This window comes from Colwellia sp. MB3u-8 (assembly GCF_014076985.1).
Lineage (GTDB): Bacteria > Pseudomonadota > Gammaproteobacteria > Enterobacterales > Alteromonadaceae > Cognaticolwellia.
On sequence record NZ_JACGVA010000058.1, the window covers coordinates 346,029 to 460,674 of the forward strand.

99 protein-coding genes, 2 pseudogenes and 1 riboswitch (1 of these 102 running past the window's edge) are annotated in these 114,646 nt (G+C 39.6%); of the genes and pseudogenes, 40 read left to right on the forward strand and 61 right to left on the reverse strand.

Going from position 1 to position 114,646, the window contains the following annotated elements:
• Positions 1-1,158, reverse strand: partial view of a TonB-dependent siderophore receptor gene (locus tag H4J54_RS06270; RefSeq protein ID WP_182190044.1) — the 5' portion only. 1,464 nt of this gene lie to the left of the window's left edge; 1,158 of the gene's 2,622 nt are visible here — the first part of the coding sequence; its start codon is at positions 1,156-1,158; its stop codon lies beyond the left edge, outside the window.
• A gap of 1,190 nt (positions 1,159-2,348) precedes the next feature.
• Between H4J54_RS06270 and dctP the strand changes: the two genes are divergently transcribed.
• The 3 genes from dctP (at position 2,349) to H4J54_RS06285 (ending at position 5,345) form a co-directional block, all read left to right on the forward strand.
• A complete protein-coding gene (dctP, locus tag H4J54_RS06275) occupies positions 2,349-3,374 on the forward strand; it encodes a TRAP transporter substrate-binding protein DctP (RefSeq protein WP_310650149.1) in 1,026 nt (341 codons plus the stop codon).
• Positions 3,375-3,446: 72 nt separating this feature from the next.
• The gene (locus H4J54_RS06280; RefSeq protein WP_182190045.1) at positions 3,447-4,034 is read left to right on the forward strand and encodes a TRAP transporter small permease; all 588 of its coding nucleotides are present in this window, start codon (positions 3,447-3,449) and stop codon (positions 4,032-4,034) included.
• Between the two features lie 6 nt (positions 4,035-4,040).
• Positions 4,041-5,345, forward strand: coding sequence for a TRAP transporter large permease (locus H4J54_RS06285; protein ID WP_182190046.1), 1,305 nt, complete (start codon positions 4,041-4,043; stop codon positions 5,343-5,345).
• A gap of 747 nt (positions 5,346-6,092) precedes the next feature.
• Here the strand turns inward: H4J54_RS06285 and H4J54_RS06290 are convergent.
• On the reverse strand, positions 6,093-7,583 hold the full coding sequence (locus tag H4J54_RS06290) for a CoA-acylating methylmalonate-semialdehyde dehydrogenase (protein ID WP_182190047.1): 1,491 nt from the start codon (positions 7,581-7,583) through the stop codon (positions 6,093-6,095).
• Positions 7,584-7,651: 68 nt separating this feature from the next.
• Complete coding sequence (locus H4J54_RS06295; RefSeq protein ID WP_182190048.1) at positions 7,652-8,992, reverse strand: aspartate aminotransferase family protein; 1,341 nt, start codon at positions 8,990-8,992, stop codon at positions 7,652-7,654.
• Between the two features lie 138 nt (positions 8,993-9,130).
• Between H4J54_RS06295 and H4J54_RS06300 the strand changes: the two genes are divergently transcribed.
• On the forward strand, positions 9,131-10,054 hold the full coding sequence (locus H4J54_RS06300) for a LysR family transcriptional regulator (protein WP_182190049.1): 924 nt from the start codon (positions 9,131-9,133) through the stop codon (positions 10,052-10,054).
• A 13-nt stretch (positions 10,055-10,067) separates the two neighbouring features.
• Here the strand turns inward: H4J54_RS06300 and H4J54_RS06305 are convergent, their stop codons facing one another.
• Together H4J54_RS06305 and H4J54_RS06310 are read right to left on the reverse strand one after the other, a co-directional pair.
• Positions 10,068-10,487 (reverse strand): thioesterase family protein, encoded by a 420-nt coding sequence (locus tag H4J54_RS06305; protein WP_182190050.1) that lies wholly within the window; start codon positions 10,485-10,487, stop codon positions 10,068-10,070.
• A gap of 397 nt (positions 10,488-10,884) precedes the next feature.
• On the reverse strand, positions 10,885-12,468 hold the full coding sequence (locus tag H4J54_RS06310) for an isocitrate lyase (RefSeq protein WP_182190051.1): 1,584 nt from the start codon (positions 12,466-12,468) through the stop codon (positions 10,885-10,887).
• A 343-nt stretch (positions 12,469-12,811) separates the two neighbouring features.
• Between H4J54_RS06310 and H4J54_RS06315 the strand changes: the two genes are divergently transcribed.
• From H4J54_RS06315 to H4J54_RS06345, 7 genes are all read left to right on the forward strand, one after another.
• Entirely contained in the window at positions 12,812-13,747 is a 936-nt protein-coding gene (locus tag H4J54_RS06315; protein ID WP_182190052.1) for a LysR family transcriptional regulator, read from the forward strand.
• A gap of 23 nt (positions 13,748-13,770) precedes the next feature.
• Complete coding sequence (locus tag H4J54_RS06320; RefSeq protein ID WP_310650150.1) at positions 13,771-14,139, forward strand: CidA/LrgA family protein; 369 nt, start codon at positions 13,771-13,773, stop codon at positions 14,137-14,139.
• 5 nt (positions 14,140-14,144) lie between these two features.
• Positions 14,145-14,870, forward strand: coding sequence for an LrgB family protein (locus H4J54_RS06325; RefSeq protein WP_259367122.1), 726 nt, complete (start codon positions 14,145-14,147; stop codon positions 14,868-14,870).
• A 584-nt stretch (positions 14,871-15,454) separates the two neighbouring features.
• Positions 15,455-17,629 carry a malate synthase G gene (locus tag H4J54_RS06330; protein WP_182190053.1) on the forward strand — a complete coding sequence of 725 codons (2,175 nt, stop codon included), beginning with the start codon at positions 15,455-15,457 and terminating at the stop codon, positions 17,627-17,629.
• A 341-nt stretch (positions 17,630-17,970) separates the two neighbouring features.
• Positions 17,971-18,465: a hypothetical protein gene (locus H4J54_RS06335; RefSeq protein ID WP_182190054.1), complete on the forward strand. Its 495-nt coding sequence runs from the start codon at positions 17,971-17,973 to the stop codon at positions 18,463-18,465.
• 413 nt (positions 18,466-18,878) lie between these two features.
• A complete protein-coding gene (locus H4J54_RS06340; protein ID WP_182183738.1) occupies positions 18,879-19,070 on the forward strand; it encodes a DUF2892 domain-containing protein in 192 nt (63 codons plus the stop codon).
• A 413-nt stretch (positions 19,071-19,483) separates the two neighbouring features.
• Positions 19,484-19,783 (forward strand): peptidylprolyl isomerase, encoded by a 300-nt coding sequence (locus H4J54_RS06345; RefSeq protein ID WP_182190055.1) that lies wholly within the window; start codon positions 19,484-19,486, stop codon positions 19,781-19,783.
• A gap of 86 nt (positions 19,784-19,869) precedes the next feature.
• Here the strand turns inward: H4J54_RS06345 and msrQ are convergent, their stop codons facing one another.
• The 7 genes from msrQ to H4J54_RS06380 form a co-directional block, all read right to left on the reverse strand.
• Positions 19,870-20,514, reverse strand: coding sequence for a protein-methionine-sulfoxide reductase heme-binding subunit MsrQ (gene msrQ, locus H4J54_RS06350; RefSeq protein ID WP_310650151.1), 645 nt, complete (start codon positions 20,512-20,514; stop codon positions 19,870-19,872).
• Positions 20,514-21,521, reverse strand: a complete 1,008-nt coding sequence (gene msrP, locus H4J54_RS06355) for a protein-methionine-sulfoxide reductase catalytic subunit MsrP (RefSeq protein WP_182190056.1) — start codon at positions 21,519-21,521, stop codon at positions 20,514-20,516. Before msrP ends, msrQ begins: the two co-directional genes overlap by 1 nt.
• A 129-nt stretch (positions 21,522-21,650) precedes the next feature.
• A complete protein-coding gene (locus H4J54_RS06360; RefSeq protein WP_182190057.1) occupies positions 21,651-22,013 on the reverse strand; it encodes a glutaredoxin in 363 nt (120 codons plus the stop codon).
• 55 nt (positions 22,014-22,068) lie between these two features.
• Positions 22,069-22,620, reverse strand: coding sequence for a DUF2058 domain-containing protein (locus H4J54_RS06365; protein WP_182183736.1), 552 nt, complete (start codon positions 22,618-22,620; stop codon positions 22,069-22,071).
• A 182-nt stretch (positions 22,621-22,802) separates the two neighbouring features.
• Complete coding sequence (locus H4J54_RS06370; RefSeq protein WP_182190058.1) at positions 22,803-25,058, reverse strand: xanthine dehydrogenase family protein molybdopterin-binding subunit; 2,256 nt, start codon at positions 25,056-25,058, stop codon at positions 22,803-22,805.
• Positions 25,055-25,531 carry a (2Fe-2S)-binding protein gene (locus H4J54_RS06375; RefSeq protein WP_182190059.1) on the reverse strand — a complete coding sequence of 159 codons (477 nt, stop codon included), beginning with the start codon at positions 25,529-25,531 and terminating at the stop codon, positions 25,055-25,057. Before H4J54_RS06375 ends, H4J54_RS06370 begins: the two co-directional genes overlap by 4 nt.
• A gap of 67 nt (positions 25,532-25,598) precedes the next feature.
• Entirely contained in the window at positions 25,599-26,231 is a 633-nt protein-coding gene (locus tag H4J54_RS06380) for an NTP transferase domain-containing protein (protein ID WP_182190060.1), read from the reverse strand.
• A 272-nt stretch (positions 26,232-26,503) separates the two neighbouring features.
• On the opposite strand from H4J54_RS06380, the gene H4J54_RS06385 reads away from it, so the two are divergent.
• The 3 genes and pseudogenes from H4J54_RS06385 to pheA all read left to right on the forward strand — a co-directional run.
• Positions 26,504-28,939: a penicillin acylase family protein gene (locus tag H4J54_RS06385; protein ID WP_182190061.1), complete on the forward strand. Its 2,436-nt coding sequence runs from the start codon at positions 26,504-26,506 to the stop codon at positions 28,937-28,939.
• Between the two features lie 59 nt (positions 28,940-28,998).
• Complete coding sequence (locus H4J54_RS06390; protein ID WP_182190062.1) at positions 28,999-29,382, forward strand: MAPEG family protein; 384 nt, start codon at positions 28,999-29,001, stop codon at positions 29,380-29,382.
• Positions 29,383-29,749: 367 nt separating this feature from the next.
• Positions 29,750-30,925, forward strand: a pseudogene (gene pheA, locus H4J54_RS06395) (prephenate dehydratase); the annotation flags it as partial.
• A 118-nt stretch (positions 30,926-31,043) separates the two neighbouring features.
• On the opposite strand, the gene H4J54_RS06400 reads toward pheA, so the two are convergent.
• From H4J54_RS06400 to H4J54_RS06410, 3 genes are all read right to left on the reverse strand, one after another.
• Positions 31,044-31,445 (reverse strand): hypothetical protein, encoded by a 402-nt coding sequence (locus H4J54_RS06400; RefSeq protein WP_182190064.1) that lies wholly within the window; start codon positions 31,443-31,445, stop codon positions 31,044-31,046.
• Between the two features lie 454 nt (positions 31,446-31,899).
• A complete protein-coding gene (locus tag H4J54_RS06405) occupies positions 31,900-35,001 on the reverse strand; it encodes an efflux RND transporter permease subunit (RefSeq protein ID WP_182190065.1) in 3,102 nt (1,033 codons plus the stop codon).
• The gene (locus tag H4J54_RS06410) at positions 34,998-36,056 is read right to left on the reverse strand and encodes an efflux RND transporter periplasmic adaptor subunit (RefSeq protein ID WP_182190066.1); all 1,059 of its coding nucleotides are present in this window, start codon (positions 36,054-36,056) and stop codon (positions 34,998-35,000) included. Before H4J54_RS06410 ends, H4J54_RS06405 begins: the two co-directional genes overlap by 4 nt.
• A gap of 221 nt (positions 36,057-36,277) precedes the next feature.
• Between H4J54_RS06410 and H4J54_RS06415 the strand changes: the two genes are divergently transcribed.
• Positions 36,278-37,024 carry a hypothetical protein gene (locus H4J54_RS06415; RefSeq protein WP_182190067.1) on the forward strand — a complete coding sequence of 249 codons (747 nt, stop codon included), beginning with the start codon at positions 36,278-36,280 and terminating at the stop codon, positions 37,022-37,024.
• 109 nt (positions 37,025-37,133) lie between these two features.
• Positions 37,134-37,730: a hypothetical protein gene (locus H4J54_RS06420; RefSeq protein ID WP_182190068.1), complete on the forward strand. Its 597-nt coding sequence runs from the start codon at positions 37,134-37,136 to the stop codon at positions 37,728-37,730.
• A gap of 337 nt (positions 37,731-38,067) precedes the next feature.
• Here the strand turns inward: H4J54_RS06420 and H4J54_RS06425 are convergent, their stop codons facing one another.
• The 16 genes from H4J54_RS06425 to rpsP all read right to left on the reverse strand — a co-directional run bounded on the left by H4J54_RS06425 (position 38,068) and on the right by rpsP (position 54,461).
• On the reverse strand, positions 38,068-38,541 hold the full coding sequence (locus H4J54_RS06425; protein WP_182190069.1) for a thioredoxin family protein: 474 nt from the start codon (positions 38,539-38,541) through the stop codon (positions 38,068-38,070).
• A gap of 12 nt (positions 38,542-38,553) precedes the next feature.
• Positions 38,554-39,696, reverse strand: a complete 1,143-nt coding sequence (tyrA, locus tag H4J54_RS06430) for a bifunctional chorismate mutase/prephenate dehydrogenase (RefSeq protein ID WP_182190070.1) — start codon at positions 39,694-39,696, stop codon at positions 38,554-38,556.
• A gap of 15 nt (positions 39,697-39,711) precedes the next feature.
• The gene (locus H4J54_RS06435; protein WP_220464284.1) at positions 39,712-40,836 is read right to left on the reverse strand and encodes a 3-deoxy-7-phosphoheptulonate synthase; all 1,125 of its coding nucleotides are present in this window, start codon (positions 40,834-40,836) and stop codon (positions 39,712-39,714) included.
• A gap of 298 nt (positions 40,837-41,134) precedes the next feature.
• Positions 41,135-43,078, reverse strand: a complete 1,944-nt coding sequence (acs, locus tag H4J54_RS06440) for an acetate--CoA ligase (protein ID WP_182190071.1) — start codon at positions 43,076-43,078, stop codon at positions 41,135-41,137.
• Between the two features lie 444 nt (positions 43,079-43,522).
• A complete protein-coding gene (locus H4J54_RS06445; RefSeq protein ID WP_259367124.1) occupies positions 43,523-44,095 on the reverse strand; it encodes a hypothetical protein in 573 nt (190 codons plus the stop codon).
• Positions 44,095-45,312, reverse strand: a complete 1,218-nt coding sequence (locus H4J54_RS06450) for a murein transglycosylase domain-containing protein (RefSeq protein ID WP_182190072.1) — start codon at positions 45,310-45,312, stop codon at positions 44,095-44,097. The genes H4J54_RS06445 and H4J54_RS06450 overlap by 1 nt, the downstream gene beginning before the upstream one ends.
• A 19-nt stretch (positions 45,313-45,331) precedes the next feature.
• On the reverse strand, positions 45,332-46,045 hold the full coding sequence (locus H4J54_RS06455; RefSeq protein WP_182190073.1) for a hypothetical protein: 714 nt from the start codon (positions 46,043-46,045) through the stop codon (positions 45,332-45,334).
• Positions 46,045-47,340 carry a hypothetical protein gene (locus H4J54_RS06460; RefSeq protein ID WP_182190074.1) on the reverse strand — a complete coding sequence of 432 codons (1,296 nt, stop codon included), beginning with the start codon at positions 47,338-47,340 and terminating at the stop codon, positions 46,045-46,047. Before H4J54_RS06460 ends, H4J54_RS06455 begins: the two co-directional genes overlap by 1 nt.
• 9 nt (positions 47,341-47,349) lie before the next feature.
• A complete protein-coding gene (locus H4J54_RS06465; RefSeq protein WP_182190075.1) occupies positions 47,350-48,717 on the reverse strand; it encodes a hypothetical protein in 1,368 nt (455 codons plus the stop codon).
• Entirely contained in the window at positions 48,714-49,844 is a 1,131-nt protein-coding gene (locus H4J54_RS06470; protein ID WP_182190076.1) for a hypothetical protein, read from the reverse strand. The genes H4J54_RS06465 and H4J54_RS06470 overlap by 4 nt, the downstream gene beginning before the upstream one ends.
• An 8-nt stretch (positions 49,845-49,852) precedes the next feature.
• Positions 49,853-50,755: an LPP20 family lipoprotein gene (locus H4J54_RS06475; protein ID WP_182190077.1), complete on the reverse strand. Its 903-nt coding sequence runs from the start codon at positions 50,753-50,755 to the stop codon at positions 49,853-49,855.
• Entirely contained in the window at positions 50,755-51,474 is a 720-nt protein-coding gene (locus H4J54_RS06480) for a hypothetical protein (RefSeq protein ID WP_182190078.1), read from the reverse strand. Before H4J54_RS06480 ends, H4J54_RS06475 begins: the two co-directional genes overlap by 1 nt.
• Positions 51,475-52,434: 960 nt before the next feature.
• Positions 52,435-52,788: a 50S ribosomal protein L19 gene (rplS, locus tag H4J54_RS06485; RefSeq protein ID WP_182190079.1), complete on the reverse strand. Its 354-nt coding sequence runs from the start codon at positions 52,786-52,788 to the stop codon at positions 52,435-52,437.
• A 12-nt stretch (positions 52,789-52,800) separates the two neighbouring features.
• Positions 52,801-53,610, reverse strand: a complete 810-nt coding sequence (gene trmD, locus H4J54_RS06490) for a tRNA (guanosine(37)-N1)-methyltransferase TrmD (protein WP_182190152.1) — start codon at positions 53,608-53,610, stop codon at positions 52,801-52,803.
• A 43-nt stretch (positions 53,611-53,653) separates the two neighbouring features.
• Complete coding sequence (rimM, locus tag H4J54_RS06495) at positions 53,654-54,184, reverse strand: ribosome maturation factor RimM (RefSeq protein ID WP_404851647.1); 531 nt, start codon at positions 54,182-54,184, stop codon at positions 53,654-53,656.
• 28 nt (positions 54,185-54,212) lie between these two features.
• Positions 54,213-54,461, reverse strand: a complete 249-nt coding sequence (rpsP, locus tag H4J54_RS06500) for a 30S ribosomal protein S16 (protein WP_146879194.1) — start codon at positions 54,459-54,461, stop codon at positions 54,213-54,215.
• Between the two features lie 240 nt (positions 54,462-54,701).
• Between rpsP and H4J54_RS06505 the strand changes: the two genes are divergently transcribed.
• Positions 54,702-55,682 carry a DMT family transporter gene (locus H4J54_RS06505; protein WP_182190080.1) on the forward strand — a complete coding sequence of 327 codons (981 nt, stop codon included), beginning with the start codon at positions 54,702-54,704 and terminating at the stop codon, positions 55,680-55,682.
• Positions 55,683-55,845: 163 nt separating this feature from the next.
• Here the strand turns inward: H4J54_RS06505 and ffh are convergent, their stop codons facing one another.
• Positions 55,846-57,228, reverse strand: a complete 1,383-nt coding sequence (gene ffh / locus H4J54_RS06510; RefSeq protein ID WP_182190081.1) for a signal recognition particle protein — start codon at positions 57,226-57,228, stop codon at positions 55,846-55,848.
• Positions 57,229-57,430: 202 nt separating this feature from the next.
• Between ffh and H4J54_RS06515 the strand changes: the two genes are divergently transcribed.
• The 3 genes from H4J54_RS06515 to H4J54_RS06525 all read left to right on the forward strand — a co-directional run bounded on the left by H4J54_RS06515 (position 57,431) and on the right by H4J54_RS06525 (position 60,811).
• Positions 57,431-58,534: an SO_0444 family Cu/Zn efflux transporter gene (locus H4J54_RS06515; RefSeq protein WP_182190082.1), complete on the forward strand. Its 1,104-nt coding sequence runs from the start codon at positions 57,431-57,433 to the stop codon at positions 58,532-58,534.
• A gap of 112 nt (positions 58,535-58,646) precedes the next feature.
• Positions 58,647-59,447, forward strand: coding sequence for a cytochrome c biogenesis protein CcsA (locus H4J54_RS06520; RefSeq protein ID WP_182190083.1), 801 nt, complete (start codon positions 58,647-58,649; stop codon positions 59,445-59,447).
• A gap of 86 nt (positions 59,448-59,533) precedes the next feature.
• Entirely contained in the window at positions 59,534-60,811 is a 1,278-nt protein-coding gene (locus H4J54_RS06525; protein WP_182190084.1) for an HlyC/CorC family transporter, read from the forward strand.
• Between the two features lie 631 nt (positions 60,812-61,442).
• Here H4J54_RS06525 and H4J54_RS06530 read toward each other — a convergent pair.
• The gene (locus tag H4J54_RS06530) at positions 61,443-62,066 is read right to left on the reverse strand and encodes a hypothetical protein (RefSeq protein ID WP_182190085.1); all 624 of its coding nucleotides are present in this window, start codon (positions 62,064-62,066) and stop codon (positions 61,443-61,445) included.
• Between the two features lie 712 nt (positions 62,067-62,778).
• Complete coding sequence (gshA, locus tag H4J54_RS06535) at positions 62,779-64,383, reverse strand: glutamate--cysteine ligase (RefSeq protein ID WP_182190086.1); 1,605 nt, start codon at positions 64,381-64,383, stop codon at positions 62,779-62,781.
• Positions 64,384-64,770: 387 nt separating this feature from the next.
• Between gshA and H4J54_RS06540 the strand changes: the two genes are divergently transcribed.
• Positions 64,771-66,129, forward strand: a complete 1,359-nt coding sequence (locus H4J54_RS06540; RefSeq protein WP_182190087.1) for a Na+/H+ antiporter NhaC family protein — start codon at positions 64,771-64,773, stop codon at positions 66,127-66,129.
• Complete coding sequence (locus tag H4J54_RS06545) at positions 66,129-66,833, forward strand: TIGR01621 family pseudouridine synthase (protein ID WP_182190088.1); 705 nt, start codon at positions 66,129-66,131, stop codon at positions 66,831-66,833. Before H4J54_RS06540 ends, H4J54_RS06545 begins: the two co-directional genes overlap by 1 nt.
• Before the next feature lie 93 nt (positions 66,834-66,926).
• On the opposite strand, the gene H4J54_RS06550 is transcribed toward H4J54_RS06545, so the two are convergent.
• Complete coding sequence (locus H4J54_RS06550; RefSeq protein WP_182190089.1) at positions 66,927-68,273, reverse strand: sodium-dependent transporter; 1,347 nt, start codon at positions 68,271-68,273, stop codon at positions 66,927-66,929.
• 264 nt (positions 68,274-68,537) lie between these two features.
• Positions 68,538-69,020 carry a YajQ family cyclic di-GMP-binding protein gene (locus tag H4J54_RS06555; RefSeq protein ID WP_182136040.1) on the reverse strand — a complete coding sequence of 161 codons (483 nt, stop codon included), beginning with the start codon at positions 69,018-69,020 and terminating at the stop codon, positions 68,538-68,540.
• A 228-nt stretch (positions 69,021-69,248) separates the two neighbouring features.
• On the opposite strand from H4J54_RS06555, the gene H4J54_RS06560 reads away from it, so the two are divergent.
• Both H4J54_RS06560 and H4J54_RS06565 read left to right on the forward strand, forming a co-directional pair.
• A complete protein-coding gene (locus H4J54_RS06560) occupies positions 69,249-69,632 on the forward strand; it encodes a VanZ family protein (RefSeq protein ID WP_182190090.1) in 384 nt (127 codons plus the stop codon).
• On the forward strand, positions 69,629-70,525 hold the full coding sequence (locus tag H4J54_RS06565) for a ketopantoate reductase family protein (protein ID WP_182190091.1): 897 nt from the start codon (positions 69,629-69,631) through the stop codon (positions 70,523-70,525). The genes H4J54_RS06560 and H4J54_RS06565 overlap by 4 nt, the downstream gene beginning before the upstream one ends.
• A gap of 315 nt (positions 70,526-70,840) precedes the next feature.
• Here H4J54_RS06565 and thiI read toward each other — a convergent pair whose 3' ends face one another.
• From thiI to pomA, 3 genes are all read right to left on the reverse strand, one after another.
• Positions 70,841-72,295, reverse strand: coding sequence for a tRNA uracil 4-sulfurtransferase ThiI (gene thiI / locus H4J54_RS06570; RefSeq protein WP_182190092.1), 1,455 nt, complete (start codon positions 72,293-72,295; stop codon positions 70,841-70,843).
• Between the two features lie 408 nt (positions 72,296-72,703).
• Complete coding sequence (locus H4J54_RS06575) at positions 72,704-73,639, reverse strand: flagellar motor protein MotB (protein WP_182190093.1); 936 nt, start codon at positions 73,637-73,639, stop codon at positions 72,704-72,706.
• A gap of 11 nt (positions 73,640-73,650) precedes the next feature.
• Entirely contained in the window at positions 73,651-74,415 is a 765-nt protein-coding gene (gene pomA, locus H4J54_RS06580; RefSeq protein ID WP_182190094.1) for a flagellar motor protein PomA, read from the reverse strand.
• Positions 74,416-74,650: 235 nt separating this feature from the next.
• Between pomA and xseB the strand changes: the two genes are divergently transcribed.
• The 4 genes from xseB (at position 74,651) to H4J54_RS06600 (ending at position 79,459) form a co-directional block, all read left to right on the forward strand.
• A complete protein-coding gene (gene xseB, locus H4J54_RS06585; protein WP_182190095.1) occupies positions 74,651-74,905 on the forward strand; it encodes an exodeoxyribonuclease VII small subunit in 255 nt (84 codons plus the stop codon).
• Positions 74,898-75,788 carry a (2E,6E)-farnesyl diphosphate synthase gene (gene ispA, locus H4J54_RS06590; protein ID WP_182190096.1) on the forward strand — a complete coding sequence of 297 codons (891 nt, stop codon included), beginning with the start codon at positions 74,898-74,900 and terminating at the stop codon, positions 75,786-75,788. The genes xseB and ispA overlap by 8 nt, the downstream gene beginning before the upstream one ends.
• 22 nt (positions 75,789-75,810) lie before the next feature.
• Complete coding sequence (gene dxs / locus H4J54_RS06595) at positions 75,811-77,697, forward strand: 1-deoxy-D-xylulose-5-phosphate synthase (RefSeq protein ID WP_182190097.1); 1,887 nt, start codon at positions 75,811-75,813, stop codon at positions 77,695-77,697.
• A 226-nt stretch (positions 77,698-77,923) separates the two neighbouring features.
• The gene (locus tag H4J54_RS06600; protein ID WP_182190098.1) at positions 77,924-79,459 is read left to right on the forward strand and encodes an amidase; all 1,536 of its coding nucleotides are present in this window, start codon (positions 77,924-77,926) and stop codon (positions 79,457-79,459) included.
• 136 nt (positions 79,460-79,595) lie between these two features.
• Here the strand turns inward: H4J54_RS06600 and ribBA are convergent, their stop codons facing one another.
• The 8 genes from ribBA to H4J54_RS06640 form a co-directional block, all read right to left on the reverse strand.
• Positions 79,596-80,705 (reverse strand): bifunctional 3,4-dihydroxy-2-butanone-4-phosphate synthase/GTP cyclohydrolase II, encoded by a 1,110-nt coding sequence (ribBA, locus tag H4J54_RS06605; RefSeq protein WP_182190099.1) that lies wholly within the window; start codon positions 80,703-80,705, stop codon positions 79,596-79,598.
• Between the two features lie 10 nt (positions 80,706-80,715).
• Positions 80,716-81,375 carry a riboflavin synthase gene (locus H4J54_RS06610; protein WP_182190100.1) on the reverse strand — a complete coding sequence of 220 codons (660 nt, stop codon included), beginning with the start codon at positions 81,373-81,375 and terminating at the stop codon, positions 80,716-80,718.
• 75 nt (positions 81,376-81,450) lie between these two features.
• Entirely contained in the window at positions 81,451-82,578 is a 1,128-nt protein-coding gene (gene ribD / locus H4J54_RS06615) for a bifunctional diaminohydroxyphosphoribosylaminopyrimidine deaminase/5-amino-6-(5-phosphoribosylamino)uracil reductase RibD (protein WP_182190101.1), read from the reverse strand.
• A 53-nt stretch (positions 82,579-82,631) separates the two neighbouring features.
• Positions 82,632-83,087 (reverse strand): transcriptional regulator NrdR, encoded by a 456-nt coding sequence (gene nrdR, locus H4J54_RS06620; protein WP_182190102.1) that lies wholly within the window; start codon positions 83,085-83,087, stop codon positions 82,632-82,634.
• Positions 83,088-83,287: 200 nt separating this feature from the next.
• The gene (gene glyA, locus H4J54_RS06625) at positions 83,288-84,544 is read right to left on the reverse strand and encodes a serine hydroxymethyltransferase (protein WP_182136052.1); all 1,257 of its coding nucleotides are present in this window, start codon (positions 84,542-84,544) and stop codon (positions 83,288-83,290) included.
• 794 nt (positions 84,545-85,338) lie between these two features.
• Positions 85,339-86,502 (reverse strand): ABC transporter permease, encoded by a 1,164-nt coding sequence (locus H4J54_RS06630; protein WP_182190103.1) that lies wholly within the window; start codon positions 86,500-86,502, stop codon positions 85,339-85,341.
• A complete protein-coding gene (locus H4J54_RS06635; protein WP_182190104.1) occupies positions 86,499-87,245 on the reverse strand; it encodes an ATP-binding cassette domain-containing protein in 747 nt (248 codons plus the stop codon). The genes H4J54_RS06630 and H4J54_RS06635 overlap by 4 nt, the downstream gene beginning before the upstream one ends.
• A 3-nt stretch (positions 87,246-87,248) precedes the next feature.
• Positions 87,249-88,748 (reverse strand): alpha/beta fold hydrolase, encoded by a 1,500-nt coding sequence (locus H4J54_RS06640; RefSeq protein ID WP_182190105.1) that lies wholly within the window; start codon positions 88,746-88,748, stop codon positions 87,249-87,251.
• A gap of 407 nt (positions 88,749-89,155) precedes the next feature.
• Between H4J54_RS06640 and H4J54_RS06645 the strand changes: the two genes are divergently transcribed.
• Together H4J54_RS06645 and H4J54_RS06650 are read left to right on the forward strand one after the other, a co-directional pair.
• Positions 89,156-89,374: an EF-hand domain-containing protein gene (locus H4J54_RS06645; protein WP_182136059.1), complete on the forward strand. Its 219-nt coding sequence runs from the start codon at positions 89,156-89,158 to the stop codon at positions 89,372-89,374.
• Between the two features lie 389 nt (positions 89,375-89,763).
• Positions 89,764-90,399 (forward strand): hemolysin III family protein, encoded by a 636-nt coding sequence (locus H4J54_RS06650; RefSeq protein WP_220464286.1) that lies wholly within the window; start codon positions 89,764-89,766, stop codon positions 90,397-90,399.
• 42 nt (positions 90,400-90,441) lie between these two features.
• Here the strand turns inward: H4J54_RS06650 and H4J54_RS06655 are convergent, their stop codons facing one another.
• The 7 genes from H4J54_RS06655 to H4J54_RS06685 all read right to left on the reverse strand — a co-directional run bounded on the left by H4J54_RS06655 (position 90,442) and on the right by H4J54_RS06685 (position 97,196).
• The gene (locus H4J54_RS06655; RefSeq protein ID WP_182190106.1) at positions 90,442-91,641 is read right to left on the reverse strand and encodes a pyridoxal phosphate-dependent aminotransferase; all 1,200 of its coding nucleotides are present in this window, start codon (positions 91,639-91,641) and stop codon (positions 90,442-90,444) included.
• Positions 91,642-91,699: 58 nt separating this feature from the next.
• The gene (gene ovoA, locus H4J54_RS06660; protein WP_182190107.1) at positions 91,700-93,808 is read right to left on the reverse strand and encodes a 5-histidylcysteine sulfoxide synthase; all 2,109 of its coding nucleotides are present in this window, start codon (positions 93,806-93,808) and stop codon (positions 91,700-91,702) included.
• 54 nt (positions 93,809-93,862) lie between these two features.
• Complete coding sequence (locus H4J54_RS06665; RefSeq protein WP_182190108.1) at positions 93,863-94,966, reverse strand: hypothetical protein; 1,104 nt, start codon at positions 94,964-94,966, stop codon at positions 93,863-93,865.
• 480 nt (positions 94,967-95,446) lie between these two features.
• Positions 95,447-95,677 carry a glutaredoxin family protein gene (locus tag H4J54_RS06670; RefSeq protein WP_182190109.1) on the reverse strand — a complete coding sequence of 77 codons (231 nt, stop codon included), beginning with the start codon at positions 95,675-95,677 and terminating at the stop codon, positions 95,447-95,449.
• Positions 95,678-95,773: 96 nt separating this feature from the next.
• Positions 95,774-96,385 carry a fumarylacetoacetate hydrolase family protein gene (locus H4J54_RS06675; RefSeq protein ID WP_182190110.1) on the reverse strand — a complete coding sequence of 204 codons (612 nt, stop codon included), beginning with the start codon at positions 96,383-96,385 and terminating at the stop codon, positions 95,774-95,776.
• A gap of 57 nt (positions 96,386-96,442) precedes the next feature.
• The gene (locus H4J54_RS06680; RefSeq protein WP_182190111.1) at positions 96,443-96,793 is read right to left on the reverse strand and encodes a hypothetical protein; all 351 of its coding nucleotides are present in this window, start codon (positions 96,791-96,793) and stop codon (positions 96,443-96,445) included.
• Positions 96,794-96,890: 97 nt separating this feature from the next.
• On the reverse strand, positions 96,891-97,196 hold the full coding sequence (locus H4J54_RS06685) for a hypothetical protein (protein WP_182190112.1): 306 nt from the start codon (positions 97,194-97,196) through the stop codon (positions 96,891-96,893).
• Between the two features lie 352 nt (positions 97,197-97,548).
• On the opposite strand from H4J54_RS06685, the gene H4J54_RS19680 reads away from it, so the two are divergent.
• The 3 genes from H4J54_RS19680 to H4J54_RS06700 all read left to right on the forward strand — a co-directional run bounded on the left by H4J54_RS19680 (position 97,549) and on the right by H4J54_RS06700 (position 101,106).
• The gene (locus H4J54_RS19680) at positions 97,549-99,057 is read left to right on the forward strand and encodes a HAMP domain-containing sensor histidine kinase (RefSeq protein WP_182190113.1); all 1,509 of its coding nucleotides are present in this window, start codon (positions 97,549-97,551) and stop codon (positions 99,055-99,057) included.
• The gene (locus tag H4J54_RS06695) at positions 99,057-99,629 is read left to right on the forward strand and encodes a hypothetical protein (RefSeq protein ID WP_182190114.1); all 573 of its coding nucleotides are present in this window, start codon (positions 99,057-99,059) and stop codon (positions 99,627-99,629) included. Before H4J54_RS19680 ends, H4J54_RS06695 begins: the two co-directional genes overlap by 1 nt.
• Before the next feature lie 103 nt (positions 99,630-99,732).
• Positions 99,733-101,106: a sigma 54-interacting transcriptional regulator gene (locus H4J54_RS06700; protein WP_182190115.1), complete on the forward strand. Its 1,374-nt coding sequence runs from the start codon at positions 99,733-99,735 to the stop codon at positions 101,104-101,106.
• Positions 101,107-101,382: 276 nt separating this feature from the next.
• Here H4J54_RS06700 and H4J54_RS06705 read toward each other — a convergent pair whose 3' ends face one another.
• The 3 genes from H4J54_RS06705 to H4J54_RS06715 form a co-directional block, all read right to left on the reverse strand.
• Positions 101,383-101,856: an FKBP-type peptidyl-prolyl cis-trans isomerase gene (locus tag H4J54_RS06705; RefSeq protein ID WP_182190116.1), complete on the reverse strand. Its 474-nt coding sequence runs from the start codon at positions 101,854-101,856 to the stop codon at positions 101,383-101,385.
• An 85-nt stretch (positions 101,857-101,941) separates the two neighbouring features.
• Positions 101,942-102,652, reverse strand: a complete 711-nt coding sequence (locus H4J54_RS06710; protein WP_182190117.1) for a pseudouridine synthase — start codon at positions 102,650-102,652, stop codon at positions 101,942-101,944.
• Between the two features lie 19 nt (positions 102,653-102,671).
• Positions 102,672-103,565 carry a mechanosensitive ion channel family protein gene (locus H4J54_RS06715; protein ID WP_182190118.1) on the reverse strand — a complete coding sequence of 298 codons (894 nt, stop codon included), beginning with the start codon at positions 103,563-103,565 and terminating at the stop codon, positions 102,672-102,674.
• Between the two features lie 436 nt (positions 103,566-104,001).
• A riboswitch (TPP riboswitch) is annotated at positions 104,002-104,100 on the forward strand.
• Between the two features lie 95 nt (positions 104,101-104,195).
• On the opposite strand from H4J54_RS06715, the gene thiC reads away from it, so the two are divergent.
• The 5 genes from thiC (at position 104,196) to thiE (ending at position 110,111) form a co-directional block, all read left to right on the forward strand.
• Positions 104,196-106,154 (forward strand): phosphomethylpyrimidine synthase ThiC, encoded by a 1,959-nt coding sequence (gene thiC / locus H4J54_RS06720; protein WP_182190119.1) that lies wholly within the window; start codon positions 104,196-104,198, stop codon positions 106,152-106,154.
• Between the two features lie 18 nt (positions 106,155-106,172).
• A complete protein-coding gene (locus tag H4J54_RS06725; RefSeq protein WP_182190120.1) occupies positions 106,173-107,354 on the forward strand; it encodes an FAD-dependent oxidoreductase in 1,182 nt (393 codons plus the stop codon).
• 76 nt (positions 107,355-107,430) lie between these two features.
• Complete coding sequence (locus H4J54_RS06730) at positions 107,431-107,649, forward strand: sulfur carrier protein ThiS (protein ID WP_182190121.1); 219 nt, start codon at positions 107,431-107,433, stop codon at positions 107,647-107,649.
• 3 nt (positions 107,650-107,652) lie between these two features.
• A complete protein-coding gene (locus tag H4J54_RS06735) occupies positions 107,653-108,456 on the forward strand; it encodes a thiazole synthase (protein WP_182190122.1) in 804 nt (267 codons plus the stop codon).
• A complete protein-coding gene (gene thiE / locus H4J54_RS06740) occupies positions 108,456-110,111 on the forward strand; it encodes a thiamine phosphate synthase (RefSeq protein ID WP_182190123.1) in 1,656 nt (551 codons plus the stop codon). The genes H4J54_RS06735 and thiE overlap by 1 nt, the downstream gene beginning before the upstream one ends.
• Before the next feature lie 22 nt (positions 110,112-110,133).
• Here thiE and H4J54_RS06745 read toward each other — a convergent pair whose 3' ends face one another.
• From H4J54_RS06745 to H4J54_RS06760, 4 genes are read right to left on the reverse strand one after another with little or no spacing between them, the layout of a single operon-like run.
• The gene (locus H4J54_RS06745) at positions 110,134-110,766 is read right to left on the reverse strand and encodes an N-acetylmuramoyl-L-alanine amidase (protein ID WP_182190124.1); all 633 of its coding nucleotides are present in this window, start codon (positions 110,764-110,766) and stop codon (positions 110,134-110,136) included.
• Positions 110,767-110,808: 42 nt separating this feature from the next.
• Complete coding sequence (locus H4J54_RS06750; RefSeq protein ID WP_182190125.1) at positions 110,809-111,243, reverse strand: hypothetical protein; 435 nt, start codon at positions 111,241-111,243, stop codon at positions 110,809-110,811.
• A 32-nt stretch (positions 111,244-111,275) separates the two neighbouring features.
• Positions 111,276-112,316: a hypothetical protein gene (locus tag H4J54_RS06755; protein WP_182190126.1), complete on the reverse strand. Its 1,041-nt coding sequence runs from the start codon at positions 112,314-112,316 to the stop codon at positions 111,276-111,278.
• A gap of 13 nt (positions 112,317-112,329) precedes the next feature.
• Complete coding sequence (locus H4J54_RS06760) at positions 112,330-113,598, reverse strand: hypothetical protein (RefSeq protein ID WP_182190127.1); 1,269 nt, start codon at positions 113,596-113,598, stop codon at positions 112,330-112,332.
• 311 nt (positions 113,599-113,909) lie between these two features.
• Between H4J54_RS06760 and H4J54_RS19780 the strand changes: the two genes are divergently transcribed.
• Positions 113,910-114,026, forward strand: coding sequence for a helix-turn-helix domain-containing protein (locus H4J54_RS19780; protein WP_404851891.1), 117 nt, complete (start codon positions 113,910-113,912; stop codon positions 114,024-114,026).
• 22 nt (positions 114,027-114,048) lie between these two features.
• Positions 114,049-114,438 (forward strand): annotated as a pseudogene (locus tag H4J54_RS06770) (transposase); the annotation flags it as partial.
• Positions 114,439-114,646 lie beyond the last annotated feature (208 nt).

The window sequence follows — 114,646 nt, forward strand, 5'->3', positions numbered from 1 at the left end:
GCGTTTTTCACGATTACCAATATCGAGCATACGTCGACGCATGGTTAAATCTTGCTGATAAAACTCATGTTCAGGTAAATCGGCAAAGGGGTGATTAAGGTTATCTCCCGCCATAAATAACTCGTTAAAACTTGGGCTACCGGCACCACGAATAGTGGTTTTTGAATGTTGACCGTTTAATTCTGCAAAGCCACGTAAATTGTCATTAATTTCGTACTTACCTAAATAAATAAAGCTAGCACGTTCAGTAGCCGGAACTGAGGTCATTACTGGCGCGTAATCATAACGACAAAGGTTACCAACAATATCTGCTTCAGCACAAACATCATTACCAAAGGTATCAGGCAAACGATTAGTTGAGTTACTCGCTAAAGCAATAGTACCTGGGAACCCTGATGAACTTCTAAAGTCTGTAGCAAATGGGTCGTTAGGTCTTAATGCTTTTTGATTAGCTGATTTTGAATAATCTCGATCAGCATAAAGGATTTCTTCGCGGTCAAAGTAATCTAAAGCAAAAGTGTGGCTACTTTTTTCTGTTGAGCTGCCCCAAACAATACTAAGGTTTTTTTCTTTACCACCGCCATCAGCGGTGTCACCGAGTTTGGCTGAAATTTCGGCACCTTCAACATCGTCTCTTAAGATAATGTTAATAACGCCGGCGACAGCATCAGAACCATAAGTGGCTGAGGCACCATCTTTTAGAATATCAACGCGTTTAATAGCCGCTAATGGAATATTATTGATATCAACAAAAGCGGTATCAATATTATTAGCAAATGGTGACACAGAAACACGTCTTCCGTTCACTAATATTAATGTTGAGTCTGCACCCAAACCACGTAATGAAACACTTGAACCACCATTGCTGGTATTATCACTGCTGTTTCCTTGCGTTGAAAAAGTGCCTTGTCCTGCCATAGGTAATTTAGTGAAAAGGCCGATAAGATCAGTCACGCCACTATTGGCAATATCTTCTGCACTTAGTGATGTTAATGGAGAGGGTCCCTCCATGTCAGTTCTCTGAATATGAGAACCGGTAACTTGTATTCTTTCTACGCTGTCTTTTTCTGCCGCAACGGCAATATAACTTTGTGAAGCAAATAATGCGGCGGTAATGCTTAAGGCGAGTGTGTGTTTACGATTATTTAAGACTTTCATGTTTCCTTCCTTTTGGTGCTTTTATAATTATTTGTGTTCTATTAATTAAAATACTATTTAACTAAGATAAATTAGCAGCTTTTTACAACAAATAAAACTTGGTTTTAACAGGTAAGTCCATATGAAACTTAACTTAAATGTAAAGTTATGTTACCAATTGACATTTAACGATGAAAAATGTCAGATATTGGCTGAATAACGAACAAAAATCATAGGAATAACTCATTTATCTGTGCTTTGGCTTTACTCATTGAGTGAAAACATGATCACTCAATGGTAGGCAGGACAGCCTATTACCCTGGTGTTTTTACCGGTTAAAATCGACGAGAACACAGCTAGAACTTAAGGGGAAGCGTGAGCGTAATACTATTTTATTCAAGTGGCTTGAGCCGTGGGACATAGTGTTTTTGACCGGCATGATGAGCTAAAACTTGATGTTAGTTTATACAACTCATAATAGATTAAGCTATTAGGGCTACTCTAGTCCCAACGAGTAACAAGTTAGACACAGAAAATCGTTTACTGCTTTTCATACCAATTTCATTAATTAGGTGGTCTACTTTATACGCAGGAAAAATGGCCAAATATAAGACATTTATTGTAATCACTAGTGGTTCTCATTGTTAAATAAATAACGTAGTAGTGGTTTATTTTAACCCGTAAAAATGATCAGATAATTAGTGAGATTGGTATTATATCCCCTGCTAGGCCTATTTATAGTATTAGGCTAAATGCTTGGTTCAGTATTTTTAAAGGGGTAATCATCTTAGGTCACGAGTCTACTGTTGAGTATAAAGTTGTCAGTTTTATTCTACAGGCTATTTTCATGGTAATTATTTAGGTAAGTATTCACTTAACTTAAGTTAAAAATATTTAGATTTACTAATCTAACTGGGTGTTGATAATAGCGTTAAGCTAATGAATTTGTAAAATGCAGAGAGCTGAAACATAAATAATCATAGTAAGCACTTTGTATATAGCAGACTAGGTGAATAATAGTTTTACTGACATTAAGGGAACTGTCTGTGTAAACAGATCCTAGCCTTATTGTTGCAGCTAAAAAGTATATAACACCAAGGCATCATTATTTACCTTAACTTTAAGACCAGAGCATGCTACCTCACTAAGGTTGACATTATTATAATAATTTCGTCCTTAGCTTATAAAAACAATAATAGAGGCTTACTATAGTGTTAAAAAAAATTATACCTACCCAAAAAAAACGGCTGAGTTTTTTATTTTTTGTTAGTTTGATATTTATATCATCCATTAATATTGCACATTCAAAGAGTAAATTTATATTTACCCAAGCTTACAATACTGAACATATTTTCCATCACACTTCGCAAAAATTCATCGAAAAACTTAATAACAAAAACTCTTCCTATAAACCTGATTATCATCCCGGTGGAGACTTAGGTGACTGGACCTCGCAGTTTGAGCAAGCCATGTTAGGCGTTATTCCCATGACTATTACCTATGGCGCATCAGAATTTGATGCGCGACTGGATTTAACTTGGCTCGGCTATGTCGTTGATAACTGGACAAGCGCTCATGAAGTTTATGGCCCTGGTGGACCTATGATTGACGTTTATAATGAAATTTTTTCTGATCTAGACCTTGTCGCGCTAGGGACTATTCCTACCGGCTTTGGCTCTATTACGATCAGTAAAGGGGTAGGGAAAATCCCTACTCGCTTTCCTGAAGATGCTAAAGGCATAAAAATGCGCGTGATCCCATCGCCCTTGGCCATTCAACGTTTTCAAAACTGGGGGTTTTCGGCAGTTCCAATGCCATATTCCGAGTTATATACTGCGTTACAGTTAGGTACTGTAGATGGTAGGGCATTTGGTCCAGCGGTTGAGATTTATCAGATGCGTGATGTGCTAGAAGCTTACATTCTTACTCGTGATTATTTTGAACATGCCTTTTGGCTCGTCAATAAACAGTGGTGGGAAGACCTTTCTGATCTTGAAAGAAATAAAATGCAAGCCGCCGTGGATAAAACGCTTAATTGGGTATGGCAAGAAGCAGAATCTATTGATAATAATTTTTTAGAGAAAGTTCGAGATGCAGGCATTAAAATCATTGAATTATCAGATGAAGATCTAGCGATAGCTAAAGATATTTTGTATGAGAATGAGTGGCCCTATATGGAAGAAAAAGTGGGTGTCGACATTATGAACTTAGTGCGTGATATCGCTGACATAAGATAGTTTTGTTAGGCTCTCTTTAGCTAAGGTCATCAATTACTTAGGCTTAGCTTCCCTCTGATAAAGAAGATATATATGAATATTAAAAAGTTAGCACCATCAAGCCCGGCACAGCAGTTTAAAGCACCTGGTGTTCCAAAATACAAAGTATTACAAAAACTGGAATCTATACTCGATTATTGCCTTCGAGGGGCAATGGTATTTACTGGTTTGGGATTAGCCGTATTAATGTTTACCCAAGTTATTATGCGATATGTGCTTGAGTCTCCTTTTGCGGGTATTGAAGAAGCGGCTATTTTACTTGCCGTTTGGGTTTCTTTTCTAGGGATGGGTTATGCGACTAAACAGCGCTCACACATTCATGGTGGTATTGTTAGTTTGATTGTTTATGATGCTTTTAAAATCCAAATGCTGCGCTTCATTGTTTCAGTTATTTGTCTAGTTACCGCCTGTATTTTTGGCTATTTTTCTGCCAAGTATGGATTATTTGTCATTGAAAAAGAGCGAATGAGTTTATATCTGCAATGGCCTAAAGGGTTATGGACAGCGAGTATGGTTTTTGGATTTTTGTTGATGTCGGTCTATTTTCTCTTACAAACTCTTAAGGATTTTCGTCAGATGTTAGACATTAAAGATCAATCACACAACCGTAATAAGGGGTAAAGCACTATGACTATTTTCCTTTTATGTATGTTAGCCATCGTTGTGCTTTTATTAATAGAAACTCCTGTTGCCTTTGCCTTTGGTTTTGGCGCGTTATTATTTACTTTTACAACCGGTAATGATATTTCATATTTAGCCACTCATGGCTTTAATTTAGCGAGTGGCTTTGCGCTATTAGCCCTGCCATTGTTTATTTTAGCGGGTATATTAATGGCAGAAGGTGGGATATCAGAGCGTTTACTTGATTTTGTTAATTCCATAGTAGGCCGAGTTAAAGGGGGTTTGGGTGCAGTAACCGTGGTGACCTGTGCACTTTTTGGCGCAATATCTGGCAGCTCTTCGGCGTCTATTGCTGCGATTGGACAGATCATGATCCCTCGCATGAAAAAAGAAGGCTATCCTGAGGGACATGCTACAGCGCTAGTTGCTTGCTCATCTGTTTTAGCATTACTGATCCCTCCTAGCATTCCCATGATTATATTTTCTATTACTGGGGGATTATCGGTCGGTGCTGCATTTTTATCGACTATTATTCCCGGTATTATGTTGACCATTATCTACTGTGGATTAAATTTTTGGTTTTTACGCAATAACACCGACATTAAGGTAGAACCTGCTCTCCCTTTTAAACAGGCTGTACGCGGAGTGGTTCACTCAGGTAATAAAGCATTTTTTGCTTTATTAATGCCCATTATTATCTTAGGAGCTATTTACAGTGGCATTGCAACGCCAACTGAAGCAGCCGCCATTGCGGTAATATATGCGATACCTGTTAGTTTAATGGTCTATAAAGGGCTGACGTTTAAAACACTAGGTAGTGCGACGGTTCGAGCAGTTATTATGACCGGTTCCATCATGGCAGTTTTATTCTTTTTGTTTATTATGAGCCGCGCTATGATCCTTGAGCAAGTACCTAAGCAGCTTGCGGAAGCTTTATTAGACATATCTGAACATAAGTTAGTCATTCTGTTGGTTATTAACCTGCTACTACTACTTATTGGGATGATTGTTGATGATATTTCTGGCGGCGTACTTGCCGCTATTATTTTCTTGCCCGTGGTTCAAGAGCTGGGTATTCACCCTATTCATTTTGCCGCTATAGTTGGCGTAAACTTAGGCTTAGGTAATGTTTCACCACCTTGTGCTCCTATGCTATATATGGCTGGAGGTGTGGCTAAGTTGCCTCTGAATAAATATATTGTTCCAACAGTTAAATTACTCTTCTTTGGTCATTTGCCTATGGTGCTATTAGTCACATTTGTACCTGATCTGGCATTATATTTACCGCGTTTATTGATGGGAATTGATTAAAAGAGTCATATTGCTCTTTATATTTTGGCCGTACATACCAATGCAAGAAAGCTTCAGGGATACCAAAAAAGTAAAATGGCTACCCCTGAAGCAAACTAATTCAGTCACGGTTTTTTCCAAGCAATACAGAGAAAAAAACCAGCTTTGTCAGCTATTTTCTTAGCAAGATAGTTGTTATTGATTAACGATATAGTCCTGATTAACCCCGCTTCATATTCGTTTACAGCCAATGATTCAAGCTGGACTCCCAGCTCTGTGGATTTTGATGAATTTGTGGCAATCCCAGTGCATTAAAACTTATAGCAATTAAAATAAATAATCCATCATGCTAACGTGTTATAAACCTTCAATATCTGCGTTACTTTCAATCCCAATAGCCAGCTATGACTCAATCAAGCGCCTTGCGCTTGAATATCTACCCTCACTTACAATGGATCAATGACTTAATTCAATTGCTATGACTTATAGCCATGCCAATAAATTTACCCACACTGAGCAATATGTCAAAGACTTAGCGCCATGGCATTTATTGCAGACGGTACTATGGATGTAAGACTTATAGTTAGAGGTAGAGGTAGAGCGAAGCAGGATGGCGAAGTAGAATGGCAAAGCCGAAAAGGTTTATTCTCGTTAACAACTATTGCGTTATGCTAATGCCCCACATCCATGTCGGAGCATCTAAAAATCTATAGAGCAGGTAAGTCTTTAAAATAAAACTTTAACCGCTAACTTGCTGGACTATGGATATTAGCTTGGGAAAGCAAAACTTACCCCCTCACGCACACCACTTGAAGGCCAGCGCTGTGTGATAGTTTTACGCTTAGTGTAAAATTTAACGCCATCAGGGCCGTAAGCACTTAAATCACCAAATAAACTACGTTTCCAACCACCAAAACTGTGATAAGCAACAGGTACAGGTAATGGCACGTTAATGCCCACCATACCTACTTCAATATGATCAGAGAAGTAACGTGCTGCTTCACCGTCTCGAGTAAAAATACAGGTACCATTACCGTATTCATGATCATTAATAAGTTGCATAGCTTCTTCCATCGTTTTAACTCTAATAACTTGTAAAACGGGACCGAAAATTTCAGCTTTGTAACTATCCATACTTGCCGTTACGTTGTCGATTAGCGTAGCACCAACAAAGAAACCCTCTTCATAGCCTTCAACGGTTGGGTTGCGGCCATCAACAACTAAAGTAGCACCTTGCTCAGCTGCACTTGAAATATACCCAACCACTTTGTCTTGATGCGCTTGCGTGATCACGGGTCCAAAATCGTTATTAGCGTTTGAGTACTCACCAACGCGTAAACCCTTCATTGCTTGTTGCATTTTTTCAACCAGCGCATCACCTGCGTCATTACCCACCGCTACCGCTACAGACAACGCCATACAACGCTCACCAGAAGAGCCAAATGCAGCACCTACTAATTGATTTACCGTATTGTCCATATCAGCATCAGGCATCACTATGGCGTGATTTTTTGCGCCACCTAGTGCTTGACAACGTTTGCCATTAGCACTGGCCGTTGCATAAATATATTCTGCAATGGGTGTTGAGCCAACAAAGCTGACAGCTTTAACTCGCTGATCAGTTAATAAGGTATCAACGGCTTCTTTATCGCCATTAACTACGTTCATTACGCCATCAGGTAAACCGGCTTCTTTTAATAATTGGGCAATGAGTAAAGTAGAACTTGGATCACGCTCAGAGGGTTTCAATATAAAGGTATTACCGCAAACAATGGCAAGTGGGAACATCCACATAGGTACCATAGCAGGGAAGTTAAAAGGTGTAATACCCGCAACAACACCTAGTGGTTGGAATTCACTCCACGAATCAATATTTGGCCCAACATTTTTGCTGTGCTCACCTTTCAATAATTCAGGCGCGCCACAGGCAAATTCAACATTTTCAATACCACGTTGTAATTCACCTGCCGCATCATGAGATATTTTGCCATGTTCTTGGCCAATTAATTGGCAAATTTTGTCAGCGTTTTGTTCTAATAATTCTTTAAATCTAAACATGACACGCGCACGTTTAATCGGTGGCGTATTTCGCCACGCTGGATATGCTGCATGAGCGGCAGCAATCGCTTTTTCAACCGTTGCTTTGGAAGCAAGTGCTACTTTTTTTTCTGCTTTTCCCGTTGCAGGGTTAAAAACATCTTGAGTACGGTTATTATCGTTATATATTTCGCCGTTAATTAGGTGGCCAATAGTTGTCATATTTTTTCCTTTAATGCTTTAGTTTACTTACTGTAAAAGTAAAATGTGTAAATTAAAATGTGTAAAAATCAATCAATTTCGTTAAGCGTTTCGCCAAGCGCGTTTATCAAGCTGCTTATTTCTGGCAAAGTAGAAGTAAAGGGTAAACCAAGCTGAATTGTGTCTCCGCCATAACGAACATAAAATCCTTTCTGCCACATCTTCATGGCTATTTGGTGTGGTCGTTTTGCCGGTTCACCGGGGGCATGAGCAATGGTGATCCCCCCAGCTAGACCATAATTACGAATATCGAGCACATGTTTGCAACTTTTCAAACTATGCAATAATTCTTGAAAATACGGTGCGATAGACTTTACTCTTTCAGGCAAGTTATCTTTGGCTAGAAGATCCAATGAAGCAAGGGCTGCAGCACAGGCAACAGGGTGTGCTGAGTAAGTGTAACCGTGAGGAAGCTCGAGCATGTACTCAGGACCTCCAGTTTCCATAAATGCATCGTATATTTCTTGCTTAGCAATAACAGCCCCCATAGGGATAACACCATTAGTTAACTGTTTTGCTACGGTCATAATATCGGGTGTTACGCCAAATTCTTCTGCACCGGTATTGGATCCCATACGACCAAATGCGGTAATCACTTCATCAAAAATCAGTAAAATATTATGTTTAGTACATATTTCTCTTAAGCGTTTTAAATAACCTTTTGGCGGTGGAATAACACCTGTAGATCCCGCCATGGGTTCAACAATCACAGCAGCAATGTTAGAAGCGTCGTATAAAGCCACCATATCTTCTAATTCATTGGCTAATTCAGCGCCAGTTTCAGGCATACCTTGGCAAAATTCATTCTCTGGCAACAGGGTATGAGCTAAATGTGCGGCTTCAATGCCTTGTCCGTAAATGGTACGATTTGCACTAATTCCGCCGACACTAATACCACCAAAATTAACACCGTGATACCCCTTTGAACGACCAATAAAACGTGTTTTACTCGCCATGCCTTTTTTACGCCAATAGCCGCGGGCAATTTTCAGTGCTGTTTCAACTGATTCAGAGCCAGAACCAGTAAAAAAAACACGATTTAACCCTTCTGGCATCAACTCAGTAATGCGGTGCGCTAATTCAAAAGATTTAGGATGACCAAATTGAAATGCAGGGGAATAGTCTAATTCTTTAACTTGCTTGCTTACCGCTTCAGCAATTTCAGGACGACAATGACCAGCCCCGCAAGTCCAAAGCCCTGAAAGACCGTCAAATATTTTTCGACCATCGGCATCAGTATAGTAATTTCCTGCTGCTGAAACGATAATTCTAGGATCTTTTTTAAATTCTCTGTTTGCAGTAAATGGCATCCAGTGCGAGTCTAACTGCTCTTGAGTTAAACCGTGGCTTGCGTGTGTATTTTTATTCATTATTCCACCTTACTTTTCATAAAGTTTACCGAAGCGTATATTTAATTGCATGTCTACATTATCAATGATTTAATAGGTTATTAAATTCATATTTTAAAAACTTAAGTTAACCTTTTACTTACCTAATAGCGCCATAGAATGAAAAAAAATAAAAATTTACTACCAAGACAATTAGGCGACGCTCATATTCGGCTGTTAAGAATTTATAAAGTCGTGATTGAGTCAGGCGGTTTCTCCGCAGCAGAAGTTGAACTCAATATCAGTAGACCCGCAATAAGCCTAGCGATAACCGAGTTAGAGTCATTATTAAGTATGAAGCTTTGCCACAGAGGACGTTCAGGTTTTTCAATAACAGAGCATGGCGAACAGGTCTATCGATCTGCTCTACAGTTATTGGGCAGTCTTGAAAACTTTAGAGCTGAAATGAATGCGATAAAGACAGATCTAGTCGGTGAATTGAATATAGGTATTACAGATAACTTAGTCACGATTGAACAGATGCGGATCACACGAGCATTAAGTGCTTTGAAGCATCGCGGACCTGAGGTTTTTATTAATATCCGTATGATTCCGCCAAATGATATTGAAGCAGCAATTTTAAATGGCCAATTGCATATTGGCGTTATACCTGAATTTAGAACACTGCCAGGCCTAAATTATTTGCCCCTGTATAAAGAGCAATCCCTGCTTTATTGCAGCGAAAAACATCCTTTATTTAAGCAGGATTTACATAAAATTAGTGACAGTGCTTTAGTTCAATATGACGCGGTTGTACCTAGTTACCCGCAGTCTGTTGATATTAAGCAGCAACAAAAAAAACTTCATGCCACTGCAACTTCGACGGACAGAGAAGGTATTGCTTTTTTGATATTAACCGGGCGGTTTATTGGTTTTCTACCAACACATTTTGCTCAGAGTTGGGTAGGTAGAGATAAACTACGAGCTATTGAAGCTCATAAAAGAACATTTAATACTAACTTCTCTGCAATTACTAGCAAGGGCGCACGTAGCCATCTGATTTTAGAGGCTTATTTAGAAGAATTGGCCAAAACATCAAAGTAGCGCTAAATTTCAATTAATAATATGTTTCAGCAATAGAATTACTAAAGTGAATATGTAAATTTTGTTTGACGTGATTAGAAATCGGACGTGATTCCCGTGTAATGAAATCAAAGTGAACCATCACTGCCGTGCCAGAAACATGTTTAACACCGTTTTGCCATGCTTGTTGATATACATCAAGCGAGCTTGTACCGATGCGAGAAATATAGGTTTTTATTTCAACATCATAATCAAATAGCAGTGGTAAATGAAACTCGATGGTGCTTTTTGCTAACGTTAACCCCCATTGACTGAGGTTTAAATTAAATTCAGGACTAAACAATCTAAATATTGGGTTTCTTCCACCTTCAAACCATTGTGGAATAACCGTATTATTGATGTGCCCAAGAGCATCTGTTTCACCTACTCGTGGCTTTATTATTTCATAAAACATATTTTTCCTAATCCCCCTAAAACCATCAATGTATAAAATATTTTAAATGCATATTCGAAATAATATACCCATATATGAATATGGTAAATCTTTAATCTAGATTAACCTAAACTATTTGTAGAAATAGTTTCAAGTGAGTCACACAATTTTAAAAATCAACATGTGCTTGCCATCCTGAAGTTTTTAATGATCTACCTCATATTGGTTCAACATATTATAAAAGGTTCAAATACTAAATTTCAGGCATAAAAAATCCGATGAAGAAGTTTCATCGGATTTTGCTTTCTTCTGCCAGTGTTCAAGCTTAATATACTAACTTGTCGGCATTACTGCTTAAACACAGTATTTTTACTTAGGTTGGGTATTATTTTAAGCCAATTTTTATGCTGATGTGCAATTAAAACTGGTTAGAAGTGTTATTCGCACCACCGGCTTTAAGCGCGTTTTCACCCGCAAAGTATTCTTTGTGATCATCACCCATATCAGAACCTGACATGTTTTGATGTTTAACACAGGCGATACCTTGACGAATTTCTTTACGCTGTACACCTTCAACATAACCCAGCATACCTGCTTCACCAAAGTATTCTTTCGCAAGGTTATCGGTAGATAACGCCGCTGTATGGTAAGTCGGTAGGGTAATTAAGTGATGGAAAATACCTGCTTCACGTGAAGTCTCCGCTTGGAAACTACGGATTTTGTCATCGGCAGCTACCGCTAACTCAGTGGTATCATAATCAACATGCATTAAATCAGCACGAACATAGTTAGATACGTCTTCACCCGCGGCTACCATGGCGTCAAAGGCTTGCTGACGGAAGTTTAGTGTCCAGTTAAATGATGGGCTGTTATTGTAAACCAGCTTAGCATTTGGAATTTCTTTACGTACTTCGTTCATCATTGCTGTGATGTCAGCAACGTTTGGTGTTGCCGTTTCAATCCAAAGTAAGTCAGCGCCCGCTTTAATCGCTTCAATGCTGTCAAATACACAACGCTCTTCACCTGTACCTTGACGGAATTGATATAAACCAGAAGGTAAGCGCTTAGGACGAACTAGCTTACCGTTACGGTTGAAACAGACATCGCCTTCAGCCATATCGCTTACGTCAATTTCTTCAACGTCTAGGAAAGAGTTATATATGTCACCTTGATCGCCAACTTCTTTAACTACGGCGATTTCTTTAGTCAGGCCAGCACCTTCAGAGTCAGTACGTGAAACGATAATACCGTTGTCGATACCTAATTCTAAGAAAGCATGACGCAATGCACGAATTTTAGAATGAAAATCTGCATGAGGAACCGTCACTTTACCGTCTTGGTGTCCACATTGCTTTTCATCGGCCACTTGGTTTTCAATTTGAAGTGCACATGCACCGGCTTCGATCATTTGCTTAGCCATGATGTAAGTCGCTTCAGCGTTACCAAAACCTGCATCAATATCAGCAATAATTGGCACAACATGCGTTACGTGGTTATCAATTTGGTCTTGAATAGCCGCTTTGTCGCCTTCGCTTGCAGCGTCTAGGTCACGGAAAAGACCGCCTAGTTCACGGGCATCAGCTTGACGTAAAAAGGTGTAAAGCTCTGCAACTAAAGCAGCTACTGAGGTTTTTTCGTGCATAGATTGATCAGGAAGAGGACCAAATTCACTGCGTAGTGCAGCAACCATCCAACCCGAAAGATATAAGTAACGACGGTCTGTTTGACCGGCAAAATGTTTCTTGATAGAAATCATTTTCTGTTGGCCAATAAAACCGTGCCAACAACCTAAAGATTGGGTGTACTTAGAACTATCAGCGTCAAAAGCTGCCATATCAGCACGCATAATATTTGCAGTATACTGAGCAATGTCTAAACCTGTTTTAAATTTGTTCTGCGCTCGCATACGGGCTACTGATTCAGGATTAATGGCATTCCATGAACTGCCAGCTTTTTCTTTAATTGCTTGAACTGCTTCGATTGCACTTTGATAATTAGACATATGACTTTCTCCAAAATTTTTAACTGACAGTATTTATATGTTTGATCATGTAACTGCTTATGTAAGCTGTCACACCGGACAACATAAATACTAAACCAGTCGCTATTAATAAACAAAATATATAATTAACATCTCTACCATTCATAAAGTAAATAATGGTGTATTAACTCTAAAAAATATAATAAAATAACTCAATAAATTCAAACGCTAAGCCTCCCAGCCAATGAAAGCCAAAGGATAATAAGGATAAGTTTAATTTATGTTTTCCATTGAATTAACTTGATTATCACTATGAGCCATGACATATATCTAAGTTATACTTTTGTTCTAGATTATTAATGTTATGAATATCTCAAAAATTGATTTAAACCTGCTGATTTATCTTGATGTTTTACTTAGAGAGAAAAATGTTACCCGCGCAGCGGGTCAATTAAATATTACCCAACCGGCAATGAGCAATGGTTTAAAAAGATTGCGTACACTTTTTAACGATCCTATTTTAGTCAGAACATCTGATGGTATGGTGCCTACCGAACGCGCTCGGACGTTAGCCCCTGCTATTCGTAAAATTTTATTAGAGCTAGAAGAAGCACTGCAAGGTGAAGAAGAATTTAACGAACTTAATAGTCAGCGGGTTTTTCGTCTTATGGCCAGTGACTATGCGGCTTCTACATTACTGCCTAAATTATTGAAGCGCATTAATAAAATAGCACCAAATGTTACCATTGACATCATGACACCCAGTGATGTTAATTTTCATGATGTGGAGGCAGGTAAAATTGATATGGCCATTAACCGTTTTGATGAGTTACCACAATCTTTTCATCAAAAAACCATTTGGCGAGATTCTTTCTCGTGCCTGTTCAGTGCTAATAATCCGATAGTGTCAAAGTTTAACCTCAACACTTACCTCAGTGCTAAACATGTTTGGGTATCTAAAACCGGCTTTGGGGTCGGTGTTGGGATGGATCCAAAAGATGTGCAAAAATTAGGCTGGGTCGACGAAGCCCTAGCGCGCTTAGGTAAACAGCGTAATATTAAAGTCTTTACGCGAAATTACCACGTGGCAATGCAGCTTGCACTGGAAGATGAATTAGTCGCCACCTTACCAACACGGGCCGCATTAATTCATAAAAACGATGCTAATTATACGGTACTTAAGCCACCATTCGATATTCCTGACATTGAACTTAAAATGATTTGGAGCCCACTGTTGCACCATGATGCTAGTCATATATGGTTTAGGCAGTTGGTTATTGAAGCCGCGAATGAAGGCTAGTAAAGTAATAAGGTTTAGTCAGTGTGATCACGTTTAAGCAAAAAATATTCAAGGCCTTGTATAGCATCTTTGCTATTTTTAGTTGTCTTGCCCTAGGTAAGTTATGTTGGTATTTTGCGCCGATATTACCGAGTAGTTTATATGGCTTGATTATTTTCACCCTGACACTACATTTTCGTCTCTTTAATGCTAATTATATTAAAAGCAGTGTGGTGTGGTGTTTAAAGCATATGGCGGTGTGTTTTGTGCCTGCCGGTGTTGGCATTATGAACCACTTTGAATTGATCCAACAATTTGGCATCGCCATAGTCGCTATTACCTTTCTAACGACCTTCCTATTACTGACGGTTGTCGGTTTACATTATCAGCGCTACGCTGTCGATGAGGAGTAAACTTGATGATGACAATGATCACTGAGTTATTACACAACCATTTACTGTCTTCGATTTTTACTGTCGCTGGCACGATTGCACTGTTTCAGTTGACTGCGGTTTTTCAACGTAAACTCAACGCTATTTGGTTGCAGCCTATGCTGATGTGTATTTTAGTCATTATTGCTATCTTACTTTGGCAAGATATCAGCTTTGAGAGTTATTTTTCAAATGCTTGGCTACTTAATGCTTTGCTTGAACCCGCCGTTGTAGCTTTAGGCTTTCCACTGTATCAGCACTTAGAAACTATTACTAAAGAGTGGAAGAGTATTGTTTTAGTGTTATTGTTTGGCGCCTTCATTGCCATTGTTAGCAGTTTTATTATTACTATGCTGTTAATCGGGGATTACACCATTGCCGTGGCACTTTCACTCAAGTCAGTGACTACACCCATTGCTATCGCCATTGCCGGTCAATTAGACGGTAATACTGCTATTACCGCCTTTGCCATTATTCTCGCCGGATTTTTTGGCGCTTTAGTTGGCCCGCCTTGGTTACGGTTTATTAAAGTTAAATCACCTAAAGCACAAGGCTTGGCTATTGGCGCTGCCAGTCATGCTATTGGCACGGCAACGGTCAGTAATATTAGTTACCAACATGCGGCCTATAGCTCATTGGCTTTAATTGTTTCTGCTGTTATTACGGCCCTCACTAGCCCATTTATTATCACTTTTTTGGCGACGCTTTTTTAGTCTGATTAACCTAATACCAGTTTTATTTGTGAGCTGAGTTAGTTTATAGACACCAAAAGTGACCAAAGATATGGCCATTATTTTTAATCAACCCGAGAGCAATGATTAACTAACCCAGTAACTGGTTATTTTAACGCACTAAAATACTCACAACGTCAGTGAGCTTGATCTTATTTTTCATGGCAAAACTTTGCCTTTAATACCTCGTCATATAGGCTCAAAAAATAAAACAGTCTGATTTATTTTAAGATTTTTACTTGCCTAAGTAAAAATTTATTCCCCCGTTTTCATTGATGATTCATTCGCCGCATGAATATTAAGGATAACAAGGATAACCACAAACAATAATGCCAATAAAGGTATACTAAAATGAAAGCAACGTGCTGCTGATCATAATTAATAGTGAATTAACTTTATGAAGATGTTTAAAAACAAAACACCAGGCTAAAGTAAGACCTATGGTTGACCAGCAGCTAGTGCATCAGATAGACAATATTTCTAAATTGCTGATAGTAGTTTTTCGTCAATGTATTAAATAATAAAATTTTCTTCCAAACTTTCAAACTATTAAAAATAGGTGCCCTATGACAAAAAGAATTTCAATCGCAAATTTGCAGGTAGCAGAAGAATTATATAATTTTGTTAACCAGCAAGTGCTGCCAGGTACAACACTAGCTTCAGATACTTTCTGGTCTGGTTTTGCAAAACTCATCGCTGATTTAGCACCAAAAAATAAAAGTCTGTTGTTAAAACGTACCTCACTGCAACAGCAAATAACCGCCTATCATCAAGCACACCAAGCTGAACACTTTGATTTTACGGACTATAAAAACTTTTTAACCCGTATTGGTTATCTAGCAGCCCCAGTAGCTGACTTCACCATTTCAACAAAAAACGTCGATGCTGAATTAGCTACTATCGCAGGACCGCAACTGGTTGTGCCGGTAATGAATGCTCGCTTTGCCTTAAATGCGGTCAATGCTCGTTGGGGGAGCTTATACGACGCTTTATATGGCTCAGATGTGATCTCTGAAGCCGATGGCGCTGAAAAAACAAAAGCGTATAACCCTGCACGTGGGGCTAAAGTTGTCGCCTTTGCTCGCGACTTTTTAGACCAAACTATTCCTTTAGTTAATGGCTCTCACACGGAGGTAAAAAGTTATCAAATAATTAACCATGCGCTTGTTGTTACACTCAGTAATGACGAAAACACCTACTTAGCTGAGCCTGAATTATTTATTGGTTTTACCGGTGAGCAAACGTCGCCCAATGAGTTGGTTTTTAAACACCACGATTTACACTTTATTGTTGAATTTGATCAAAACAGCACGATTGCAAAAAGCGATACGGCGGGTGTTAGTGATATTGCTATGGAGTCAGCATTAACCACTATCATGGATTGTGAAGATTCGGTTGCCGCGGTTGACGCAGAAGACAAAGTGATTGCCTATAAAAATTGGCTTGGTTTAAATCAAGGCACTTTATCTGAAACTTTTGAAAAATCAGGTAAACAACAAACTCGTTTGATGCACCCTGATAAATCTTTTCAAAAGCTTGATGGTACACAAGGTAAACTAAAAGCTCGCAGCTTAATGTTTGTGCGTAACGTTGGCCACTTGATGACCAACAATGCCATTATTGACCAGCACAACAATGAAGTACCTGAGGGCATCATGGATGCTGTTATTACCTCATTAATATCCACATACGACGTTAATCAAAAAAACACCTTACGCAACAGTGACACAGGTTCAGTTTATATTGTTAAGCCTAAAATGCATGGTCCTGAAGAAGTGGCTTTTGCCAATGAATTATTTGACCGAGTTGAAGACCTATTAACCCTACCTCGTCATACGGTAAAAATGGGTATTATGGATGAAGAACGCCGTACCAGTGTTAACTTAAAAGCCTGTATTTATCAGGCAAAAGAGCGCGTGGTATTTATCAATACTGGCTTTCTTGACCGAACAGGTGATGAAATTCATACCTCAATGGCTGCCGGCGTTATGGCCAGAAAAGCAGATATCAAATTAACTAAATGGATTTCTGCTTATGAGGATAATAATGTGGATGTTGGCTTAGCTTGTGGTTTTAGTGGTAAAGCACAAATAGGCAAAGGCATGTGGCCAATACCTGATCAAATGGCCAATATGTTAGCCACAAAAATCAATCATGTTAAAGCGGGCGCAAATACCGCATGGGTGCCCTCGCCAACCGCAGCAACCTTGCACGCTTTGCATTATCATAAAGTAAATGTATTGCAATTGCAGCAGCAACTGAAAAACCGTGTACCGGCAAACGTTGATGATATTTTAACCATACCTTTAGCAGAAAATACTCAGTGGTCAGCACAAGAAATTTCAGATGAGTTAGACAACAATTCACAAGGAATTTTAGGCTATGTGGTGCGCTGGATTGATCAAGGCGTTGGTTGTTCAAAAGTGCCTGACATTAATAATGTTGGTTTAATGGAAGATCGCGCCACTTTAAGAATATCAAGTCAGCATATGGCTAATTGGTTACAACATAACATTTGCACACCAGAACAAGTGCTAGCCAGCTTGAAAAAAATGGCCGCCATTGTTGATCAACAAAACCAAGGTGATAGTCAATATCACGCTATGTCGAATGACTTTGACAACAGCATAGCTTTTCAAACGGCACTCGCATTAGTGCTGCAAGGCGACAAACAACCTAACGGTTATACTGAACCTTTATTACATAACAATAGGTTGTTATTTAAAGCTCAAGCTAAATAGGACTAAAGCTTAAGCCAGCTAAAGCTTGGTGCTAAATAAAGGCCAGTGCTGATAAATCATGGTATTTATCAGCACTGGCCTATTTTTATGGCTAAAAACAGCTAATTCTGTGTGATTTATTCAACATCGCAGTAAGTATAGAGCCAAAATTTACTGAACTAATGTACTAAACTAATAGCTCTATAAGTAAATTAGGCCAATTATAGACTAAATAACGTTATTGGCCTGATAAAATACCCAACTCAACGTATTGTTGTCGCGTAAACACAAGCCCTATCTATATTAATTTGTAACACAATGGTACAATCGGTACACCAAGTAAGGATACGGGTAACTATTTAATGAGAATAACTAAAAAGACAAGACCAAGGAAACCTAACTTAAGTAGCGCTATATTGCTTGTGATTGGTTTATTTGGCTTATACTGCTCAGCAACTCAAGCAGAGCCGAAAGTGAAAGACCAAGCTAATGTTGTTTTAATAATAAACAAGATTGTTAGCGAGGTAAAATCACCAACAAATACCCATGTTAATAACTACGCTTACCCTAGTATTACTAGCGAAGTATTCAATCAATACAATCAAATCGCTATGCAGTCAACGACTCAAACATCTCAACAACCCTCGCTAGGGATTAAAGTCACTGATTTTGCAAACTTAATACCAAGTAAGTTTACTAAAAAAAATTCTCTCTTTGAGTTTGCGGCTAAATTTAATGACAAGCTGCAACAAGTACTCGCCTATTTTGACTTTTCAGACACCAACACCGATAGTAAAAACAAAAAGATTCGAAGCAAAAATCTAGTTCGATTGCTAAAAATCACCATAAAGCATTAAAGGCCAATACTAGTGTCAGTAAAAGTTGATAGCAATTTATACTGAGCACTAGTTAAGGGCACTGAATCTGACTGATGATAGTAAAAAATCGCCCTTTAGCGATTTTTTAATGCCAGTGTGTGACTTAAACCTAATCACTAAAAATTCCTACCAAACCATAGCCAGTGAACATAATCACTGAACATGGCCACTAAAAAGAGTTACTAAACTTAATCACCTAGCTTTAGCCCTAAATAGTTTGGCTCTTGATGCAAGTTACGGATAAAAATAAATTTCAATTACGCTTGCCTTTTACATTAGCAAAACCTAATATAAATACATTAGGTTTTTCTAATACAAGTGCATTAGGTTTTACTAATGTACCTAATAAAGTACATATGATGACTTTAACTTTAACTTAAAAGGATATTCTCATGACACTGAATGAAGCACTTCGTCTAGTCGCTGGTATTATGATTTTAATCTCACTTTATTTAGCCGTCACCTATTCGCAAAATTGGTTATGGTTTACCGCTTTTATTGGCCTTAATTTATTACAATCATCATTCACAAAGTGGTGTCTAATGATGACTTTTTTAAAAAAAATGGGCTTAAAAGATACTTAATAACGTGAGCAACACCAAAGAGTGTCATATGCAGTAAGCTTTAATCCAGTCACTATTATGATCAATGACTTGAGTTATTAGATGAAATGAAATACCACCCTAGGTGTTATAAGTACCATCAATACTATTTTTAACTCAGGTTTTATTAAGCATAATTTAACATAAAAATAGTCATAACTAGCTAAAATATAGAAACAATAACTGGCCATGTAGGAAAATACCTAGATAATTGCCCCTGTAACAAAATCTATGAAATTGATAATCAATTAAATTATCAAGAGATATACGCTCAATTTATCAGGTTATTTAGTTTGTCGGTTATACCCCCTTTACTTTAAGTAACATAATTTATCTTTTTGGCTATTCTATTCTCAAAAAAAATACGTTAAAGTCCACCGATAACTTTTAAAGTAATGAATAAGAGAGACACAATGTCAAAAGCGTCAGCACGTCATATATTGGTAGATACTGAAGAGCAATGTCTAACATTAAAGCAACAAATAGTCGCCGGTGAAGATTTTACAGTCATCGCACAAGCGCATTCAAACTGTCCTTCTAAAGCGCAAGGTGGAGCATTAGGCTCTTTTGGTCGCGGCCAAATGGTGCCAGAGTTTGATGAAGTGGTATTTACAGCGCCATTGAATGAAGTTCAAGGACCTGTTAAGACTCAATTTGGTTATCACTTGCTTGAAGTTACTGCTCGAGACGACTAAGACCAAAGGATTTAATACCCTTAGGTATCGCATCTAAAATAGAAAACGAAGGCTAATGCCTTCGTTTTTTTTGACAAAAAAAACAATCACGATGACTTAAACCAGCGCTTAATTTTATCTTTGCGTAAAATTAATAGCAATATAGCCATCATAAAATATATCATGGGTTCAACAATGTCAGATTTTACTGACCAAAAAAAGTGCAGTGCAATCAGTAATACCGCGAGATAAACCCCGTTGTGTAACTTTTGCCACTTTGCACCCATTTTGCGCCTTAGTGCGTTTATTGAAGTGAGCGCTAAAGAAAAAAGTATCATTAGCGCTGCCATACCCACAGTAATGTAAGGCCTGTCAATAATCTCGTCAAAAAATAGCACAAGATCAAATTGCACTTCAAAAGCTAAAAAATTCAGTAAATGAAACATCGCATAGGTAAAGCTATACAAACCCAGTAATCGCCTTATTTGTAATAAATAGCCTTGGCGATATTTTTTCGCAACCGGTGTTACCAGCAGAGAAATCAGTAATAAATTAAAGGCGCCCATACCGGTAAAGTGAATAACCTCTTCTACAGGGTCTGCACCCAACTGCTCGGTAAAGGCTAAAAAATACAGGACAAATAAGGGTAAAAAAGCCAGCAAGTGAATCGCAATTTTAAGTAACATAACTCTATTGCGTAAAAATACGGCTTTGAAAGCCTCTTTACTCACCCCAGTTGCCCTAGTTTGCACTAATAGTACTTCCTTAAATCCATATTTTTATACAAGTGAGCAACCTCCTCACCATAGCCATTGAATGGCAAGGTAGCCATACGATTACGGGCAAATAGGCCGCCAGTGGTTATACGTCTCTCACTTGCCTGACTCCAACGTGGGTGATCTACGGCTGGATTAACATTGGCATAAAAGCCGTATTCCCTGTCAGCGAGTATATTCCAGGTTGTGGGTGGTTTATGCTCAACTAATTTTATACCGACAATGGATTTAATACTTTTAAAACCATACTTCCACGGCACAACTAATCGAATAGGCGCACCATTTTGCGCAGGTAGGGTTTTACCGTATAAACCTACGCTCATAAACGTGAGCGGATTCATGGCTTCATCAATACGTAAACCTTCTACGTAGGGGTATTGTACACCACCACCCATTCGACTTTTTTGTCCTGGCATCTGCTCTGGATCATATAAAGTTTCAAAGGCGACATATTTTGCTCGTGAATTAGGTGCTGCTTTTTTAATTAACTCTGCTAAGCCAAAACCTACCCATGGAATAACCATTGACCATGCTTCAACACAGCGTAAACGATAGATACGTTCTTCTAAGGGAAAGTATTTAAATAAATCATCGTAACCTAAGGTATAAGGTTTATCGACTTCACCAGAAATGCTGAGTTGCCAAGGGTTAACCTTAAATCCTTGCGCATTTTCAACGGGATCGCTCTTACCCGTACCAAATTCATAAAAATTATTATGGCTGGAAATTTTAGCTTCAGGGGTGAGTATTTGTAAAGATTCGCCTGCTGGCGCAAACTTTAAGGCTTGGCGCTTAAACACCTCGGCTTCTTTACTACTGAAAAAGTCTAGTGCGCCAGCGTTAGTGCTGGCAGATTGTGCTAATAAACCACCCGCACCTAGGTAACCAAGCTTCTTTAACAGCTCACGTCGACCATAATAAACTGACTCGTCTGTTACTTGCTGCTCAGACAGTTGATGGTTTTTTTTCGTGTTAATTAACATTTTCACCTCTGATCGATCTAGTTATAGCCATCTGATTAACTTGCAATATACAGACCCATAAAGAGGTGAAAAAATTCTTAATAAAAGCTCAATATTTAATTAAAAGTCATGTTTAATTAAAAATGGCACTTAACGAGAAAACTTCTCTAAATAGTCAATAATCTCACCTGATTCATACATCCAAGTAATTGATTGATCTGCATTGATAATTTTTAAACAAGGTACGGTTCTTTTACCACCTTCTCGGATCAACTCTTCACGGTATTGCTCATGCTGGTTTATATTGCGTAATTCAATATTTAAGCCTAATCGCTTCATAGCGCGACGGGTTTTCACACAAAATGGACAAGCAGGTAATTGATACAAGCTTAAATGTGCCGTACTAGCATCCACTTCTTTTTGTAGTTGTGGCGAGCGTTTTGGCGCACTGGGAGAAAATATAAAATTTAATAACAAAATTAAACGGCCAATCGGCCAACGAATTAAAAACATAGTAGGGTTTGTGCTCACTGTTAAGTAAATAAACTAAAATAATGACATGATTTTATTACCACATCATATCATCAGGAATTTGAAATTCTGCGTAAGGGTCATCTTCAGCAATAACTTCATCAGCCACCTTGGTGTTTTGCACCAAAATAACCGCTTTATCTAAACTCGCTACTTTTTCTGCCGTTTCGGTGGTAACGATATAAGTGGTATCATTGACACCACATAAGGCTAAACGGCCATTAACTAAGGCTTTATGGGTGACAGCATCAACAAATAACTTCTTAATTTTACTATTAAAAGTGTAATTATATTCTGCTTCGCCTTTAACATTGCTCACTTGATGATGTTGCAAAATTTGTAAAATTCTCTGCTGTTGCTCTTTTGCTGCTAAGGTTTGTTTTCTTTCGTTATTCAAGGCAATATCATGGGCTAGCTTGTCTTTTTTCGCCAGCTCAAGCTCTTGTTTAACTTGCTCTTGTAAGCTGGTATCAACCTTGACGCCACTGCGTTTTTGTTTGCCTGTTTTGCGTTTATCACTATTTGCTTGTCGTGCTTTTTGCTTGGTGGTTAAACCTGCTTTAAGCAACTGGTCTTGTAATGAAGCCATCTATTTTCCTATGGTAGAATACCAATTGAATATCGATTGTTACTATTTTATCAGTTCGTTTACCATTTTACAGCATTCAATAAAAAAGCAGCATAATTTGCTGCTTTTTTCTGGTTAACTTACCAAATTAGATTGGCCGCTAGCACAGCCTAAAACCGCTGCAGCTAGCTAACCATGGGTATTTACACTATACCATATTTTTTTAATGGCAATTCTCGATAACGTTTACCTGTGGCATTAAAAATAGCATTACAAATAGCAGGGGCAATAGGCGGAACACCCGGTTCACCGACACCGCCTGGAGGCGCGTCACTGTCAATTATTTCTACATGTGTGGTTGGGGTATCTGCCATTCGAGCCACTTGATAACTATCAAAATTATTTTGCTCAATGACCCCATCTTTCGCGCTTAGTTCGCTAAAAAAGGTAAATGATAAAGCAAAAATAGCCGCGCCTTCCATTTGCGAGCGAATGCGTTCAGGGTTTACCGCTAAACCACAATCTACTGCCATCCAAACGTCATTCACTTTAATTTTCCCGTCACTGTTTTCTGATACTTCAACAATACAAGCCACATAACTGACGAAGCTTCGATGCATGGCAATACCTAGGCCATGGCCTTTAGGTAGCTTTCTGCCCCACTTTGCCATGGTACTGGCTTTTTCTATTACCGCTTTCATACGTGCGGTGTCAACAGGGAATTTCTCTAGTGTTTCACCATAATTTCCGTATTTGGCCTGCTCATTCGAGAAGTCAATTTTACGATCTGTACCTAGCATGGCGATTAAATTGTCTTTGCTGTCTAAACCTTTTGCTTGGGCCAGCTCATCAACAAATGAACTTACTGCAAAAACATGGTTGATATTAGTGACTGAACGCATCCAGCCGATACGAGTATGAGCTGGCGCTTTGCCGGCAGCACAACTGACATTAGCAATATCATAGGGCATATCAATTAAGCCTAAATCAGCTTCTGAGCCAATTAAGTCTTCACCTTGGCTGAACGTTGAGCCAATAGGCGGCTCTGCCACATGATGTTGCCACGCGGTAACCGTGCCATTTTCATCAATACCGGCCGCAAGCTTTTGATAACTAACCGCATGATAATAACCATTTTGAATTTCATCTTCGCGAGTCCACATCACTTTAATGGGCACATTTAACTGTTTAGAGAGTATCGCGGCTTCAACAATAAAGTCTGGCTTAGATTTTCGACCAAAGCCACCCCCTAACAAAGTCACATTAATATTGACGTTTTCTGGCGTAATACCGGTAATTTGTGCCACGGTACTTTGCGCTGACTGCGGTGTTTGAGTACAAGCCCAAATATCAAAAATACCGTCATGAAAATGTGCGGCAGCGGCTGGCGGCTCCATGGGGACATGAATTAATTCCGGCACATAATAGGATGCTGTGATCACTTGCTTAGCCGCTATTAATGCTTTGCCTACATCACCTTTACTGCGCAACACTTTGCTCGGGTTGTCACAACTGTTTGCTAATGCTTGTTTATAGTCATCGCTGTTGTAACTTTGATGCGCACTTTCATGCCATTGCATTGCTAATGCTTCTCGACCTTTCATTGCCGCCCAAGTGTTTTTAGCAATAACGGCAACGCCTCCTAAAGGTTTAAATACCGCGGGCTCTTCTAAATCAGGTAGTTGCACTACATCAATAACACCCACAATGGCTTTTGCCGCAGCGCTATTAAATGATTTAACCTTTGCCCCAAGTACCGGTGGCCTAGCAATAACAGCATATTGCATCTGGTCTAATTCAACATCAAAACCGTAGGTAGTAGCTCCTGTTGCGATTTTTTCACCGTCAACTAAAGCCACATCCGATTTACCAATAAGATTAAAATCTTTCTTATCTTTTAATATCAAAGCAGATTGTGCAGGCAAGGCTAGCGTGCTTGCTATGGCAACTAAGCTGCCAAAAGATAATGTTCGACCCGTTTTTGTATGGACAATAGTGCTGTTTAGCGCTGCGGTTTCACTCACATCAACTTGCCATTGCTTGGCTGCGGCTTGTTGCAGCATCATACGTGCCGCAGCGCCAGCTTCTCGCAGTGGTTGATAAAAGCGTCTTACCGAGCGTGAACCATCCGTATTTTGGCTACCATATTTTTTATCACCTAAACCTTGTACAACCGTTATTTGTTGCCAGTCAGCCCCAAGCTCGTCGGCGACAATCATAGGAATACTGGTTCTGATCCCTTGACCCATTTCTGACCTATGCACGACAATACTGACTATATTGTCGCTGCCTATTTGGACATAAACATTAGGTGAAAATTTATCAGCGGCTATAACGCCTGCCAAGGCTTTTGGCATAGTTAGCATTGACGGTAATTGCACTCCAAGCACCAAAGCCGTAGAACTGATGCCGAGTGTTTTTAAGAAGCCGCGACGGCTAACATTTTCAATATGTTTCATGATCCGCTTCCTTTTACTTCAGTGCCCAAGTCAGCGGCAAGGTGAATCGCTTGTTTGATGCGTTGATAAGTACCACAGCGACAAATATTACCACTCATGGCGAGTTCAATATCTTCATCGTTTGGTTTAGCTTTGCGGTCTAACAATGCCACCGCTGACATCATTTGTCCTGACTGACAATAACCGCACTGTGCCACATTTAATGCTTGCCACGCTTGTTGAACTGGGTGTTCTCCATGTTCAGAAAGTCCTTCAATAGTGGTGATTTTTTGCTGCGCAATAGCCGACACTGGCATAACACATGACCGAACGGGTTGGCCATCAACATGGACAGTACAAGCGCCACATAAGCCTTTACCACAACCATACTTGGTACCGGTATATTTTAAAATGTCTCTTAATGCCCACAACAAGGGCATATCGCCATCATCATTAAATTGATGTTCTTTACCATTGACCGTTAAGGTGATCATACAATCATTTCCTTTAAGTTTGTTAAACCTTGTTTTGGTTAGGTTAGCCTAGCGTTAGCGAGTGATGTTATGCATTAATGCCAAGCTTTCTAACCATGTATTTTAATTGCTCTGGTGTATCTATATCAATAAACGCATGCGCGAGTGGTACTTTTAATAATTTATCTTGGTATTGTGCTAGCAAAGGTTTTGCCCCTTGCTGACCTGTTAACTGGGTTAATTCAGTAAAATAGTCTTGAGAAAATATCACCGGCGGGCCAATGTTTTCTTTTTCGTTTGACGCAACTGCCCTTAGGTCTTGTGCAACAATAATAGCATGAGGATTAGCTTGCCAATAACTTTGATGACGAATCAAATCAGCTGAGGTTAACTGCCATTGGTCAACTAATACGATCATAACCGCTTTTATATCAGAAGCTAATCCTGCAACACCAACAGCAATCGATGACGCCATGCCGTCTGAGAACTTGCTATTAATAATAGTCTTGATGGGGAGATGGTCAATACGCGCTTGAACTTGGCTGGCATTAAAACCTAAAACGCAATAGACCTGACTTGTCACCTTTAAAGCTTGCGCTAATTGCCATTCAACTAAGCTTTGTGCGTGGATATTAATTAATTGCTTCATCTGACCTAAACGAGACGACTGCCCTGCTGCCAACACTATGATGGCAAAATTATTATTTGCGCAACTCGTCATTTTAATTTTATCTCTAGCATCATTTTAAGCCTTTTGTTGGTAAACCATTTTAATACCAAACCATCTGAATACCAATAGGCTGAGTGTAACATCAAATAAAATCAGCAAGGCGATTTCAACCAAGCATCGGACTTTATCCAATGTATATATGTGATGAGTGTATATGTAAGTGTAATCTATAGTTAGGATGAATTTATCGAATCATCAAGATTCAAACTTCATTTGTTTTAAGGTACTCTAAGCTATCGAAATTGTTTACTTTGCTAAGCCTAATGAAACATTTAAAAAATACGCTGATCGGCATACTATTTATTCTCTTCTTAGTTATCGCGACTTTGAGTACTTGGATATACAGTCAAATCGACAGTGCCTTACCGCAATTAGACGGTAAGCAAACACTCTATGGCTTATCTGCCAGCACTATCGTCGAGCGAGACTCGCAAGGCATTGTCACCATCAAAGCAGATAATCGCTTAGACATCGCTATCGCCACAGGCTTTGTTCATGCTCAAGAACGCTTTTTTCAAATGGATTTATTACGCCGAAATTCAGCTGGCGAACTTGCCAGCCTATTTGGTGACGCCGCAATAGCCTATGACAGTGACATTCGCCGCCATCGTTTTCGTGAACGCGCTACTCGCATAGTGTCACAATTATCAACCGCAGATTTAGACCTGCTAAAAGCCTACACTCGTGGGGTAAATCAGGGCTTAAAATACCTTAAAGCGCCACCTTTTGAATATTTACTGCTACGCCAAGCACCCGTCGAATGGCAAGAAGAAGATACCATTTTAACCGTACTCAGTATGTATATCGACTTACAGTATCAAGATGGAAAGCGCGAACGAACTCTAGGCTTAATGCATTCACTCTTAAGCTCTGAAGTGTATGCATTTCTTAACCCTAAAGGCAGTCGTTGGGATGCTGCCATAGATGGCACTGAGTTTCCTGCATCGCCATTACCAAAAGCAGCTTGGCCTTCTGCCTCAAGTGAAGGTATGGCGGCTTTGCTAAAGCATCAAGCGCTAGACCCGCTAATAGCTGACAGGATTCCCTCACCACTGGCCAGAAAAAAATCAGCTTTAAATGAAGAGTTCCCAGGTTCAAACAATTGGGCTATTGCCGGTAATATCAGTTCAACCGGCAGCGCTATGGTTGCCAACGATATGCATCTGGGCATTCGGGTACCAAACACTTGGTTTAGAGCCTCCTTTGAATATCAAAGTGTCGATAATACGGCCGTAAAAGTCACCGGCGCAACATTACCTGGCACACCCAACATGATTATTGGCAGCAATGGTCATATTGCTTGGGGCTTTACCAACAGTTATGGTGACTGGAGCGATGTGATCATTCTTGAAACCAATGCCGATAAAAGCCAATACTTAACGCCTGATGGCTACCAGAACTTTATCAAACGTAAACAAATTATCGCGGTAAAAGATCAAGAAGCGGTCGACATAACGGTAACTGATACCATTTGGGGGCCAGTTATCGGTGAAAATGCTCAAGGCGATTTACTTGCCTATCGTTGGATTGCTCACAACAAAGCCGCCGTTAACATGGCTATTGTTGAATTTGAAACCGCTACCAATGTAGAGCAAGCCTTCGCTATTGCGGCTCGTGCCGGCTTACCAGCACAAAACTTAATGGTGGGCGATAAACAAGGTAATATTGGCTGGACCATCATGGGGCCGATCCCACAACGCAGCGCAAATTTTGGTGAAATACCGACATCTTGGGCCAATGGCGAAAATAAATGGTTAGGACTTTTGCCAGCTGAAGCGTATCCCAAAGTCATCAACCCAGACAATTCGCGCTTATGGACAGCAAATTCACGGGTTATTGGTGCCGATATGTTGAGCAAAGTCGGTAATGGCGGCTATGCCATCGGTGCGCGATCTTCACAAATAAAACAAAACCTCGAAGCTAAAGCATCATTTGATGAAAAAGCCTTACTCGATATTGCCCTTGATAACCGCGCTAAATTTTTATTACGTTGGCAAAGATTTATCTTGTCTGATGTGCTCACTGACGCCATGTTGGCTAAGCATAATGACTGGTATAAAGTGAAGAAAATTATCGACGTTGAATATTTGTCAGCAAGCACAGATTCTGTTGCCTATCGCCTGATCAGAAATTTTCGCTTAACCGTCAGAGAGCAAGTGTTTGCAATTTTCAATGAAAACATGACCAAGCTTGATAAAAGTTACAGTTTTCATAGCATACGTCACCAAATAGAAACGCCATTATGGCAGTTAATCAATCAGCAACCCGAGAACTTTCTCTGGCGTAGTCATGAAAGTTGGCCAGCCTTATTTGAAGCTAGCCTTGAGACAACACTCAGTCAAATGACCGAATCAAGTACATTGGCGAACGCCACTTGGGGTAAACAAAACATCAGCAAAATTCAGCACCCCTTAAGTCGTGCTGTACCATTTATTGGCCAATGGCTTGATATGCCTGAAGTAGAATTGCCCGGTGATAGCTACATGCCAAGAGTACAAGGACAATCATTTGGTGCGTCACAGCGCATGGTTGTTTCTCCTGGACACGAAGAAAGTGGCATTTTTCATATGCCTACTAGTCAATCAGGTCATCCTTGGAGCCCATATTATGGTTTAGGACATGAAAGTTGGATAAAAGGTCAGGCATCTAGCTTTTTGCCTGGCCCAAGCAAGTACACACTGACGTTACTCAGTTACTAGCTTACTCAGTTACTCGCAAAGCAAAGCAAAGCAACCCATCAACATACTAAGGAACAATAATGACCACTTTAATTATTTGTTTATTTATCGCCACCCTATTACCTTTTATTGCCAAAATTCCAGTTGCCATTGCCATGAATAAAATGGGCGGTTACAACAACAATCACCCTCGTGATCAACAAGCTAAGCTAACCGGCTTTGGTGCTAGAGCTTTCGCTGCACATCAAAATGCCTTTGAATCCTTGCTTATATTTTCCCCCGCCGTTTTGTTAGCCATAGCGACACAAAACACCGGCGTTTTTATCGAGCAACTCGCTATTACCCATATTGTTGCCAGAGTGCTTTACAATATTGCCTATTTAATGAATATCGGCGTCATACGTTCATTAATATGGGGGGTTGGCATCATGAGTTCTTTCACTATTATCTATCAATGTATTTAACTGACAGATAATAGTTATTAGCTATCCGTTTTAAGTTATTAGAGCTCAGTTTTTCCTTGTGTATTGGTCTAACCTCTTGCTGATAAGCCTTTTTTATCCCTTTAGATAAAAAAGGCATAAAGAAACGGTTGTACTCTGGTGTGATGGTGGCTAAAGTAAAGCTATGCAAATGACAAAACTAGCCTTTTTCTTTAACACTTTCTTTCTCTCAGTTCTCTGAGCGCGCTTTAGGTTTTGGCATTCACTAAAAAACCTCCTAATGGAGGTTTTTTAGTTTTAGTGGTCGCAACAAGTAACAGTAATAAATAACTCGCAGAATATGATAATAAAAGCGAATAAACTCATAACTACCTATTAGGAAAACGCGGTGAACGAAGCATTAGATTTAAATAAAATACGTGAAAAAATTACCCTACTCGATCAGCAACTATTGACATTATTTGCTGAACGCCGCGCCCTGACTTTAAATGTTGCAAAAAGCAAAGCTCATCTCATTCGTCCGGTACGAGACCAACAGCGCGAACAAGAGTTACTGATCCGCTTGATCACCCAAGGTAAAAAACTAGGTTTAGATGCGCATTACGTGACCCGTGTGTTTCAAACCATTATTGAAGATTCCGTACTAAATCAGCAGGCTTACCTGCAAACCTTAGCAAATCCAAATATACAAGAGCCGGCTGTCAGTGTCGCTTTTCTTGGTGATAAAGGTTCTTACAGCTACTTAGCAAGCCATCGTTATTTTTCTCGCCGTGCAGCAAAAATTATTGAAAGCGGTTGTCAAAGTTTTGCTGAGATTATGCAGCAAGTTGAATCTGGCTCGGTTGACTATGGCATGTTGCCAATAGAAAACACCAGTTCAGGCAGCATTAATGAAGTTTATGACGTACTGCAACATACCAACTTGTCGATTGTTGGCGAAATAACCCAACCTATTGAGCATTGCTTACTGACCGCCGTAAATACCAAACTTAATAAAATCAAAACCATTTATGCCCATGGTCAGCCATTTGCGCAATGTAGTAACTTTTTAGATAAACAAAGTGATATTCGCATTGAATACTGTGAGAGTACGGCTGATGCCATGGCTAAAGTCTATCAATTGCAAGACGACAGTGTTGCGGTTATTGGTAGCGAAGAAGGCGGTAACTTATACCAACTTCAGGCTTTAGAAAAACAGATAGCCAACCAAATTGAAAACCATAGTCGCTTCATTTTAGTGGCGCGTAAACCTATTGAGGTTGCTGAACAAATTCCAGCAAAAACAACCTTAATTATTGCCACTGGTCAAAAGCCTGGTGCATTAGTCGAGTGCCTCCTGGTACTGAAAAACAAAGGCATTAACATGTGTAAACTTGAGTCTCGCCCAATTCAAGGGCGACCTTGGGAAGAAATGTTTTATGTCGATGTAGAAGCCAATTTGAAGCACTTAGCTTTACAAGAGGCGATTAGTCAAATCACTGAACAAACAAATTTCATTAAAATTCTAGGTTGTTACCCTATCGAACACATTAGCCCAACCAGTGTCCCAAGTAGCGCACTCATATAAGCGCTAATGCTTAACATAATAAAGGGCAGATAAACTGCCCTTTATTAATACATCTACTTTCTAAATGCTTAGCTCTCAATGCTTATCACACATCACTGCTTAATCTCAGTCCAGTTTAGATAACTACCAGTTTGCGATTTTTTAGTCTAAAAATAATAGCACTAAACACTAAGATAAATAATATGGGCATAGCGGCGAACATAACGCCTGAAAACATAAACTGCCCCATTAACAAGGTTAAGCTAATAAAGCACATTGTTGGTAATAATAGCCAAAACGTATGTTCACTGGCACATAATTTAAATCCTTTATGCATAAAAAACAGTAACAATATACTGACCATACTTGCGGTAATAGCCGTCACTACACCAGGGTAATAGTCCAACATAAAATCAGTATGGGGGTGAAGTATGCTGGGTACTGGCACCCAATTACCGAGATGAACCAACCAAACTAATGAACCCGCAATTAGGCAACCAAAATTAAAAGACCAAAGTTTTTTATTAACCTTAAACATCAATATTTCCCAAATTTATTATTATTATTTTCCCTATTTATATCCCAAGTATAGTTTTTAATCAAGACGTCTGGTTTTTATGCAAAAATAATCAGCAGTAATTTAGCCTCAGTGTTTGGGTTATACCAATTTCATTAATTAGGTGGTCTACTTTATACGCAGGAATAATGGCCAAATATAAGGCATTTATTTAATAACTAGTTGTTCTAATTATTAAGCATAACCTGCGTTAAATGTAAAAAAGTCCCTATAACATGACTGCTATAGGGACTTTTAGATACTGGCGCTATTGAGTAGCAATTAAAATAAATAATCGATCATTTAAGATAGCCTAAGCAGCCAAGAACTGTGTTGCTTACCATCACAATCGCCCATTATTGCTTAATCAAGCGCCTGACTCTTAACTACTTGTCTTTACTTATCATTGCTCACTGCTTTAATTCAATTGGTATAACTACATTTTCTCTATAGCGGCTTGAGCTTGCTGGTGCTCAATTTCTTTAGTGATCACTTGTGGTGAGCCTGTATTGCGGCACAGCCAATAATAAGCCCCAGGTACAACAAATAAAGTAAAAATACTGGCCAATGATACACCCGCGAAGATCACCACGCCGATCACCATTCTACTTTCAGCACCAGGCCCCACCGCCAGCACTAATGGGATAGCACTGGTGACTGTGGTGAATGTGGTCATCACAATAGGTCTTAAACGTTGCGTGGCTGCGGTGATCAATGCTTCTTCAAAGGCGATGCCTTTGTCACGTAACTGATTGGCAAATTCAACAATTAAAATACCATTTTTTGCCGCTAAACCAATTAACATCACAATGCCAATTTGACTGTATATATTCAGACTCATCCCCATCAGTTTCAGGCCAGCTAAAGCGCCAACTAAGGCTAATGGCACAGTTAACATAATCACAAAAGGATGAATGAAACTCTCAAATTGGGCTGACAATACTAGGTAGGTTATCACTAAGGCCAAAATAAAAATAAAAGCGATAGAGTTACCTGATTCTTGTAATAATTGCGACTGGCCTTTGTAGGCCACTTGCGCTTGTTCAGGCAAATGCTCAGCAACCGCCGTATTTAAAAACGCTAAGGCATCACCCAAGGCATAGCCTGTGGCTAAGTTGGCACTAATAGTGACACTGCGCAGGCGATTGAAACGATTGAGTTGCGACGATGTGGCACTCTCTTCTATTGTGATCAAGTTCGACAAGGGTATCAATTTATTACTGACCGTGGAGCGAACAAAAATATTATCAATGTCTTTAGGTTTTGAAAAATCATTTTTCTCGCCTTTAACCACCACATAATACTCTTCACCGCGCTCAACGAAGTTAGTCACGCGACGTTGACCCAACATGGTTTCAAGGGTGCGGCCAATATCGCCAACCGACACGCCTAAGTCGAAGGCTCTGTTGTGATCAATATTAACCAGCAATTGTGGATAGGTTTCTTTGTAGTCACTATCAATACTGTGCAGATTGGGGTTTTCTTGCGCTTTAGCAATAATAATATCACGCCACTTTGCTAACTCTTCATAGGTGTTACCTTGCAAGACGAATTCAACCGGTGATGAAGACCCGCCACCACTTAAGCCTCGGCGCATCATAGCGAACGCTCTAACATCTGTTACTTTAGCGAGCTCACCATTTATTTTATTAATAAATTCGAAGGTATCTGTAATGCGATCTTTCCAAGCGGGCATACCCACAATGGCAATACCACCCGCACCACCAAAACCTGGCACACGCACAAGCACTCGGTCAAGCTCTCCACTTTGTTGATGCACGAGTAATTCTTCTTCTATTTGCTGCATATTTTTGACGTTATTTTCATAACTTGCCCCTTCTGCACCACGCATCATGACGAAGAAGTTTCCACGATCTTCTTTTGGTGTGTACTCTGAAGGTAATTGATTAAATAAACTGTAGACCGCAAATAGCGACAAAATAATCACAATACATATCATCAGGGGTTGATGGATACTGGCTTTTAACGAACGCCCATAAGCGGCTTCACATTTAGCAAAGCCTCGATCCAACTTTTGACCAAACGATGAGCTACGTTCCTTATGTTTTAGCATTTTTGAACACATCATTGGCGTTAACGATAATGCTGTTAAGCTAGAAAAAATAACCGCTGCCGCAATCGCAATAGCAAACTCAGTGAATAATCGTCCGACGTTACCTGATAAAAAGATTAACGGCACAAACACCGCAACTAGCACTAAGGTGGTCGCAATAACCGCAAACGCCACTTCTCGACCGCCTTCGTATGCAGCGAGCAAAGGGCTTTGCCCACGCTCAATACGGCGGTAAATATTTTCCAGTACCACAATGGCATCATCTACAACCAAACCAATGGCTAGCACCATGGCCAGTAGGGTCAATAAGTTTATTGAAAAACCAAACCACGATAGCACCATCATGGAACCAATTAGCGCCACAGGTACGGTGACGGCTGGAATAAGTGTTGCTCTAACGTTACCCAAAAATAAAAATATAACCAATACCACCATGGTCATGGCAATAGCCAGTGTGCTGTATACTTCGTCAATTGAGCCTTGAATAAACACTGATGAGTCATAGCTATTAGTGATCGTGGTACCTATTGGCAAGCCACCACGAATCGACATCATCTCTTTTCGCGCCGCTTTAACTACTTCGAGGGTATTGGCTTTTGACTGTTTAATAATGCCCAAACCCACCATGTTTTTGCCATTGCCACGAAACATGTTTTCTTCATCTTCCGCCGATAAGGCAATTTTAGCCACATCACCCAGATAAACTAATGATTTATCATCATTACGCGCCACCACCATAGTGGCAAAGTCGTCTTCGGTTAGATAACTGCGTTCAACACGAATCGAAAAATCTCGGTCAATTGATTCCACTTCTCCCGCCGGTAATTCAACATTTTCAGCGCGCAGGGTTTGTTCTATATCATTAACAGTGATGCCTCTAGCGGCCATAGCCTTTCGGTTTAACACCACATTCATCGCATAGGTTCTACCGCCACCAACTTGCACTCGTGCTACGCCATCAACTACAGAAAACCTGTCAACAATATAACGTTCGGCGTAATCAGTTAGCTGTAATGTGCTCATTACCTCGCTTTGTAAAACAAACCAAACTATGGCACTTTCATCATCATTTGCCTTAGACACCTCAGGCGGTTCAGCTTGTTCTGGTAAGTTGTTTAACGCGCGCGAAATTCTGTCACGCACATCATTTGTCGCGGCGTCAATATCACGGTCCAATTCAAATTCAATTGAAATATTAGAACGGCCGACTCGGCTAGAAGAGTTGATGGATTTAACTCCTTCAATGCCACTAATTCTATCTTCCAATATTTGCGTGATTTTACTTTCAACAATTGCAGCCGACGCGCCAGGATAAGAGGTATTAATACTCACTACCGGCGGGTCGATATCAGGATACTCGCGAAGGGGTAAGGTTAAAAAAGCGACAATACCAAAGGTAATCAAGAGTAAATTAATTACTGTGGCAAAGACTGGCCGCTTAACTGACAGGTCAGATAAAATCACGATTTATTCCCTATGGTATTTACACTAGTACCATCACGTAGTTTTAAAGCGCCTTCGACAACTACTTCTGTGCCTACCTCTAGACCACCAATAACCTCAACAAAACCACGGTAGCGACGACCAATATCTAAGGGTTTCTTAATAGCTTTACCCGCTTCAACAATAAAAACAAAATGTTGGTCTTCAATCGGAATAATGGCACTTTCCGGTATCTGTAATATTTGCTCAACTTTGCGTACCACATGCAAATTTAACAACATGCCCGCACGTAACTGATTATTAGCATTGTTAATTTTTGCACGTACTTTTAAGGTTCGTGTAACACTGTCGATGCGAGAGTCTATCGAGGTGACTTTGCCAACAAATACTTTGTCTTTATAAGCTATATTGCTCGCTTCTATGCGCTGACCAATCGCTACGGTAGTTAAGTAACGCTCTGGAATTGAAAAATCAACTTTAATAATACTCAGATCATCTAAACTGGTGATCACATCGCCAACATTAATTAACGCACCGAGACTAATTTCGCGAAAGCCTAAGATGCCTGAAAATGGCGCTTTAATGGTAAGTTCAGCTAGCTTTATTCTGGCACTGAGTAGTTGTGCTGCAATGGCCTTAGTTTTTGCTTCTTGTTCATCAACTAGCGACTTAGCGGTGGCTTTTTGTTTGTACAAACCTTGAAAACGATTCAGTTGCGCGACAGATTCGGCAAGATTAGCCTGAAGTTCTTCGACTTTAGCCGCTTCCTCTTGGCTATTTAGTCGTACTAAAATGTCATCTTTTTTAACCGTTTCGCCATCTTGAAATAAAACCTCAACAACAACATCTGAATATTTACTGGTAATATAGACCTGCTCATTCGCTCGTGAGGTACCTATGGCCTCGACTGAATCGTTAAAATCAACTAAATCGATTTTAGCCGTTTTTACTGCGACAACACGTTGATATTTTTCTTTGCTGGAGGTCTTTTCAGGCCATTGTAAATAAACAACTAAGGCAACTAACATTCCAACAAGTAATAACAAAGGTAAGCGACGACCAATGGCAGTAGACATAAACAAAGCTCTCTAAGATTGAATAAATTACAATAATATTATTATAACTTAGATACTGACAGTGCTGGAGACAACTTAGCCTAAGATTTAAGGCTTTGGTCGCAAATTAGAAAAAATAATTAACTTTGTCCTTATTAAGATATAATTTAATGAGACATAAACCAAATGAAGTATAGCGAGTATGCGCGATGCTTCATTTTTACATTTTAAGGATTGATCTCGTGAAAATTATTGCCTCGATTATTATTGTTTTATTATTACTGAGTGGTGGTGCTCTTTGGTTTTTAGCAGGAAGTTCACTGAATGGCTACATTAAAGGTCAAATTGAAACTGTGGGCAGCAAAGTCACTGAACAAAAGGTTACAGTAAAAACTGTTGATATTAAGATCGCTAGCGGCGCAGGTAGTATTTTAGGTATTAACTTAACCAACCCTAAAACTTATAGCCAACCAAACGCTTTCGCTTTAGAGGAAGTAACCCTTGATATTAATTTAGAAAGTTTAGCCTCAACACCTATTATTATTGATGCGATAATCATCAAATCACCGAAAGCATTTGTCCAGTTCACCCAAACCGGTGGCTCCAACATTAAAGATATTCTAGATGCTATCAAGCGTAACACCCCTGACGCTGAGGCAAGTGCTGTTGAAACTAACAGTGCTGAAGAGCCTAAAATAAAAGTCAGTAAAATTATCCTTGCTGGCACGGCGCTAACGCTTGATTTAAGTGCTTTTGGTAATAAAGCACATAGTGCCACGTTACCAGATATCACATTAAGTAATGTCGGTGGTGAAACTGGTTTGCCTGCAAGCCAACTCGGTGCCGAGATTGTTAAACAAGCATTATCTCAAATTTGGCAACAAGCAAAAGCCACGCAAAAGAAAAAGTTAACCGACAGTGCTAAAGATAAATTGAAAGAGAAGCTAGAAGAAAAAGCCAAGAAAAAACTGACTGACTTATTTGGCTAATCTTAATTTTTAGCGGTCTTAAAACTCAGCCAAAATTGGTCAAAGCTGGCAAAAATTAGCCACTACATTTGGCTGAGTTTATAAAAAATAAATCACAGGACACCTTGTCATGAAAGTAAATAGCCGATTAACACCACTAACAATGCTTTGCACTTTTTTGTTATCACATGCCGCTATAGCACAGCCATTAGAACTCAGCGTTATGTTCGGTCAAATATACGGTCCAGACTTGGTTACCAATGACAATAGCGATATCAATATTGACTCTGGCAATAACATGGCTGTTGGTATAGCGTGGCAAGAAAATGTTAATGCCCAAGGTCAGATACTCTTGAACCGCGTTAGTCATGATTTTATTGGCGAAAATCAAGCTAATAATGAGCTAGATATCACTTATGCACATTTTAATGGCATCGCTTTGTACCGTCAGCAAAACTATGTAACAACTTTGAGCTTAGGGCTAGGTGGTGCTTATTTTGATGCCGAACAAGGTAGTGAAGAATTGTATCCTTCTGCCAGTGTCGCCTTGGGTACTCGCTATGAATTCTCTTTGCAAATGGCGTTAGTGACCGAACTGCGCGCCTATGCCACCTTAATTGATGAGGATGACGCCCTGTTTTGCCAGCAGAATATGTGTAGCGCAAACTTTAGCGATTCACTCTGGATAGAGAGTTCAATTGCGGTCGGAATCGCCATCAAATTTTAGCTGGATAAGCACTTAAATCACCTGCCAACATGTGCCTGTTCTTAGCTTAAAGCTGTTACTCTGTGCAATATATAACATTATAAAAAGTAACCGCTTGATCAAAAAGAGCTATAAAACTTCAAGTACTTACTTTCGTTACCATGCAAGGAGTTCATACCTATTGCAATATTTTAACTCACCATCTGCTAAGCCGGCACAGCGGTACTTTATAGTCGCTTAATCAGACGACAAGCTATAAAGTCTACTTATCTATTAAGCTATTATCAAAAAAATCGCAGAGAATATAATTCATCGGCGATTTTATCTCTTCATGCTCATACTTACATTGTAAACTAAGCTATAACATCGCTGAGATATCAGCGGTTAATGACACTTTTGGACGTTCAATAATACGACCAATTTCTTTATCGTTTTGATAAACAACAAAAGTGGGGGTATATTTTATATCCTGGTTTTTAGCTGATCCGCTTGGCTCTGACTTTGCATAATCGAGGGCAATTAAGCGATTTGAAAGCGCTGGGTTTTGAGCCACTATTTTTAAAAATTTAGGCACTTCACGCACGCTGTCATGGCACCAAGAGCCAAAGTAAACCTCTACGTGTAAATCCTTTGGCCAACGGTTAATTTCAGTAATTTCAAGCTCAGACAGTTGAGATGCCTGATAACTTTGCTGGAAAAGCTTATGATTAGCCATCAGTTGCTGTTGGCTAATTTCACCAATGGCCATCGGCGCTTTTTCCACCTGACTATTAACGCAGCCAGAAACAACAACAAGCATAATACTTAATAGCGTCACCGCAAACTTTCTCATCTCAGTCCTTGTTTAGTATTTTTTTAGTTGGTCTGCTTTTGCCAACATCACTTTACTTTCCTGCATAAAAATATCAGCATAATCACCAAAGTAATCAGCAACCTGTGAAAACATCTCAGTAAAAGCTGCTTTATCATTTGATTGCACGTCTTCAAGTAATGCTAAAAATCGATAGGCAAATCGCTTCATCATAGCAATGTTGTCTTGATTAGCGAAAATAATATCAGTATAAAGTTCTGGGTTTTGAGCAAACAAACGCCCAACCATAATCAACTCCAAACGATAAATTGGTGAACTCATCTCCACCAATTGCGCTATATCTGCGCCTTCAGTCATTAAGTGATAACCATAAGCTATGGTTGAGAAATGTCGCATGACTTGCACCATAGACATGGCTTGATCATGTGTGTGTGCTTCAACCGGATATATTTTTGCCCCCCAAACATTAAATTGCTCTAGTAGCCAATGATACTGTTGTGGAAAACGACCTTCGCAAGCAATAATAGTTTGTTTAACTAAACCGGTGACATCCGGCCCAAACATCGGATGTAATCCAACCACGGGGCCAGCATGTACTTTCATCATTTCATATAGTGGCGCTTCTTTAATACTGGTAACGTCTGCCAAAATACAATTTTCAGGCAAGCTGCCTAATTTTTGGATAACTAAAGTGGTTAATCGAATCGGCACAGCAACAATGACCAAACTCGCCTCGGCTAAAATATCAGCACTATTTGGCCAGTCAGCTTGCTCTAAAACCTGTACTTGATAGCCAGAACGAGTAAATAAATCAACAAAAATGCGCCCCAATTGCCCCTTACCACCAATGACAATAACTTTTTTGCAATCAGGATTGACACAACGATAGCCACTAGCATCTTGGCTGACATAAGAGTCTTGCATCAAGCGGCGCAGAATATCTTCAATTAATTCTGGCGACAAACCGGCATCTATAGCTTGCTGGCGACGCACCTTTAATAAGCTTGCTTCACGCTCAGGGGCAAAAATTGGCATACCGGCGGCGCTTTTTAATGAACCCACTTTGGTGGTAACAAGGCGACGTTTTGCCAATAATGCCACTAATTGACCATCAATATCGTCAATTTCATCGCGTAACACACCTAAATTTTGCTCAAATGTAAATTCACTGTTCATTGTAGCTGCTTATTCCTATTCACTAACGGTTGAATTAATCCGCTGTTTTAAAACCACTTCAAGTTTAGCACTCGCCGCTGAAATAAGCTGCTCTGTAGTTTCAAAATCGATACAAGCATCTGTCACAGAAACGCCATATTTCAGCTGGTCAATGGGTAACTCTGAACTTTGATTACCCTCATTTATATTACTCTCTAACATAATACCAATAATAGTCTTATTGCCGGCACAAATTTGATCGAAAACATTATCAGCCACTAAAGGTTGACGACGGTAGTCTTTATTAGAATTACCGTGCGAACAATCGACCACTATACCCGGCTCTAAATTTTGTTTGGCTAGTTCTTCTTCACATAAAGCGACATTAACCGCATCGTAGTTAGGCTTTTTGCCGCCACGCAAAATGACATGACCGTCAGGATTGCCAGAAGTTTTAATCAGTGCCACTTGCCCTAAGCGATTGATACCCATGAAACGATGTGAAGAGGCCGCTGACTGCAAAGCATTAATAGCAACACCAAGACCACCACTGGTACCATTTTTAAAGCCAATCGGCATCGACAAGCCGCTGGCCATTTCCCGGTGCGTTTGTGACTCTGTGGTGCGTGCACCAATAGCCGACCAACTAAATAGCTCAGCTAAATATTGTGGGCTGATTGGATCTAGCGCTTCAGTCGCCAACGGCAAACCTAACTCAGTTAAGTAAATCAATAATGCACGGGCTTTGCGAAGGCCAGTTTCCACATCAAATGAACCATCCATATGCGGATCATTAATCAGACCTTTCCAGCCGACCGTAGTACGCGGCTTTTCAAAGTAAACTCGCATAACAATGTATAAACTATCTTGATATTTATCGTGTAATTTTTTTAGTTGTCTTGCATAAGCTTTGGCACCTTCAAGATCATGTACAGAACAAGGGCCGGCAATGACTAATAGGCGATGATCTTTTTTGTGAATAATATTAGCAATGATTTCTCGAGCATTTTTAACAAAAACACGTCCTGCTTCTGGCAACGGTAATTCTTCTCGTAAAGCATTAGGGGTAATTAAGACCTCTTCTGCATTGACGTGAATATCGTTCAGCCTGCTTTTAGGTATTTGGTTTGCATCTGACGCCGTTAAAGTATTGTTTGACATGATTCTTTCCTAAATATAGAGCAATAAATGTGAGTTTTAAGTAAAGCATTTTGGCTAGTTACTATTTCTACCAATAGCAATGCGACTAGAAGAGCAACTAGTTAAAGTATGGGAGGTAATAATATCGATACTGCAGATTGTACAATTTTTACGCTCCTTTTATTGTAAAGTAAAGTTTACTTACTTTGTATCATTTATATTACACTATAATTTACTCACATACAGCCCTATTATCAAGAATATGATATAAAAAAAGCGCCAAATGGCGCTTTCTCCTTAATCATTTATGTATACAACTTTATTTATGCACAATACGATTCTTAACTAAGTTCTCAACGACAGCAGGATCAGCCAAGGTTGAGGTATCACCTAGCGTATCTACATCATTCTCAGCAATTTTGCGTAAAATACGACGCATAATTTTACCTGAACGGGTTTTAGGCAGTCCTGGAGCGTATTGAATGTAGTCAGGTTTAGCAAAACGCCCTAATTCTTTCGCCACAAACTCAGTTAACTCACGCAGTAACTCATCTGACTCTGTCGCATTACTCATTAAGGTGACATAAGCATAAACACCTTGACCTTTAATTTCATGCGGATAACCCACAACAGCGGCTTCAGCAACGGCGGGGTGCAATACCAAAGCACTCTCAATTTCAGCAGTACCTAGTCGGTGACCAGAAACATTCAACACATCATCAACACGACCGGTTATCCAATAAAAACCGTCTTCATCACGCTTAGCACCATCACCGGTAAAGTAATTTCCTGGATATTGGCTAAAGTAGGTTTGATAGAAGCGATCATGATCGCCATAAACACTGCGTAATTGACCAGGCCAACTGCCTGTCATCATTAATAAGCCTTGGTTTGCGCCTTCAAGGGTATTTCCGTCTTTGTCAAAGAGTGCTGGTTTAACACCAAAAAACGGTTTACCTGCTGCCCCTGGTTTCATATCGACCGCTCCAGGCAAAGAGGTAATTAAAATGCCACCCGTTTCTGTTTGCCACCATGTATCAACAATAGGACAATTACTTTTACCCACAACCTCATAATACCAATGCCATGCTTCTGGATTAATCGGTTCACCTACCGTACCTAAAAGGCGCAACGATGATAAATCCGCTTTTTCAACAAAGCTATCACCAACACTCATCAAGGCACGAATAGCGGTTGGTGCGGTATAAAAAATATTGACTTGGTGCTTATCGCACACCTGCCAAAAACGACTAGCATCAGGATAAGTCGGCACACCTTCAAAAACGAGCGTAGTTGCACCATTGGCTAACGGTCCGTAAAAGATATAAGAATGGCCAGTGATCCAGCCTGCATCTGCCGTACACCAATAAATTTCACCGTCTTTGTAATCAAAAACATATTTATGGGTCATAGCGGCGTAAAGTAAATAGCCACCACAAGTATGTAACACACCTTTAGGTGTGCCTGTTGAACCAGAGGTATATAAAATAAAGAGTGGATCTTCAGCGTCCATCACTTCCGGCTCACAAACTGCAGGAAGCTTAGCGACTTCTTGTTGGTAATTCACATCAATTTTATCATTCCACGCCACATCACCACCTGTGCGTTGCACAACAATAACTGAGTGAACATTTGGACAATCAGCAACGGCTGCATCAACATTGACTTTCAATGGAATAACGCGGCCACCTCGAAGACTTTCATCCGAGGTAACAACGACTTTACAGTCAGCATCAGCGATACGTGAACGAATAGCTTCAGTAGAGAAACCACCGAATACCACTGAATGCACGGCACCTATGCGGGCACAAGCTAACATGGCATAGCCAATTTCTGGAATCATTGGCATATAAATACAAACACGATCACCTTTTTTCACGCCACGTGCTTTTAGTAAGTTAGCAAAACGACAGACATGATCATGCAGCTCTTGATAGGTTATTTTTTTATCTTCGCTAGGATCATCACCTTCCCAAATAATAGCGATATCATCCGCTTTGCTGACTAAATGACGATCAATACAGTTGTAACTAACATTTAATTTACCACCAGAAAACCATTTGATATTAGCAGACTTAAGGTCAACATCTGAAACACTATCCCAAGGCTTATACCAATCAAGGAACTGTTCAGCTTGCTCAGCCCAGAAAACATCAGGTTGTTCAATTGACTGCTTGTACATAGCGTCATATTTCGCTGCATCAATATAGGTGTGGGCTTTTGCTTGTGCTAATACGGGAAAATGGCTTTTTAGTTTTTGCATGCTTAATCCTTGAAATCTTGTTATTTAATGGCTTGTAGAGACGTCGAAGCAAAACCTCATTCAACTATCGATCAATTTTTTAACTTACCAACATAATAGCCTAAGTTTTCGTGATGGGACACACCACTTAAGTCGAATATTAATAGATTTTTCATATTAATATTATACAAAAATCACATTATTTAAATATCGACAGCACATTGAATTGCCTTTAATAATAAAAAAAAGACATCAAAATTAGAAAGATAGAAGCCTCAAATGAATGATTGAGGCGTGACAATAAAATAGGTATTGGCTCTGTAATCGACGATTATCCAGTGTCAATAATATTAAAGCATATGTAACAAAAAGCTTTGCCCCTAAGCCCTGAACAGAATTGCCGCTAGTACTTATTATTGCTGCTGTCGGTTCAAGTTTTGCAGTATAATAACCAATTTAACGCGTTTATTTATTTAAGTTATTAAGTTCTTTTTCTAAGTCTTTCATTGCCTTTTGTGCTTTGAACTCTTCATAAAGGGCTTCTCGTGAGCTAGGGTCTAAACGCTTACCAGATTTAGCGACAAGGTTACTAAAGGTTTCTTGTGTATTACTCATGACGACTAGCGCACATAATTGTTTTTGACCATCTAAACGCGCAAAAGCAATTTTTTCAGGGATAGCACCCACAATACTTTGCTCAGCAATTTGTTTACTGACCTGCTCAAAGGTACCACCGATATTTAGCTGCTCATTACTTTGTGCTTTACGTTGATATAAGCGATCCATCACACTTGCTTTGACTTGTATTTGTTGCACTAAATCAGCCCGCGAAGCGGCAATGGCTTGTGCTTTATCTGTTGTCATATTACCAGACCAGCGTACACATGAAGAAGAGGCTAGTCCTTTCTCCGATACAGGTAAGAATACCCAGCTAGGCACAGAATCATTTTTTGCCAGAGGTTGCGATTGATTTTTCTCAGTGTTTGAGCATGCGCCTAAAGCTAAAGCGGCCATCACGGGTAATAACTTTTTCATCATTAAATTCCTTTAAGTTGTTCTTGATAATAAGCGGTTCGTTTTATCACTTTTTGTAAATAGTTGCGTGTTTCCTGTGCGGGTAATTTTTTTAGCATTAAATTATAAACGTTATCTGAAGTCATTGAGTTAGCGGCAATACTTGCTTGATTAAGCGAGTTAATACCAGACAATGTTTTACTGACATTCCCAGGCCCTGTGTTATAGGCCGCAATGCTCATATAGAGTCGAGATTTTTCACTATGGACATGCTTAAAATACCGGTTGCTCAGTATATGGAAATAAGCACTGCCAGCTTCGACATTATTGTCTACTTGATATAAATACGCTGGACTAAGTAAAAGAGGTTCACCTTGAAGTAAGTTACTGACATCCTTACCTGCGGAGCCTGGCACTATTTGCATCAGTCCAAAAGCAGGGATAGGTGAACGGGCAAGTGGATTAAAGCTTGATTCGGTATGAATAATAGCTAATAGCAAAGCGGGTTCTAAATTCCACCGTTTGGCTTGTACTTGTACTTCGGGTAAATAACGCTTGGCTTGTTGTGATAAGGTATTTTTAGGTAATTTATAACGAACAGTGACTCGGTTATTATTTTTAGTTACTTTCGGTCTAGCGGCTAAAAGAGTTTCAGTAACCAATTTTTCTGGTAAGACACTTTGATCAACAGCGGCTTTTAGAGGCACTACCGTTAATGATTTTTGAGTCTTAATTACCTTTTTTTTCTTAGGGTTAATTGTGGTGACATGGTTTATATTTAAGGTGTGATTTGCCGCAATATAAATGGGATCTTTTAACAGCGTTTTATTTACACTGACTTTTGATAATTCAGTTAATTGTGCTTTAGCGTAGTCAATGGCTTGTTTATCATTGGCACTTTTGAGCAATTCAACAATAACCTCACCACTAGCAAAGTTAACCGTGGTTCGGTTATTTAAATCATCACTGTATTTTACCCATATCTTACTACTAGGTAAGTTAGGGTCTGGCCATTTCTTTTTAACCTGCTTTAAATATTTACTTTCAGCGTCTTTCCAAGCACTAACGAACAGCTCAAAAGCTTTATTTTGTTGTTGTTCATAATGATTAAATTCACTTTGTCGCTGTTTTAAAAAGGCTTCAAACTCTGCATTATCGCTTGTTTGAGCAAGAGAATATAAACTAAAACTAAAACATGCTATCGCGCCAAGTTTGAGCAAGTAATTATTTTTTACGTGCATTGATTACGCCTTTATAAAGTTAAAAGTAGCTTGTTAGATCATCCGCTGTGATTTGTTCATATTGAGTTTTTGCAGCTAAATTTAAACGCTTGCAATCTATACTTTCACAACCATTCATCAGTGATATCACTTGTTTATAGCGCTTGTTCTCAAACCAGATTTTAGCAACAAAGAACTTTGCTACCTCTAGTGACAGCCCAGTTACATCAAGGTAACTATCAAGGTATTGTAAACGTTTTGCTGCCGGAGATTGTGCTGCCACTAGCGCAACTGCATCGGCTGCCGTTGTTACATGGCTCATGGCAACTTTAAGTAAAGGCCTAATGTTTTTTTTGTCTTGTTGGTCACCGACCCACCAAGCAGCCCTTAAGGCTAAACCAGCCTCGTTAATATCAGGTTTAGCAGCACTCACTTCACCGGTACAGGTTAGCCATTGTTGTTGATACTCTTGTTTATAATCTACTATTTTTGCCGCTATATAGCTGATTTTTTCTGGTAGTGTAATAGCCAATTTTTTAGCAAGAGCAGCTTTAATATCTTTTCGCGCGGGTAAGGTAAGTGCGTTACGACACGCCTTTTCAAGCGCGGGTTGCGCGCTTGATTTTAACGCCATAACTCGGGCGTATTGACCATTAGCCTGACTTTTAATAAAAGCCGTTTGTTGAGTAATGGTTTGCTCTGAGTCGAAAGTGGCCGAAGCCACCAAGGCTAACGTTAAAACAGGCGTGAACATTAAAGCTCCTCTTCAGTCGTTACTTTGCCAGAAACGCCTTTAGGATTTGTAGCTTGATCGTTTAAACCGCCATGCGCTTTAATCTTTCTCCCTTCACGGGCAACACCATTAGCCGTTTGGCCGTTATTACCTGTCATTTCTTTAGCTGCTTGGCGAGCTGTGGCTTCTAAGCTTGGTGCGTAGACTGCGACGCTATATTGCCAAAAACCATCATCACTCTCAAAGCTTTTAACACTAACACCCGGTGGTAACTTTCCTTTTGCTAATGTCGCGTATTGATCAGACATTTTTAGTTGATTCAAGAAAGTGCTACGATCTTCTTCAAGTATTTTTACTTGTTGTGGATCATTAAGGTTTGGATCGTCATACTCAAATTGTTGAGTACCTTCCATTTGATTTTCATCAAAACTGCCTTCCCAGTAAACCTTTTCACCTTGCATAGTTGCTAAAAGAGCTGAGCGAGCGCGTGTTTGAGATTGTGACTTTGCTGCACTTTTTAGCTTACGTGATAGGCTCTTGTTTTTATTTTGACGAATAATAGCTGAGCCATAGCCCATAACGATCACTTCATCTGTATTGATATTGGTTAGCACTTTAGCGCCAACCGGAGGTAAAACCCCTGTTTTCACATCACTAATGACTTGTTGAAAAATAATATTAGGCTCTGTTGTGATCGCAACAGCACCACGGTTTCCTTTGATTTGTGAGCGTGTTTTCGGCGTTGAAATCAAGCTGACACGCACACCTTTTTCATCCGTATTATCGAAAACATCATAAGTGACAAATCCGGCTAATGAACCTGACACCGACTCTTTACATGCTTCAAGCATGCTCGTTTGTTCATTCGCAACACCCTCAACACCGGTATCAATAACATCTAAACGTGCATCAACAACATTGGCACATTGATGCTCTACGCCTTTCATATTTTCAATCAGTTGCTTTTTAGCAATAAGGTAAGCTTGGTTATAAGCGCCACGCTTTGAAAGTAACGTCGCGTTGACATTGTCATAGGTGTTATAGCTTGTACTGCCAATGGATAAAATACCGGTACCACTGCCAACTTGAATCATTTTAATGCCATCTTCATTATCATCAATTAGCGCTTGATGAGCGACGGCAACAGCGAGTGTACTATCATCGGCTAAAACAATATCTCCAGATACTTTTACTTGCTCAGCATTAGCCACTTCTGTACCCGGCCGAGCTGGGATCATATCGGTTAAACTAAACTCTTCGCTCGCCATAACTGGCATAGTTAAAACCATCGCCAATGTGAATACTTTTAATCTCATCATCTATCCTTATTTGTATCTGAGGGTAAAATCGTCTTCGATTTTAATTTTTGAAAGTGTCTTTGAGGTAATTGTGCCGATTGCCTGATCAACAGCATTAGCCAATTCCCCCGTATTTCCTTTATACCTTAAACTTGCTACCGTGTAGTCATTACGTTTATGAATAGCAACGTCACTAACGCCACCTAATGTGTTTAATACATCGTGCAGCATTTCAGGCTCTGTGAGCTTTTGATTTGGCAGTAATATTTCGCGCACTAAACCGCCTCGAGCAACAACTTGAGTAAATGCCTGATTAAGGGCTAAATGAAGTGCCCTTGATTGTGATGGGCTAGCTAAGTATACCGCGAGTAAGTCTTGCTCAACATGCGGGTCTTTGGGTAGCGACATAAGCGAAGGATCATTTTTCCAGTTACCGTAGATATTTCCTGATAAATCGCGGACATCAATACTTAAATGCAGACGGCGATTATTTTCACGTTTGACCAGTTCAGATTGAGCGTAAATAGCTAGGCTTGCTGAGTCTCCAACCTCAATACCTTGTTGATTTAACCACGCTTTCAATTCTGTTTTTAAGGGCTCTGGAGCAAATACCTTTACTCGCGGTGAACCTATAATGCTGAGTAACTGAGATGCTTGTTGTACTAAGGGCGCTTTTTCAACAACGGCAAGAAGAGTGACTTGCATGCCAGCACCTTGTAATGCTTTAGTTTTTAACGTTTGCCATTCCTTTACTAGCCCTTCGCTGTGGCTTGATAATTGTTGACCAATCAACTCACGCATATGCATTGACTCATTTCCGTCGACAATACTCATCTCTGTACTTGACGATTGAGCATATTGCTGTGATAGCCAAACGCCAACGACTTGAGAAACTGCTCTTTGCAGTGCGTCTTGCTCTGCGTTAACCAGTGCTGATTTGCCTTTTTTAGCCCAACCTTCACCAATAACCGTAACGCTAATATCATGAGAGTCTTCTTGCCAGTTCTGTTCTTCTGACGCCCCTAATTGGTTAGGATCCAAGCTAACTTTCATGCAGGTATCATTACCACTCAAAATTGGGCTTGAATAGTTTAAAGGCATAGCCATGCTATTTAACCCTGCTAACATTAAGCTGCGCTTTTTCTGATAAAGTGTTGCTGCATCATCCGTTAAACTACTGCTTATCTGCTGAGTGGTAGCTTGTGCACTTAAACTTTTATTGCCTTTAATAAAGTTGGCCAGTTCGATACTTGCTTGATTTTTTGCCTCTAGAATAGCGACACTGCCACGACCATAGGCGCAAGCTGTAGTCTCAAGCGTACCATTGGCTAGAACATTAACTTCAGCATTTGCGCTTAACGAGCACAGCGCTAAAAGACTGAACTTTTTTATCATGTGCGGTTCTCTAGAAAGTCAGCTGGTGTTCCAACAGAGACAGCAAATATCTTGACACCATTTGCCGGACGATAAATACCTTCTTTCGAGTGACTTTTAATTTCATCCGCAATGGATGAGTTTTTCCAACGGATAATTTCACCGTTTGCACTACTGCGAGAAGGTTTAACGTTAGCCACACCTATAGGTTCAACAAAACCCGCTTCATAGGTAAAAATAATCATGGTCTCATTCGGTAGTACACCCGCATTTTGACCTCTATCGAGACTTATTTTATTTCCTTTAATACCTAAAACTTGAGCAGTTGCTGGCATTTCACTTAGCATACGAGTGAGTAAAATATCAATTCCACGTGAACCCATATCACTCAATACGGCATTAACATGTGCACTTTGGTCAAGATGAAATCCAGCAACATAACGTCCACTAACCATAGTGTATTTAAGCTCAGAGCGATCACGAACATCTTCAGATTTAACGCGTATTTTACCTAAATTAGGGTGTGAGAGCTTTTCACGTGTTTGCGGGTTAATAACACCGGTTGTGAGCTCCAGTGTGTAATCGGCCCAATCGGTGATAGATCCTTCTGTTTTTAGTGTTCTTAAAGAATCAATTTTCATAACAAAGTCAGGAAGTAATGCTTTTACTTCGGCTCTTTTGGCTAAAACTTTTGTCCCTTGCTGCTCTAAAACTATTTGCTGCTCCTTTGAGATGGTATCGTCATCACGCGTGACAATTCTGAAGCGGTTAATACCAGCAAACTGATTTTCAAGCATAAGTAATAATTGATTGTTATCAAATTCGCGCATAGCATCTACGCCAATGCCACTGCCACTAACGCCAGCTAAATCAAAGTACATACGAATAATGGGCTTTTTAAGCGGGCAATTATTGTTTTCGTTATTGCTATCAAAGATGCAGTTTCCAAGACCTTGAGTATCAAAATAGGCAGGCATTGTTATATCTGAATTATCAAAGTCGTATGCACTTTTGGCGACAATTGCATTAGATGCTCGGTTACTGACTTTAGCAACTTGTGTTGAACTACCTGGCTTTTGTGTTGATTGACACCCAGCTAACAATGCGAGAGTTAATGCTGATAAAGTTAATTTTTTTACTAGTTTCATGATTATTCCTAAATATCAAAGAGCCATTGGCTAGCAGGCTTTTTAAGTTGCTGTACTAATTTTTTTATGACGTCTTGTTTGGCCTTTTCACGTGTTAAGGCACGTCCTTGGGCTATAATGTTATGCTTCAACAGGACTTTAAAAGGGTTGGAGTTTTGTGTTAAGGCCAAGGTTAAAAAGCCCTTAGCAGAATGGTGGTTATTTTTTTTTGCATATTGCCAGCGTAGCTGTGGGCGCATCCATAATTGCGTACTGCCACTATGAGGTAGTGCAGAATTAAGTGCAGAAATAATTTCGTGATCTGTTGTGGCGCCAATAACCTCACATGCAATTGCTGCCAAAGCCTCGGATTGTTGAGTTAATAAGTACTCAAGTGTTGAGCGTGTTGAAACGGCTGGTCCAGACAAATGCTCTACTATTGCCAATTTCTTTGATGCTTGGCTAAGTACTTCAGTATTTTGCAATGCCCAGATAAAACGCTGTTCAATATTTTCATTGGGAGGTGACAGGCGAGAAAGGACTAATAAGTCAGATGTTAATGCACTGACTATATCTGTTTTTTTAACCCCTATTTGTAAAGCAAACTTACGGTCTTGCTGACTAAAGTTTAATTCTTTAATACCCGTTAAAGTCATAGGCAAGCTTTTAACCGTAGTTATCTGTTCAAAGTAGCCGCTTGCTTTCGCCTCTGTTTTTATGAGCAGTTGCAACTGTTGAGTATTTACATCGACACTTAACTGAGTAACGATATCCGCTAAAGCCGCTTGTTTTGCTGCTGTGCGATTATCAGCAATGCCAACCGCAGTGATATAATCATCACTTTTTAGCGGTTGGCTTACCCAGTTAGGCCAATCTGTAGCTGCACAGCTGCAAGTAAATGCCAAAAAACAGGCAAATAGACTAGTTTTCATTAACTTTTAGCTTCTTGCTCTAATTGCAGGTTATTAATAGCTGTTATTGTTAACTGCTCAAGTTCAATAATGTCGTTGGCTTCTAGTGCTAAAAAAAGTTGGTCTTTAGCCTTAATTAACACAGTCGCAATATCTTTTGAATCTTCAACCTCCTCTTCTTCCTCATCACTTGAAAAAAGAGATGTTACGGCTGAAGCACCGTAATTAATAGCGGTTATTTTTGCAATTTCAGGTCCATAGTTACTTAAAATGATGGCTGACTTAGCAATTTCAATGGTTAGTTGCGTCGCAAGTTCGACATTTTTTTGGTAGATGCCTTCATTAGCTTTATTATATGATGCTATTTTGTCACCTATTTTTTCATTTTTATTTGTCGCACCCGCATCAAACTTGGTTATAGCTGCTTGTAATTCTTCCGGCGTTGATTTTTCATGAGCATATAAAAATGCTTGAACATCGCGGTAATTGTCGGTTTGCGTACGATAATCACCCATAACATTGCGCTGACGCTCTAGAATCATCGCCGACATATTTAAAAACTCATCAATGCCTGGCTGTACTTCTACAGGGTAATAATAACCTAAGTTATCCATGCGGGTAGTGAGCTCTGCAACAGCAGCGTTTCGATCTAAATTAGCGGCTGAATCAGTATTGGATGTGGCCATACAGCCGACAAAGAGGGGGGTAAAAACAAGTGCAGATAAGATAAATTTTTTCATAAAACATTTCCCTATACATTAAAAAAGACTACAGAAGCATAGAGCTAAGCTATTGACTTAATTCAATCTTCCTTGATTGCCGATGTAGAATTACTTAATTATCATCAAATTGCAACATAAATCCTTACAATTTTATCAATTAGATCAAATATACGGTTACCTGGGATACGAATGTGATGGCATATTTTAAGCTTGTGGAGCCAAAAAAATCAATGCCCGTGGGCTCTCCTTTAATCATTTATAAATAGGCACAGATAGGAATAAGTAGCACAGAAATTGTGTGTGAAAAACGCATGTAACTCAACAAAGTAGGAAAGTTATTCCGTCAATACGTTTGAATAAACCAATAGAAAAGTTCTTGAAAGCTCTATGGTTTGATTGATGAAAAGCAATGACGAGAGCCATGCAATCACTCGTAGACAACGTTGACTGACGTCTTCGTTTTTTAGTAACATTAGCGATCAATTCAGCTTCCCATATAGTTAAAAACTGATTGCAAAAATCATCAGAATCGCAAAAAAAATCTATTAACCTATTCATCTGCCAACCTTTTTTCTTTCAAATATTTTTTAGTCTAAAAATCAGCTCGATAGGTGAGCAATGAGTTCAATCCTTATCCAATTTTCAGGTTATCGAGTTGCACATGTAATAATTAATCGCTTTTATATGATTAAAATTCATAAATTACATTGAGTTAGTTTCTGGTAAAAGCAGATAACAAGCATCGTCTACTAATTAAGGTATAATTGATGCCTTTCCAAAAAAATAAGAGGCTTCGCAGTATGCTTCCAAGCGATTTTATGCAATAGGCAGGCTTGGCATATTTTTACCAGCATAAGTGGGCAGTAGCTTAATGACATGGGTGTTAACTAATTCAGTAAAAAACACACAAAAAAGCCTATTTGGTTTCCCAAACAGGCTTTTCTCAAACTAACTAACAATACGCGTATTAAAGGGGAATTATCTTTTTCCCAATTTCTCTTTAATACGTGCTTTACGACCAGATAGCTCGCGTAAGAAGTATAGCTTAGCTTGACGTACATCGCCGCGACGTTTGACTACAATTGAGTCAACGATTGGGCTATGTGTCTGGAATACACGCTCTACACCAACACCGTTCGAAGTTTTACGAACTGTGAATGCAGAATTGATGCCGCGGTTTTTAATAGCGATTACAACACCTTCAAATGCTTGAAGACGTGATTTTTCACCTTCTGTAACTTTTACTTGTACAACAACTGTATCGCCTGGGCGGTAGTCTGGTGCATCTGTTCTCATTTGCTCGGCTTCGAGCTGCTTAATAATATTACTCATAATACCTTCTTCCTAGGTTTCACAGTCATCAGCAGTATTTATATTATCAGCCTTAATGGCAATTAACATTTTTTGCTGCTCTGCTGTCAGAGCTAGGTTAGTTAAAAGTTCCGGTCTTCTAGTCCAAGTTCTTTCTAACGACTGATATTGGCGCCATTGCCTTATATGTTCGTGATTACCACTTAATAGCACTTTAGGAACAGACTTTGCTTCGTTTACCGAAACGTCCATAACCTCTGGCCGAGTGTAATGTGGACAATCCAATAAACCGTCAGAAAATGAATCCTGCTCAGCTGATTGTTGATGTCCTAATACTCCAGGCACAAAGCGTGCTACGGCATCGATTATGTTCATAGCAGGTAATTCCCCACCACTTAAGACATAATCGCCGACCGACCATTCTTCGTCAATTTCAGACTCTATTAGTCGCTCGTCTATACCTTCATAACGTCCTGCTATAAATATCAGTCGGTCATGTTGTGCTAATTCACGTACGCCAGCTTGGTCCAATTTCCGTCCTTGCGGCGACAAATAAATAACCTTCGCTCTACCCTTGTCTTTAATAAGATCAAGGCTGCTATCTTCATCTGCAGCTTTTCTTGCAGCTTGTATAGCATCACGTAATGGTTGAACCATCATAAGCATCCCTGGGCCGCCACCGTAAGGTCGGTCGTCCACAGTGCGATGTTTATCATGAGTAAAATCTCTTGGGTTCCACTTATGAAACTCAATTAGACCATTACGTATCGCTCGGCCTGTCACCCCATACTCAGTAATTGCGTCAAACATTTCGGGAAAAAGGCTTATCACCCCAATCCACATTTTCTTATCACTAAGCATGTTTGTTAATACACTCTTACTCAAGTTAGAAACCTGGGTCCCAGTCAACACAAATTTGTTTATCTTCAGCGCTTATCGAAAGTATAACTTGGTCCATTAAGTAAGGTATTAACCTTTCTTTTTTACCAAAGCCATCTTTCAGATTAGCTTTAACAACCAGTACGTCGTTAGCGCCCGTTTCCATTATGTCGGAAACCCGACCCAGGTCGTAACCTTTGTCAGTAACTACGGCCATGCCGATTAGATCACGCCAATAAAACTCACCTTCAGGTAAGTCTGATAACGCCTCTTCGCTGACAAATATCTCTGATCCCACTAGCTTTTGGGCTACATCGCGATCATCAATACCTGCAACTTTAACCACAAGACCATTGTTATGTTTGCGCCAATCGGTAATCTCTACTGATTGAATCTTATTCCCTAATTTTAAAGACCAAGGAAAATAGTCTAGAATGGCTTCTTGGTCATCTGTGAATGAATGAATTTTCAACCAACCCTTGATACCGTAGACTGCGCCTACTTTACCTAAAGTGACATCTTTACCAATAACTTCCACAACAAACTCCTAAAACCTACCAATTAAATTAAGCTGCTTTGTTAGCATCTTTAATTAATTTGGCCACACGATCAGATACAGTTGCACCTTGACCAACCCAATGGTTGACACGGTCTAAGTCTAAACGTAATTTTTCCGCTTGACCTTGCGCTGTAGGGTTGAAAAAACCAACTTTCTCGATGAAACGACCATCGCGAGAGTTACGGCTATCTGCAACAACAACCTGATAGAATGGACGCTTCTTTGCGCCGGCACGAGCTAAACGAATGGTAACCATATCGTCCTCTATATAATTTAAGTGTTAAAACGAATTTCCCAGACATTTCCGTCGACTAAGCAACAGAAAAGCTCGCGTATATTACGCTTTTCTGTTGACAAAGCAACCTAAAGCTAGCCTTCGATGAATTATTTCGCAAATTAGTTACCTGTGTTACCAATATAACGATATAATCCACGTCTGCAAAACTAGGCGCCATATACCCGCGCTTTAATTCACTCTTTCTAGCTAGGGAAATCTATGACTCAGCTTGCAAACACTAGTATAAAAGGATTAATGCTAGCGATGACCACGGCTATTATGTGGGGATTACTGCCTTTAGCGCTAAAATCTGTTTTACTATTAATGGACGCTTATACTATTACTTGGTATCGCTTCGTATTCGCTGCATTTTTCGTGACCCTATTTTTATCAGCATCCAGAAAAATACCTAGCTCAGCACTGCAACAAACTAGCGTCATGAAACGACTATTGCTTGCTGCCATTCTGTTGAGTTTTAACTACATACTGTATCTAGTTTCATTGCACTATATACCCGTAGAAACTGCACAAATGCTCATTCAAATGGCGCCATTTTTCATGTTACTGGGCAGTGTTGTTGTAATGAAGGAACACTTTAGCCGTGGTCAAATGGTCGGCTCTTTGGTACTTATCTCGGGTTTGTTATTGTTTTTTAATCAACAATTTATTAATAGCAGTGGCATTGATAGCAATGATTTTTTATTTGGTTTTATCATTATGTTTGGGGCGGCAATAACTTGGGCGGCCTATGCAATCATGCAAAAACAAATGCTACGTTATTACAGCTCAAACCAAATAATGTGGTGTATTTACTTATTAAGTGCCCTGTTTTTTTTACCCTTGGCAAGCCCGGAAAAAATAAAGTCTTTAGATAATACTGCATTACTTTTGTTACTTTTTTGCTGCGCTAACACCCTCATTGCCTATGGCACTTTTGCCAAGTCATTAGAATATCTGTCAACCGCCAAAGTGAGTGCAACCTTGGCGATAACCCCCTTACTTACCGTGATGTTTGCCACTATAGCTGAGCAAATTTGGCCAACAGCATTCCAAGCACAACAGTTAAATGCTCTCGCTTATATCGGAGCCAGCTTTGTGGTACTAGGCTCAATGCTAACAGCCCTAGGTAATAGAATACTTAATAGAAAAAATATCAATGCAGTTAAAGCGTACTTTAGATTTAAAAATAAAAGCGCTTGACTTAGCCGCTATGACCCACATTGAATTAAGGAAAACAATAGACTATAGCATTGATTTATAACAGGTTTCTGTCATCAAACTCTAGAAAATAAAAGTGTAGAAACCAAAAAAGGTAGCCATATGCTACCTTTTTTAGTTTCAAAATATGATTTAGCTTAACAGGTTAACGCCCCGGCATACCGCCGCCCATGCCACCACCTGGAGGCATCATGCCTTTCATTGAGCGCATCATTTTTTGCATGCCGCCTTTACCTGACATTTTTTTCATCATTTTTTGCATTTGCGTAAATTGTTTAAGCAATTTATTGACGTCTTGTATTTGCGTACCCGAACCGGCAGCTATACGACGCTTGCGTGAGCCTTTAATAACGTCAGGGCGTTGTCGTTCGGCTTTGGTCATAGAGTTAATCATAGCCTCCATGCGAATGGTGACTTTATCATCCATTTGGCCTTTAACTTGTTCTGACATATTGCCCATACCGGGTAATTTATCCATCATGCCCATCATGCCACCCATGCTTTTCATTTGCACAAGTTGGTCACGAAAGTCTTCTAAATCAAAACCTTTACCACTTTTTACTTTTTTCGCTAATTTTTCGGCTTGTTTGCGATCAACCTTTTGCTCTACCTCTTCAATTAAAGAAAGTACATCGCCCATACCCAGTATACGAGAAGCAATTCTGTCTGGATGAAAAGGCTCTAAGGCTTCAATCTTTTCGCCAACCCCCATAAACTTGATAGGTTTACCGGTAATATGGCGAATAGATAACGCCGCACCACCACGGGCATCACCGTCAGTTTTGGTTAAGATGATACCGGTTAATGGTAAAGCATCATTAAAGGCTTTAGCGGTATTAGCCGCATCTTGACCTGTCATGGCGTCAACCGTGAACAAGGTTTCAATGGGGTTAATGGCGGCGTGTAACTGTTGGATCTCAGCCATCATTTCGCCGTCGATGTGCAAACGTCCGGCGGTATCAACAATAACGACATCAAAAAAGTTTTTCTTCGCGTGGTCAATCGCACCGTTGGCAATATCAATAGGCTTTTGGTTAATGTCACTTGGGAAAAAGCCAACATTAATTTCAGTGGCTAACATTTCCAGTTGCTTAATCGCTGCGGGGCGATAAACATCAGCACTCACCACAAGTACTTTTTTCTTTTCACGCTCAGTTAAAAATTTAGCTAACTTAGCAACAGAGGTCGTTTTACCTGCACCTTGTAAGCCGGCCATTAACACAACGGCTGGCGGCGTTGTTTTTAGGTTAAGGGCTTCGTTAACTTCACCCATCGCCATTTCAAGTTCAGTACGAACAATTTTTACAAAAACCTGACCTGGCGTTAAGCTTTTAGAAACATCTTGCCCAACAGCACTTTCTTTTACTTTGGCAATAAAATCGCGAATAACCGGTAAAGCGACATCAGCTTCTAATAATGCCATCCGTACTTCACGTAAAGTTTCTTTTATATTGTCTTCAGTTAAGCGACCACGGCCACTGATATTTTTTAGTGTTTTCGTTAAACGATCGGAAAGATTTTCAAACATAAATGACTCAAATATTAACTTTGCGCAAAAAATTACCTCTATTATACCCGTACAATTAATTAGCGAAAGTAGAAGTTATGTTTTTAAGCTAATGATGAGATTTAATCTCACAATATGTAGACAGAAAAGCGGGGTTATAGATCAATAACAGTGAAAAAATTTATGATAAACTCTCGGTAATTACCTCACTTTTGGACCAAGTGTGAATACCTTTATTTTATTTTTTGACAATTTATTACAGCTCAGTGTCGAAGCTAGCCCATGGCTATTGCTCGGTTTGCTTATTGCCGGCCTAATGAAAGCTTGGGTATCCACTAAAATTTTAAGCCGGCATTTAGGTCATGGTAATAAAGCCATTATTAAAGCGGCATTTATTGGTGCACCATTACCGTTATGTTCATGTGGCGTGATCCCTGTGGCGACTGAACTACGACGCTCAGGAGCTTCAGCTCCTGCCACTGCAGCGTTTTTAGTCGCAACACCTGAAACTGGCGTAGATTCGGTGTCGGTTTCCTATGCTTTGTTAGGGCCTATTCTCGCCATTTATCGCCCCATGACGGCAATATTATCGGCAATTTTTACCGGTATGATAGTTGCAACATCCAAAGAGAGCTTTACCCGAGTAAAAAGCCACAACACGCATAGTGAATTAACCCCTTGCTGTGCAAAAAGCACAACCCCTATTGCGGCTGAAATGGCTAAAAAAACAAGCTCATGCTGTACGAGCAAGTCAACAAAGCTTAGCCATTCAGTACTTAGCTATTCAGTAATAGCGAAAACATTGGCCGGCATTCGCTACAGCGCAACACAATTAATTGATGACTTAGTGCGCTGGCTATTATTAGGCTTATTGTTTGCCACTGCGGTAAGAACATTTGTACCTACATCATTTTTATTAAGCTATGGCAGTGGCTTAGGCGCTATGTTGATGATGATTGCACTGTCGATTCCTATGTATATATGCGCTACTGCCTCAACACCTATTGCCGCTGGCTTTATTATGGCAGGCATTTCTCCAGGTACTGCATTAGTCTTTATGATGGCAGGGCCGGCCACTAACATTTCTACTTTAGGCGTTATTAAAAATGAAATGGGTAGTAGCGTATTAATAAAGTACCTTTTAGGCATTAGCATTTCTGCCATTAGTTTTGGTTTATTATTGGACTGGGGGCTAGTTTATTTTAACATTGATATTAGTCAGCAAATGCAACACAGTCTCCAGTTAATACCTTTTTGGTTTGGCTTAACTTGTCTTGGCATATTAACATTCTTAGCCATTAAACCTTTGCGTAAACTCTTGATATAAAATAAACAATAGTATGGAGTCTGCTAGCGGTTCTGCTAGAATCGCTATAGTAAATATTAACTAGCCGTATTATTTACCTTGTGGACAATTTTTAATTTTTTTGGAGCTCTTTGTGGAATTTTCAAGTATCAGTTCATTTGCTGCGTTTGTATGCTACAGCGTGGCGACGATATCAATTTTATCGCGTTTATTTCATCCGAAAGGACCAAACTTAATCATTACCTTGATTTTTGCCTGTTTGGCGATTGTTTTTCATGTATTAAGTAGCTCACAATTTTTATTTACCCATAACCACCTTAATTTCTCGCTACCTAATGTGGTTTCTCTGGTCAGTTTAATTATTACCTTAGTTATTTCTACGGTCGCTTTACGCTTCAAAGTTAATTTATTATTACCCGTGATTTATGGTTTTGCCGGCCTTTGGCAACTCAGTATGATTTTCATTTCACCGATAGGTAATATGGAGATTGTTACCGATAAGCTTGCCATGTTAAGCCACATTACCTTAGCCCTTATTGCCTATTGTATTTTAGTTATCGCCACTTTGTATGCCTTTCAAGTAGCCTATATCAATAAAAAATTAAAAAGTAAAAATATACAAGCCGTGCATCACTTACCGCCTTTAATGCAAGTTGAACGCCAGTTATATATTATTTTACTCTTGGGAAGCATCTGCCTATTGCTCAGCCAAGCATTAGGCTTTTTGTTTCTTGACGGCATGATCTCAAAAGTAAATGCGCATAAAACTATTTTATCGCTGATCGCCTGCAGCATTTACTTCTTAACGTTATGGGGACATTTTAAACAAGGTTGGCGCGGCCAACGGGTACTCATATTAACCGTAATTGCCACCTTCATACTGACTTTGGCCTATTTTGGTAGCCGATTTGTGAAAGAATTTCTCTTATTATAATTTTTAGGGTATAAGTTAACTTTGTATTACTTTTCCACTTTGGTCTTGTAATACTGGTTATAAATAACTCATCAATAGGATCCCTTTTGGATAACATCTCTACCGATATGCTGTTTGTCGTACTCGGCATTCTCATATTCATATCAGCCTATTTCTCTGGTTCTGAAACGGGCATGATGTCGATTAACCGGTATCGGTTAAAACACCTAGAAAAACAAAATCATAGTGGCGCAAAAAGGGTGAGTAAATTACTGGCAAAACCAGATAAATTAATTGGCCTGATCCTGATTGGCAATAACTTAGTCAATATTTTTGCCACCCTAATTACCGGCATCATAGCGCAACGATTGTACGGCGACGCAGGCGTGTTTTATTCCGGTTTGTTGCTGACGTTAGTTATTTTGATTTTTGCTGAAATAACGCCAAAAACCTTAGCCGCACTGTATCCAGAAAAAGTCGCGTTTCCGAGTTCATTAATCCTAGTTTTACTTTTAAAGCTACTCTACCCTTTCGTTATTGCCGTCAATTGGATCACCAATGGCATATTAGCCATATTAGGGATTAGTTCAGAACAACGTGAACAACACAGTTTAAGCTCTGAAGAATTACGCACCGTGGTAAATGAATCAGGTGCCTTATTGAAATCTCAAGATCAAGACATGCTAGTAGGTATTCTCGATTTAGAAAATGTCACTGTTGAAGATATTATGATCCCGCGTAATGAACTGGTTGGCATCGATATCAATAACGAGTGGAAACGCATCCAAAAACAACTTACCCAGTCAAACCATACCCGAGTATTATTATATCGTGACAATATTGACGATGTAGTAGGTTATGTTCACATGCGTGATGCCTTGCGATTAGTCTCAAAAGAACAATTTACCAAAGCAACCTTGTTACGTGCTGTGCGAGAAATTTATTTTATTCCTGAAGGTACTCCCCTCAATGTGCAACTGTTAAAGTTTCAACATGCAAAAGAGCGCATAGGCTTAGTGGTTGATGAATATGGTGATATTCAAGGTTTAGTCACCTTAGAAGATATTCTTGAAGAAATTGTCGGTGATTTCACTACAACGATGACGCCAACCACCAGTGATGAAGTAAATATTCAACCCGACGGTAGCTATTTAGTCGATGGCAGTGCCACCGTACGTGACGTGAATAAAGAAATGGCCTGGAATTTCCCTACTGATGGCCCAAAAACGATCAATGGCTTAATTTTGGAATACCTTGAAGATATTCCAGAAGCAAACTTAAGCGTTAGAATAGCAGGCTACCCGCTAGAAATTATCGCAGTAAAAGACAATATGATCAAAACCGTTAGAATTTTACCTGATTTTTATGACGGTATTAAATCTTAGCGATTTAAAGGCTAAACTAGCTTTTCGCGCAAAGACACCGTTGAACCTAAGTCAAGGGTGTCTTTTTTCTTATGAGTTCTTCGATAACTAAGCTTTAATAAGTTAACTTTAATAGCGAGCTACCGTCCTCAATTATTCATTTCATCTTATAATGCCGATCAGTAAATAACACTTACCCCAAAGCATTTCCAGCTCATTTATATAGCTTTTTGTGGATAGAATGTTCGCCAACGAGACTTACTAACAAGGTTATGCACAGCTCTAGATCTGAAGACGATTTTTCCACAATTTCTGTGGATAACAAATGCGAGCCCTCTAACAAATAGCCTTTGAATTTTGCAATCTATTTTTCGAAATAAAATGAAGTTTTTTTTAAAAATCACTGAGTTTATTTTCCAGCCCTTATTCACACTGAGTTGTTAAAAAATAATACTCTTTTTATCAACTTTGGCAAGAACTATGCTATGGAACTAACTACTAAAACGTTGCAGTAAAGCGGTGTAAGACACAGGTAATTTTAAGTGGGGTAAAGCTTACCCTTGGTTTAATAACGGCTAGTAATCTTGTTAGTAATAAAGCGAAAAAATAACGAGAGGCTAAAAACTTGTTAACCTCTGTCATAGTAAACGAATTAGCCACCAAAAAATAAACGCCATAACCAACCATGATTAAGTTCTTCTTCACAGCTTTTAAGCTGACTTGAATAACGCTTACCACGACGATCGACTTTTCGGGCCACCTTACTTAACCAAGGTTTTTTCTTATAACTTTTATGTTTAAAGCCGCCCCAACCTTCATGATAATTTAAATACTGGTTGTAGCCATCCCATTTAGAGACCTTATTAATTTTTTGAGTTTTAAAAATAAACCAACCCATAAAATCGATAGCATCTTCAAAGTCATCACGATCAGCACCGGCATTGTCAGTTTCTCTCACGTAGTCTGCCCAAGTCATAGTTTTTGCTTGTGAATAGCCATAAGCGCTGCTAACTCTACCCCAAGGAATAAACCCTAGCAGGTAGTCCCTAGGAGGCAATGCACCTGCTTTAAATGAGCTTTCTTGATACATCATACTCATCGGCACATGAATAGGTACACCCCAACGTTCGCGCACTTCTTTGGCAATAAAGTACCAATCTCTATGTTCACGGAATATTTCGCATAAATTTTCAGGATTTTTTGGTGGGCTAGTCGCGCAACTTGATAACGTTAAGCAAGCTAACGCAGAAATAATAAGTGTTTTAAAAAAGGCCATGAATGCAGTTACTTAGTTTTGAGTGATAATATCATGCCAGAATATTGTCGAATTTTCAGATTAAAGTCGCCATATATGACACTTTTTTCTAACACCCGCTTGGAGAGCTCTATTCTGATGCATAACTTTCTGATGCATAAAATAAAAACACTATAATCACATCATATTCAAATAGACTCTACATACTATATAAAATTTATCTAAGTTTTGGCACTGATTACCTTTTTAGTTATGATAGTTACATTTCGGGAATAAGCGCGTACTAGCTAGTAACTTTATTTATTTCACAGCAGATTCATTGTTTTAATCTACAATATTAGGCAGCTTTTTTTACCCTAAACTTATTTTAACTATTAAGTTAACTTTGATGAACTTGGTGGTGAATCATTCTGATTATAAAATAGGCAAAATAAACGTCCATATCATGGAGGCAAGCTACAGCTACTGCTGAGTGTTCATTTAGGAAGTAAGCAAGAGGAAGAAAGAACAAATTAATCGTATGAAAAATGAACTAACAACGAAGTAGCCAGTCATAATACATGAAAGTAAGACCTTCCTGGATTGCTTTCTTATTATTTACAGCGCGTTACTACCTTAACGCGCTTTTTTTTGCTGAAAGTTTTGCCAACAACTTAGGTAACGGTTACGAACGATCATAACCGCCACGGATAATGGCAATCAAATTACCGTGATATTAAAAGCTAAATGTTACTCAGGAGAAGTAATCCTGTAAAAACGTATCAAAATCTACTTTATCGTTTGCTTCAATATCGGCATTTTTTTGCAATGAATCGGCGACGGTTTCAATAAAATATTCTGCGTTAAACTCTTGATAATCATTAGCTAAAAGCTGTTGGCGATAATCAACAGCCTTAGCAAGGGCCATCTTCGTTAATGATTGATTTTCATCCACCACTGCCGCTAAAATTTGTGCTGACGGCGTTAAACTCGCGTCGTTAATTTTAGCCGCTTCCGCCGCCAGTACTTGGCTGTATAACTTACTGTCATTAGCTTGATCTAATAACGTAGCGATACCTGCCATTTTAGCGAAAATTTCGCCACCCCATTGCTGTACAGACTTTTCTGCTGCGCTGTTTTCTAGCTTGTCTTCTGTACTACTTTGGGTAATATCTCGTAATAATAAGCTTGGATCACGACCTCTTACTACCACAGCATCCATATTTTCTTCACTGGTTGCCTGTGCTTTGCAGTCAAGTATTGGACTCGTTTCCAGCATACAAAAAGTCAGAAAAATGTCTAAAAACCGCACTTGTTCAACCGTTATACCAGTGGCAGAAAAAGGGTTAACATCAAGTGCTCTAACTTCAATATATTCAACACCCCTATTTTTTAAAGCTTCTGATGGCTTTTCGCCGGCTTTAGCAACACACTTTGGTCGCACTGGCGCGTATAATTCGTTTTCTATTTGCAAAACATTGCTATTGAGCTGTTGGTATTTACCATCCACTTTAATACCAATTTTCTCAAATTTTTTCGACGGTAAGTTAATCGCGTTTTGCACCCCGTCTAAGTAGCCTGACAAGTTGTTATAGCAAATTTGCAACGATGACTGTTCACTGTTGGTATAACCTAAATCGCTCATACGTAACGACGTGGCATACTCAAGGTACAAATAACCTTTTTCGGTTTTTTTAAACGGTAAATCAGTCGGTTTATTTTTTAAAAAGGAGCCACAAATAGCGGGTGAACTGCCATATAAATATGGGATCAGCCAGCAAAAACGTTTGTAGTTTCTTAACAATGCAAAATATTTATCAGAAGTAAAATCATCAATGTCATCAGTATTTTTTTCGATGGCTTGCAGCGATTGAAAAAAACTTTGTGGAAAGGAAAAGTTAAAGTGTATGCCAGAGATAACCTGCATCATGCTGCCATAGCGATTTTTTAAGCCTTGGCGATAAACAGTTTTCATTCTACCTATGTTAGATTTACCAAACTGAGCTAAGGGTATTTTATCGTCATCATCAACAAAGCACGGCATACTCATTGGCCATAATAGCTCACCATCAAGTTGGCTTAAGGTAAACTTTTGCACATCTTCAAGTTGGGCAATAACCGTTTCAGGTTTATAGCTCACCGGGGTGATAAATTCCATCAAAGTTTCTGAGTAGTCGGTGGTAATATTAGGATGGGTTAACGCCGAGCCTAATCCTTCACTGTGCGGGCGTTCAGACAACCCGCCTTGTGGTAGCACCCGAAGTGCTTCACGTTCTATACCTCGACCAAATTGGCTCAAAGAAGTTTGATGCTTTTCTTGAGTAAAAGCCGTGATATATTCGTTTAATGTTAATGTCAAAATAGTTCCTGATGCGTTACGCCAGTGAGTGACTGTTATTTAAGGGTGAAATGTGAATTTTTCAATGGCTACAATGATTTATTATTCTTTAAATATGAGTAGGTCAGGTAAATAAAGTACCAACAAAACGGTAAAAATTTGCTCTCTAACTTTAAACTCACCACCTTACTCTGATAAAATATACGCTATATTGCTGCACTTATCTTTATCTAACTCAAATATTGCAGCAATTCAGTCAAAGTATGTTTCTTTTTTTGAAAATTTTATCCTCAGGTCTGCCAGCATACAGTTTCTTATTGAATGAGCTTACGGTAAAGTTAGCTGCTGTAAATTTTTAAGTTATAGCTACAAGTTCCTCCCCCCAACATAAAATAATAAAGGTTTACTATGCAAGACAGTGTTTTTAGCTTACTCCCCCCACTTGTTGCTATTATCATTGCCATATGGCGAAAAAAAGCACTTTTTGCACTTTTATGTGGTGTAATGCTTTGTTATGTCATGATAGCAAATGGCAATCCTATTGACGGTTTAACTGGCACTACCCTGGGTATTACGCAAGTATTTACTTCTTTAGGTAACGTATATATTGTCAGTTTCAGCTTATTAATTGGCGCGTTAGTCACCTTGATGAATCAATCGGGCGCGGTAAACGGCTTTATTAACCACCTAGCCTCATTAAACTTAGTGAAAAACAGCCGACAAGCTAGCATGTTACCCACAGTGATCGGTACCACCATTTTTACTGATACTAATCTCAGCATGTTTACTGCCGGCATGGCGAGTCAAAAGCTATTCGATCAGCACAAGCTTAGCCGAGCTAGGCTAGCTTACTTGGTTGATTCAACCTGTGCGCCCATCAGTATTTTATTTTTGATTAATGGCTGGGGAGCTTATGTTTTAGGCTTACTTGATGGTTATTCATTTAAGGATCCGGTCGGTATTTTAATTGCTACCATTGGCTATAATTTTTACGCCATTATTGCAGTGGCTTTAGCTTATTACACCGCCTTTAGTGGCCGAATTTTTGGACCATTAAAGCGTGCTGAATCGGTAGTACAGACACAACAAAAAACCACGGTTGATGATGTTGCCCCCGCCTATATTATGTGGTTCCCGATGCTAACGCTATTAATGGGCACTTTTATACTGCTTTGGTTTACCGGTGACGGTGATATACGTCGAGGTTCTGGTGCTTTCTCTGTGTTTTGGTCTGTGGTTGGTGCGCTAGTATTCTTAGTGCTCTTAATTATGGGCCACAAGCTCATGTCATGGTCGACTATCGTTAAAACCATTGTTACCGGTATTAAATATATGTCACCTGTTGTCGCCATTTTAGTCTTGTCGTTTGCTTTTGGCGACGCTATTAAAGCGCTTGGTACGGGGGTTTATGTCAGCCAATTAATTAATGTTGAAGTGCCATTATTTTTAATGGCACCCATTTTATTTATTGCCGCCGCTATAATGGCCTTTGCAACCGGCACATCATGGGGCACCTTTGCGATACTGATCCCCATTGCTGTACCTATCGCGCAACAAAGCGGCTTGCCTATTGAATTTTTGGTGGCTGCTGTGCTCGGTGGCGGTATATTTGGCGATCATGCATCACCTATTTCCGACACCACCATTGTCGCCTCAATTGCCAGTGGCTGTGATCACTTTGAGCACGTTAAAACCCAATTACCTTATGCCTTAGTGGGCGCGGTACTCACACTCATTATTTATATCGTCATAGGGCTGAGCTTTTAATGACTGAGCAAGCCTTAACTGTGATTGATCACCAAGCTGACTTTATCGTCATTGATAAACCCCAAGGGCTGAGTTTTCATGATGAAGAGAACCTTGGCAGTGGTTTATTTTCCCAAATAAAAGCTCAGCTAAAAACCCAGTTTGCCCTCACTGAGCTTTATCCTGTTCATCGATTAGATAAGATGACCTCGGGGCTGATTATAGTGGCTAAAAATAGTGCCACCGCCAGAGCGTTTCAACAACAATTTGAGCAACACCAAGTGCAAAAATATTACCTGGCAATAGCAGAGGGTAAGCCGAAAAAAAAACAAGGCTTAATTAAAGGTGATATGGAAAAAAGCCGCAGAGGTATGTGGAAATTGCTCCGCACTATGGATAATCCCGCTATCAGCCAATTCTTGTCTTTCACTATCGCCCCTAAACAACGGCTCTATTTAATCAAGCCTCATTCGGGTAAAACGCATCAAATTAGAGTAGCGCTCAATAGCATAGGCGTCCCCATACTGGGTGATCCGCTATACAACAGTGCACTCAATACAGATCGAGGTTATCTACACGCCTTTGCCTTAAGCTTTAGTTTGCACAAGAAACAATATCAGTACTGCCTGCCGCCAAGCGCGGGGACTGTTTTCAACCAGACTTCAACGCTTGCGGTTATAAAGCAACTGACACCACCATGGCAACAATCATGGCCGGCATTATAATCTATACTTAACAAGCATTCTGGCACAAAATAGCATAAGAAAAGGGAGCTAAAATAGCTCCCTTTTTCATCACTAAATTTTCAAGCGGTTTTATTACAATGAATGCCAGAAAACAATAGCGATTGCGGTTGGACAAACAAACTTAGTGTACCAAGGCCAAATTTTCCAAAATAACGAATGTTCGACCATATCATTACCTTGCTTAAGTTCATTTAAAATATCGTTACGAAACCAAATCCAGCCGACAAACACACAGCACAACATTGCAATCAGTGGCTGACCATAAACGGTAGACATCGAAATAGCTAAACCAAAAAGCACATCAAAATTAAATACGATTAAGGTACTTAACATAAAGATACCCAAGCCAATAAAGGTGGTGGCTTTTTTCCGTTCAATATTATGACGTTCTACCACAAAAGAAACCGGCCCTTCTAACATTGAAATACTGGATGTTAAGGCGGCAATTGACATTAAAACAAAAAAACCAAAGCCAACAAATAAACCAATAGCCCCCATACCGTTGAATAAGGTCGGTAAGACATCAAAAACCAAATTAGGACCAGAAATTAAACTGCCATCTGCACTAAAGATGGCGACACCTTGTGCCTGAGCAACATACATGGATGGAATAATAAGCAAACCGGCCAAGAAGGCAATCGAGACGTCAATTAAGGTCACTTGTGCACCAAGTGATACTAAGTTTTCACTTTTAGATATATATGAACCGTAAATCACCATCACACTAGTCCCTAGTGACAAAGAAAAGAAAGCTTGCCCCAATGCGCTGATCAGTAAGTCGGGCTCAAGTATACGAGAAATATCAGGGTTTAAATACGCAGCGAAACCTTCTTTTGCCCCTTCTAAAGTAAAGACATAGAAGATCAATAATATCAGCAAACCTATTAGCATAGGCATTAAGCGCTTAGACCATTTTTCAATCCCCTGCTCAACACCTCGGCGAATAATCGCGATAGTAAGCATCATAAATAACGCAGAAAAAATTAAATTACGCGCTAAAGATTGTGAGGTTAGCCAGTTTGACGCTTCATTAAAGCCTAACAAAGTCGTCATCGGCTCAATCGCAAATGACATCATCCAACCCGCTAAAATGCCATAAAAACTTAAAATTAATGCCGCACAAATAATACCGCCAAAGCCAACGACAAAAGCAAAACGTTTGTGAAAAATATTGCGTGATATTTTTTGTAGTGATGTCACCGCATTGGCTTGGCCATATCGCCCTATCAGTAACTCCGCCATAAAAGCGGGATACGCTAAACAGAAGGCAAGCACTAAATACACTAGCACAAATGCAGCGCCGCCATTACTTGCCGTTTGGGTTGGAAAACCCCATATATTACCTAACCCTACCGCAGAACCCGCCGCCGCCATGATAAAACCAAAACGAGAACTGAACGCACCTCTAGAAGCAGCCATTTAAAACCATCATTATTATTGTTTGAATAAGTTAACTTACTTAAAATATTAAGAAATAAACAGCGTTTATTGCTGAAAAAGGTCATGAAAGTGCTTTTAATCGCTGTTTTTCGCGTAAACATTTCATTACTGGCTAAATTACAGTCAATCGTCTTTTTATTACTAGCTATCGCTTTGCAAAAGATTAAAGCAAAAAAAAGAGGCCAAAGCCTCTTTTTAAAAATTCGACACTAACCAATGGAAACTAACGCTATGATTAGCGCATTAATCTCTAAAATTATTATATTGAAATGATTGTTCAAACTCATTTTCTCTGAGTAATTGCATTACCGCTTGTAAATCATCACGCTTTTTACCGGTAACGCGCACTTGTTCACCTTGAATTGAAGCCTGCACTTTTAACTTGCTGTCTTTGATCAACTTAACCACTTTTTTGGCCACCAATTGTTCGATGCCTTCTTTAAAGGTCGCCTCTTGGCTAAAGTTTTTCCCTGTGTGCTCAGTGTTACTCAGTGTCAGCGCTTTGGCGTCAATATTGCGTTTGACTAATTGGCTTCTTAGCACATCCGCCATTTGCTTAAGTTGAAAGTCAGCATCACCTTTCATCGTTACTGTTGGCGTTTTCCAAGTAAAGCTTGCGTCTGCACCTCGAAAGTCAAATCGAGTCGATAACTCACGGTTAGCATTTTCAGTTGCGTTTCTAACTTCTTCCAAATTAATTTCGGAAACAATATCCATTGAAGGCATGATGATTCTCTATCTAACAATAATTAGCCATATATTATCAATATATGAAATTAATACCAATGCACAAGATAACAAATTATGCCTTTGACTAGGAATAATGCTCGTTGAATTAACTCAGTGAGCGATTATTTATGTTAACTGGAATAAAGCCTTTAGTTCAAAACAACAATGATAGTTTTCGTTGCTTAGCACTGATATGATTAATAACATCTGATTTTATTAAGCATAATGACCAACACCGCAATGAAAAGTCGCTATCACTTATCTATTCTCGCCATTATTGTTATGCTATTTTTTTGCTTTTATTTTAGTTCTGAAGACTTGAGGCGCATCGCTTTTCGCAGCACAGAAATCGACTCTATTGGCCATATTATCAGTTTTTTTTGCTTAACTTGGGTACTACACAGCATAGTAAAACTGCCGTTATTTAATACCATGTTAACCGTCGCTTTTTACGGAATACTCACCGAGTTAGGACAGTATTATTTAGGCTTTCGCAGTGCGCAAGTAAGTGATTTTATTTCTGATTTAATCGGCATAGCATTATTTGGCGTTATTAGATGGGTAATTTTGATCTATCGTAATCGTTCTAGTAATAACTCAACATCATGAATATTGTGGTTATTGGCCAAGGCGCTATCGGACTGCTCTGGTATCATCATTTAACTAAAGTGCAGGAAAACTCAGTCAGTTTATCCTGCTCAGCAAGCGCAAGCTCTGTGCCTAAACATTACCACTTTACTGACCTTAAAAACCACAGCGAACAGGGTGTATTAACGCTCGCCAATAACACTACCTTTGCCAATGCAGACTTGATATTGCTCTGCGTAAAGTCTTATCAGGTCAAAACCGCCATAGCAGCTTTAAACAATAAAATATCAACTCAAGCCATCATTGTTTTTTGTCATAATGGTATGGGCGCATACCACGACTTAGCCAAATTTCAGCAACCTTGTTTAGCGTTATTAACCACCCATGGCTGTAAAATAACCCGCCCTTTTCATGCTCAGCATACGGGTTTAGGTCACCATGATTTAGGCCTGATCGCTGGCGATATTAGACCATCAATACGTGATGAACTTATCGCTACATTGGCCCAAGCTTTGCCAACATTGACCTTTACAGAGAATATTAAAGACAAGCAATGGCTTAAATTAGCGATAAATTGTGTTATTAACCCAATAACCGCGATAGAAAACATCAATAATGGTCAGCTACTTGATGATAAATTCAAGTCACTGATCACTAAATTAATTCATGAGATCATCGCTGTAGCAGCTTATGAAAATATTAACTTTGACTTTAACGAGCTGCAAGCAAGCATACTGCAGGTAGCGAGAAACACCGCTAAAAATTGCTCTTCAATGCGCAGTGATATTCTACAGCAACGAAAAACTGAGATTGATTATATTAATGGCTACATTGTTAATGTGGCTAGAAAGGCAGGTCTTGGTACACCCCAAAATGAAAAAATAATACAGCAAGTTAGAGCGTTAGAAGTATAGTACTCTGACATGTTAACATTAAAAAACCCTTAAACAATGACTTAGTGGAGGGTTTTTAATGTTAACTAAAGCCGTTGAATCTATAGCGTTATTTAGCTGTAGTTGTAGTTTTTTTTTGTCGTCTCAAATAAAATAAACTGGGCTATTCATAACTAGGCTATGCATATTTTGCCCATCAGGTTAATTGCCTCTTGAACGCTTGACGGACTGAAGTTCGAGCTACAAAAAATTGCCCAACACTCTATTATCCCCCCTAGGTTCTATTTAGGGTAGACTCCATCAGCGAGCAAAATTGTGCTGAAATAGAGTGGTTACTTATGGCCGATACACTTTCACATTGGTAAAGCCTGCGCCTAATAAATAGAGCGCCTGTAATTTACTCATCACACCTTGGTCGCAATAAAGTAAGTAATCTTTAGACTTATCTAAGTCGCCAAATTGACTGGTTAGCTTGTAGAAAGGTAAATGTATAACCTCTACACCTTCTAACGCTAATGGATTGTCATCTTCTTCGTCGGGACTACGAATATCGAGCACGACTGCATTGGCTGGAATGTTATCTAAGGTATCAACCGCATGAATTTCTGCTTCACTTTCTTTACCAATATCACGAATATCAAATACGCGCGTTTCATCAACGACTTTGTCAAGAATTGAGAAGTCAAAGTTTGCTTCTTCTGCCTCAACTTTAGACAATACCGCTTTTACCGTTGGTTTTTTAGAAATAACACCACAATATTCAGGAATGGTTTTGGCAAAGTCTTCCGTACCAATTTTACGCGCAATATCAATAATATCTTGTTTATCGTAGGTGGCTAATGGTCGTAAAATCAAGGTGTCTGTCACCCGATTAATAACGTTTAAGTTAGTTAATGTTTGACTAGATACCTGGCCTATTGCTTCACCGGTAACTAAAGCTTGAATACCCATTTTGTCGGCTATTGTTGTTGCCGCTCGCATCATCATACGCTTAAGCACAACACCCATTAGACCGTTTTCAATGTTTTCTAGTATTTCTGCAACTACGGGTTCAAAATCTACCGCGAAAAACTTCACTCGATGTGACGCGCCGTATTTATTCCATAAATAGTAACTGACTTGCTTAACACCCACTTCGTGCGCCGCACCGCCTAAATTAAAAAAACAATAATGCGTTCGTGCCCCTTTTTTAATCATTTGATAACTAGCAACACCTGAGTCAAAACCACCCGACATTAGCGATAGCACATCTTCTTGTGTGGCAATGGGAAAACCGCCCATACCTTTGTGACGCTGGGTAACAATATATAAATTTGTGTTTTTAATTTCTAAATACACAGTAACATCAGGTTTTGTCAATTTAACGCTAGCAGATTCAACGTGCAAATTTAATCCACCGCCGACATATTTTTCGACGTCCATAGAATTAAAGTCGTGCTTACCTGAACGCTTTACTCTGACAGAAAATGTTTTGTTTTCGATATTCTTAGCATGAATCGCTAAGGTTTTTTCATAAATATCATGAAGGTCAGTAAAGCTGACTTGTTGCACTTCGAGAAACGTCGGAATGCCTGGCGTGGATTTTAAGGTCTCGATTAATTTTAAACGGTTTTCGGGGCTATTATTGGCCGTATTAACTTCAATGTTGTCCCAGTGCATTTGTGTTGTCACTTGTTCATCAACACGACGTAGCACATTTTTTATACTTGATTCTAAAATTTTAGTAAAACGCTTACGCACTGGGCGGCTTTTTATGGTTATTTCAGCTTGTAACTTAACAATAAATTTCATCAACAACGCCCTTATTTAGAATGGCGCGCATTATATACCTGTTCTACTCTAATATGCAATTTCAACGCTAAGCACCCTAATGTAAAATGATAACGGCTTATCTGCTAGGTAATAAACATTAACAATAAAATAATACCAAAGCGTTTTAAGTCCTAGTATCAAGTTTGCAGTGCAACAATAGCCATTAAATGAGGGAAGCTATTCATATTAAAACCTGTTATTGCACAATAGTTGCCGTATATCTGTATGCACAAAAAACAATCAAGGTAGTGGCATCTGCTTAACGCACAAAAATCTGCCTATTTAAAAGCAGTGGCGATAGACTAGCTTTAAGCTCAGCCATAAAAAAGGAGTACCTCATTGGTACTCCTCATATAATTTGCTTTCAGGTGAGATAAATTTTTATCATCACTGAATGGAGATTGGCGCTGTTTCTTTCGCTTTACCTTGGTTAATAGCAATTTCAACCCGACGGTTTCGACGACGATTTAAGCGATTAGTATTAGGCACTAATGGCCGTGTATCCGCGTGGCCAACAACCAGTAAACGAGACTGGTCAAAATCAGGCACTTTAATAATTTCATGCGCAATAGCCACAGCGCGTTTACTTGATAAGTCCCAATTAGAGGTAAACAATTCAGAACTAATGCCTTGGTTATCTGTGTTGCCAGAGATCATGATCTCACCGGGCACAGTATTTAATAACAAACCAATTTCTCGCATTATGGGTTTAAATTGTGGTTGTAAGAATGCTGAGCCAGATGGAAATGAGCCGTTTTCACGAATGCGAATAATAACTTGCTGCCCCAATGACTCTAACTCAATAGCGCCGTCTTGAATTTGTTGTTCTAATTGCTCGGCTATTTTTTTCACGAGATCATTAACTTGCTCTTGTGACGCTTGCTCTAGCTCATCTCTAGCTTGTTGTGATGCCGCTGTTGAGCTGGCATCTGCAGTGCTTTGTGATTGACCACCGCGTTGGGTGCCGCGTTGCTCTTGTCGACCACCCGCGGAGGTTTCATCACCGGCTTGAAATTCCAACATTTGCTGGGTCATTTCCATGGTTTGTTGTTGAATAACTTCAATCGGGGTTGGCTCAGGCTTACCGGGGCGAAATTCCTGAGCAATAATACTGGTGCCTTTAGGGATGTCTTTTACTTCTATTTTATTTTGTACACCAAAGGCAAATTTCATTGAACCCGCAATTTGCTTAAACTTTAATACGTCCATTTCAGAAAATGATAAAAGTAAGACGAAAAAACACATCAATAGCGCCATTAAGTCGGCAAATGTGCCCATCCATGGTGGTAATCCTGGGGGTGGGCATTTACATTTATCTGCCATAATAGACTCCCCTACTCTTCAGTTGTATTAACAGCTCGCTTACCTTCAGCAAGGTAGCTCTTTAGCAAGCCTTCAATAACACGTGGGTTTTGACCATCCTGAATACCTAAAACAGCATCAAGTACGAGTTCTTGATTCATTTTCTCTTCTGCTAAACGTAATTTTAATTTAGACGCGATAGGTATCGCAATAACATTCGCCAAAAATGCACCGTATAAGGTTGTTAGCAATGCGACCGCCATGGCCGGACCAATGGCCTTTGGATCGTCCATATTAGATAACATAGCAACCAAACCAATCAAGGTGCCTATCATGCCCATAGCGGGTGCAATATCGGCTAGGGCCATCATCATATTTGAGCCGGTTTCATGACGTTCGGTCGTGAGGTCGATATCTTTTTGCATTGTGGTGCGCACAACATCAGCATCATGGCCATCAACCAACATATCGACACCCTTTTGCATAAAAGCATTAGAAATTTCAGCTTCCTCTAGGGCTAGAAAACCGCCTTTACGAGCTGCATCAGCCATTTCTACTGACTTTTCAATTAACTCTTCAGGTGTTTCCAACTTAAACATGAAGGATTTAGCAATAATTTTTCCGATACCAAAAAATTGGCCTAAATTATAATTGGCTAACACAACAAAAATCGAGCCACCAAAGACAATAATCACCGACTGAGTATCTAAAAACATGCTAATGTCGCCAGCGAGTAACATCGCCATAATCAGTAACCCTATTGCACCGACTATGCCTATTAATGTTGCTAAATCCACAAATGCCTCCGATAAATTTTCTTAGATATACTCATTAGGCTGATAATACCTGATGAATAGGTCTGACGCGAATACTTATATTTTTCGTTATACCTGTGTTATCGCCCATATTGTCAATAACTTAAGGAGCTAATATCAATATTATCGCTATCAGCATCAATTCATCATTAATTGACCCCACGCCCTAGCTAAGGTAAGTTTGCGCCTAGAGTTCATATCACGCAAAAAAAAGTCCATGGCCAGAAAAAAAATTGAAAACTTAAGCTTTGAAGAATCATTAGTTGAATTAGAAACCATTGTGAAAAATTTAGAGCAAGGTGACCTTAACCTTGAAGACTCAATGGCCTTATTTGAACGTGGCCTACACCTGAGCCAACATAATCAAGAAAAACTTAAAGGTGCAGAACAGCAAATTAATATTTTGCTAGAAAAAAACGGCCAAGCGCCCTTAGAAAAATTTAATACCGACGAGACTAACATCTGTGACTAAACTCGCTCATATTGATGATGTGCAAACGCGCATTAATAATTATCTAGCCAAAAAGCTTGCAAGCTTAACCCTTAACGATGAAAAGTTATTAGCCGCTATGCGCTACGGCTTACTTATTGGTGGTAAGCGTATGCGACCATATTTAGCTTATATTACGGGGGCAACATTAGACGCTACGCAAGAGGATATTGACGGTGTAGCCGCTGCCATAGAGTGCATTCATGCTTATTCACTGTTGCATGACGACTTACCGGCAATGGACGACGATGATTTGCGTCGCGGCCAACCCACTTGTCATAAAGCCTTTGATGAAGCGACCGCTATTCTCGCTGGTGATAGTTTGCAAACGCTAGCTTTTGATATTATTGCCAACCATGAATTTTCTGAGGCCGTGGACAGTAAGCGCATTAATTTATTACGCCACCTGGTCAATGCCGCCGGTTATCAAGGCATGTGTGGTGGCCAAGCATTAGATTTAGCCGCCACTGATAAAGCCATTTCACTGGCCGCATTAGAAAATTTACACTCGTTAAAAACCGGCGCTTTACTTGAAGCTTCGGTAAAAATGGCCGCAGAATGCAGCCATAAAGCCACCTTATATGACAAAGAACAGTTAGCCCTTTATGCTAAGCTTGTTGGCTTGGCTTACCAAGTACGTGATGACATTATCGATATAACATCAACAGAAGAAGAGCTAGGTAAACCCACGGGTTCTGACCTTGCCGCCAATAAAAGTACCTATCCCGCATTGTTAGGTTTACAAGGCGCACAAGAAAAGGCCGAAAACTTATATCAACAAGCGCTTCAAGCTTTAGCCACTTTGCCCTACAATACCCAGAGCTTGTCCGACTTTGCGACTTTCATTGTCAGCCGCAAACATTAATTTTTAAATTTAATAGAATCATATGACTATAAACTTAACTGAATATCCTTTATTGGCCAAGATCAATTCTCCGGCTGATTTACGAAAATTAGAGCAAAAGCAATTAACAAAAGTCAGTGAAGAGCTAAGACGTTATCTTTTAAATTCTGTCAGTAAAAGTAGCGGTCACTTTGCCTCGGGCTTAGGTACCATTGAATTAACCGTTGCCTTACATTATGTTTATAACACGCCATTTGACCATTTACTGTGGGATGTTGGACACCAAGCATACCCACACAAAATACTCACTGGCCGACGTGATCAACTACACACTATTCGACAAAAAGACGGCTTGCACCCGTTTCCATGGCGTGAAGAAAGTGAATACGACGTGCTTAGTGTCGGTCACTCAAGCACCTCAATTTCTGCTGCCTTAGGGTTAGCAGTTGCAGCTGAGCAAGAAGCAAAAAATCGTAAGGTGGTTTCGGTCATTGGTGACGGCGCCATGACAGCAGGCATGGCTTTTGAAGCTTTAAATCATGCCGGCGATATCAATAAAAACATGTTAGTTATCTTAAACGATAACGAAATGTCAATATCGGAAAATGTCGGTGCGTTAAATAATCATCTAGCAAAATTACTTTCTGGCAGCATATATACCGGTATCCGTGAAGGGAGTAAACGCATACTTGAAAACATTCCACCGATTAAAGAATTAGCCAGTCGTGCTGAAGAGCATTTAAAAGGTATGGTAGTGCCAAGCTCCTTATTTGAAGAACTGGGTTTTAACTACATTGGTCCAATTGATGGTCATGACGTAAATGGCTTAGTGGCGACTATTTCTAATATGCGTAACCTCAAAGGTCCACAATTACTGCATATTGCCACTAAAAAAGGTAAAGGTTATCAACAGGCAGAACAAGATCCAATCAAGTATCATGCCGTACCTAAATTTGATCACACAGAAACAAGCCTACCTAAAAGCGCACCCAGCTTGCCCACTTATTCAGCCATATTTGGTGATTGGTTATGTAAAGTGGCTGAGCAAGATAGTCAGCTTGCCGCAATTACGCCAGCCATGCGTGAAGGCTCAGGTATGGTGGAGTTTAGCCAACGCTTTCCCAAGCAGTATTATGATGTGGCTATTGCTGAACAACATGCAGTCACTTTTGCTGCCGGACTAGCTATTGGTGGACAAAAACCTGTGGTGGCTATTTATTCGAGCTTTTTACAACGCGGTTATGATCAATTTATTCATGACGTAGCGATTCAAAATTTACCCGTATTATTTGCCATTGACAGAGCCGGTATTGTCGGCGCTGATGGTGCGACGCATCAAGGTGCATTTGATTTAAGTTTTATGCGTTGCATTCCAAACCTCACTATCATGACACCCTCTGATGAACGCGAATGTCAGCTAATGCTAAATACCGGTTATCAGTTAAATACCCCTGCCGCCGTGCGCTACCCTCGTGGCAGTGGCAATGGTGCAACACTACCGGCAATATCAGAAACACTTGAGATCGGTAAAGCTAATATTATTCGTGCGATAGACGATAGCACCCAAGTGCAAAGTAAAGTGGCTGTGCTTAACTTCGGTACCCTCTTAACGCAAGCGAAAATAGCGGCAGAAACCCTTAATATTACCTTAGTTGATATGCGCTTTGTTAAACCCTTAGATCAAGCGCTTATCAAAACACTATGTGCCAGTCACGACTGTATTGTCACCGTCGAAGACAATGCCATTGCTGGTGGTGCTGGCTCTGGTGTTAACGAATTTATCTTAAGCCAAGGTATTGCGAAAAAAATTCTCAATATAGGCTTACCCGATAGTTTTATTAAGCACGGCACCCAAACGGAAATCCATCAAGAATTAGGTTTAGATAGCCAAGGGATAATCGATAAAATCAGACAATTTATGCAACTATAAAGCCTTAATTCACCGCGAGTAGCAAACACGCCATTTGACAAAGCAAATGGCGAACTTCCTTATTCGACACTAAACATAGTACAAATATAATACAAACACATTTCGTCAAAAATTTTTACCTCTCATGCTAAACCTCACTACCACGTTTAACCACGCTTACCTTTAAGGCTAGACAAGTGGCTTTTTTTAACCTTATATAAACGTACAAATAATAAAAGGAAGTACTATGCGAATTTTTATTAGCATTATAGCAGCGCTCATGCTCTGCACTTTGTCAGCTTGTTCAAAAAAAAACATAAATCATCACGAATTAACTGTGACAAAAGTTCACCGCATGATGGAAAATAAACAGCTAACAAGTGAAGTCTTGGTCAACTATTACTTAGCGCGAATAACCAAAATTGATGACCAAGGCCCACAACTAAACGCTGTAGTTCAGCTCAATGAAAATGCGCTTAAAAGAGCGCAAGAGCTTGATGCGATTTATAAAAAATCAGGGAAAGTAGGACCGTTACACGGTATTCCTGTTTTATTAAAAGATAATATCGATACTATTGACGGTATGGCCAATACTGCAGGCTCTTGGGCGTTAAAAAACCACTACCCTAAAAATGATGCTTTTTTGGTTCAGCAACTTAAAAATGCTGGTGCGATTATTTTAGGAAAAACAAATTTAAGTGAGTGGGCAAACTTTCGTTCAACCTCGTCGTCAAGTGGTTGGAGTGGCCTATGGGGTCAAAGTAAAAACCCATACGACTTTACTACAAGCCCATGTGGGTCTAGTGCTGGCTCTGGCGTAGCCATTGCAGCAGATCTGGCATTATTGGCTGTAGGCACAGAAACAGACGGCTCTGTAACCTGTCCATCGGCAATAAACGGTATTGTCGGCATCAAGCCTACTTTAGGTACCATAAGTCGAGATGGCATTATCCCTATTGCCCATAGCCAAGATACTGCTGGCCCAATGGCGCGCACAGTGACTGACGCTGTGCTCCTGCTGGCAGCATTAACTGCTGTTGACAACAGTGACCATGGTGCACTATCGACTACGACTGATTATATTAGTCATTTAAAAATAGGCGGCATCAAAGGCAAACGCATCGGGGTTGCCCGAAACCTTACGGGTTATCATGGCCAACTTGATGCGGTCTTTGAACAAGCTATTGCCGACTTACAAGCCCGAGGCGGAATTATTGTTGATGCAACTAATTTCACCAATACTGATGCTTGGGGTGACGCAGAGTTTGAAGTGCTGCTATACGAATTTAAACAGGGTTTAAATACTTATCTTGCAGACACAGGTGATAATATCCCTAAGTCACTTGCAGCCTTAATTGCCTTTAATCTTGCAAACGCGGATAAAGAAATGCTTTATTTTAAACAAGAAATATTTGAGATGGCACAAGCTAAAGGACCATTTACTGATGAGCGTTACCGTGCAGCATTACTGCTAGCAAAAAAATCAACGCAAGATGAAGGTATTGATGCCCTCTTGGCTGAACACCAGCTTGATCTGATAATTGCACCAACAACAGGGCCAGCTTGGAAAACTGATTGGATAAACGGTGATCATTATTTAGGCGCAGCGTCTTCTGCTGCAGCCATTGCTGGTTATCCCCATATTACAGTGCCGATGGGCTATGTTCATGGCTTACCTGTTGGTTTATCAATGTTTTCAGGTAAATTACAAGAAGGTAAATTGATTGAAGTTGCCTATGATTATGAGCAATCAACGTTACATAGAAGATCGCCAGAGCTTTAAATATTGTTGACCTGACTATCATATGGCATCAAAAAAGCGATTTGAATGACTTCAAATCGCTTTTTTACTTGGCGCACATTAGCTCTATCGCACTCACTTGGCAGTGAAATAGTCACAATATTCACTAAAACATCGTTTACTCAGCAATATATTCCACGACTTCTAAGCCAAAGCCTGAAAGCGAGTGATATTTCGTTTGTGAACTTAATAAGCGCATTTTACTGACACCTAAATTAGCTAAAATTTGCGATCCAACACCAACGTTACGTGAACCAACATGACGTTTCACTTCTTTAACGGTTTCACCCGCGTCAAGCTTAGCGTATTTCTGTACTTGGGCAATAAGCTCTATAGGTGACTCGTGCTTGCCTAATAAAACTAATACACCACCCTCTTTGCCAATTTTTTCCATCGCACTCGACATCGGCCATTTAGCGACACTTTCACGTTGACTCAATAGTAGATCTTTAAAGGTATTTTCTAAGTGCACACGCACTAATGTTGGCTCTTCAGGCTTAATTTCACCTTTAGTTAAGGCAAAGTGTGCTTGACCGTCAATCGTGTCTTTAAATACGGTTAGATCAAAGTCACCAAATTCGGTCGGTAATTTACACTTTGAGATCCGTTCAATAGTGGTTTCATTGGCGTTACGATATTCAATTAAATCCGCAATAGTCCCCATTTTTATGCCATGTTTTTCAGCAATAATTTCTAGGTCCGGACGACGCGCCATGGTGCCATCTTCATTTAATATTTCAACAATAACCGCTGCAGCTTCAAGACCAGCTAAACGCGCTAAATCAACACCTGCTTCGGTATGACCCGCACGGTTTAACACGCCACCATCTTTGGCGATCAGTGGGAAAATATGGCCCGGCTGCACAATCGAGTTATGATCAGCGTCTTTGCCAACTGCGGCTAAAACGGTCGTGGCACGATCAGCGGCAGAAATACCGGTAGTTACCCCTTCAGCCGCTTCAATAGAGACAGTGAAATTAGTGGTGAACTGGGCGTCGTTTTTATCTACCATTAACGGTAACTTTAACAACTCGCAACGCGCTGCCGACATTGGCATACAAATAAGACCACGACCATGTGTTGCCATAAAGTTTATCGCTTCAGGCGTTACTTTTTCTGCCGCCATAATGAAGTCACCTTCATTCTCGCGATCTTCATCATCCATTAAGATGACCATTTTACCTTGAGCTATATCGTCGATAATCTCTTGTGGCGTGTGTAAATTCATGACAACCTCTTTATTTAATAAAACCATTACGCGCTAATAACGCATGCGTAACACCTGACGGGTCTTGCTTGCCAGTTGTTTGCTTGGTAAGTAATCTTTCTAGATAGCGGGCAATTAAATCAACTTCTAGATTAACTTTAGTGCCCACTTGGTATGTACTGATAATTGTTTGACCTGTGGTATGTGGAACAATCGTTAAGCGAAATTGATCGGCGCTCAAACTATTGACCGTCAAGCTAGTACCATCGATAGTCACTGAGCCTTTTTCTGCAATATAGGCTGATAGTTCTGCCGGCATAGTTAACCAATAATCTATGCTATTGCCCTTATGCTCAATGGCGCTAATTTCACTCACCGCATCAACGTGACCCGACACCATGTGGCCACCGAATCGTGTGGTAGGTAGCATAGCTTTTTCAAGATTAACGCTAGCACCCATTTTATAATGTGCGAAACCAGTACGTGTTAAGGTTTCGCTAGATACATCAGCGCTAAAGCTGCTGCTATCTAAGGCAACAACGGTTAAACAAATACCATTGGTTGCAATTGAGTCGCCTAATTTAACATCTGATAAGTCTAATTTTGCCGTATTAATGGTGACGCGCGCGCCATCGCCTGAGCTATTAATTGCTTTTAAATGCCCTACGGCTTCTATAATGCCTGTAAACATATTATGTCTCGTCGTCTGTGTAGCTTATTGTTTATTATTACTACTGACCCTAGTTTGGCCAATCAAACCTTCAGGTTAACGACTAAACTTTGCCGTTATCCTAATATCTTTACCCACCATGCGAATATCATTTATATCAAGGTTTTTAGCCGCAGATAGCTGCAATATTGCTGGCATATTAAGTAGGCTTTTACCCTCACTACCGATAAGTTTTGGTGCTTGGTAAAGTACCAGTTCATCAACTAAGTTTGCGCTAATAAAAGCGCCGGCTAGCTTAGCGCCTGACTCAATTAAAATGTCATTCAAGCCTTGTTGAGCCAAGTAAGCTAACAATAAACTGAGATCGATATATTCACTATCGACCGCTTTAGAAATAATCACTTGTTCTACAAAATGTGGCCAAGTATGGCTATTTTCAATAGTTTGTCGAATTAATATTATTTTACTGCTGGTTTTAAAAACAGCAAGATCCGGTGTTAAGCGATTTTTACCATCAATAATAATACGAACTGGCTGCCTAATATCTGCTTGTGCATAACGCTGCTTTAGCTCACCTAATGCATGCCAACGAACATTCATTTTAGCATTGTCAAAAATAATAGAGTCGGCGCCACAAATAATGCCACAACTTTGTGCTCTGAGTCGTTGGACATCAGTGCGGGCTTCATTTGAGGTTATCCACTGGCTTTCACCACTGGCCATAGCCGTTTTTCCGTCCAAGCTTGCTGCTAATTTACAACGAACATAAGGTAATTGGGTGGTCATTAAGTGAATAAAACCAGGGTTTAATGCCCGAGCATCTTGTTCAAGCAAGCCAAACTCTGTGGTTATTCCTGCCTCAGTTAACAACTCAAGGCCACGACCCGAAACTCTTGGGTCTGGATCAACCATAGCGGCAATAACATGGCTCACTTGTGCTTTAATCAGCGCTTCTGCACAAGGCGGTGTTAAACCAAAATGACTACACGGCTCTAGCGTGACATAAGCAGTGGCACCTTTGGCTTTGCTTCCCGCCTGTTTTAGTGCATAAACTTCAGCATGCCCTTGCCCTGCTTTTTGATGAAAACCTTCACCAACCACTTCGCCCTTCAACACAATGACACAACCGACACGAGGATTAGGTGAAGTGGTAAAATGGCCACGCTTTGCCAAACTAATGGCGCGCTGCATAAATTGATGATCTTTTAACGAAAAATGGCTCATTACTGGACTCAAAGTTAAACTGTGATGGAGCTTCTACCCATCGAATTCATTCATTATTTTTCATCGCCTAAACGGGCAATTTCTTCACCAAACTCTTTAATATCTTCAAACGAGCGATACACTGAAGCAAAGCGAATATAAGCCACTTTATCTAAAACTTTTAGCTGTTCCATAATAATGGTACCCAGCATTTCACTTGACACTTCGCGCTCGCCTGTTGCTCTAAGTTGTGATTTGAGTTTATTAATCGACAACTCTATTTCTTCAGTACTAACAGGTCTTTTCTCTAACGCACGTAATAAGCCATTGCGCATTTTATCTTCGTTAAAAGGTTCTCGAGAGCCATCACGCTTAATAATGCGTGGCATCACTAACTCAGCACTTTCGAAGGTGGTATATCTTTCATGGCACGCTAAACATTCACGACGACGACGGACTTGGTGACCATCTGACACTAAACGTGAATCGATAACTTTAGTCTCGTTGGCTGAACAAAAGGGGCAATACATTGATGAGTTCCAAAGTTAACAGGTCATGAGCAATTTAATCTTGGTATGTTAATTGAAAACACTTCATTAAGCCAAATAGTTTGCGATTAATGGCAAACGAGTACTAGCCAAATAAAAAACAGTTAAAAAAAAATGGCCACGAAAGTGGCCATTTTAAGTGTAATCAGGAAATAACAAGATTATTTAAAAGCTAAATATAATTACTTATAAACCGGGAAGCGTGCACAAAGCTCACTAACGCCGGCTTGAACTTTAGCGATCACCGCTTCGTTGTTGATATCATCTAAAATATCACAAATCCAACCTGTAGTTGTTTTGGTTTCTTCAACACCAAAACCACGACGAGTAATGGCTGGTGTACCTAAACGTAAGCCAGAAGTCACAAAAGGTGAACGAGGATCATTAGGTACAGAGTTTTTATTCACTGTGATATGAGCACGACCTAATGCGGCATCAGCATCTTTACCCGTAATATCTTTATCAATTAAATCAAGCAATAATAAATGGTTATCTGTGCCATTAGAGACAACTTTGTAACCACGTTCTTGTAATACCGCCACCATAGCTTTAGCATTATCTAGCACGTTTTGCTGATAAACTTTAAATTCTGGCGCTAATGCTTCTTTAAATGCTACGGCTTTTGCGGCAATAACATGCATTAATGGTCCACCTTGACCACCAGGAAATACCGCACTGTTCAATTTTTTATAAACCGCTTCGTCATCACAACCCGAAACAATTAAGCCGCCACGTGGGCCTGCTAATGTTTTATGTGTTGTTGTCGTTACAACATGGGCATGTGGCACTGGGTTAGGGTATAAACCCGCAGCAACTAAACCGGCAACGTGAGCCATATCAACGAAAAAGTAAGCACCCACTTTATCGGCGATTTCACGCATACGAGCCCAATCAACCACACCAGAAAAGGCTGAGAAACCGCCAATGATCATCTCTGGTTTATGCTCTAGTGCTAAACGTTCTAATTCAACATAATCAATATCACCGGTTTCAGGGTGCAAACCGTATTGAAAAGCTTCATATGATTTACCTGAAAAGTTTACGTGTGAACCATGCGTTAAGTGACCGCCATGCGCTAAACTCATACCTAATACTTTGCCGCCTGGAGAAACTAAGGCTTGGAAAACAGCAGCGTTTGCTTGTGAGCCAGCATGTGGCTGCACGTTAGCATAAGTTGCGCCAAATAATTCTTTTGCACGATCAATAGCGAGTTGCTCGGCAATATCAACATACTCACAACCGCCGTAATAACGCTTACCTGGGTAACCTTCAGCGTATTTATTAGTCAGCTGTGAACCTTGAGCTTCGAGTACACGTGGACTACAGTAGTTTTCCGAAGCGATGAGTTCAATGTGCTCTTCTTGACGAACAACTTCATTACTCATTGCTTGATAAAGTTCTGGATCAAAATCAGCAATATTCATATCACGTGTAAACATGTTATATCCTCAAATAGTCTGCCGTTGGCAATACTGGGGGTTGGGGGTTGGCTTTAGTTCTAAATTAATTGCGGCATATTTTGCCTGAACTTGCCGTGCTTGTACACGATAAAACCGTGCTCTTTTAGTTCATTTTGCAATCAAATATACTTTGAAGTTAGCTGCAAAAGTTTTTAGTACTAATATCAATAAATAGTTGAAACTAATATACTGCCTTAAAAATGCAAAAACAATACATTTAATTCATAAAATAACATACTTAATCAAATTAAATACAATTTAAATAAAATAAGCTGTAAATTATTCGAAATCGACATCACATCGACATCACTTAGTTGTGTTAACTCGATCCTGCGCTTAGCAAGGTGGCAAGGCGTTGTTATCGACCTAAGCCCCAACTCGAATAATAAACGCAAGCATGACTCAAACATTTAAGGCCAATAAAGCGTTAATCCTTGAATTGGCGCGAAAGCTAAATAATGCGCGCGACGATATAGTTAACACGATTTATTGAAGCAGCTTGTTTTGAATCGCGGAGTTGGTTTCAAAGCTATTGCTTATAGGATGTAGCCGTCTTTAATGCTGCTTAACCGACCAAGACAATGAATCAATATGCTTTGCTTGCTTACTTACTAAATAAATAACTCAATGGCTCTTTAGCCACTTTACACTGGCTATTATTTGCTAACTAATACCACTTACGTGATGCTTTTTATACCCGCTTAGCCATAGCCGTTCCACTTCGAACTATATCTTGTTATGGAACGGCTCTATTTGTGGCTAACTTACTGTGATTAACTTAACGACATCACCACTTTTTCAGAGGTTAATCGTTTCGCCAAAATTAACACCAAGACCACAGTTAACGCGATAGTGGCTGCACTGGTAAATAGCAAGGCACTCCAATCAATGGCTAAGCCTTTAAACACATCTTCCATCAACAATGACTGGCCAGAGATTGGCATCCAATCAATCCAAGCTGGCTTATCATCCATCATCATTAAGGCAAAAGGAATAACACTAGGCACCATAATCAACATGGTCACGGTTGACTGTGCTTCTTTAAAACTCTTGGCCTGAAAGGCAAATAATAGCTGTAGTGCCGCCGCGAGGAAGCAAATAGGTACCAATAGCAATAACAAAATAACAAAGGTACTGGCGTCAATATTAAAGGTTGCGCCTATTTTCGTTAGGTCAACAAAGTTCATCGCTACTGAGGTAAGTACCAGCATTAATATAATAGAGATAATAGCAATTGAACTGGCACAGCTCAATTTCGCTAGCACTATTTTTAAGGTACTAACCGGCTGACACAATAACATTTCTAATACATTACGTTCTCGTTCGCCAGCACTTGAGTCAATAGCAACTGGCAAACCTGACATAAACGCCGCCATCATTAAATAAACCCCTAAAATTAGAGAGATCATCACTGCATTACTACTAGGTAGCGAGGTATCTTGTTCAAGCAATTTAATGGGTTGCAATAATTTAGTATCAATACCGCGCACTAATAACCGCTTATAACCAATAAGTAGCGAGTGATCGCTAACAACATCTTTAATCCGGCGAATAGGAGAGGTTAACGACTTCTCGTTATAATCTGCGCGCAAGGTTAATTCAATTGGCTTACCGGCAGCCATATCTTTAATAAAGGTGTCAGGAATGGACAATTCAATGTTGCGTTCATTCCAATTACGCTCTTCATCTGCGGGTACATCAGCAAAAGATAAAATATTCTCATCTTTAAGGGCTTTAATCAGTTTTGGTGCATGTTGCTCACCACTATATTTTACATAGACTGGCGGGTTGTCTACCGCTTCTTTAATGGCTACGTTTAACATCACCATAATCACAACTGGCATCAACAAGGCCATGCTCATCGCTACCATGAGTGCGCGCCGGTCGCGAAAAGCTTCTTTAAATTCTTTTACCATTAAGGCTTTCAATTGCATCATGCGGCGACTCCTTCATCAGAGCCAATGAGTTTCACAAAGGCTTCTTCCAATAAGCTTTCTCCTGCTAAATCACACAATTCTTGCGGTGTGCCTTGGGCCGCTAACTTACCGTTTGAAACAATGATCACGCGGTCACATAAGGCAGCAACTTCTTGCATAACATGTGAAGAGAATAAAATGCAGTGACCTTTAGCTTTAAATTTAGCTAAGTGGTTACGCAACACGCGCGTACTCATGACATCTAAACCACGGGTGGGTTCATCAAGTACAAAATTTTTCGGTTGATGGACTAAAGCCTGAGCCAAGGTCACTTTCATGCGCTGGCCTTGCGAAAACCCCACCGTTTTACGATGCGCTAATTCAGTCATTTCTAAATCAGATAGAATTTGCTCAATGGCGGCATGCTTTTTTGCGCCTTGCATGCCATGAATACTGGCAAAATAATCAATTTGTTCATAAGCGGTTAAGCGCTCATATAAACCAAACTTATCAGGGAAAATACCTAAGAGTTTTCGTGCTTTAATAGGTTCTTCTGTTACTTTAATCCCATCAATAGTCGCGTAGCCTTCATCGGCACGGAGCAAACCATAAAGCGTGCGTAAACAGGTGGTTTTACCGGCACCATTCGGGCCTAATATACCCGTTATTTCGCCATCTTTTGCAATAAAAGATAGGCCATCTAAGGCTTTAACCGTATTTTTTTTACTGACAAAACTTTTATGTAAATTATTAACTTCAATCATGATTTATTCCTTTGCTTGGGTTGGCATAGCGTTTGGCGATACTTGGGGTGCACCACCACCATTTAAACCCACCATAAATGACTCATCAGGAATTTCTTCAAGACATGATTCATCAAGTTCCTTTGGCGTTTGTTTTTCTAAAAATTCATTCACAATTTTGATACCACAAGTTGTAGAAGCTACTATGTGCGCATTGTTTTTAGAAATAATGTGATGACTATTAGGTAAATTCACGTGAGACTTTTCGCCGTTACTCGCTGGTGTAACCGGGTCTAACTCACCTGACATAATCAGAGTTGGAATATCAGCGGTAACTGTTTGATAAAAATCAGCACTAGGTTGATACGTTGGCCAAGCAGCACAAGCTTTACCAACCATCACTAAACTCATACCTTTAGCAAAATTATTATCCGCATCAACGGCTTTCATGTCGTCTGATATTTTTGGAAAGTCTTCATTGCAAACAATATTAAAATGCAAACCTATATATATACCCATACCACCTTCGCTTTGAGCAATAATACCGGCTAGTGGCATATAGTTACCTAAATACGCTTGATGAATTAACAACGGTACTAAGCTCCGTGTTTCCATCGAGTACAATTGCATTTGTATACTTGAAATGAATTTATCCTTGCTAATAGTGAAAGCAGTTTTAGTACCTAACCTTGGGTGTGCAATTTCTACTGTTACTGGCGCTTGAGATAGTTTATGAGTGATGGCGGTAAATTCTTTCGCCAATTCAGGATATTGTGTCGCACAGCTTTCTTCGTTCTGGCAATTTTCAATTAATTTGATAAAAGAGTGTTCGACGCTTTTTCCAAATAAGCCAATGGGCACTTCAATAGGGCCAACACTGTCGAGAACTACACTCTTTAACGATGTCGGGAACATACGCATATAAACTAAGCCAGCACGTGTGCCATAAGAGCCACCGTAAATATGTACCTGTTGATGACCTAATGCACCTCGAACCGCATCGAAATCTCGAATAGCATTTTCTGAATTATATTGACTTAAGTCGCCCTTAAGTTGTGCTATACATTGTTCAATATCAGCAAGTGAAAAATCTTCTGGCAAGCTAGTGTAGGGGTCCATGTCCAATGCATCTTCACACTGTAATGGATGAGATTTTCCCGTGCCACGTTGATCAATAAGAATTAAATCGCGCGTTTTTCTGATTTCATTAAAGCCACGATAAATTTGCGCCGAAAGCTCAGCAGCAGCCTGACCAGGCCCGCCAGCTAGAAACATTAATGGCAGTTTTTCTGTACTATTATCTATCGCCGGTAACACCACAAAATTTATATCTATCTTTGTGCCATCAGGTTTAGCATAATTTTCAGGGGCGACATAAGTGCCGCACTGTACTTGTTGTCTAATGCCCTTTATATGGCAACTTTCTAATGTCAGTTGCTGTTTTACCATATCCTCAGCAACGCTACTGTTGCTTATCGCAATCAGTAAACTCGCACCAAACAAACCTTTCCAATTTATTTTCATTTTATCTTCCTTTTAAAACCTTGACTGCAGAGTCTTATTATTGGCGATTTTATTACCGCTTTTTTTTAAAATTTAATTCAAGCTATTCTTAATAGCTAACACGACCTAATACCGCTAGATAGAGTCGCTAAGAAGTTAACACATAATCAAGTTGCTAAGCGCTAAATAAAGTAAAAATAATGTAAAAATAATGAGTTGAAAAATAACATGACTTGCTGTGATATTTATCATGCTATAAGAGCGAGCATCATTCTATTCGATATCAGCAATGCCCTTTGCTCTATAAAAATAGTCTTATGTGGCAAAAACACACGATTGCACGAAATAACAGAATTAATCATTCACATAGTCCTAAAATAACGATAAAGTCTGTTATAAGTATTATTCGCCAGATAAGAGGATGACTGATGGAATTAAATCAGTGGGTAGATGAATTATTTGAATTGTTTGATGAAGATAAAGACGGTGTCATCAATAGAAGTGAGTTTGTCGAATTGATTGACTGCTTGCTACAAGATAAAGGCATTCGTATGTGTGAAACCATATTCAATCGCTTTGATAAAAATCATGACAACTCAATTTCCAAAGATGAGTTACGTGAAATGGTTATTGATCTAGCACTCTAGTGCTTATTTGCGCTTGTATATCGCTCGCTATATAAGCGCATTTTTATGCGTCTTGACGGTCAAATTTTAACCTATTAATTTTAATCATATAAATTGAACCTCCAACTTATTTTTAAAAATAATACTGAATTTTCCACCCTTTGCTACCCGTTTATGGATAGTGCTTGTGCTGTTATTGACACAATTCTTTCTAAAAAACATTATTCAAACGCGCTTTCTTAGTCACCTTTTTCAAGTCACTTTTCTTCGCCCTTATTGCTCAACAATGATGAAACCATATTAGCTTTTGTATCATGCTTGACAAGCTTAAAGGTCAGACCTCTAGTATTCCAGTCTGAGGCTTGTTATCATAATCGGCGTACACGCGTACACTGAAATGGAAATATAACGTGCAAACTCAAAATTACGGCTTAGTGGAAGAAATTGTCAATGCAGTTAGTCACGGACTGGCGGCATTGCTTAGTGTGGCCGGCTTAACACTTTTAGTCACTTTAGCCTGGATACAAACTGACATGGTTAAAATCATCAGTTTTAGTATTTATGGTACTAGTTTGGTTTTACTGTTTAGTGCCTCAACACTTTATCATGCGCTATTACATGAAAAGGCAAAAAGAGTCTTTAAGCTACTCGATCATTGTGCGATTTATTTATTGATTGCCGGCACATATACCCCACTCATGCTAGTTACATTAGCTGATGACATTGGCCCGCTAATGTTGGCTATTATTTGGGGGCTAGCCATTTTAGGTATCGCTTTTAAAGTTAAGTTTGCTAACAAATATAAAAAGTTATCGCTATCAACCTATTTAGGTTTAGGTTTAATCTCCCTAACCTTTATACATAAACTCAATGCTAAACTTGCCTATGAAGGCATGATTTTACTGGCTTTGGGGGGTATTATTTATGGCTTGGGTACTATTTTTTACGTCAGAAAAGACAAGGAATATAGTCACGCTATTTGGCATTTTTTTGTATTTCTAGCCGCTTTGTGCCACTTTTTTATGATGTTTTTTTACGTACTTTAACTAACTAAAAAGTAACAGCTGACAGTTATAAACTGTCAGCTGTTAAGCGCTAGCGATACTTGTTGTTAGCAAATAATCTTCAAATTTTTCTAGTGTGTTAGCGAAGCTCTTTTGGCCTAGACCTAAACGAAAATAATTACCTGAAAGTCCGAAAAGCTCACTGGGCAGCGCTAATATACCGCTTTGTTTGGCAAGTTTATCTGACCAAGATATTATTGAGTCGATATTTTTAACCTCAACTAGTGCGAGCATACCTGCCTGAGGCTGATGCCAATGTAATTTTTCTGGCTGTCGGGCAACAAGTGCCGAAAAAAGCGCTATATTGTCGGCAATAAGCTGATTATTGCGGGTTAAAATATCTTGGCTATTTTGCAATGCCAGCAGCGCTAATTTTTCATCAATTTTCGAGCAGCAAATAGAATGAACGGCTTTAATTGCCATTAAACTTTGCAGTAGTGCCTTATTAGGTGTTAACGCCCAACCAATACGAACACCAGCCAATCCTAAGCTCTTAGACATCACACTCACCACAATACTTTTTCGGTAGTCTAAATACCCATGAGCTAAAGCTAAACCATAGTAATTGCTGGCTTGTGAAACATCATCACTTAACAAGTAACACTGATAATGCTGCGCCAGTTGCAGTATTTGCTCGGCGAGTTCACTGTCAATAACACTACCCGTTGGGTTATGTGGTGAATTCAGCACAATAAGCTGGGTTTTGTTATTCACCACTTGCTTAAAATCGTCAATATTGGCTTGCCAATGGTTGTCGGCGCAAAGTGCTATTTCTCTGACGATAACGCCCATCGACTTCGCCATACTGACCAAAGACGGATAACTGGGTGTCATGACAACGATTTCATCGCCGGCACTTAATACTGCTTGATAAATAGCTGAAAGGGCTTCCTGCGCGCCGCAAAATGTCACTGCGCTATCAGGCGTTATTAATCGGCGATGGCAGTTTAAACCTTGGTGAAACTTAACGATTTCTTGCCGCAACGCCCCATCGCCTTGAACAGGCGAGTAGCTTAAAAGTGTTGCGCCAATGGGGTCTGTTTCAACATCGCGTATACTTGGGTTATCAGTGCCTAAACTGCTAGCGCCTAAACCAGCAGTGCCAAGCTGACACAACTGAGCTAATGTCAAAGCCTGTGCGGTTGAATCACTTAAATTATGCTCTATATAACCCGCAAGACTTTGACTATAAGCAATATGTTTAGGCAGTGAGTAAGTTGGCATAGGTTAGCTATTCTTCTTTATGTAAATGCTTATGTAAATACGGCGATAAGTCAGCAAGCTATTTTGCTCGCCAAACGCTGAGCTGACAGTGAGAGACATTGAAATTACGCGCAGAGTCTGCGACAACGCGCGGCAATTCTTTGGTCGCTACAAGGTCAAACTCATCATTGAGCTCACTGGTTAAGGCATCAATACCTGATAAGTTTTCACCATTAACTTTCACGCCACTTAGCCATTTAGCTTTATCTGTTGTTTGCAACTGATAATGATAATCTGAAATAATAATCAGTAATCCTGAAGGGTTTAAACGGCTTACGGCATTAGCCAATAAACGCTTAGGATCGTAACTCTGCTCCAAAGCATTTTGAATCAAAATAACATCATAGTGCTTAAAGTTATCTTTGAGATTACAACCGTCTGCCTGACTGAACAATATCCGGTCACTATTAGCCTGTTTAACCTTATCCGCTAGGGTAATTTCATTATACTCGCAGATATCTCCTTCAATCGTATGGGTATAACGGACACTAGCGCCAGTTTGTAATTGCACACCATATTGAATGGTGCGCGCAGAGAAGTCTACCGCATCAATATGTTGAAAAGATTGACTCAGTTCAAATGCTACTCGCCCAACACTACAGCCTAAGTTAAGTAAGCGCTCAGTCGCAACATTTTCAGCAGCGATAAAACTCTCCACCTGTTGTGCTATTTGTTGACCATAATTTTCATGGCCAAGCACATTAGCGCCGAAATAACATTCAAGCTGCTGGCAAATATCTTTACTTGTTTCATATTTATTAACTGCTGCTGGTGGTTTTTCTGCATGCTCACTAACCACATAGCGAAAGCCTGCATGCTGATAAAAATGTCGACGAAAGGCATAGCGTGAAGAGGCTAAAGTTTCATTACCCGTAGAGATCCAAGAGCCCCCTTTAATTAAGTTATGCTCGCCGTCAAAGGTCGGTGTCGAAAAGTCGTCGTATAAAGGGTGAACATTAAAGCCGGCAAAGCCATCAATGGCTGATTCAGTCCACTGCCAAGTGTTACCAATAACATCAAAAAATTCACCCTGCTGATGTCGGTTAACTGGGCATGATGATGCTTGATAAGCTAAATCAATATTACCAGGCACCTCAGGCCACTGGTGTTGATCACCAGCAACATGCTCACGAAGACAATACCACTGAGCTTCAGTAGGTAAGCGAACAAAACCTTTGGTCGTTTTTTGTCGCCACTGGCAAAACGCTTTTGCTTCTAAGTAATTAACTTCTACCGGCCAATCTAATGGCAAAGGCATTTCACTTGTTAAGTTACGCTGAGCATATTGGCCATTACTATAGCGCCAAAACCTCGGCATTTCAGCTTGAGTAAATTCTAGCCATGCTTGGCCTTCTTGGCACCAAAACTGTTCTGAGCGATAGCCACCGGCGACAACAAAAGCCATGAATTCATCATTGGACACTAAAAATTTAGCGGCACTGAAGTCATCAACATCGACGTCTTGATGACCATATTCATTATCCCAGCCAAAGGTTTGGTCATCTGCTTTTTTTCCTAAAGACAAGTGTTGAGACTTAACCGCTATTAATTGGTTTTCAGGTGCAACTGATGAATCTAAACAAGGCTGCCATTGATCTTGGCTTGTTAGCCACTTTAATGGCAACATACGCATAATCACAGATGACGTTTCAAGATGAATACGTTCGTGCTCGCAACCCATCAATATCATCCAGGCTAACGAGTCTTGCGTAATAGGTAAACTCAACGCCATATTATCAATCAAATCGAGTACTAAATCATAAACTTGCTGGCGATAAATTCGAACTTCATCGACACTTGGCCAGTCATAGTGTTCGCTATTAAGATCGTCCCAACTCATTTCATCAACACCGACCGCGCAAATAGCTTCTAAACGACTGTTGACTCGCTGCTTAATATATTTACCCAGTATCAGCTTATTGACATAAAAAGTTGCGGTATGTCCAAAATAAAAAATTAATGGGTGGCGTAACCGTTCTGGCCTTAAAAAATAGGCATGGTCATGATTGATCAGTGAGAATAATGACTCATATGTCGACCAAGTATTTTTAAAGTATGCTGTTAACTCTTCTCGCTTTTCTGCTGTCGAGTTGCCATCAAGTGTCGGGGTATTTAATTGTTTTATCATTTAATTCTTCGCTAAATATGTTGGTAGTCGACTTAGTATTTCAAAGCTCACGCTTTAAATAATGATACTTGGCCGTTGAAATTGTTTTAAATAACCATGTTGCAATAATTGCCCCCTACTTAACTCTGTTGTATTTTCACCATAACTGCAGGTTACACTGAGCGCTTTGTCTATACTTTGGTTGAACCAATCATTATTGGCAAATAACGTAATAGCTCCAACACTGTTAGCTTGATCATGTAACGAGCTAGGTAATTGGCCATACGTTTCACTCTGCACTGGGTAGCCATCTTTCATATCATCAATAGCTTCAATAACATTTAACAAAGCAAAAATGACATTCAAATAGGGGTTGTAGTGCTCACTCGACGCACCTAGCCTGTGTTCAATCCTTGCGGTTTTATGCCAATTATTCTGACTCACGATGACCTTGTTTTTATCATCATATAATAGTGGCTCAACACCCATTTTTTGATTGTGTTTACCAATGTCTCTGTACAAAGCAATACTGCCTTGATGTCCGCCAGAAATATCAACAGGAGAACACAGCTCTTGTGCTAAGCCATATTTCGACTTTAATGCTAATCGCTCAAAGGCTTCTTCTTCTGGCAAATAAATTAAGCAGCAGGCTAAACTCGTACGTAAAAAATGTTGCTGTAAACATTCACCAAAATCACCAGAAATAAGTAGATTTTTTCCACTTACATCTTGTACGCTAACATTAATTTGTACCGCATTAGGAATATGTACCGCACGGTTATCGCCACTAAAAATATTTTCACAGCCAGCAGCTAACTTGCCATGATCACCCGCCCAAATAACAGGCTTAATAAGTGTTTTTGTCGCGCCTTGAACAGCAAACAGTTTTGGCAAAATTTCAATAGCGCGACTCAGGTTTTGTGCCTCTTTTAATGGACTTTGGCCATTGAAAATCGACACATACTCCCATTGATTACTCCAATACTCAGCAACCACTTCACCATCAATACCCAGTGCTAATAAATTTCTATTCACCTGCCTATAATCTATATGCTTATCTTTTGGCTTTTGATAACACCCTTCCAATTCAAAGTGTATTAATGCGCGAAAGCCGCGTTTATTGATGTAATCTTGCAGACCAGAAATTATGGCTTCTGCGAGCCTATTTAAACTATTCATAATGGATAAATACTTGAACGTTGATATTTTGAATATACTTGGATAATAAAAAAAATTATAGCTAAGTGACTAATAATTTATTTATACGTAGTAATGATGATTTAGGATTAAAAAACTTTAACTTGATTTTTATTCTGGTGTTTTGCTTGATATAAAGCTTGCCCAGTATTGAGGTAAAACTGAGCCGTATTATCAGATTGGAACGACAAGACAAAAAAATGTCGTTATCTTGAGACTGACAGTCACACTAGCTTAATGTTATTTATCTATTGTTGAGTTATGAGTTGCTCAACAATCTTTTGCTGTGAATTTTGACTTTAACCTCTGGTTTTAAAATGTTTTTTCTGGGTAGCACACAGAGGCACTGCCACGCCAATACCAGCAAAAATATCATTTTGGCGAAAAAACTCTCAAAAATTTTCTCCAAATTTCTCGATAATAAAGGTACTTTTTGTGGCTTCAGCATGGGTCTGTTGGGTATTAGTTAGCTTGATAGAGTTCATTAAAGCTTTTAATGTTAAAGCCGCTAAGAACTTGATTACCAACTTTTAATACCGGTACACCACGTAAGTTTAATTTGGCAAACTCTTTCTGGCCTGCTGGCGTCTTTACATTGCATAAACGAAACGCAATGTTTTTTTCTTCAAGGTAGCGCTTTGCCGTCTGGCAATGTGGGCAATTAGTCATGGTATAAAGCGTGATACGTTGCATAAAGTGAGTTTTAAACAGTTAATTTAATTTAATGAATTATCGCATAGAATGAGCGTAAAACATTCATTACAGTGAGATATTATTATTGGTTGCAAGCTAAGTTGCTTGCCATTGTTTAGTCACTAAGACCTTATCTTGATTCAATACTCGCCCTTCAAAAACATCACCCGATACCACTTCACCGACACCAACAGGTGTGCCTGTCATCACAATATCACTGTCTTCTAGGGTAATAAAAGAACGGATTTCATCCAATATGGCTTGCGGTGAATGTAACATCATCGCTATCGAAGCAGATTGTCGGCATTCACCATTGATCAAAAGCGTTAATGCTAGGCATTCATCAATGACATCTATCGTCACAAAATCGCTAAATAGTGCAGAACCTGTAAACGCTTTAGCGCGCTCCCATGGCAAGCCCTTGGCTTTTAACTGAGTTTGCAATGCTCTTTTAGTCAAATCTAAACCTATAGCAATAGCAGAAAATTTACCTTGTTGATACAAAAAACAAAGCTCAGCTTCATAATGCAAAGCTTCTTGATGGTAAGAGCAAAGTTGCTCACCAATAGCCGCATTGGGTTTCATAAATAACACCATATCATCAGGAACTTCATTACCTAGTTCGCTGATATGTAAAGTATAATTTCGACCAACACAAATAATTTTAGATGGTGTAATATAAGTATTATTAACTTTAACCGAATTCATTAGACTGCCTTTAAAATACGTTAACGCACCATGCTAAAACGCAATCAGTGCTAATAACTATACTATAACTAATTTTAACTCGGGTTTAACATAATTTATTGGTGGAACTTTAACTGTATCTGAAGATTTTCGTTGTTGCTTAAAACGGTCAAAATTTACGGTTTCAAGTCCTAATTGCTGACTCATTTTCTCAAAGGTTTGATAATCTTCACGTGTAAAGTCATCATCTTCACGAGTCAGCAGACCATCAATATAGGCGCTGTCACCATTTAAGGCAATATTAGCAACAGCAGTATAAGGTTTACCAAAATCCTCAACGCGTATTGCGCGTACTGATTTCACTTCAAAAATCCATTTATCAATTTTAACATAACGGGACAAACTATCTTGAGAAGACTGATGTTTCATGTGGAGAGGTCCTTAAATTCAGTAAAAATGATCGGCTGCTTGGTTAAAAAAACACTAACAGTCGAGAAAATAAGCTATTAACAGAAAAAATTATTTTTTATAATAAATGTTTTTTCATCTTAGCTAGGTATTGGTTAAATTCTTCTTCATTAATTTCTGTATCGCCATTGATATCGAGCTGAACAAAAACTTTTGTCAATGTCTCATTTTTAGCTAATTCTTTTGCACTTAAACTATTACTTTTATCGACATCATAATCTGTGACTAATTGAGAAAAAGGGGCTGTAGGCTCTGCCACTTTAAGTGTTGTTTTACTAACATCATTGTTAGCAAAAGCAAGGTTTGATGCCAGTGATGCGACAACAACAGTGATAGACAATTTTTTTAAGCTCATATTATTCATATCTGAATCCTTATAATTAATGGCACATCAAGAAATATGCCGACCATGGCCCATGCCACTTACAATGGATACTTTGCACATCTCATGCCAAAACATAAGCCACTGATTTTTATAGATTTAAATTACCTGACTGCCTAATGAATGTCTCCAATTAGCAACAACTTGTCTGCACCATAATTTATAAATAATGACTGACATTAGCCAAAATTTAAAATATCTATACAAAACAGTTACTTGAAAAAACTAAAAGCTATCGGCACTATTGTCGCCGTATTGAGACAGCATTGTTTTTTTTGCGTTTTTAGCTAACACTATGTAAATGTTTATTTGGAAAAAGGCCCAAGCACGCATTGTGAGCAATTCAACCACACTCGCCAGTAAAGCGCATCATAGGAATTTGTCGATAAAAAGCTTATCAATAAAGTCATTAACCTTGTTAGGATTTGGTTTAGTCGCTTTACCTCTGGTCGTTGCTTTAATTTTTGGTGCCTCGCAAGTGAATACGCTTGCTAAAAAAAGTGCCAGTGCAATTACTGGTATAACGGAAATATTGGATCAGCAACAATTACTGAAAAGTAGTCAAATCAAACTGGAACGCAGTGCTGCGCAATATTTAGTACTGCGAGATCCTGCTTTGGCAACCAGTTATAATGAGCAGTGCAAGCAAATATTACAATTAGCTCAACAATTAATCGCGGCGAGCCAAGACCAAAAATTACAGCTATTGGTAACTGAATATGCCAAAACTGTTACGGCACTGATTGAACAGACCATGCCAGAAGCTGAACAAAAATCGCCTACTGACAGCACTATCATCAAGCCAATACAGGTCATATTTAGTGCCCTAAATATGACTTATGAACAAATTACTCAGCGAAGTGGTGAACTTAACACCTTGCATATCACAAATATTAAACAGGCCGCACAAGCTGTCCGCGATATTATGATCCAGAGTTTAATTATTATTCCTATTAGCATAGTTATTGCGGCTATATTTATTTTCTTAATCACTAGCCCGCTTAAAGTGCTTACGCAAAGTATTTTTCGATTACAACAAGGACATTTTGATCATGAAATCAAAGTAACAGGCTCGCCAGAGATTCAAGAAATAGCGCTAGCTTTGGAAAACATGCGTACACGTTTACAAGCGTTAGAGTTGCAAAAATCGAGTTTTATTCGCCATATATCACATGAATTAAAAACCCCCCTAGCAGCCATTAGAGAAGGTACAGAGCTGTTATATGATAATAGTGTTGGTGAACTCAATGCCGAGCAACAAGAAATTTCTCACATTATTAAAGACAGCGTCTTTCGCTTACAAAAGCATATTGAAGACTTACTCGATTTCAATATTGTCCTCGACTCAACCAGTTTACAAGATTCCAAGTTGATACAGATTAATGAGGTAGTCTATCAAGTGATCTCAGAGCAAAAGTTAGCTATAAAACGTAAAAAACTTATCCTTAATAATAACTTGAGTGATATTGCTCTTTTTAGTAACCGTAAACAAGTCGCTGTTATTATCGACAATATTTTGTCCAACGCGATAAAATATTCACCGGATGAAGGCGTGATAGATATTTCGTCGGCGCTAGTGGATGGCCACTTGCAGCTATTTATTAGCGATCAAGGCATGGGGATTGCTCAGGAAAATAAAGACAAGATATTTGATGCTTTTTATCAAGGTCCGCCACCTGAGCAGAATTTAATCAAGGGCAGTGGTCTCGGCCTCACCATAGTTAAAGAACTTATACTACGCCTCAATGGCAATATTGAATTTTTGGCTGCACAAAATGACCAACAGGGGACTAAAATAAAAATCACTTTACCACGCGCTTTTCGCCAAGAGGAATCCGTTTAATGGCTAATTTACAGCGATTTTCATCAGCAATGATACTACTAAGTATAGGGTTACTGCTGTTATCTGGTTGTCAACTCATGACAAAACAGGATAATAGCAGCACAAGTTATGGTGAGTATTATTTAATATTACAACAACTTAACCAACAACAACTAACCGATGAGGTGAGTAAGCAACAAAGAACACTTGAAAAAACAACAAAGACCAACAGCCAGATGCACTATGACGCGCAAATAAAACTCCTGCTACTTTATAGCCTACCTACGTCACCTATTTACAATGCTTTCAACGCTAAAGTATTGTTAAATGAATTAAACAGTGAGGAGAACAATGCCGCACTCGCTAATATCAACCCAAGCGAACAGGCTTTTATTTCCTTATTGCGCGATCAATTAAATCAATGTTTACTGATGAGAAGTCGTTTGCTCGCCCAGCAACAAGAGCTTGTACAAGCACAACGACAGCAGGCAATAAAACAGCAACAAACGTTAATCGAACAAGTGAAATTATTAGAACAAACCATTAAACAACTCAAAAATATTGAGCAAGCTATTGATAAAAGAGATCAATAATTGTTAGTTAAAGGCACTGTTAAGTGCACTAGCGATTATTGATCAATTTAAGTCCTATTTTTAGCACTATATTTTAGCCATAGATAAGCACCGAGAATAACCCATGACCAACCTTAATCCAGCTGCCGTTAAAACAGACAATAAAATTCTAATCGTTGATGACGATCCTAGCTTGCTGCGATTACTTGCTATCCGCTTGGCGGCAGCAGGTTATCAAGTTGAGTCGGCAAAAAATGCCAAAATAGCCCTAGGTCGACTCGAGAGTTTTCATCCACAATTAGTGATTAGCGATCTTAAAATGGAAGGTATGGACGGCATGGCACTATTTGAACAAATAAGAGCTAAGCACCCCCATATTCCGGTCATTATCATGACCGCCCACGGCACTATTCCTGATGCGATTAATGCCACTAAACAAGGGGTTTTTAGTTTTCTCACTAAGCCTTTTGAAAGTAAAGAACTACTTGAAATAGTACAACAAGCCATTCGCCTGCAACCCGCAGAACTCAACCACAGTCAGGCTGATAACCAATGGCGCGATAAAATTATTAGTCGCAGTACTATTATGGAGTCGCTTTTACAACAAAGTAAGCAAGTGGCAAGAAGTGACTTTAGTTTACTTATTCAAAGCCAAAGTGGCACAGGTAAAGAGCTGTTGGCAAAAGCGATTCATTTGGCAAGCCCTCGACATCAACAAACATTTACCGCTATTAACTGCGCTGCAATTCCTGAGCAGCTGCTAGAGTCTGAATTATTTGGTCATATCAAAGGCGCATTTACCGGCGCGGAAAAAAATCATATTGGCTTATTTCAAGCAGCAGATGGCGGTACACTCTTTTTGGATGAAATTGGTGATATGCCCATGAGTTTTCAGGTAAAACTACTACGTACCTTGCAAGAACGAGAAATACGTCCCGTGGGTAGCACACAAGCAATTAAAGTTGATGTTAGGATTATTTCAGCAACCCATAAAAATTTACAACAAGCCATTATTGACAAAACATTTCGTGAAGACTTGTATTACCGACTCAATGTCGTTGAGTTAGAGTTGCCACCCTTGTCTGAACGTCGAGAAGATATCCCATTACTTGCGCAATACTTTTTAAGTCAGTCTGCAGACCAGTCACACATCAATATTACTGGTTTTTCGCAAGAAGCCATGGAAGTGTTGATCAGCGCAACTTGGCCAGGCAATATCAGACAATTACAAAATGTTGTTGAGCAAACACTCGCGTTGTCTACTGAGCCATTAATCAGCGAAATGTTGGTAAAGAATGCACTGCGCGATAACACCAAGATTTTACCCTCGTTTGTCCAAGCCAGAGATAAATTTGAACGCGATTACCTTGCCAAGCTGTTAAAAATTACGGCCGGGAATGTTTCAAAAGCAGCAAAAATAGCGCAAAGAAATCGCACCGAATTTTATAAATTGCTTAATCGCCACCATCTTTCAGCAGAGGCCTTTAGGGAAGAATAGACTAAGCCACTTGAGAATACAGCATTCGCTGCTATGAAGTAGTCTGGGTAGCTAGATGTAAGCGTTTGCTATAAAACCTTAAGTAAAACCGAGAGTAAGGCAAATAAAGCGCCATGACAAGCCGTTGTTGGTTGCTATCAAGTTAAGCGTTAATCAAAAACTAACTCAAGCCAATAACCACTATTTTAATATCGCGTTGCCAACAGTCTTAACAAGCGGTTAAAACTGTTTTTGTTATTTAATATCAGTCAGTGAATCGGGGGGTAGTTAAGTGTTTTACTCAATAGCCAGTAATTCAACATCAAAAATCAATAATGAGCCGGGCGGAATTTTACCTGCCGCACTATTACCATAACCTAGCTCTGCCGGTATAAATAAACGGGTTTTCTCACCTACTACCATTAGCTGTAAACCTTCTGTCCAGCCTTTAATCACTTGATTTAAGCCAAAACTAATCGGTTCATTTCTTTCAACTGAACTGTCGAAAACTGTGCCATCAAGTAAAGTGCCGTGATAATGCACCTTTACTTTTGTGCTTGCCATGGGATGAACGTCACCCTGTCCTGGGGTTAATACCTGATACTGCAAGCCAGAAGCTGTTTCAATCACGCCGGCGACTTGTTTATTATTTTCTAAAAACTCTGCCGCTAGCACAGCATTAACTTTTGCCACTTCACGATTAGCATTATTGCGTACAAAGAAGCTGACGATTAAGGCCAGTACAATAATTAGCATAATATACTTAAACATTCTTATTCCTTATTATTATTTTTTATGGTTTTTTGCATTGTTTGTTGTGATTGTCCGCCTTAATATTTAGGCATTAAAGAGCGTATTATTTATTAATATTATTAACCTCGAGCGCGGTTAGCTTTCTGCTTAACCCAACAGCTAAGCGCTGATCAAGTTGCAAATTGCCAATAGAAGATCGGTGCAAAGCCATCACTGGGTTGCGAAAACGACCAAACATGCGCTTAATTTGGTGGTAACGTCCTTCAATAATCTCAACTTGTGCCAAATAGTCGGATATTATAGTTAATTTTGCAGGCTGAGTCGTAATGTCCTCAAACGCAAAATACATACCTTCGGCAAAAGCGGCTATATATTCAGCGGTAAGTTTATTTTGCAAGGTCACTATATAACGTTTAGTTATTTTTTTCTCAGGCAAAGTTAAGCGTTCTGACCAACGGCTATCATTGGTCATTAGCAGCAAACCCGAAGTATTAAGATCAAGTCGGCCAACAATATGCAGTTCATTTTTAAACGGATATTCAAGTAAATCAAGCACTGTTTTATGTTTTGTATCGCGGGTTGCACTAACAACACCCACCGGCTTATTCAGCATAAGATAATAGGCACAATTAGCTTGGATCACTTTACCGTCCAAGGTGATATGGCTAAAGGTATCAATAATTTCATCAATATCATGAGCGACTACATCATTGATCAATACTCTATTTTGCGCCAATATTAGTCGCACACTTTTGCGATTCACCTGACAATATTGTGCCAAAAATCGATCTAGCCTAGCCTTATTTAACGCCATAATAAAGCCGGCATAAAAATCAACCCAGATCCTTAATAAGATGAACATCGCGTTGCGGGAATGGAATTTTAATATTGGCTTTATCTAACGCTAAATAAATTTCTTTATTCGCTTTATATTTAGCACTGTATAAATTTTCTGTTGGGGTCCACAAGCGCACCGCAATGTTAATAGCACTATCAGCAAAAGCATCAATACCAATCAAAGGCTTACGGGCTTTACTGACAATATCTAACTGTCCAATCACTTCTTCAAGCAAGGCCACCACCGCTAACGGGTTTTCGCTATAATCAATGCCAACACTTAACTCTAACAACGAGTCATGGCTTGAATTATGTAATATTTCACCCACAATATGTTTATTCGGAATGGTAATTTCTACATTGTCTTCATCTGACAAAATCGTGTATGCCAGTAAAACTTCTTTAACTAGCCCAGTAACACCACGCACCGTAATCGTATCACCCACCACAAAAGGACGAATAATAATAATATTAAAACCGGCCGCATAGTTCGCTAGCAAGCCTTGCAGAGCTAAACCAGCACCTAATGAAATAGCACCTATAGCGGCAATAAATGGCGTAACACTAATGCCTAATTTACCTAAAGAAATGATGGTTATCATCACTACAATTAACATTTTACTGGTGTTAGCTAAAAAGCGACTCAGGGTGACATCAAGCTTATGTCGCTCACATAATTTCAGCACGACAGTCGCTATTTTACCCGCAAAAATGTAACCCATAATGAAGATGATAAACGCACCAATTAATTGAAAACTGTAATTGGTGAAAAACTCAACAATGATATTGTAAATACGACCCACTTGATCAATTTCATCTTTAAGTAAGTTGACCGGGTCTAAGGTTTTAGTTATCTGCTCTGTTGCGCTTGAGCTGCTAGATTCAGCCATAAATTAATTCCATATAGTGTACGTTACTCAGTTTGTCTATATTACGACAATTTACCGCTACATTTGCATTATTATTAGGAATTAATACGTAAAGTTAAACCTTGTGCTAACTTTTGCTAACCTGATCACTTAAGTCTGTACTCACCACCCCAAACCTTCGTACTGCTGATTAAAAAATTCTAGCACTGATGGATAGTCAAAATAAAATAAGCTTTTAAAATGAAAAAACGCCGGTAAAAATGATAACTCAAAATCTTGATCAAACAAAATAAGCCGTTGTTTTTTCATGCAATTAATGTCTATTTTTTAATGGAAATCAATATACTTAACACATTAAATAACTACAGCAAAAAATAAAAAATAATATAAGGCTTGATTGTCATTAAAAGTTCAAGCTAGAATAAATTACGTTTAAGCGCACTAAAAGCTTAAACGTATTGACTTGTCGGAGTGCCAAAGGGCTGAGATCGCGAAAGCGGGATCCGTAGAACCTGATTAGATTAACATCTGCGAAGGGAACAAGTGAGCAGAGTCAACAGCGCACGTAAGTTTTTGCTAATAAACCTGCTCCTCGTTACTACCCCATAAAGCTCCGCCTAACTTTTATTTAATAAAAACAGGTGAGAGAACATGAGTTCAATTTCAAGACGTAAACGTCGAAACCAAGCAGCGCAATTTTTAAAGAAAGTTGCCGATCAATCCTTTCCAAACTCTAATAAAGTTTATGTTCCGGGTAAAATACACGATATTCGTGTTGGCATGCGCGAAATAACCTTGTCTGATACTTTAATTAATGGCAATACAGACCAACCTAGCTATGAAAAAAATCCACCCTTGTGTGTTTATGACACTTCTGGCTTTTATACCGATAACTCAGTGGTTATTGATGTACACAAAGGTATTCCTCGCGTACGTGACAGCTGGATTGACTCGCGTGACGATGTCGAGTTTCTGCAAAAAAAAACATCTATCTACAGCCAACAGCGAGGAACAGACGAAGGCCTTGATCATATTCGCTTTGAACATTTACCCAAAGTACGTAAAGCCAAGAAAGGTAAAAATGTCACCCAAATGCATTATGCCCGCCAAGGCATTATCACGCCTGAAATGGAATATGTTGCCATTCGTGAGAATATGAAACGCCAAGAAGTTAAAAGCGAGATACTGCTGCAACAACATCAAGGACAAGCATTTGGTGCCAGCATTCCTGAACAAATTACCCCTGAGTTTGTACGTGATGAAGTGGCTAGAGGTCGAGCCATTATTCCAGTCAACATTAACCATCCCGAAGTTGAACCTATGATCATCGGCCGAAATTTTTTGATCAAAGTCAACGCGAATATTGGTAACTCAGCGGTAAGTTCTTCTATTGAAGAAGAAGTAGAAAAACTGGTTTGGTCAACCAAATGGGGAGCCGATACTGTGATGGACTTATCAACCGGTCGTTATATTCACGAAACCCGAGAATGGATTATTCGCAATTCTCCTGTGCCCATTGGCACAGTACCGATTTATCAAGCTTTAGAAAAGGTTAACGGCATTGCCGAAAACCTGACTTGGGAAATATTTCGCGATACCTTAATTGAACAAGCAGAGCAAGGTGTTGATTACTTTACTATTCATGCGGGTGTATTACTGCGTTATGTACCGTTGACCGCCAAACGAGTTACCGGCATTGTTTCTCGCGGTGGCTCGATTATGGCGAAATGGTGTTTAGCCCATCATCAAGAGAATTTTCTTTACAGCCATTTTGAAGATATTTGTCAGATTTTAAAAACTTATGACGTTTCATTTTCACTAGGCGATGGCTTACGTCCTGGTTCGATTGCCGATGCTAACGATGAAGCACAGTTTGCTGAATTACGCACCTTGGGCGAGCTAACAAAAATAGCATGGCAACATGACGTACAAACCATTGTTGAAGGTCCTGGCCATGTACCCATGCATATGATCAAGCAAAATATGACGGAACAACTTAAGCATTGTGGCGAAGCACCTTTTTATACCTTAGGCCCGCTAACCACAGATATTGCCCCCGGTTATGATCACATTACCTCCGGCATTGGTGCCGCTAATATTGGCTGGTATGGTTGTGCCATGCTTTGTTATGTTACCCCGAAAGAACACTTAGGCTTACCCAATAAAGAAGATGTTAAAGAAGGTTTGATGACCTATAAAATCGCCGCGCATGCTGGCGACTTAGCAAAGGGTCACCCAGGTGCGCAAATTCGTGACAATGCCATGTCAAAAGCCCGTTTTGAGTTTCGTTGGTATGATCAATTTAATATTGGCTTAGATCCTGAAAAAGCCCGTACTTACCACGATGAAGCCTTGCCACAAGCGTCAGGCAAAGTCGCACACTTTTGTTCCATGTGTGGCCCTAAATTTTGTTCAATGAAAATATCGCAAGAAGTTCGAGATTATGCCGCTAATTTAAGCGATACGGACAATAGCGAACAGCCTATTAAAATTAAACTACTTGATGAAACCATCAGTATTTCAAGTCAAGGAATGGCTGAAAAATCAGCTGAGTTTAAGGCCAACGGCAGCGAGCTCTATCAGCCTGTTGCCAAGCCAGTAAACAATTAGCAGCCGAGTCGTTTAATTATGTCAACCATCGCTATTATTGGCGCCGGCCTGATGGGTCGCTTGCTAGCCTTGTCGTTAAATCGACAAGGCTACAAGGTGACGCTATTTGATAAAGACCAAAAAAATGGCCAGCAAAGTGCCGCTTATGCTGCCGCTGGTTTATTAACACCGCTTGGCGAAGCCATGCACAGCCCAGCCAACATTGTAGCTATGGGTTTTGCCGCCTTACCTTTGTGGCCAAAACTGCTGAACACCCTGTCAGGCTATAGCTTTTTTCAACAAACGGGTTCGCTAGTGGTAAGTCATGAACACGACATCGCTGACTATCAAAAATTGACACGTTTTTTAGCGAATAGTTATCCAAACCATGCTCAACAACAGCTCAACAGACAACAACTTTTGGCGCTTGAGCCAGAGCTTGCCGGTAAATTTTCGCAAGCGCTATATTTGCCCGAAGAAGGTCAAATTGGTAATCGAAAGCTACTACTCGCTTTACATCAACAGCTAAGCGATGAAAATGTTGAGTGGCGCAGTGAGTCTGAAGTTATTGGCATTAAAACCCATAGTTTTAATGCCGGCTGTGAGATTAACTTTCGAGCTTGTGGTCATCACCCTAATAGCCAATGGCAGTCGTTTGATCTTGGAATTGATTGTCGCGGTATTGGCGCGAAAACCTCAACCAAGGCAAACGATAAACACAAGGCTGAACTTGATGACTTACGTGCTGTTCGCGGTGAACTTTTTCAACTTTTTGCTCCTGAAGTTAACATCTTCAGGCCCGTTAGACTGATGCATCCACGCTATCAGCTTTATATTGCGCCAAAAGGTAAAGGCCATTATGTCGTTGGGGCAACAGAAATTGAAAGTGACGATACCGCCGCCATGACCGTACGTTCAGCACTGGAACTACTCAGCGCGGCCTATAGTGTTCATCCCGGTTTTGCTGAAGCCAATATCCGCCAACATGTTAGCCAACTTCGCCCCGCATTTAGCGATAATCAACCGAAAATAATTTCACATAACGCTTTGATTCAAGTCAATGGTTTATACCGTCATGGCTTTTTAATTGCCCCTGTCGTGCTGGCCCAAGTGTTAGCGCATGTTGGCAACCTAATGCAACACCAGCAAAAATCAGTCGAACATTATCAATACTCTCATTGGCTGCCTATTAGTATTTCCCCAGACGGCATTAACCATTAAAAGCCTAGGTAATAGTGGTTGAGTGATCATTGAGTTAAGCATGAGTTAAACATTAAGATAATAATTGAGATGATAAATGAACATATATATTAATGGTAACGCCTTTGAACTCCTTAATGCTGCAGAGCCACACAGCATAGATAAGGTGCTAGCCAAAATATTACCCTTAAGTCAGCAACAACAAAGCTTTGCCTTGGCACTTAATGGTGATTTTGTCGGCCAAGCAGATTACTGCAATACACACGTTAGCAGTAACGACAGCATTGATCTGCTATTTCCTATTGTGGGAGGATAACGCATGTCGCTAAGCATTTATGGTCAACCGATAGCTAGTCGTTTGCTCATTGGCACCGCACTTTACTCGTCGCCAGCCGTAATGAAACAAGCCATTTTAGCGAGTGGATCACAAGTGGTGACCTTGTCACTAAAACGACAAAATCCATTGGCCCAGTCCGGTGAGAAAATTTGGCGCTACATTCAAGCTAGCATTAAGCAAAACCAAGGTTTTTTACTACCGAATACCGCCGGTTGTAAAAGTGCTAAAGAAGCCATAACCTTAGCAAGAATGAGTCGAGAGTTGTTCCAAACAGACTGGATAAAACTTGAAGTTATTGGCGATGATTACAATCTACAGCCAGATCCAATCGAGCTGCTCATTGCCAGCGAGCAACTGCTTGCAGAAGGTTTTAAAGTTTTACCCTATTGCACCGACGACTTAGTTGTTTGCCAACGTTTATACGAGTTAGGTTGTCAAGTAATCATGCCATGGGCCTCTCCCATCGGTACCGGTAAGGGCTTAATGAATCCTTATAACTTGGCGAGTATTCGTCAACGATTACCTAACGCGACATTGATACTTGATGCCGGTATTGGTAAACCTTCAGATGCCTGTATTGCCATGGAAATGGGCTTTGATGGCGTGTTACTTAATAGCGCGATTGCTCTTGCTGATAATCCAGCACTGATGGCCAAATCCTTCGCCGCAGCAATCGCTGCTGGAGAATCCGCTTATATTGCTGGCACTATGCCCGAGCGCCAAACGGCTCACGCTAGCACGCCAACATTAGACCGCCCTTTTTGGCATCACCCAGAGCATACTTAATGACATTTAAACCTTCATTGCTAACGCAAAAATTGAAAAAAAAACCGATTATTTGGACCATTTCAGGTGCAGATTGCTCAGGTGGTGCCGGCATTGCCGCCGACATTAAAACGGGTCATGGCCTCAATGTTGAGGTTTGCCACTTGATCACCGCTAATACAGTACAAAACTCAGTAGAGCTTAGCGCGGTTAATGCTATTAAGGTGCAAGTTTTAGCCCAGCAAACGCAAGCATTGCGCTTTGACAAACCACCCGCCGTGATAAAAATAGGCCTTTTGGTTAATAGTACACAAGTTAATTGGCTAGTGGCAACACTGTTAATCTTAAAACAACAATTACCCGATTTGCTAGTGGTTTATGATCCGGTTGGCCAAGCCAGTGTTGGTGGGCGTTTATCAAGCTTAACTGCTAACGCACTAGCACCATTAATGCCGCTGATTGATGTCATCACGCCAAACCTAATTGAAGCAAAGCAGCTAGGTAGTTTAAGCCCAAAAAGCACTTATAAAGTTGAAGTGCTAGCTGCAAACATTCTTCAATTGGGCTGTAAAGCCGTGATTATTAAAGGCGGTCATACTGACAGTGAAAACACCGAGGCTGCAGAAAAAAATAACGCAGCTAAAACGCATTGTATTGATATATGTTTACAAAGCTTAAGCTCAAGCGTGTTATTAAGCTTAAAGTCGCCGAAGATTAATACAAACTACAGTCATGGTGGCGGCTGTAGCTTTGCCAGTGCCTTAGCCAGCTTTTTGGCTCATGATTATTTATTACGCGATGCCTTTACCTTAACTAAAGCGTTTATTAACCAAGGGTTATCATTATGCGCTGACATACCTAACGGCAATAATGAAGGCGAAAGTCAAGGAGAAGGCAAAAGCCAAGACCATCCTGATGTTAATAACAGCAGTATGAATTACGCCAACAATGAAAATTATTACGGTGCTTTTCAGCCAGGGTCGTGGCCAACAAAACTCAGATATTTTCCAAGCGTTATCAGCCCGCTTAATCAGCAAGTTCAATTATCACCTAACTTCCCGTCCCTTGGATTAACTGTCTCAGAAAAACTTGGGCTATATCCCGTGATTGACTCTTTATCATGGCTTGAATGCTTGTTGCCACTGAATTTAAATATTATTCAGCTACGGATTAAAAGTGAAAATACTGCCGAGTTAGGCTTACTGATAGAGAAAGCGGTGACCATGGCCAGTGATTATCATTGTCGATTATTTATTAATGATCATTGGCAGCTAGCTATTAAATACGGCGCATACGGTGTCCATATCGGCCAAGAAGATCTTAACAGTGCTGATTTAAAGGCGATTGCTAAATCAGGTTTACGTTTAGGCATCAGTACCCATGGTTGTTATGAGTTTTTATTAGCCAAACAACTACAACCCTCTTACCTTGCCATTGGCGCCATATTCGCCACTAACACCAAAGATATGACCGGACAAATTCAAGGGCTAACAAACTTAAGGCAAATATTAGCACTAGCCGATAATATTCCTGTTGTCGCCATTGGTGGCATTAACCAACAACGGCTAGAGCAGGTATGGCGCACAGGCGTTAGCGCAGTGGCGGTAGTTACTGCAATTACCGAAGCTGAACAGCCTGTTAGCGCCACTCAAACCATGCAAGCACTGTTAGGTTAAAAAATATAAAAAAGCTTTTGCTTTAATGGGTCATTGCAATAACTTCAGGGTGGTGAATAAACTCGTCCAACTCATCTTGCGCATTGGGAAATTGTGCTCTATTTTGTTGTAAAATGGCAATGGCATTACGCATCGCTAATCGCGATTCAGCAGTAAATTCATCCGTTTCATGCTCAGTACTAGCAATACTACTGGGCAGTTGTTCACGAATAAAATTCATATCTATTTTATGACCTGGACAAGATTTACTGGTGTGATAGCGCGACGAAATAATGTCTTTTTCTGCTAAATCATTCAATTCTCGATGACCAATGACTTTATTTACCGGTATCGAAAACTCAGTCATCAATCGTCGTATTAAGCCATATAAACTTTCATACTGCGCTGGAGTAAAATCGTTTTTATCACCATGCCCAATACAACAAATACCTAAAGATCGATCATTTAAACCCAAGGCATGCGCACCCATTTTGTTGGTTGGCCTGCCATTTTCAATAGTGCCGTCGACTTTTTGGCTGTGTTTATCATTTAAAATCACAAAATGATAACCAATGCCAGACCAGTTACGGTCTTTATGCCATTGGTCAATCATATCTCGATCGCAATCTCTGCCGGTAAAAGCAGCGGTATGAATTACAATGTATTCTGGAAACATAATCATTTTCCTTAAATTAAGTGGCAAGTACTTAGTCCTGATTCAAAAAATAGGTAAGCTACCTGTGATGACTTGTTTTACGCCAGAAGCAACATACTTCCCGACATTAGAGCCAAAAGCACTGGCTTTGTCATTGATGCCATCAAGCTCAGTTTTCAAATGGCTGTTCGCTTGTTTCAACTTATTCACTTGCTCAGTTAGCGCGGGTGCTTTTTTTTCTAATTCAGCAATAATCTCAGCAATATTTTCAACTTGCTTGGCGGCCGCTTGCGCCTGTTTAATAACCAAATCAGTTTCTTGTTGAAATTGAGCAGCATAATCAGTTTTTTCGACATCTTTCACTAAAGTATCTAAATGACGGCGAAACTCGCCAATGTAATTATTAATTTTTGTCTCTAAATCCTGCTTCGTTGCATCTGCAGACTTTCTGAATTCTTCACTGACATATGCATTAAAAAGTTCTTCATTCGCCTTCATGGTGATTCTCCAATTTCACAATTAAATCCGTGCTACTTTTCAGCTTTTTCTCTTAACACCGACATCACTGAGTTCAGCGCTATTTGGTTTATATTTATGCCAATATTATCTTTAATCGTTTTTATACCTTGCTTGGCATTGAGCAATACGGAGGAAAACTCCTCCTTACTATTTTTACTTAAACCATCAACCAACACCTGACCCGAATTACCGATATCGGCAGCACTGGGAATAGCAACATTTTTACCAACAACCACCGCAATTGCGCCTTGAGAAAAGCCTTTAATAACATGAGCTAATATACCTTCTGAAGAGAGTAGATTACTGGCATGCAAATACATCATGGTATTATTGTGAGCGATTTCATTTTCGTGTGACCAAGCCAATAGTGCATCAAAATGAGTTTGGCTAGCGCTAATATCAATAAATTTTATAGCTGAAATTTCGTTAACTTTACTTTTTAGAAACTCTGATAGCTTTGCTTCTTGGGTTGTTTGAAAGCCGTTAACCTTATCTTCTGCAATAGTTTTCTCAGCTTTTAGGCGGTCAACACACAGCTTTTTAGCGTTTAAGCCAATATTATTAGTCGAGTATAGTCTGCCAAAATAATCAGCGGCAGCTTTTGCCGCCTGCAATTGCAGTGTTTTATCATCGGGATATTTTTTACTTTCTGTCAGCAGATTTTCAGCTTGTTGCTCAGCTAAACTGACTAACCCAGTTAAACTATCTACTTCTGCATCCACTAAAGATAAACAATCTTGTGTGGAGCTATCAAAGAGAACACTAATGTCACTATTGGCTTGAATGATCACCTGTCTTAGATCCGCTAAATTTTCGTAATAAAATTGCTGAACTTGTGTCTTCACTAATTGTTTTATTTGGTTGTTTCGATCAAGCACTAACTCAGTCATTGCCTGATCTTTTTTATTTAACTGTGCGATCACTTGCTGTGCTTGCTTATTTGACTTATTGAGGTGTTCAACAACTTGTGACATTTCATTATTTGCCACACAACCACTTAATAAAAAAACAAATAAAAGCCATATTATTAAATAATTATTACGGTTTTTCATACCCTTAACTCCGTTATTTTGTCTTATCCAAGTGCGCTTTTTTTATTATTTGATTACGAATATTGGTCACATTAACGTCATTATTAACTAACCCTCGCATATTGATTTCAAGGCTGCTCAGTGAGGTATTTGCTATCGGCTTAAAGCTAGGTGTTGGTTCTATAGTGGCTAAGCTGAGCTTGGGCTGCTGTTGTGTTTCAATAGAATCAAGCAGCTTATTAAAAAACTGCCGTATTCTTAATGTGATGGATTCTGACATAAAGCCAAGAAAGAAAGCGGCGACAAGAAATGCGGGTAAATTATTCAGGTTACTAATGTCAAAACTCGCAATACCCGAGGAAATCATGGCAAGGAAAATAACACTAATAAATGGCGCAATAACCAAGCGTGGCAACAACATCACATAAACTTCAGACGTAAAAGCTAAGTCGTCTTCTTCTTTGCGACTTTTAGTGAGACGAATTAGCCAAACAATATTGTTAATTAAAACGCCAAACCAGGTCCAAAATATCAGTTGTACTATCCAAGGTAAGCGATTTAGCCATTCAAAAGACATATAGGCTTGCATCGAATTAACATAATTTGCTACCTGTGCTAAATAAAGCTGTTCGCGCTCATGTTGTAATTTGGCCAAGGTATACATCTCTTGAAATATCTCCGTGCCAGATTGCTCATTTAATAAAGCTTTGTCGGTTAATGGCGGTAAATCTCGGTTCACTATGGTTTCATTAAGTAAGGGATAAAACATTTCTGCAGGATACAATTGCTGTGCGGATTCAAGACTGTGATTGTCAACAATTAAGCTCATGGCACCAGCGACTTCAGGTAAGTATTTTTTCCCCAAGCGATGAGTTAACACCTCATCACTGACTTTAGCTACAGCCAGCCGACCTTGTAACAAAGACTCTTTTGCTGCAGAGAATTTTTTCGTCAAGACCTTACGGGTATTATCAACTTCTTTCGGTGTGATCACTTTGTTTAATTCATATTCGAGCAGCTCAACATTGAGCGTTTGCTTATCAATAACAATACCTTGCTGAAATATTGATGCGGTTTTCTGAAATTTATCTCCACGTGGCTCAGTTTGGTTGGCATAACTGGCAATAAGATAAATAACGGTGAAAAAAATAAGTAAGATAATAGAAAAAAATTGCGCAGCGATAGGCGAGGTGAATCTTCGTTTATACCAAGGCGATTTACTTGCTATGTATTCTCTAGTGAGCCGATTTAATAGCTCAGCAGAAGAATCGCTTGGTATCTTTATAATTGGCTTTTCATCCATCTGCTACACGCCATATTCGTAATATTACATTAGAGCCTAGTAGTTTTTTCATACAAAACAAATTTGTAATGCTTATAAAACACAACTAGCGGGTAATAGAAATAGATTCTGCAACAGTGAAATAACGCAGCTAATCGCCAGGGAGAATAGTATTAATACCAATTACATTAAGTTTTTGATCTAATAGCTTTTATTTTATATCTCTCAATAATTTTATATCTCTCAATATAGGCATTATGAGCCCCTTTGATCGTATTGATTTTAAGTCCCTTATAGCTAAGGAAACGAATGGACGCATGCGCGTACGTCTAATGGCATTTTCTCATATAAAAGAAGGTGCTAATAATTCACAAACTGCAAGAAACCTTCATATTAGCCGTCGTATTGTTAATGATTGGATTAACCGGTTTTATGCTCAAGGAACTTGAAGGATTAAAAGAAAAACCTCGTGCGGTTTGCACAGCAACAGGAGATACCGAAACATTAATCGCTCCATTTATTAATATGAATGTGATGGAAAAGCACTTAGCATTGATATCCCAAAAAGTTCCAAAGGGACGACATGCCGTTATAGTTTTGGATGGTGCCACTTGGCATCAAGCCCACTTAACCGAGAAGTTTAAGAATCTATTAATCATAAAGTTACCCCCTTATTCACCTGAGCTAAATCCTATTGAACAAGTATGGCAATGGTTAAGAAAAAATGAATTAGCGAACCGATGCTTTAGTGGATATGAAAATATTGTTGATGAATGTAGTCGAGCTTGGAATGTTTTTATTTCAGACGTATCTAGGGTGATAAAACTTTGCTCTAGAGACTGGATAAAAATGGGAAGTTAATTAATGGCGTTGGTATTAAATCACTGTAACGCTTTGTAGCCTTTGAGATTGCAGCAAGCTAATGTTCAAACCTCAAGCTTTAGTTATCAAATCCCAGAAAGCAAAAAACCCGTAGCGTCAGCTACGGGTCTCTCTAAATAGAAGCCTAGCAATGTCCTACTCTCACATGGGAACTCCCACACTACCATCGGCGCTAACACGTTTCACT

What these genes read in the sequence shown, in the direction of transcription:
- H4J54_RS06335 (WP_182190054.1), top strand. Translation starts at nt 17,971, where the DNA reads ATGAGAATAACTAAAAAGACAAGACCAAGGAAACCTAACTTAAGTAGC.
- H4J54_RS06365 (WP_182183736.1), bottom strand. Translation starts at nt 22,620, where the DNA reads ATGGCTTCATTACAAGACCAGTTGCTTAAAGCAGGTTTAACCACCAAG.
- H4J54_RS06470 (WP_182190076.1), bottom strand. Translation starts at nt 49,844, where the DNA reads ATGAAACTAGTAAAAAAATTAACTTTATCAGCATTAACTCTCGCATTG.
- H4J54_RS06635 (WP_182190104.1), bottom strand. Translation starts at nt 87,245, where the DNA reads ATGATTGAAGTTAATAATTTACATAAAAGTTTTGTCAGTAAAAAAAAT.
- H4J54_RS06295 (WP_182190048.1), bottom strand. Translation starts at nt 8,992, where the DNA reads ATGAATAAAAATACACACGCAAGCCACGGTTTAACTCAAGAGCAGTTA.
- H4J54_RS06370 (WP_182190058.1), bottom strand. Translation starts at nt 25,058, where the DNA reads ATGAAACATATTGAAAATGTTAGCCGTCGCGGCTTCTTAAAAACACTC.
- H4J54_RS06330 (WP_182190053.1), top strand. Translation starts at nt 15,455, where the DNA reads ATGACAAAAAGAATTTCAATCGCAAATTTGCAGGTAGCAGAAGAATTA.
- H4J54_RS06435 (WP_220464284.1), bottom strand. Translation starts at nt 40,836, where the DNA reads ATGTCAAACAATACTTTAACGGCGTCAGATGCAAACCAAATACCTAAA.
- H4J54_RS06390 (WP_182190062.1), top strand. Translation starts at nt 28,999, where the DNA reads ATGACCACTTTAATTATTTGTTTATTTATCGCCACCCTATTACCTTTT.
- H4J54_RS06655 (WP_182190106.1), bottom strand. Translation starts at nt 91,641, where the DNA reads ATGCCAACTTACTCACTGCCTAAACATATTGCTTATAGTCAAAGTCTT.
- H4J54_RS06385 (WP_182190061.1), top strand. Translation starts at nt 26,504, where the DNA reads ATGAAACATTTAAAAAATACGCTGATCGGCATACTATTTATTCTCTTC.
- thiI (WP_182190092.1), bottom strand. Translation starts at nt 72,295, where the DNA reads ATGAAATTTATTGTTAAGTTACAAGCTGAAATAACCATAAAAAGCCGC.
- H4J54_RS06730 (WP_182190121.1), top strand. Translation starts at nt 107,431, where the DNA reads ATGAACATATATATTAATGGTAACGCCTTTGAACTCCTTAATGCTGCA.
- H4J54_RS06380 (WP_182190060.1), bottom strand. Translation starts at nt 26,231, where the DNA reads ATGACGAGTTGCGCAAATAATAATTTTGCCATCATAGTGTTGGCAGCA.
- H4J54_RS06340 (WP_182183738.1), top strand. Translation starts at nt 18,879, where the DNA reads ATGACACTGAATGAAGCACTTCGTCTAGTCGCTGGTATTATGATTTTA.
- H4J54_RS06560 (WP_182190090.1), top strand. Translation starts at nt 69,249, where the DNA reads ATGACCAACACCGCAATGAAAAGTCGCTATCACTTATCTATTCTCGCC.
- H4J54_RS06315 (WP_182190052.1), top strand. Translation starts at nt 12,812, where the DNA reads ATGAATATCTCAAAAATTGATTTAAACCTGCTGATTTATCTTGATGTT.
- H4J54_RS06695 (WP_182190114.1), top strand. Translation starts at nt 99,057, where the DNA reads ATGGCTAATTTACAGCGATTTTCATCAGCAATGATACTACTAAGTATA.
- H4J54_RS06750 (WP_182190125.1), bottom strand. Translation starts at nt 111,243, where the DNA reads ATGAAGGCGAATGAAGAACTTTTTAATGCATATGTCAGTGAAGAATTC.
- H4J54_RS06760 (WP_182190127.1), bottom strand. Translation starts at nt 113,598, where the DNA reads ATGGATGAAAAGCCAATTATAAAGATACCAAGCGATTCTTCTGCTGAG.
- acs (WP_182190071.1), bottom strand. Translation starts at nt 43,078, where the DNA reads ATGCAAAAACTAAAAAGCCATTTTCCCGTATTAGCACAAGCAAAAGCC.
- H4J54_RS06710 (WP_182190117.1), bottom strand. Translation starts at nt 102,652, where the DNA reads ATGGCGTTAAATAAGGCTAGGCTAGATCGATTTTTGGCACAATATTGT.
- rpsP (WP_146879194.1), bottom strand. Translation starts at nt 54,461, where the DNA reads ATGGTTACCATTCGTTTAGCTCGTGCCGGCGCAAAGAAGCGTCCATTC.
- H4J54_RS06465 (WP_182190075.1), bottom strand. Translation starts at nt 48,717, where the DNA reads ATGATAAAAAAGTTCAGTCTTTTAGCGCTGTGCTCGTTAAGCGCAAAT.
- trmD (WP_182190152.1), bottom strand. Translation starts at nt 53,610, where the DNA reads ATGTGGATTGGGGTGATAAGCCTTTTTCCCGAAATGTTTGACGCAATT.
- H4J54_RS06545 (WP_182190088.1), top strand. Translation starts at nt 66,129, where the DNA reads ATGACTGAGCAAGCCTTAACTGTGATTGATCACCAAGCTGACTTTATC.
- H4J54_RS06375 (WP_182190059.1), bottom strand. Translation starts at nt 25,531, where the DNA reads ATGATCACCTTAACGGTCAATGGTAAAGAACATCAATTTAATGATGAT.
- H4J54_RS06305 (WP_182190050.1), bottom strand. Translation starts at nt 10,487, where the DNA reads ATGTTTTATGAAATAATAAAGCCACGAGTAGGTGAAACAGATGCTCTT.
- H4J54_RS06640 (WP_182190105.1), bottom strand. Translation starts at nt 88,748, where the DNA reads ATGAAAATAAATTGGAAAGGTTTGTTTGGTGCGAGTTTACTGATTGCG.
- H4J54_RS06530 (WP_182190085.1), bottom strand. Translation starts at nt 62,066, where the DNA reads ATGGCCTTTTTTAAAACACTTATTATTTCTGCGTTAGCTTGCTTAACG.
- xseB (WP_182190095.1), top strand. Translation starts at nt 74,651, where the DNA reads ATGGCCAGAAAAAAAATTGAAAACTTAAGCTTTGAAGAATCATTAGTT.
- H4J54_RS06705 (WP_182190116.1), bottom strand. Translation starts at nt 101,856, where the DNA reads ATGTTTAAGTATATTATGCTAATTATTGTACTGGCCTTAATCGTCAGC.
- H4J54_RS06505 (WP_182190080.1), top strand. Translation starts at nt 54,702, where the DNA reads ATGACTCAGCTTGCAAACACTAGTATAAAAGGATTAATGCTAGCGATG.
- H4J54_RS06540 (WP_182190087.1), top strand. Translation starts at nt 64,771, where the DNA reads ATGCAAGACAGTGTTTTTAGCTTACTCCCCCCACTTGTTGCTATTATC.
- H4J54_RS06645 (WP_182136059.1), top strand. Translation starts at nt 89,156, where the DNA reads ATGGAATTAAATCAGTGGGTAGATGAATTATTTGAATTGTTTGATGAA.
- H4J54_RS06755 (WP_182190126.1), bottom strand. Translation starts at nt 112,316, where the DNA reads ATGAAAAACCGTAATAATTATTTAATAATATGGCTTTTATTTGTTTTT.
- H4J54_RS06475 (WP_182190077.1), bottom strand. Translation starts at nt 50,755, where the DNA reads ATGAAAACTAGTCTATTTGCCTGTTTTTTGGCATTTACTTGCAGCTGT.
- H4J54_RS06665 (WP_182190108.1), bottom strand. Translation starts at nt 94,966, where the DNA reads ATGAATAGTTTAAATAGGCTCGCAGAAGCCATAATTTCTGGTCTGCAA.
- ribD (WP_182190101.1), bottom strand. Translation starts at nt 82,578, where the DNA reads ATGAGCCATTTTTCGTTAAAAGATCATCAATTTATGCAGCGCGCCATT.
- H4J54_RS06630 (WP_182190103.1), bottom strand. Translation starts at nt 86,502, where the DNA reads ATGATGCAATTGAAAGCCTTAATGGTAAAAGAATTTAAAGAAGCTTTT.
- H4J54_RS06310 (WP_182190051.1), bottom strand. Translation starts at nt 12,468, where the DNA reads ATGTCTAATTATCAAAGTGCAATCGAAGCAGTTCAAGCAATTAAAGAA.
- nrdR (WP_182190102.1), bottom strand. Translation starts at nt 83,087, where the DNA reads ATGTATTGCCCCTTTTGTTCAGCCAACGAGACTAAAGTTATCGATTCA.
- H4J54_RS06555 (WP_182136040.1), bottom strand. Translation starts at nt 69,020, where the DNA reads ATGCCTTCAATGGATATTGTTTCCGAAATTAATTTGGAAGAAGTTAGA.
- msrP (WP_182190056.1), bottom strand. Translation starts at nt 21,521, where the DNA reads ATGTTAATTAACACGAAAAAAAACCATCAACTGTCTGAGCAGCAAGTA.
- H4J54_RS06735 (WP_182190122.1), top strand. Translation starts at nt 107,653, where the DNA reads ATGTCGCTAAGCATTTATGGTCAACCGATAGCTAGTCGTTTGCTCATT.
- H4J54_RS06425 (WP_182190069.1), bottom strand. Translation starts at nt 38,541, where the DNA reads ATGAGAAAGTTTGCGGTGACGCTATTAAGTATTATGCTTGTTGTTGTT.
- ribBA (WP_182190099.1), bottom strand. Translation starts at nt 80,705, where the DNA reads ATGAATTTACACACGCCACAAGAGATTATCGACGATATAGCTCAAGGT.
- H4J54_RS06300 (WP_182190049.1), top strand. Translation starts at nt 9,131, where the DNA reads ATGAAAAAAAATAAAAATTTACTACCAAGACAATTAGGCGACGCTCAT.
- H4J54_RS06360 (WP_182190057.1), bottom strand. Translation starts at nt 22,013, where the DNA reads ATGTTTTTAATTCGTTGGCCGATTGGCCGTTTAATTTTGTTATTAAAT.
- H4J54_RS06400 (WP_182190064.1), bottom strand. Translation starts at nt 31,445, where the DNA reads ATGTTTAAGGTTAATAAAAAACTTTGGTCTTTTAATTTTGGTTGCCTA.
- H4J54_RS06565 (WP_182190091.1), top strand. Translation starts at nt 69,629, where the DNA reads ATGAATATTGTGGTTATTGGCCAAGGCGCTATCGGACTGCTCTGGTAT.
- H4J54_RS06745 (WP_182190124.1), bottom strand. Translation starts at nt 110,766, where the DNA reads ATGTTTCCAGAATACATTGTAATTCATACCGCTGCTTTTACCGGCAGA.
- tyrA (WP_182190070.1), bottom strand. Translation starts at nt 39,696, where the DNA reads ATGAACAGTGAATTTACATTTGAGCAAAATTTAGGTGTGTTACGCGAT.
- thiE (WP_182190123.1), top strand. Translation starts at nt 108,456, where the DNA reads ATGACATTTAAACCTTCATTGCTAACGCAAAAATTGAAAAAAAAACCG.
- H4J54_RS06600 (WP_182190098.1), top strand. Translation starts at nt 77,924, where the DNA reads ATGCGAATTTTTATTAGCATTATAGCAGCGCTCATGCTCTGCACTTTG.
- rplS (WP_182190079.1), bottom strand. Translation starts at nt 52,788, where the DNA reads ATGAGTAATATTATTAAGCAGCTCGAAGCCGAGCAAATGAGAACAGAT.
- H4J54_RS06700 (WP_182190115.1), top strand. Translation starts at nt 99,733, where the DNA reads ATGACCAACCTTAATCCAGCTGCCGTTAAAACAGACAATAAAATTCTA.
- H4J54_RS06410 (WP_182190066.1), bottom strand. Translation starts at nt 36,056, where the DNA reads ATGTCTACTGCCATTGGTCGTCGCTTACCTTTGTTATTACTTGTTGGA.
- H4J54_RS06480 (WP_182190078.1), bottom strand. Translation starts at nt 51,474, where the DNA reads ATGAAAAAATTTATCTTATCTGCACTTGTTTTTACCCCCCTCTTTGTC.
- H4J54_RS06325 (WP_259367122.1), top strand. Translation starts at nt 14,145, where the DNA reads ATGATGACAATGATCACTGAGTTATTACACAACCATTTACTGTCTTCG.
- H4J54_RS06670 (WP_182190109.1), bottom strand. Translation starts at nt 95,677, where the DNA reads ATGCAACGTATCACGCTTTATACCATGACTAATTGCCCACATTGCCAG.
- H4J54_RS06445 (WP_259367124.1), bottom strand. Translation starts at nt 44,095, where the DNA reads ATGATGAAAAAGTTATTACCCGTGATGGCCGCTTTAGCTTTAGGCGCA.
- H4J54_RS19780 (WP_404851891.1), top strand. Translation starts at nt 113,910, where the DNA reads ATGGCATTTTCTCATATAAAAGAAGGTGCTAATAATTCACAAACTGCA.
- glyA (WP_182136052.1), bottom strand. Translation starts at nt 84,544, where the DNA reads ATGTTTACACGTGATATGAATATTGCTGATTTTGATCCAGAACTTTAT.
- H4J54_RS06285 (WP_182190046.1), top strand. Translation starts at nt 4,041, where the DNA reads ATGACTATTTTCCTTTTATGTATGTTAGCCATCGTTGTGCTTTTATTA.
- H4J54_RS06575 (WP_182190093.1), bottom strand. Translation starts at nt 73,639, where the DNA reads ATGGCAGATAAATGTAAATGCCCACCCCCAGGATTACCACCATGGATG.
- H4J54_RS06725 (WP_182190120.1), top strand. Translation starts at nt 106,173, where the DNA reads ATGTCAACCATCGCTATTATTGGCGCCGGCCTGATGGGTCGCTTGCTA.
- thiC (WP_182190119.1), top strand. Translation starts at nt 104,196, where the DNA reads ATGAGTTCAATTTCAAGACGTAAACGTCGAAACCAAGCAGCGCAATTT.
- ovoA (WP_182190107.1), bottom strand. Translation starts at nt 93,808, where the DNA reads ATGATAAAACAATTAAATACCCCGACACTTGATGGCAACTCGACAGCA.
- H4J54_RS06550 (WP_182190089.1), bottom strand. Translation starts at nt 68,273, where the DNA reads ATGGCTGCTTCTAGAGGTGCGTTCAGTTCTCGTTTTGGTTTTATCATG.
- H4J54_RS06680 (WP_182190111.1), bottom strand. Translation starts at nt 96,793, where the DNA reads ATGAAACATCAGTCTTCTCAAGATAGTTTGTCCCGTTATGTTAAAATT.
- H4J54_RS06460 (WP_182190074.1), bottom strand. Translation starts at nt 47,340, where the DNA reads ATGAGATTAAAAGTATTCACATTGGCGATGGTTTTAACTATGCCAGTT.
- dxs (WP_182190097.1), top strand. Translation starts at nt 75,811, where the DNA reads ATGACTATAAACTTAACTGAATATCCTTTATTGGCCAAGATCAATTCT.
- H4J54_RS06345 (WP_182190055.1), top strand. Translation starts at nt 19,484, where the DNA reads ATGAATAAGAGAGACACAATGTCAAAAGCGTCAGCACGTCATATATTG.
- ffh (WP_182190081.1), bottom strand. Translation starts at nt 57,228, where the DNA reads ATGTTTGAAAATCTTTCCGATCGTTTAACGAAAACACTAAAAAATATC.
- H4J54_RS06610 (WP_182190100.1), bottom strand. Translation starts at nt 81,375, where the DNA reads ATGTTTACAGGCATTATAGAAGCCGTAGGGCATTTAAAAGCAATTAAT.
- H4J54_RS06420 (WP_182190068.1), top strand. Translation starts at nt 37,134, where the DNA reads ATGAAAGTAAATAGCCGATTAACACCACTAACAATGCTTTGCACTTTT.
- H4J54_RS06685 (WP_182190112.1), bottom strand. Translation starts at nt 97,196, where the DNA reads ATGAATAATATGAGCTTAAAAAAATTGTCTATCACTGTTGTTGTCGCA.
- H4J54_RS06290 (WP_182190047.1), bottom strand. Translation starts at nt 7,583, where the DNA reads ATGACAACTATTGGCCACCTAATTAACGGCGAAATATATAACGATAAT.
- H4J54_RS06715 (WP_182190118.1), bottom strand. Translation starts at nt 103,565, where the DNA reads ATGGCTGAATCTAGCAGCTCAAGCGCAACAGAGCAGATAACTAAAACC.
- H4J54_RS06675 (WP_182190110.1), bottom strand. Translation starts at nt 96,385, where the DNA reads ATGAATTCGGTTAAAGTTAATAATACTTATATTACACCATCTAAAATT.
- H4J54_RS06455 (WP_182190073.1), bottom strand. Translation starts at nt 46,045, where the DNA reads ATGTTCACGCCTGTTTTAACGTTAGCCTTGGTGGCTTCGGCCACTTTC.
- H4J54_RS06280 (WP_182190045.1), top strand. Translation starts at nt 3,447, where the DNA reads ATGAATATTAAAAAGTTAGCACCATCAAGCCCGGCACAGCAGTTTAAA.
- H4J54_RS06450 (WP_182190072.1), bottom strand. Translation starts at nt 45,312, where the DNA reads ATGCACGTAAAAAATAATTACTTGCTCAAACTTGGCGCGATAGCATGT.